The 112843-nt window shown below is 72.2% G+C and carries 112 protein-coding genes, 1 tRNA gene and 2 pseudogenes (2 of these 115 running past the window's edge); 65 read left to right on the top strand and 50 right to left on the bottom strand.

Annotated features, from left to right (window positions below; translation table 11 throughout):
- Positions 1-1479: the 3' portion of an HEXXH motif domain-containing protein gene (locus EIZ62_RS15365; RefSeq protein WP_156693236.1), read on the top strand. The gene continues 378 nt to the left of window position 1, outside the view; 1479 of the gene's 1857 nt are visible here — the last part of the coding sequence; the start codon falls outside the window, past its left edge; the stop codon is at positions 1477-1479.
- A 4-nt stretch (positions 1480-1483) separates the two neighbouring features.
- Here the strand turns inward: EIZ62_RS15365 and fxsT are convergent, their stop codons facing one another.
- The 6 genes from fxsT to EIZ62_RS15335 all read right to left on the bottom strand — a co-directional run bounded on the left by fxsT (position 1484) and on the right by EIZ62_RS15335 (position 12675).
- A complete protein-coding gene (gene fxsT, locus EIZ62_RS15360) occupies positions 1484-5938 on the bottom strand; it encodes an FxSxx-COOH system tetratricopeptide repeat protein (protein WP_244375714.1) in 4455 nt (1484 codons plus the stop codon).
- Complete coding sequence (locus EIZ62_RS15355) at positions 5935-6972, bottom strand: AAA family ATPase (RefSeq protein WP_156693235.1); 1038 nt, start codon at positions 6970-6972, stop codon at positions 5935-5937. The genes fxsT and EIZ62_RS15355 overlap by 4 nt, the downstream gene beginning before the upstream one ends.
- Positions 6969-8588: a VMAP-C domain-containing protein gene (locus EIZ62_RS15350; protein ID WP_156693234.1), complete on the bottom strand. Its 1620-nt coding sequence runs from the start codon at positions 8586-8588 to the stop codon at positions 6969-6971. The genes EIZ62_RS15355 and EIZ62_RS15350 overlap by 4 nt, the downstream gene beginning before the upstream one ends.
- 87 nt (positions 8589-8675) lie before the next feature.
- Positions 8676-9884 carry an alpha/beta fold hydrolase gene (locus EIZ62_RS15345; RefSeq protein ID WP_156693233.1) on the bottom strand — a complete coding sequence of 403 codons (1209 nt, stop codon included), beginning with the start codon at positions 9882-9884 and terminating at the stop codon, positions 8676-8678.
- A gap of 58 nt (positions 9885-9942) precedes the next feature.
- Positions 9943-10707 carry a DUF72 domain-containing protein gene (locus EIZ62_RS15340; protein WP_156696414.1) on the bottom strand — a complete coding sequence of 255 codons (765 nt, stop codon included), beginning with the start codon at positions 10705-10707 and terminating at the stop codon, positions 9943-9945.
- 21 nt (positions 10708-10728) lie between these two features.
- A complete protein-coding gene (locus EIZ62_RS15335) occupies positions 10729-12675 on the bottom strand; it encodes a protein-arginine deiminase domain-containing protein (RefSeq protein ID WP_156693232.1) in 1947 nt (648 codons plus the stop codon).
- A 138-nt stretch (positions 12676-12813) separates the two neighbouring features.
- Between EIZ62_RS15335 and EIZ62_RS15330 the strand changes: the two genes are divergently transcribed.
- The gene (locus EIZ62_RS15330; RefSeq protein WP_156693231.1) at positions 12814-13149 is read left to right on the top strand and encodes a YnfA family protein; all 336 of its coding nucleotides are present in this window, start codon (positions 12814-12816) and stop codon (positions 13147-13149) included.
- 72 nt (positions 13150-13221) lie between these two features.
- On the opposite strand, the gene EIZ62_RS15325 is transcribed toward EIZ62_RS15330, so the two are convergent.
- The gene (locus EIZ62_RS15325) at positions 13222-13521 is read right to left on the bottom strand and encodes a hypothetical protein (RefSeq protein WP_156693230.1); all 300 of its coding nucleotides are present in this window, start codon (positions 13519-13521) and stop codon (positions 13222-13224) included.
- 300 nt (positions 13522-13821) lie between these two features.
- On the opposite strand from EIZ62_RS15325, the gene EIZ62_RS15320 reads away from it, so the two are divergent.
- The 4 genes from EIZ62_RS15320 to EIZ62_RS15305 all read left to right on the top strand — a co-directional run bounded on the left by EIZ62_RS15320 (position 13822) and on the right by EIZ62_RS15305 (position 17826).
- Positions 13822-14658 (top strand): DUF4097 family beta strand repeat-containing protein, encoded by an 837-nt coding sequence (locus tag EIZ62_RS15320; protein WP_156693229.1) that lies wholly within the window; start codon positions 13822-13824, stop codon positions 14656-14658.
- Positions 14659-14753: 95 nt separating this feature from the next.
- Positions 14754-15788: an ATP-binding cassette domain-containing protein gene (locus EIZ62_RS15315; protein WP_156693228.1), complete on the top strand. Its 1035-nt coding sequence runs from the start codon at positions 14754-14756 to the stop codon at positions 15786-15788.
- Positions 15785-16582 (top strand): ABC transporter permease, encoded by a 798-nt coding sequence (locus EIZ62_RS15310; RefSeq protein WP_156693227.1) that lies wholly within the window; start codon positions 15785-15787, stop codon positions 16580-16582. The genes EIZ62_RS15315 and EIZ62_RS15310 overlap by 4 nt, the downstream gene beginning before the upstream one ends.
- 44 nt (positions 16583-16626) lie before the next feature.
- Positions 16627-17826 carry a cytochrome P450 gene (locus EIZ62_RS15305; protein WP_156693226.1) on the top strand — a complete coding sequence of 400 codons (1200 nt, stop codon included), beginning with the start codon at positions 16627-16629 and terminating at the stop codon, positions 17824-17826.
- A gap of 104 nt (positions 17827-17930) precedes the next feature.
- On the opposite strand, the gene EIZ62_RS31965 is transcribed toward EIZ62_RS15305, so the two are convergent.
- A complete protein-coding gene (locus tag EIZ62_RS31965) occupies positions 17931-18101 on the bottom strand; it encodes a hypothetical protein (protein WP_167536382.1) in 171 nt (56 codons plus the stop codon).
- 66 nt (positions 18102-18167) lie between these two features.
- Positions 18168-18524, bottom strand: a complete 357-nt coding sequence (locus EIZ62_RS15300) for a PRC-barrel domain-containing protein (protein ID WP_156693225.1) — start codon at positions 18522-18524, stop codon at positions 18168-18170.
- 163 nt (positions 18525-18687) lie between these two features.
- Here EIZ62_RS15300 and EIZ62_RS15295 point away from each other — a divergent pair, with 163 nt between their 5' ends.
- From EIZ62_RS15295 to EIZ62_RS15250, 10 genes are all read left to right on the top strand, one after another.
- Positions 18688-18954, top strand: coding sequence for a hypothetical protein (locus tag EIZ62_RS15295; RefSeq protein WP_156693224.1), 267 nt, complete (start codon positions 18688-18690; stop codon positions 18952-18954).
- Positions 18955-19065: 111 nt separating this feature from the next.
- On the top strand, positions 19066-20421 hold the full coding sequence (gene eccD / locus EIZ62_RS15290) for a type VII secretion integral membrane protein EccD (protein WP_156693223.1): 1356 nt from the start codon (positions 19066-19068) through the stop codon (positions 20419-20421).
- A gap of 40 nt (positions 20422-20461) precedes the next feature.
- Positions 20462-21757, top strand: a complete 1296-nt coding sequence (locus EIZ62_RS15285; protein ID WP_208827925.1) for a MinD/ParA family ATP-binding protein — start codon at positions 20462-20464, stop codon at positions 21755-21757.
- Between the two features lie 14 nt (positions 21758-21771).
- On the top strand, positions 21772-25752 hold the full coding sequence (gene eccCa, locus EIZ62_RS15280; RefSeq protein ID WP_156693222.1) for a type VII secretion protein EccCa: 3981 nt from the start codon (positions 21772-21774) through the stop codon (positions 25750-25752).
- Between the two features lie 22 nt (positions 25753-25774).
- Complete coding sequence (locus EIZ62_RS15275) at positions 25775-27196, top strand: DUF6177 family protein (protein WP_156693221.1); 1422 nt, start codon at positions 25775-25777, stop codon at positions 27194-27196.
- A 131-nt stretch (positions 27197-27327) separates the two neighbouring features.
- Positions 27328-27660: a hypothetical protein gene (locus EIZ62_RS15270; protein ID WP_156693220.1), complete on the top strand. Its 333-nt coding sequence runs from the start codon at positions 27328-27330 to the stop codon at positions 27658-27660.
- 59 nt (positions 27661-27719) lie between these two features.
- Positions 27720-28034 carry a pore-forming ESAT-6 family protein gene (locus EIZ62_RS15265; RefSeq protein ID WP_156693219.1) on the top strand — a complete coding sequence of 105 codons (315 nt, stop codon included), beginning with the start codon at positions 27720-27722 and terminating at the stop codon, positions 28032-28034.
- Positions 28035-28071: 37 nt separating this feature from the next.
- Complete coding sequence (locus EIZ62_RS15260; protein WP_156693218.1) at positions 28072-28497, top strand: DUF6507 family protein; 426 nt, start codon at positions 28072-28074, stop codon at positions 28495-28497.
- Complete coding sequence (locus tag EIZ62_RS15255; protein ID WP_156693217.1) at positions 28494-31175, top strand: hypothetical protein; 2682 nt, start codon at positions 28494-28496, stop codon at positions 31173-31175. The genes EIZ62_RS15260 and EIZ62_RS15255 overlap by 4 nt, the downstream gene beginning before the upstream one ends.
- A gap of 9 nt (positions 31176-31184) precedes the next feature.
- Complete coding sequence (locus EIZ62_RS15250; protein WP_341873948.1) at positions 31185-31829, top strand: hypothetical protein; 645 nt, start codon at positions 31185-31187, stop codon at positions 31827-31829.
- Between the two features lie 105 nt (positions 31830-31934).
- On the opposite strand, the gene EIZ62_RS15245 is transcribed toward EIZ62_RS15250, so the two are convergent.
- Both EIZ62_RS15245 and EIZ62_RS15240 read right to left on the bottom strand, forming a co-directional pair.
- The gene (locus EIZ62_RS15245) at positions 31935-32375 is read right to left on the bottom strand and encodes a hypothetical protein (protein WP_156693216.1); all 441 of its coding nucleotides are present in this window, start codon (positions 32373-32375) and stop codon (positions 31935-31937) included.
- A 46-nt stretch (positions 32376-32421) separates the two neighbouring features.
- A complete protein-coding gene (locus EIZ62_RS15240; protein ID WP_156693215.1) occupies positions 32422-32871 on the bottom strand; it encodes a lamin tail domain-containing protein in 450 nt (149 codons plus the stop codon).
- Between the two features lie 173 nt (positions 32872-33044).
- Between EIZ62_RS15240 and EIZ62_RS15235 the strand changes: the two genes are divergently transcribed.
- Positions 33045-34283, top strand: a complete 1239-nt coding sequence (locus EIZ62_RS15235; protein ID WP_156693214.1) for a cytochrome P450 family protein — start codon at positions 33045-33047, stop codon at positions 34281-34283.
- A gap of 97 nt (positions 34284-34380) precedes the next feature.
- Here the strand turns inward: EIZ62_RS15235 and EIZ62_RS15230 are convergent, their stop codons facing one another.
- Entirely contained in the window at positions 34381-35127 is a 747-nt protein-coding gene (locus EIZ62_RS15230) for a DUF2470 domain-containing protein (protein WP_156693213.1), read from the bottom strand.
- Positions 35128-35323: 196 nt separating this feature from the next.
- Here EIZ62_RS15230 and EIZ62_RS15225 point away from each other — a divergent pair, with 196 nt between their 5' ends.
- From EIZ62_RS15225 to EIZ62_RS15215, 3 genes are all read left to right on the top strand, one after another.
- Positions 35324-36532: an argininosuccinate synthase-related protein gene (locus EIZ62_RS15225; RefSeq protein WP_156693212.1), complete on the top strand. Its 1209-nt coding sequence runs from the start codon at positions 35324-35326 to the stop codon at positions 36530-36532.
- 60 nt (positions 36533-36592) lie between these two features.
- Positions 36593-37360, top strand: a complete 768-nt coding sequence (locus EIZ62_RS15220; protein WP_156693211.1) for a 2OG-Fe dioxygenase family protein — start codon at positions 36593-36595, stop codon at positions 37358-37360.
- Between the two features lie 77 nt (positions 37361-37437).
- Entirely contained in the window at positions 37438-38448 is a 1011-nt protein-coding gene (locus EIZ62_RS15215) for a DMT family transporter (RefSeq protein WP_156693210.1), read from the top strand.
- Here EIZ62_RS15215 and EIZ62_RS15210 read toward each other — a convergent pair.
- Positions 38383-39462, bottom strand: a complete 1080-nt coding sequence (locus tag EIZ62_RS15210) for a helix-turn-helix domain-containing protein (protein WP_244375712.1) — start codon at positions 39460-39462, stop codon at positions 38383-38385. The two genes, EIZ62_RS15215 and EIZ62_RS15210, sit on opposite strands and share 66 nt — an antisense overlap.
- A 192-nt stretch (positions 39463-39654) precedes the next feature.
- On the opposite strand from EIZ62_RS15210, the gene EIZ62_RS15205 reads away from it, so the two are divergent.
- From EIZ62_RS15205 to EIZ62_RS15195, 3 genes are all read left to right on the top strand, one after another.
- Positions 39655-39873: a hypothetical protein gene (locus EIZ62_RS15205; RefSeq protein ID WP_156693209.1), complete on the top strand. Its 219-nt coding sequence runs from the start codon at positions 39655-39657 to the stop codon at positions 39871-39873.
- A gap of 1 nt (position 39874) precedes the next feature.
- On the top strand, positions 39875-40762 hold the full coding sequence (locus EIZ62_RS15200) for a hypothetical protein (protein WP_156693208.1): 888 nt from the start codon (positions 39875-39877) through the stop codon (positions 40760-40762).
- Between the two features lie 105 nt (positions 40763-40867).
- Complete coding sequence (locus EIZ62_RS15195; RefSeq protein WP_156693207.1) at positions 40868-41116, top strand: hypothetical protein; 249 nt, start codon at positions 40868-40870, stop codon at positions 41114-41116.
- Between the two features lie 108 nt (positions 41117-41224).
- Here the strand turns inward: EIZ62_RS15195 and EIZ62_RS15190 are convergent, their stop codons facing one another.
- Complete coding sequence (locus tag EIZ62_RS15190; protein ID WP_156693206.1) at positions 41225-42154, bottom strand: RNA polymerase sigma-70 factor; 930 nt, start codon at positions 42152-42154, stop codon at positions 41225-41227.
- 146 nt (positions 42155-42300) lie between these two features.
- Between EIZ62_RS15190 and EIZ62_RS15185 the strand changes: the two genes are divergently transcribed.
- Positions 42301-42789, top strand: a complete 489-nt coding sequence (locus EIZ62_RS15185; RefSeq protein WP_156693205.1) for a carboxymuconolactone decarboxylase family protein — start codon at positions 42301-42303, stop codon at positions 42787-42789.
- Between the two features lie 202 nt (positions 42790-42991).
- Here the strand turns inward: EIZ62_RS15185 and EIZ62_RS15180 are convergent, their stop codons facing one another.
- The 4 genes and pseudogenes from EIZ62_RS15180 to EIZ62_RS15160 all read right to left on the bottom strand — a co-directional run bounded on the left by EIZ62_RS15180 (position 42992) and on the right by EIZ62_RS15160 (position 44763).
- Entirely contained in the window at positions 42992-43375 is a 384-nt protein-coding gene (locus EIZ62_RS15180) for a VOC family protein (protein ID WP_156693204.1), read from the bottom strand.
- Between the two features lie 72 nt (positions 43376-43447).
- Positions 43448-43861: pseudogene (locus tag EIZ62_RS32940) on the bottom strand (epoxide hydrolase); the annotation flags it as partial.
- 256 nt (positions 43862-44117) lie between these two features.
- Positions 44118-44518, bottom strand: a pseudogene (locus EIZ62_RS15165) (PIN domain-containing protein).
- Positions 44515-44763: a type II toxin-antitoxin system CcdA family antitoxin gene (locus EIZ62_RS15160; RefSeq protein WP_156693202.1), complete on the bottom strand. Its 249-nt coding sequence runs from the start codon at positions 44761-44763 to the stop codon at positions 44515-44517. Before EIZ62_RS15160 ends, EIZ62_RS15165 begins: the two are co-directional and overlap by 4 nt.
- A 549-nt stretch (positions 44764-45312) precedes the next feature.
- On the opposite strand from EIZ62_RS15160, the gene EIZ62_RS32935 reads away from it, so the two are divergent.
- Genes EIZ62_RS32935 through EIZ62_RS15150 form a run of 3 tightly spaced genes read left to right on the top strand, consistent with a single transcriptional unit; the run spans position 45313 to position 46567 of the window.
- On the top strand, positions 45313-45534 hold the full coding sequence (locus tag EIZ62_RS32935) for a VOC family protein (protein WP_425281822.1): 222 nt from the start codon (positions 45313-45315) through the stop codon (positions 45532-45534).
- Positions 45462-45695, top strand: coding sequence for a VOC family protein (locus EIZ62_RS32465; RefSeq protein WP_244375710.1), 234 nt, complete (start codon positions 45462-45464; stop codon positions 45693-45695). Before EIZ62_RS32935 ends, EIZ62_RS32465 begins: the two co-directional genes overlap by 73 nt.
- The gene (locus EIZ62_RS15150) at positions 45692-46567 is read left to right on the top strand and encodes a sigma-70 family RNA polymerase sigma factor (RefSeq protein ID WP_156693201.1); all 876 of its coding nucleotides are present in this window, start codon (positions 45692-45694) and stop codon (positions 46565-46567) included. The genes EIZ62_RS32465 and EIZ62_RS15150 overlap by 4 nt, the downstream gene beginning before the upstream one ends.
- Positions 46568-46960: 393 nt before the next feature.
- Here EIZ62_RS15150 and EIZ62_RS15145 read toward each other — a convergent pair whose 3' ends face one another.
- The 6 genes from EIZ62_RS15145 to EIZ62_RS15125 all read right to left on the bottom strand — a co-directional run bounded on the left by EIZ62_RS15145 (position 46961) and on the right by EIZ62_RS15125 (position 51968).
- Entirely contained in the window at positions 46961-47647 is a 687-nt protein-coding gene (locus EIZ62_RS15145; protein ID WP_156693200.1) for a restriction endonuclease, read from the bottom strand.
- Positions 47644-47946 (bottom strand): hypothetical protein, encoded by a 303-nt coding sequence (locus tag EIZ62_RS15140; protein ID WP_156693199.1) that lies wholly within the window; start codon positions 47944-47946, stop codon positions 47644-47646. The genes EIZ62_RS15145 and EIZ62_RS15140 overlap by 4 nt, the downstream gene beginning before the upstream one ends.
- Before the next feature lie 399 nt (positions 47947-48345).
- Positions 48346-49116 (bottom strand): HNH endonuclease, encoded by a 771-nt coding sequence (locus tag EIZ62_RS15135; RefSeq protein WP_156693198.1) that lies wholly within the window; start codon positions 49114-49116, stop codon positions 48346-48348.
- A gap of 248 nt (positions 49117-49364) precedes the next feature.
- Positions 49365-50396 carry a helix-turn-helix domain-containing protein gene (locus tag EIZ62_RS15130; protein ID WP_280117744.1) on the bottom strand — a complete coding sequence of 344 codons (1032 nt, stop codon included), beginning with the start codon at positions 50394-50396 and terminating at the stop codon, positions 49365-49367.
- A gap of 7 nt (positions 50397-50403) precedes the next feature.
- Positions 50404-51015 carry a hypothetical protein gene (locus EIZ62_RS31950; protein WP_167536380.1) on the bottom strand — a complete coding sequence of 204 codons (612 nt, stop codon included), beginning with the start codon at positions 51013-51015 and terminating at the stop codon, positions 50404-50406.
- Between the two features lie 98 nt (positions 51016-51113).
- Positions 51114-51968, bottom strand: a complete 855-nt coding sequence (locus EIZ62_RS15125) for a protein kinase family protein (protein WP_156693196.1) — start codon at positions 51966-51968, stop codon at positions 51114-51116.
- Between the two features lie 87 nt (positions 51969-52055).
- On the opposite strand from EIZ62_RS15125, the gene EIZ62_RS15120 reads away from it, so the two are divergent.
- Positions 52056-53312, top strand: coding sequence for an MFS transporter (locus tag EIZ62_RS15120; RefSeq protein ID WP_167536379.1), 1257 nt, complete (start codon positions 52056-52058; stop codon positions 53310-53312).
- Positions 53313-53348: 36 nt separating this feature from the next.
- Here the strand turns inward: EIZ62_RS15120 and EIZ62_RS15115 are convergent, their stop codons facing one another.
- From EIZ62_RS15115 to EIZ62_RS15075, 9 genes are all read right to left on the bottom strand, one after another.
- A complete protein-coding gene (locus EIZ62_RS15115; protein ID WP_156693194.1) occupies positions 53349-53774 on the bottom strand; it encodes a hypothetical protein in 426 nt (141 codons plus the stop codon).
- 31 nt (positions 53775-53805) lie between these two features.
- Entirely contained in the window at positions 53806-54489 is a 684-nt protein-coding gene (locus tag EIZ62_RS15110) for a phytanoyl-CoA dioxygenase family protein (RefSeq protein ID WP_167536378.1), read from the bottom strand.
- Positions 54486-55034, bottom strand: a complete 549-nt coding sequence (locus EIZ62_RS15105) for a hypothetical protein (protein ID WP_156693193.1) — start codon at positions 55032-55034, stop codon at positions 54486-54488. Before EIZ62_RS15105 ends, EIZ62_RS15110 begins: the two co-directional genes overlap by 4 nt.
- A gap of 102 nt (positions 55035-55136) precedes the next feature.
- On the bottom strand, positions 55137-55358 hold the full coding sequence (locus EIZ62_RS15100; protein WP_156693192.1) for a hypothetical protein: 222 nt from the start codon (positions 55356-55358) through the stop codon (positions 55137-55139).
- On the bottom strand, positions 55355-55801 hold the full coding sequence (locus EIZ62_RS32460) for a hypothetical protein (RefSeq protein WP_244375708.1): 447 nt from the start codon (positions 55799-55801) through the stop codon (positions 55355-55357). Before EIZ62_RS32460 ends, EIZ62_RS15100 begins: the two co-directional genes overlap by 4 nt.
- Positions 55802-55856: 55 nt before the next feature.
- A complete protein-coding gene (locus EIZ62_RS15090) occupies positions 55857-57086 on the bottom strand; it encodes a helix-turn-helix domain-containing protein (protein WP_156693191.1) in 1230 nt (409 codons plus the stop codon).
- Positions 57087-57317: 231 nt separating this feature from the next.
- Positions 57318-57782 (bottom strand): hypothetical protein, encoded by a 465-nt coding sequence (locus tag EIZ62_RS15085; RefSeq protein ID WP_208827923.1) that lies wholly within the window; start codon positions 57780-57782, stop codon positions 57318-57320.
- A gap of 3 nt (positions 57783-57785) precedes the next feature.
- Positions 57786-58934, bottom strand: coding sequence for a hypothetical protein (locus EIZ62_RS15080; RefSeq protein ID WP_244375706.1), 1149 nt, complete (start codon positions 58932-58934; stop codon positions 57786-57788).
- Between the two features lie 221 nt (positions 58935-59155).
- Positions 59156-59229 (bottom strand) — tRNA-Gly (locus EIZ62_RS15075).
- 494 nt (positions 59230-59723) lie between these two features.
- On the opposite strand from EIZ62_RS15075, the gene dcd reads away from it, so the two are divergent.
- Complete coding sequence (dcd, locus tag EIZ62_RS15065; protein WP_156693188.1) at positions 59724-60299, top strand: dCTP deaminase; 576 nt, start codon at positions 59724-59726, stop codon at positions 60297-60299.
- Positions 60300-60301: 2 nt separating this feature from the next.
- Positions 60302-60799, top strand: coding sequence for a phosphoribosyltransferase (locus tag EIZ62_RS15060; RefSeq protein ID WP_156693187.1), 498 nt, complete (start codon positions 60302-60304; stop codon positions 60797-60799).
- 63 nt (positions 60800-60862) lie between these two features.
- On the opposite strand, the gene EIZ62_RS15055 is transcribed toward EIZ62_RS15060, so the two are convergent.
- From EIZ62_RS15055 to EIZ62_RS15045, 3 genes are all read right to left on the bottom strand, one after another.
- The gene (locus tag EIZ62_RS15055; protein WP_156693186.1) at positions 60863-61759 is read right to left on the bottom strand and encodes a Yip1 family protein; all 897 of its coding nucleotides are present in this window, start codon (positions 61757-61759) and stop codon (positions 60863-60865) included.
- A 191-nt stretch (positions 61760-61950) separates the two neighbouring features.
- Complete coding sequence (locus EIZ62_RS15050) at positions 61951-64212, bottom strand: (Fe-S)-binding protein (RefSeq protein ID WP_156693185.1); 2262 nt, start codon at positions 64210-64212, stop codon at positions 61951-61953.
- A gap of 84 nt (positions 64213-64296) precedes the next feature.
- Positions 64297-64845, bottom strand: a complete 549-nt coding sequence (locus EIZ62_RS15045; protein WP_156693184.1) for a sugar transferase — start codon at positions 64843-64845, stop codon at positions 64297-64299.
- A gap of 285 nt (positions 64846-65130) precedes the next feature.
- Here EIZ62_RS15045 and dnaK point away from each other — a divergent pair, with 285 nt between their 5' ends.
- The 5 genes from dnaK (at position 65131) to EIZ62_RS15020 (ending at position 70043) form a co-directional block, all read left to right on the top strand.
- Positions 65131-66987 carry a molecular chaperone DnaK gene (gene dnaK, locus EIZ62_RS15040; protein WP_156693183.1) on the top strand — a complete coding sequence of 619 codons (1857 nt, stop codon included), beginning with the start codon at positions 65131-65133 and terminating at the stop codon, positions 66985-66987.
- A complete protein-coding gene (gene grpE / locus EIZ62_RS15035) occupies positions 66984-67670 on the top strand; it encodes a nucleotide exchange factor GrpE (protein WP_156693182.1) in 687 nt (228 codons plus the stop codon). Before dnaK ends, grpE begins: the two co-directional genes overlap by 4 nt.
- Positions 67671-67709: 39 nt before the next feature.
- Complete coding sequence (dnaJ, locus tag EIZ62_RS15030; protein ID WP_156693181.1) at positions 67710-68900, top strand: molecular chaperone DnaJ; 1191 nt, start codon at positions 67710-67712, stop codon at positions 68898-68900.
- Between the two features lies 1 nt (position 68901).
- Complete coding sequence (locus tag EIZ62_RS15025; protein ID WP_156693180.1) at positions 68902-69357, top strand: heat shock protein transcriptional repressor HspR; 456 nt, start codon at positions 68902-68904, stop codon at positions 69355-69357.
- Positions 69358-69431: 74 nt separating this feature from the next.
- Positions 69432-70043 (top strand): DUF4232 domain-containing protein, encoded by a 612-nt coding sequence (locus tag EIZ62_RS15020; RefSeq protein ID WP_156693179.1) that lies wholly within the window; start codon positions 69432-69434, stop codon positions 70041-70043.
- A 170-nt stretch (positions 70044-70213) separates the two neighbouring features.
- On the opposite strand, the gene EIZ62_RS15015 is transcribed toward EIZ62_RS15020, so the two are convergent.
- Both EIZ62_RS15015 and EIZ62_RS15010 read right to left on the bottom strand, forming a co-directional pair.
- On the bottom strand, positions 70214-70702 hold the full coding sequence (locus EIZ62_RS15015) for a hypothetical protein (RefSeq protein ID WP_156693178.1): 489 nt from the start codon (positions 70700-70702) through the stop codon (positions 70214-70216).
- 2 nt (positions 70703-70704) lie between these two features.
- The gene (locus tag EIZ62_RS15010) at positions 70705-71685 is read right to left on the bottom strand and encodes a helix-turn-helix transcriptional regulator (RefSeq protein ID WP_156693177.1); all 981 of its coding nucleotides are present in this window, start codon (positions 71683-71685) and stop codon (positions 70705-70707) included.
- Positions 71686-71817: 132 nt separating this feature from the next.
- Between EIZ62_RS15010 and EIZ62_RS15005 the strand changes: the two genes are divergently transcribed.
- Positions 71818-72165 (top strand): hypothetical protein, encoded by a 348-nt coding sequence (locus tag EIZ62_RS15005; protein WP_156693176.1) that lies wholly within the window; start codon positions 71818-71820, stop codon positions 72163-72165.
- Entirely contained in the window at positions 72162-72479 is a 318-nt protein-coding gene (locus EIZ62_RS15000) for a Rieske (2Fe-2S) protein (RefSeq protein ID WP_073756807.1), read from the top strand. Before EIZ62_RS15005 ends, EIZ62_RS15000 begins: the two co-directional genes overlap by 4 nt.
- A gap of 120 nt (positions 72480-72599) precedes the next feature.
- On the opposite strand, the gene EIZ62_RS14995 is transcribed toward EIZ62_RS15000, so the two are convergent.
- Positions 72600-73013, bottom strand: a complete 414-nt coding sequence (locus EIZ62_RS14995; protein WP_167536377.1) for a pyridoxamine 5'-phosphate oxidase family protein — start codon at positions 73011-73013, stop codon at positions 72600-72602.
- Between the two features lie 120 nt (positions 73014-73133).
- Between EIZ62_RS14995 and clpB the strand changes: the two genes are divergently transcribed.
- Positions 73134-75728, top strand: coding sequence for an ATP-dependent chaperone ClpB (gene clpB / locus EIZ62_RS14990; RefSeq protein ID WP_156693174.1), 2595 nt, complete (start codon positions 73134-73136; stop codon positions 75726-75728).
- 127 nt (positions 75729-75855) lie between these two features.
- On the top strand, positions 75856-76398 hold the full coding sequence (locus EIZ62_RS14985; RefSeq protein WP_156693173.1) for a type III secretion system chaperone family protein: 543 nt from the start codon (positions 75856-75858) through the stop codon (positions 76396-76398).
- A 13-nt stretch (positions 76399-76411) separates the two neighbouring features.
- On the opposite strand, the gene EIZ62_RS14980 is transcribed toward EIZ62_RS14985, so the two are convergent.
- Positions 76412-77572, bottom strand: a complete 1161-nt coding sequence (locus EIZ62_RS14980) for a hypothetical protein (protein ID WP_156693172.1) — start codon at positions 77570-77572, stop codon at positions 76412-76414.
- A gap of 171 nt (positions 77573-77743) precedes the next feature.
- Positions 77744-78919, bottom strand: a complete 1176-nt coding sequence (locus EIZ62_RS14975) for a pyridoxal phosphate-dependent aminotransferase (protein WP_156693171.1) — start codon at positions 78917-78919, stop codon at positions 77744-77746.
- A 154-nt stretch (positions 78920-79073) separates the two neighbouring features.
- On the opposite strand from EIZ62_RS14975, the gene EIZ62_RS14970 reads away from it, so the two are divergent.
- The 17 genes from EIZ62_RS14970 (at position 79074) to EIZ62_RS14890 (ending at position 94451) form a co-directional block, all read left to right on the top strand.
- Positions 79074-79295 carry a hypothetical protein gene (locus tag EIZ62_RS14970; RefSeq protein ID WP_156693170.1) on the top strand — a complete coding sequence of 74 codons (222 nt, stop codon included), beginning with the start codon at positions 79074-79076 and terminating at the stop codon, positions 79293-79295.
- Positions 79296-79613: 318 nt separating this feature from the next.
- Positions 79614-80132, top strand: coding sequence for a DUF2617 family protein (locus EIZ62_RS14965; RefSeq protein WP_156693169.1), 519 nt, complete (start codon positions 79614-79616; stop codon positions 80130-80132).
- A gap of 104 nt (positions 80133-80236) precedes the next feature.
- On the top strand, positions 80237-81772 hold the full coding sequence (locus EIZ62_RS14960) for a polyamine aminopropyltransferase (RefSeq protein ID WP_156696408.1): 1536 nt from the start codon (positions 80237-80239) through the stop codon (positions 81770-81772).
- A 61-nt stretch (positions 81773-81833) separates the two neighbouring features.
- Positions 81834-82682 carry an SRPBCC domain-containing protein gene (locus EIZ62_RS14955; RefSeq protein ID WP_156693168.1) on the top strand — a complete coding sequence of 283 codons (849 nt, stop codon included), beginning with the start codon at positions 81834-81836 and terminating at the stop codon, positions 82680-82682.
- Positions 82683-82692: 10 nt separating this feature from the next.
- Entirely contained in the window at positions 82693-83487 is a 795-nt protein-coding gene (locus tag EIZ62_RS14950) for an aldose epimerase family protein (protein ID WP_156693167.1), read from the top strand.
- Positions 83488-83512: 25 nt separating this feature from the next.
- Positions 83513-84061 (top strand): orotate phosphoribosyltransferase, encoded by a 549-nt coding sequence (gene pyrE, locus EIZ62_RS14945; protein WP_156693166.1) that lies wholly within the window; start codon positions 83513-83515, stop codon positions 84059-84061.
- 167 nt (positions 84062-84228) lie between these two features.
- Positions 84229-85269, top strand: coding sequence for a class II fructose-bisphosphate aldolase (fbaA, locus tag EIZ62_RS14940; RefSeq protein WP_280117771.1), 1041 nt, complete (start codon positions 84229-84231; stop codon positions 85267-85269).
- Positions 85270-85355: 86 nt separating this feature from the next.
- Positions 85356-85769, top strand: coding sequence for a DUF3151 domain-containing protein (locus EIZ62_RS14935; RefSeq protein ID WP_156693164.1), 414 nt, complete (start codon positions 85356-85358; stop codon positions 85767-85769).
- A 247-nt stretch (positions 85770-86016) separates the two neighbouring features.
- Positions 86017-86769, top strand: a complete 753-nt coding sequence (locus EIZ62_RS14930) for a DUF3152 domain-containing protein (RefSeq protein ID WP_341873947.1) — start codon at positions 86017-86019, stop codon at positions 86767-86769.
- 109 nt (positions 86770-86878) lie between these two features.
- Positions 86879-87724, top strand: a complete 846-nt coding sequence (locus tag EIZ62_RS14925; RefSeq protein WP_156693162.1) for a tryptophan 2,3-dioxygenase family protein — start codon at positions 86879-86881, stop codon at positions 87722-87724.
- Positions 87717-89012, top strand: coding sequence for a kynureninase (gene kynU, locus EIZ62_RS14920; protein ID WP_156693161.1), 1296 nt, complete (start codon positions 87717-87719; stop codon positions 89010-89012). The genes EIZ62_RS14925 and kynU overlap by 8 nt, the downstream gene beginning before the upstream one ends.
- A gap of 91 nt (positions 89013-89103) precedes the next feature.
- Positions 89104-89970 (top strand): alpha/beta hydrolase family protein, encoded by an 867-nt coding sequence (locus EIZ62_RS14915; RefSeq protein ID WP_156693160.1) that lies wholly within the window; start codon positions 89104-89106, stop codon positions 89968-89970.
- A 43-nt stretch (positions 89971-90013) separates the two neighbouring features.
- Positions 90014-90883, top strand: coding sequence for an NmrA family NAD(P)-binding protein (locus EIZ62_RS14910; RefSeq protein WP_244375704.1), 870 nt, complete (start codon positions 90014-90016; stop codon positions 90881-90883).
- A gap of 74 nt (positions 90884-90957) precedes the next feature.
- Positions 90958-92235 carry a sensor histidine kinase gene (locus tag EIZ62_RS14905; protein WP_425281821.1) on the top strand — a complete coding sequence of 426 codons (1278 nt, stop codon included), beginning with the start codon at positions 90958-90960 and terminating at the stop codon, positions 92233-92235.
- A complete protein-coding gene (locus EIZ62_RS14900) occupies positions 92232-92900 on the top strand; it encodes a response regulator (RefSeq protein WP_156693159.1) in 669 nt (222 codons plus the stop codon). The genes EIZ62_RS14905 and EIZ62_RS14900 overlap by 4 nt, the downstream gene beginning before the upstream one ends.
- Before the next feature lie 22 nt (positions 92901-92922).
- The gene (locus EIZ62_RS14895; RefSeq protein ID WP_156693158.1) at positions 92923-94122 is read left to right on the top strand and encodes a cytochrome P450; all 1200 of its coding nucleotides are present in this window, start codon (positions 92923-92925) and stop codon (positions 94120-94122) included.
- 77 nt (positions 94123-94199) lie between these two features.
- Positions 94200-94451, top strand: a complete 252-nt coding sequence (locus EIZ62_RS14890) for a hypothetical protein (protein WP_156693157.1) — start codon at positions 94200-94202, stop codon at positions 94449-94451.
- Between the two features lie 45 nt (positions 94452-94496).
- On the opposite strand, the gene EIZ62_RS14885 is transcribed toward EIZ62_RS14890, so the two are convergent.
- Positions 94497-95330 carry a diacylglycerol kinase gene (locus tag EIZ62_RS14885; RefSeq protein ID WP_156693156.1) on the bottom strand — a complete coding sequence of 278 codons (834 nt, stop codon included), beginning with the start codon at positions 95328-95330 and terminating at the stop codon, positions 94497-94499.
- Positions 95331-95505: 175 nt separating this feature from the next.
- Between EIZ62_RS14885 and EIZ62_RS14880 the strand changes: the two genes are divergently transcribed.
- Positions 95506-96789, top strand: a complete 1284-nt coding sequence (locus EIZ62_RS14880; RefSeq protein WP_156693155.1) for an adenylosuccinate synthase — start codon at positions 95506-95508, stop codon at positions 96787-96789.
- Between the two features lie 34 nt (positions 96790-96823).
- Here the strand turns inward: EIZ62_RS14880 and EIZ62_RS14875 are convergent, their stop codons facing one another.
- Positions 96824-98800, bottom strand: a complete 1977-nt coding sequence (locus EIZ62_RS14875; RefSeq protein WP_156693154.1) for a serine/threonine-protein kinase — start codon at positions 98798-98800, stop codon at positions 96824-96826.
- Between the two features lie 140 nt (positions 98801-98940).
- Here EIZ62_RS14875 and EIZ62_RS14870 point away from each other — a divergent pair, with 140 nt between their 5' ends.
- The 5 genes from EIZ62_RS14870 to EIZ62_RS14850 all read left to right on the top strand — a co-directional run bounded on the left by EIZ62_RS14870 (position 98941) and on the right by EIZ62_RS14850 (position 104919).
- Positions 98941-99828 (top strand): glycoside hydrolase family 19 protein, encoded by an 888-nt coding sequence (locus EIZ62_RS14870; RefSeq protein WP_156693153.1) that lies wholly within the window; start codon positions 98941-98943, stop codon positions 99826-99828.
- Between the two features lie 208 nt (positions 99829-100036).
- Complete coding sequence (locus EIZ62_RS14865) at positions 100037-103039, top strand: FG-GAP-like repeat-containing protein (protein ID WP_156693152.1); 3003 nt, start codon at positions 100037-100039, stop codon at positions 103037-103039.
- Between the two features lie 256 nt (positions 103040-103295).
- Positions 103296-104138: a hypothetical protein gene (locus tag EIZ62_RS14860; RefSeq protein WP_156693151.1), complete on the top strand. Its 843-nt coding sequence runs from the start codon at positions 103296-103298 to the stop codon at positions 104136-104138.
- Positions 104139-104245: 107 nt separating this feature from the next.
- Positions 104246-104512: a hypothetical protein gene (locus tag EIZ62_RS14855; RefSeq protein ID WP_244375702.1), complete on the top strand. Its 267-nt coding sequence runs from the start codon at positions 104246-104248 to the stop codon at positions 104510-104512.
- A complete protein-coding gene (locus EIZ62_RS14850) occupies positions 104509-104919 on the top strand; it encodes a PIN domain-containing protein (RefSeq protein WP_156693149.1) in 411 nt (136 codons plus the stop codon). The genes EIZ62_RS14855 and EIZ62_RS14850 overlap by 4 nt, the downstream gene beginning before the upstream one ends.
- Before the next feature lie 49 nt (positions 104920-104968).
- Here EIZ62_RS14850 and EIZ62_RS14845 read toward each other — a convergent pair whose 3' ends face one another.
- From EIZ62_RS14845 to EIZ62_RS14835, 3 genes are read right to left on the bottom strand one after another with little or no spacing between them, the layout of a single operon-like run.
- Positions 104969-105418: an SRPBCC family protein gene (locus EIZ62_RS14845; RefSeq protein ID WP_156693148.1), complete on the bottom strand. Its 450-nt coding sequence runs from the start codon at positions 105416-105418 to the stop codon at positions 104969-104971.
- Positions 105419-105452: 34 nt separating this feature from the next.
- Positions 105453-105689: a DUF397 domain-containing protein gene (locus EIZ62_RS14840; protein ID WP_156693147.1), complete on the bottom strand. Its 237-nt coding sequence runs from the start codon at positions 105687-105689 to the stop codon at positions 105453-105455.
- The gene (locus EIZ62_RS14835) at positions 105686-106522 is read right to left on the bottom strand and encodes a helix-turn-helix domain-containing protein (RefSeq protein WP_156693146.1); all 837 of its coding nucleotides are present in this window, start codon (positions 106520-106522) and stop codon (positions 105686-105688) included. The genes EIZ62_RS14840 and EIZ62_RS14835 overlap by 4 nt, the downstream gene beginning before the upstream one ends.
- Positions 106523-106678: 156 nt before the next feature.
- On the opposite strand from EIZ62_RS14835, the gene EIZ62_RS14830 reads away from it, so the two are divergent.
- Positions 106679-107098, top strand: coding sequence for a hypothetical protein (locus EIZ62_RS14830; protein WP_208827921.1), 420 nt, complete (start codon positions 106679-106681; stop codon positions 107096-107098).
- Positions 107099-107183: 85 nt separating this feature from the next.
- On the opposite strand, the gene EIZ62_RS14825 is transcribed toward EIZ62_RS14830, so the two are convergent.
- The 4 genes from EIZ62_RS14825 to EIZ62_RS14810 all read right to left on the bottom strand — a co-directional run bounded on the left by EIZ62_RS14825 (position 107184) and on the right by EIZ62_RS14810 (position 110593).
- The gene (locus tag EIZ62_RS14825) at positions 107184-108119 is read right to left on the bottom strand and encodes a hypothetical protein (RefSeq protein ID WP_156693145.1); all 936 of its coding nucleotides are present in this window, start codon (positions 108117-108119) and stop codon (positions 107184-107186) included.
- A gap of 395 nt (positions 108120-108514) precedes the next feature.
- The gene (locus EIZ62_RS14820) at positions 108515-109306 is read right to left on the bottom strand and encodes a putative protein N(5)-glutamine methyltransferase (protein ID WP_156693144.1); all 792 of its coding nucleotides are present in this window, start codon (positions 109304-109306) and stop codon (positions 108515-108517) included.
- 181 nt (positions 109307-109487) lie between these two features.
- Positions 109488-109991, bottom strand: coding sequence for a MarR family winged helix-turn-helix transcriptional regulator (locus EIZ62_RS14815; protein ID WP_156693143.1), 504 nt, complete (start codon positions 109989-109991; stop codon positions 109488-109490).
- Positions 109988-110593 carry a DJ-1/PfpI family protein gene (locus EIZ62_RS14810; protein ID WP_156693142.1) on the bottom strand — a complete coding sequence of 202 codons (606 nt, stop codon included), beginning with the start codon at positions 110591-110593 and terminating at the stop codon, positions 109988-109990. Before EIZ62_RS14810 ends, EIZ62_RS14815 begins: the two co-directional genes overlap by 4 nt.
- A gap of 208 nt (positions 110594-110801) precedes the next feature.
- Here EIZ62_RS14810 and EIZ62_RS14805 point away from each other — a divergent pair, with 208 nt between their 5' ends.
- Positions 110802-112214 (top strand): aspartate aminotransferase family protein, encoded by a 1413-nt coding sequence (locus EIZ62_RS14805; RefSeq protein WP_156693141.1) that lies wholly within the window; start codon positions 110802-110804, stop codon positions 112212-112214.
- A gap of 66 nt (positions 112215-112280) precedes the next feature.
- A protein-coding gene (locus EIZ62_RS14800) for a GntR family transcriptional regulator (RefSeq protein WP_156693140.1) crosses the window boundary here: on the top strand, positions 112281-112843 show its 5' portion. Its footprint extends 118 nt past the window's final position; the window shows 563 of its 681 coding nt (coding positions 1-563); the start codon lies at positions 112281-112283; its stop codon lies beyond the right edge, outside the window.

Genomic DNA, 112843 nt, shown 5'->3' with positions numbered 1-112843 from the left:
GCGGCGGCCGCCGCCGTCCGTTCGGGGCTCACCTTCTCGTTCCCCGTCCCCGCCCACCACGGGGCGGTCCGGCTGCCCGCCCTGGGCCTGGCGCGGCTCCCGGTGGCCCGCCGGGACGGCGCCGCGTGGGACACGGCCGTGGTCAGGGCGTCCGGGGGCAGGGTGAGCGTCGTCGGCCGGTGCGGCCGCACCGCCCTGCCCGTACGCCCTGACCGGCCCGCGCCCGGCTGGGCGCCCGTGCGCCGGGTGGCCCTCACCCCCGGCGGCCCGCACCGGATCGTCGTGGACGACGTGGGCGCCCACCGGATAGCGCCCCTGCCGTACGGGGCCGCCCGCCGGCTCGCCCCGCCCGCGTACGAGGACTGGAGCCGGCTGCTGCGCGAGGCGTACGCCCTGCTGGTGGATGTCGACCCGCCGACCGCCGACGCCGCCCGCGTACTGCTGCGCTCGCTCCAGCCCCTCCCGCCCCACGAGCCGTTCCGGGTCCGCAGCGTCACGAGCGGGCACGGCGTGGGCGGCATGGCCTCCTCCCTGCCCGACTCGGCCGCCCAGTGCGCGGCGACCCTGGTCCACGAACTCCAGCACAGCAAGCTCAGCGCCCTGCTGCACCTGCGCCCGCTGTACGAGCCGGGCCGGACCCGCGCGCTGTACTACGCGCCCTGGCGCGACGACCCCCGGCCGCTGGGCGGCATGCTCCAGGGGGCGTACGCGTTCACCGCCGTGGCCCGGTTCTGGCAGGCGTACGCCGCCCGGTACCCGCGGGCGGCCGACACCGCCGTCGCCCGGTTCGACGGCGCGCTGTGGGCGACGCAACTGGCGTACGCCGTACCGGGACCGGCCGCCGACCCGGCGCTCGACGCCACGGGCCGCAGCGCGTTACAGGACCTGCTCGGTGCGGTTCGCCGTCTGGGCGCCGGTACCGGCGACCGCCCCGAGGAGCGGCTCGCGCACCGGATGGCCCGCGACCACCGGGCCACCTGGCGGCTCGCCCACGTCCGCCCGCACCCGCGGGACGTCGCCGCCCTCGCCGCCGCCTGGAGCGCGGGCCGCACCCGGCCGCCGGTGCTCCCCGCGCGCCGGTGGCCGCCGAGGGACGCCGGCCACCGGCACCTGGACGCCCGCGCCATGCTCGTCCGGATCGGGCTCGCCCGGCCCGCGGCCCTCGACGAGCTCCGCGACCGCCCCGGCGACACCGTGCCGGGCGTGACCGGCGCGAGCCGGGGCGACCTGCTGTGGGCCTGCGGCGACCCGGACGGCGCCCGGCGGCTCCACCTCCGCGACCTGCGGTACCCGGCGCGGCGGCCCGGCGCGTGGACGGGCCTCGCCCTGGCGCTGGCGGACACCGGCGAGGCCCCCGAGGCGGTCGCGGCCCTGACGGCGGTGCCGGAGCTGGTCGCCGCCGTCCACCGGGCCGTCACCGAACACGAGGGCCGGCCGCCGGATCCGGTGGACCTGGCCCGGTGGCTGGGCCGGGCCTGAGCCCTCAGATGGGCATCGGGTCGATGTCGCAGTTGGCCCGCCGCCAGGCGAGCATGTCCGCGCACGCCGGGTGGTTCTCGCCCAGGGTCTCCCGGATGCCGTCGATCGCGGCCCGGTGCAGCTCCTCCGCCTCGCCCGTGCGCCCGAGGGCCCGCAGGTCGGTGGCGGTGTTGCCGCGCAGGACGAGCACCGTCGGGTGCCGCTCGCCCAGCGCCTCGGCCAGCGCCGGCAGCGACCGCTGGTCCAGTTCGAGCGCACCGGCCGCGTCGCCCTGCGCGAACAGGTCGTTCGCGAGGTTGACCGCGCAGATCAGCGTGTGCGGGTGGGCTTCGCCGAGCTTCTCCCGGAAGCGGGCGAGGGCCGACTCGTTGAGCTTGCGGGCCTGGTCCGCCCGGTCGAGCAGCCGCATCGTGATCGCCGCGTTCGCGTCCGCCGCCGCCGTGTGCGGATGGTCCTGGCCGAAGATCTCGGCGTACAGCGCCCTCGTGCGCTCCCCCAGCTTCAGCGCCTCGTCCAGCGCCCGGTTCTGGCGCAGGTCGATGGAGAGGTTCAGCGACGCCTGAAGGGCGTCCGGGCTCCGCTCGCCGTACCGCTCGACGAGCGCATTGCGCGCGTTGCGGGTGTTGGCCTCGGCCGCCGCGTGGTGCCCCGCCTTGCGCTGGGCGACCCCGAGCCGGGCGATCGCCTTCAGCGTGTTGGGGTGCATGTCGCCGAAGGTGTCGCGGTGGATGTCGATCGCTTCCTCGTACGCCCTCTCCGTCGCCGCGTACTCGCCCAGCTCCTGCTTGTCCAGATGGAGGGACGCCTCGGAGCCGAGGGTGGTGGGGGCGTCGGCGCCGAACAGCTGCACCTTGGTGCGCCAGCTCGCCCGGTCCAGCTCCAGCGCCCGCGCGTACAGGCCGTTGACGCGCAGGGTGACGCCCAGGTTGTGGGCGTGCAGCAGGGTCTCGGGGTCCTCGTCGCCGTACGCGCGGACGGCCCGTTCGTAGATCTCCTCGTCGAACTCCAGCGCACCCCGGAAGTCGCCGCGCGCCCGCCGGTCACCGGATACCTGGCCCTTGACGCGCAGGTACTCCTCCTCCAGATCGGGCCCGGCGCCCTCCAGCGTGGCGAGCATGCGCTCGCCCAGCTCGGCCGCCTCCTGGTAGCGGCCGTCGCGCCACAGCACGAACCGCAGGTGCCGGCCGAGGACCAGGGTCTGCTGGTCGTCCTCGCCGAAGAGGCGGCACCACTCGCGGTAGGTCTCCTGGGCGAATTCCAGGGCGGCTTTGTGGTCGCCCCAGTAGAAGAGGTACTCCGCCGTCATGTACACCATCTGGCGTACGTTGCGGTGCGGCGAGAGGGCCGCCTTCGACGCGATCACATGCGGGTAGAGCTCGCCGAACCGCTGCCAGTTGTGCGGAGCGCGCGGGTCGCTGGGGGCGTTCGCGGCGAGCAGCAGGTGCGCGCCGTGACGGAACCTCCGGCGCTGCTCCTCGGTCATGCGCGCCTCGAGCACGGCCTGGACGAGGCGGTGCATCTGGATCGAGTTGGTGCGGTGGTCGATCTTGGCCAGCGAGTACCGGCTGATCTCCCGGATGGCGCGGCTGAGCCGGATCGGGTCGGTGAAGATCCGGTCCAGCTCGGGCGCGATCGGTTCGGACACCGCGTTGGAGAAGAACTGCCGGTTCACCGGCTCCGGGGCGAAATAGGTGCACAGTTCCAGGAGTTGGATGGCGCCGGCGTTCTTGCCCTCCACGTGGTCGAGCGACACGTTCCACGCGGTGGCGACGGTCTTCTCGTACTGGGTGGGCGGCGACACCGCCATCAGCTCGGCGCTCTTCTCCTCGAACACGCGCCGGTATTCGGCCGGAGGCATTCCCGTCTCGGCGCGCCAGGCGGACGCCTGCTCCACCGCCAGCGGCAGGTCGCCGAGGATTTCCGCGAGCATGTCCGCGTCCTCGTCGGACAGGTCGGGATTGCGCCGCCGGAGCAGCTGGATGCTCTCTTCCCGTTCGAACACATCGACTTCCAGCGGATGGGCCAAGGTGTTCCACTGAGGGTTGCGCGATGTCACGATGACGGAGCCTACCGGCCCGCCCTCGGGAGTGCTCGGGAAGTATTCCTGCACGGCCGCCGGGCTTTCGGCGTTGTCGAACACCAGTAGCCAGCTGTTGTACGGATTTCCGGTCCGCAGGGCCTCCAGAACGGCGGGCACGGCGGTAATGGCCTCGGAGCTCACCGGGAGGTGGAGGCGCCGGGCCAGTTCCACGAACGCCTGCTGAATTTGCGTGGTCCGTTCGGCGGGGATCCACCAGACGACCTGGTATTCGGACGCGTGCCGGTACACGTATTCCAGGGCGAGCTGGGATTTCCCGACACCGCCCATTCCGTGGAGGGCGTGCGGGAGGACGGCCGTGGGGCCCTCGCGCAGCCCGTTCTCCAGGGCGACGAGCAGTTCCTCCCGGCCCGTGAACACGGCGTTGCGGGGCGGCATGTTCCCCCACACGGTCGGCATGGAGGGTCGTCCACCCCCTCCGGCCGGAGGCTGCTGGGCCGAAGTCTGTGCCGGGGCGGGGACCGTGCTCACGTGGGGGCCTCCAGACGGGGGAAATGGGTCGTCGCTGTCGTCGGGGAGTGTCTCATCGGCGGGCCCCGGTGAAACGCCGGTCCGGCCGTGCGGAGGTGTGGTTCCGATGTGTTCGCCGAGCTTTCGGGCGCGGCGCAGATGGGAACCGGAAATCGCCTGGAGCGCCGCGTGCTCCGCCTGCCGGAAACGAAGGTTCTCACCGGTCGCCTCCACTGCTTCCAGGCTTTCCTCGGACAGGGCGGAGGACGGGGAACGGGCGGCGTTCTCCAGATAGTCGAGGAGTTCACGGGCGGCCTCGTTGTGCGGGGCGAGGAATTCCGCCGCCTTTTTCAGGGCGCTTTCGGTGGCGGACCTGCTCCCGGCGGCGAGGAGTTCCTCCCGTACGCCGTCCACGAAGAGGTACGAATTCCCGTCGCAGCCCGGCAGCGGTTCCACCAGGGGGCTGATGACGAGTTCCGCCAGATGGGCGTCCGTGGCGCGCGGCATGGTCTGGCGCCGCACCTCGCGCATGGTGTCCAGGTCGAGCTGGACGGCGGCCAGCCGGGTCGCCAGGTCGAACGCGTCCAGGGAGGCGCGGTTGCGGAAGCGGGCCACCAGTTCGGCCGCCGTGGGCCGCCGCGACGGGGGTGGTGCGGCGGGCGGCGGGCGCCGTGTGCCGGTGAGGATCGCCGGCAGGTCCGCCCAGCGGGGCGAGGTCCCGGCGACGAACCGGGCCCACGGGCCGAGCCATTCGGGGCTCAGCTCCAGGACCGGTACCGGGACGACGCGGCCGGGCGCGTCGGGCAGCAGTGACGCGGCGAGCGGCTCGGCGGGCGTCCACCGCACCTGCCGGCCGGCCGCCCCCCGGCCGTGCGCGCGCAGCCGGACCCGTACCGGGAACAGGCCGGTGCCGGCCCACAGCCGCTGCGGCAGCATCTGCACCACGGCGACCGGCTGGAACCTGCCCCACAGGGCGGCCAGGCGCTGGGCGGCGCCGGACCGCCAGGCGGGCGCGGCCCCGTCGGTCAGGAGGAAGACGATGCGCCGGCCGGCCGGGTCGACCAGGCCGCGCGGCGGGCGGGGCCGGCCGGCCGGTCCGCGGCCGTGCAGCACGGCCCGCCCGGCGTGGGCGGTGTCGAGGGTGAGCACGTCCACGTCGCGCAGGCCGCCGTACGTCCGGAGGGCGGAGCGGAACCGCTCGACGGCGGGCCGCCAGAGCGCCATGTGCGGGGCGCTGTCGACGACCAGGACCGCGCTCCACCGCCGTTCCGGCGCGGGGAGGAGCACGGGCGGCAGGTGCGGGGCGAGCGCGATCCGCTCGGCGGTGGCCTGTTCGTCAAGGGTGTGGGCGTGCGCCGAGTCGAGGTGGGTGCGCAGGGGGCGCAGCGCCCGGCCCAGCTCGCGCGGCCCCGGTGGGCGGCCGGGCCCGTGGGGGAGGAGCGCGGGGGCGGGCCGGCCGGCGTGCGGGGGCGGGGTGCGCGGGGTGCCGGAGGCGCCGGGCGCGGGCGCGTCGGGCGCGGCCGGGTCCGGTGCGGGGTCGTGCGGTACGGGATCGTGCGGCGCGGGGTCGTCCGGTCCGGGGCCGGGCGCGGGGGAGCCGGGCGGGGCGTCCGGTCCGGGGCCGGGATCCGGTGGGTCGTCGCCGGCAGGGGTCTCCCGGGCGGGGGGTGCGGGCTCGTGCCCCTCGGCGCCGGGGCCGGGCGGCGGCTCGGGGGCGTCGGTCTTCTCCTCCTCCGCCCCCTCCTGCCCGCCCGCCAGCCAGGGGTGGTTGGCGGCCAGCCACACGGCGTCGGCGACCTCCCGCGCGTACAGGCCGGTGACGGGCAGCCCGCTGTCACCCGGCAGGTCTGCCGGGCCGTCCCGTCGGTGCCGCCCTTCGGCGCCACGGGCCGCCGAGGTATCGCCGGTCACGCCGTATCCGCCCCTTCACCACCCAGAGGGTGCCAAATGGCGGCGAGGACCGCTTGCCACTCACCGGCGTCGCCGCCGTCCTGCCGGTACAGGCCGGAGGTCGCCAAATGGGCGGCATTCAGCAACTGGTCGGCGGCGAGTCCGCCCACCCGGCCGCTGCGCCGGAGGAAATCCTGGATCAGCGCTTCCTGCGCCGGTCCGAGACGGTCGCCGAAATGCCCCGCGACCAGTTCGCCCAGGGTGTCGGCGTCCGGGTCGGGAATGTCGAGCCGGAGGCAGCGGCGCATAAACGCCTCCGGGAACTCCCGTTCACCGTTGGAGGTCATGACGACGACTGGGAAGGCGTGCGCCCGGACCACGCCGTCCTCGATGACGGCGGTGCCCCCGGGATCAGCCGTATGGACGGTCGCCGACGGTTCGGCCTGCTTCACCCGGACGAGTGGCGGCACCTCGAACCAGGCGTCCTCGAAGAGGGTGAGCAGGTCGTTCGGGAGGTCCGCGTCGCACTTGTCGATCTCGTCGATCAGGACGACGCGCGGCAGCCGGTACGGCAGCAGCCCGGTGCCCAGCGGGCCCAGCTGCACGTAGTTGCCGATCCCCGGCCGCTCGTCGTCCGTCCCCTCCCTGGCCGCCTGGGCGCGCCCGATGGCGTCGTACTCGTACAGCCCCGAGGTGAGGGTGGTGCGGCTGGTCACCGGCCAGTGCAGCACCCGGCCCAGCCGCAGTTCCCGCGCGATCCGGTACGCCAGGCCCGACTTGCCGACCCCGGGCCGCCCGCTGACCAGCAGCGGCCTGCGCAGCAGCAGGGCGGCGTTGACCAGCCGCACCTCCTCCGGGCGCGGGGTGCGCGGCCGGCCGGGCGGGCCGAGGCGCCGGTCGGCCTCGTCGTCCGCCGGCGGCGGCGGCATGACCGCCGGGGCGCGGAAGTCGCGCCAGGGCGGCCCCTCGGGCCAGACCCGGTCCTCGTACGGTGTGTCCGGTAACAGCTCCCCGGTGCCCCGGTAGAGCGGCCCGCCGTTGTGCGCCGCGTTCACTCGGTCCCCCCTACAAAGGTGGCGGGAGCGCTCTGCCCGCCCTCGAGAAGAAGCTCGGGGTCGTCCCAGATCATGCTCATGGACCGGATCGCCTCGACGTCCCGGTCGGTCACGGCGCTCGCCCCGCCGGAGACGGTGGTGGTGGCACGGACGGCGACGTCGGACTTCCACTGTTGCGCACGCTCGGGGAGCCCTGCCAGTCCCTCATTGGCCAAGGTCTCTCTGATCATGCTGCGGAACACCTCCGACGCCGGGTCGTCGCGGTGATACACCACTATGGGTACCCCGAGGTCGAGCGCCAGACTCATCTCCCTCAAGCCCAGCTCGGTGTCCCGGTGGGGCGGTCTGCTGAGCACCATGCCGACCACGTCGTCGTCCCGTCCGATCTTGGCGTCCAGCAGGGCGAGGTGCTCGGTGTCGGTCAGCGCCTCCGGGTCGCACTCGTGCACCAGGCCGGGGCCCTCGCCGGTCCGCCAGTGCGCCCAGCGGGCCCGCCAGGCGTTGTGGAAGGCGGGGCGCTGCACCCGCTCCAGGCTGTGCAGCAGGATCTCCCGGTAGCGGCTGAGCAGGGAGTTGGGGAAGCCGAGGGCCGGGTCGCGGTCCCACCACTCCACGGGTTCGTTGAGGAGCTCCACCGGGAGGAACAGCTCCAGGGCGGCGTTCTCGGCGCGGGAGTGGCGTAGCTGAGTCATGTGGTGAAGCAACTCTGCCACAGACACGGGCAGTTGGGCGCGAGTCACGGACTCCCGGGGCTCGGTGTGGGGGTCGCGGTGGAGGGCCTTGGAGTCGGTGTACTTCACACAGGCGGAGACGTGGTACCGCTGGGTGCGCACGGCGCGGCGCCGGCCGACGCCGCCCTGCGGGGTGCGGTCGGGCTCGACCTTGACGTAGATCCTGATCAGCGGCCTGACCGGGGCGGGTGAGGGCGCGGGCCGGGCGGTGCGGGGGCCGTCGGGGGCGTCCTCGGCGGGCGGGGCGCCGGTGAGGGCGGTGCGCAGCGCCATCAGGGGTCCGGTCAGGTGCCAGTGGCGGGCGAAGTGGTCGTTCCACGCCCGTAACTCGCCCACGCCCGCCGCGACTTCCGGACATCGGGCCGCCGTGTGCTCCAGGAACGCCATGGCCGGCGGGAGGGCGCCGGGGCGGCTGTTGCGGTCGGCCAGGTGGACGAACGCCGCCCACGGGGTGGCGCAGTGCTCCGGCAGCGGTACGAGGCCGTCGGTGGCGCGGTCGACGAGGCCGCCCAGCTCGGGCACCGGGACCTCCAGCGCGCGGCGCAGCGGCGCCCAGTCGGGGCCGGGGAAGGCGAGACGGGCCTTCCACTCGGCCAGCAGCGGGAACAGGGCCGGTTCCAGGGCGGGGGTCACCAGGCAGGTGGCCGCCACCAGGCCGTCCATGCCGCCGTCGATGGCCGCGCAGTTGTTGACGACGCTGAGGAACTCCTGGCGCGGCACGCTGAAGCTGACGGCCGTCAGGCCGGGGACGTGCTGGTGCACCATCTGGCGCCACAGGTCCCGGCTGCCGTCGTTGATCAGCCGGACGGCCGGATCCTCCAGCGCGTCGACGAAGGCGCGCAGGATCCGCAGCTGTACGGCGTCGAATCCTCCCGTGGCGGCCACGCGCGTTCCCCCTCGCACCGTGCCGTGTGGTGCCCGGTCACTGTGGTGTCCTGTCACTCGGACGGCCCAGGTTAGGCGGTTTCCCGCTCAGCCGGGAAGCGCTGTGGACAACACCCGGAAGAACTCGTCGTTGGCCCAGTAGGAGCTGTGGGCGGCGGAGACCGGCTGGCGGTTGTCCACCTCCACGTCGGTGATCCGCGGATCGTGCGCGAACGCCCCGGCGGCGAGGTAGGACAGCAGGTCGCGGCGGTCGTAGACGTTCAGCCAGCGCGGGAACGCCCCCGGCAGCCCGCTGCCGTACGGGAGGGACGGCAGCGCGTCGAGTTCGTACAGCAGCGGTGCCTGCGAGCCGACCGTCACCAGCAGGTCCACCGACACGCCGGCGGGCGGTGCGGTGAGCAGGTCGACGGTGATGATCCCGCCGAGGCTGTGGCCGAGGACGACGACCGGCCCGCCGTCGGGCAGCGCGCGGAGGGTGGCGGCGACGTGGTCGCGCACGGCCTGGCCGCGCGCCAGATAGCTGACGATGTCGCCGAAGAAGCCCACCGACCGGCCGCTGAGCGCGGCGCGCCGGGAGACCAGCAGCCGGGAGCCGATCGAGCGCTCGAAGAGCCGCGCGGAGAAGCCGAGCGCGGAGACCAGCGCGTCGCTCAGCCCCTTGATGTCACCGCCCAGTTCGGCGGTGAGCGTGTCCACCAGGGCGTCACGGGCCGCCACCGGAACGTCGCCCACCGGCCTCTCCGCGCGTACCAGCGCCCAGGCGGTCAGCGCGCGGGCGGTGAGCCGGGGCAGGGCGTCGCCCTCGGGGGCGGCCACGGCGGCGGCCCGGCGCAGCGGCGGCGCGGCGAGCAGGGCGTCGACCGCTTCGGGGAGGGGGACGTCCGGCACGGCGGCGTCCCACGCGGCGCGGACCGCCGCCGAGCCTGCCAGCCGGCCGATCAGGTCCAGGAGCGCGTCGCCGGGCGCGGCCGCGCCGGGGACGAAGGCGGGTGCCGTCCCCGGGGGCCGGTCCGCCAGGGCGTGGACGCCCAGCTCGGCGTACGGGTCCGCGTACAGCATCGCCCACCGGAGCCGGTCCTCGTCGTCCTCCCGCACCGGCAGGGCGCCGTCGCTGACGTACCCGGGGATGGAGACGCCGCCCGCCCGCAGGTACGAGCCGAGGGCCGAGCCCCAGTCGCACGGCTCGACCCGCGCGTCGGGCCGCACGCGCGCGAGGCCGGCGCGGACGGCCTCCAGGGCGACGGTGTACGAGGGCTCGCGCACCCCCGTGCCGTGCACGAACAGGACCGTGACCATGTGCCCCCCAAGTCGCTTGTCCACAAGATCCGTTCACGGATTTTACGGCGCCGGGGCATCAGAAGGAGGGCGTACGCGTCACCGTCCGGCCGAGGGCGGCCGCCGCCCGCGCGAACACGGCGGCGTCCACGACGGCCGCACCGCCCGGGTCGTTGTTGAAGTACGCGTACACGTCGTCCTCGTCCGCCCAGGCGTCCGCGACGCGCCCCGCCCAGGACGCCAGCGCCCGGCGCCCGTAGCGGGGCCAGGGCCGGGCGGCGCCCTCGTGGAACCGGACGTACCCCCAGGGCGCCGTGCGCCACAGCGGTGTCACGGGGCGCGAACCCCGGTCGGCCCAGCACAGGGCGGCGCCGTACCGCTCCAGCACCGCCCGCAGCTCCCGCTCCGCCTCCCACCACGACGGGTGGCGCAGCTCCACCGCCACCCGGACCGTGTCCGGGAAGCGGCGCAGGCAGGCGTCCAGGGCGCCGGTGTCCTCGCGGAAGTTCGGCGGCAGCTGCACCAGGACGGGCCCCAGCCGGTCGCCGAGGCCCGCCGCACGGCCCATCAGCCGCGCGACCGGCTCCTCGGGGTCGCGCAGCCGTTTGATGTGCGTCAGGTACCGGCTGGCCTTCACCGCCATCACGAACCCCTCGGGGGTCCGGTCGTGCCAGGCGGTGAAGACCTCCCGGGTGGGCAGCCGGTAGAAGGCGTTGTTGTTCTCCACGGTCGCGAAGCGGCGGACGTACTCCTCCAGCCAGAGCCGCTGCGGCAGCCCGTCCGGATAGAGGCCGCCGCGCCAGTCCGTGTACTGCCACCCGGAGGTTCCGACGAGCGTGGGCACATCACCCATGCTCCCCGCTGTCTACCGCTTCCACCACGCGGCGGAGGCGTCCCGGAGGGTGTTCGTCCCGCAGTGCACCTCGCCCATGCCGAGGTGGTAGGTGTACCAGTCGTCGATGTACGACACCTTCATCCCGGCGCCCGTGTAGGCGGCCGTCACGGCGGCGGTGAAGACGTCCTTGCCGCCGATCACCGGACCCCACTGGCGCGGCGCCAGGTAACGGTCGCCGCCCAGCAGGACGCCGTTGACGGCGCCGGGGACGTACGCACTGGTCATGACGGTGCCGGGGCCGGCGACCCGGCCGTCGCGGCGGGTCAGGTTCTGCTGCTGGCCGTACTCGCTGACCGCCTCCGGCACCTCGCCGGCGCCCAGCCGCGACAGCCGGGGCATCCGGTCGCCGCGCTCGCCCACCTGCTCCTTGCCGCGCGTGTACAGCGCCGGTACGCGCACCACCTCGGCGTCCGTCACGCCCGTCTCCCGCTGGAGCACCGCCAGGTTGGCCTTGATCCGGGCGGCGGCCAGGGCGTTGTCGGCGACGAGTTCCTTGGAGGCGAGCGCCTGGTCGATGGTCTCCTTCGGGGCGTAGCGCTCCACGGAGTCCGGCACCGAGAACATCCGGGTCTTGCCGTGCCCGGCCTTCTGCGCGTCCCGCAGCAGCTTCATCCCGGCGTCGGGGTCGGCGATGCCGATCCGCCAGCCGCGCGGGGTGCCCGGCGCGGGCAGGAACTGCACGAACTCGTCGACGTGCCCGACGTGCAGCCACGACGTGTCCAGCAGCAGCGGGTCCTGGAAGCCCTGGGACGCCAGCATCGTCCGCATCGCCTGCGCGGGCTTGGAGCCGTCGTCCTTGCGCTCACCCATGATGATGCGCCCGGCCGGGAAGGACCGGCCGCCGTGCGCGTACGGGGGGATCGTCTCCAGGTTCCCCATCGAGTTCAGGGTCCACTCCTCCGAGTCGCGGACCCCGGAGACCTGGACGACACCGACGCCGTTGCCGCGCAGCTTCTCGAACAGCTCGCGGCCCGCCTCGCGGTCGGGCTGCGCCGAGCGGATCATGACGCGTATGACCTGGCGGCGGCCGTCGGGGCCGGTCATGCTCACATAGCCGGGCTCCACGAAGTCCTGCGCCCAGATGTCCTGGTACCTGTCGAAGGTGACGAGCGGCGCGGTGATCCCGGCCGCCTTCGCCTCCTTGGCGAGCCCGCCGACGAACGCCTGCTGGCGGCGCTCGAAGTCCTCCTTGCCGGGCACCCTGGTGACCATCACCTGCTGCGCCTTCTGGAGGTGGTGGTGCGTCAGCAGCGGTGCCACGCGCAGGGTGATGTCGTCGGACGTGGCCGGCCGGCCGGGCGTGGCCACGGTCAGGCGGATCACGCCGCGCCCGTCCCACACCTTGCTGTCGCGGACGATGTCGGTGCTCTCGACCGCGAACTCCAGGCCCGCGCGCAGCTCGGCGGCGGTCAGGCGGGTCTTGCCGGTGACGTGCGCCCAGCCGCCGGTGCGCTTGACGAACACGCGGGTGTGCTTGCCGCCGGACGGGACGCTCACCGAGCCGGTGGCGGTTGCGGGCAGACCGGCCATCGGTACGGCGCGGACGCGGGCCATGTCGGCGAGGTCGGCGGTGCCGTTGACGACGGCGTCGGCCGCGTCGTTGCAGGCCGCGAGCTTCGCGTCGGACAGCGGCTTGCCGCCGGGCGCGGTGGCCGGGCACCGCTTGGTGTCGTCGTCGATGTTGGGCAGGAACACCGCGCCCCGGCCCTGCGTCCAGGTGTCCTCGCCCGCGGTGTCGGTGGCGCCGGTGACGTCGACGCGGCCGTCCCGGTTCACGTCCGCCCGGAGGTCGACGGCGGGCGGGGCGGGTGCCGCCGGGGCCGCTGGTGCGGCGAACGCCGGTGACACGGGCGCCAGTACGGCGCCGATCACGGTGAGGGCGAGGGCCGTTCGTCTCGGAGTGCTCGTAACCACCATGCTTCCCTTCGTGGGGGGCGGGTTGCCGAGCCGGAAGAGGGCGTGGGGGCACGTCGCGTTGCCTGGTGCGGGGAATCGGTGAACCGGGGACGGTCGGGGATGCTGGAGCCCCCGCCTCCGGAAGAAGGACCCGCCGCCGTGCACGTCGCCCGATCCGTCGCCCTGTTCGCCGTCGCCGCGCTGTTCGAGATCGGAGGCGCCTGGCTGGTGTGGCAGGGCCTCCGGGAGCACCGGGGCTGGGTCTGGATCGGCGCCGGAGTGATCGCCCTCGGCCTGTACGGGGTGGTGGCCACCTTCCAGAGCGACGCCGAGTTCGGCCGCGTCCTGGCCGCCTACGGCGGGGTCTTCGTCGCCGGTTCGCTCGTGTGGGGCATGGTCGCCGACGGCTACCGGCCCGACCGCTTCGACGTCCTCGGCGCGCTCGTCTGCCTGGCCGGCATGGCGGTCATCATGTACGCCCCGCGCGGCGGCTGAGGGCGGACGCGTCGGGGCCGCGGCCCGGCGCGTCAGCACCGTGCCGCGGCCCCGGGCCGCACGCCGTGATCGTCACCGCACCGCGGAGAGGGCCATCACCAGACCCTGGGCGAACTGGGTGGCACCGGACGCGCCGAGCCGGCCGGCGCTGCCGAGCGGCGCGGCCACGCCGCCGAGGGGGCCGGACGCGCCGTCGGGGAGGCCGGCCGGCAGTTCGGCGGGGAGCGTGGTGCCCACGGGGAGGCCACCGGTGAGGCCGCTCAGCGGGTCGGCGGCCGCCGCCTGCGCGGAGGCGGCGGCACCGAGGGCGAGGGTGGCGGTGGCGGCCGTGGTGGCGGCGATACGGGCGGTCAGGCGGCGGTTCCTGGTCATGGGCTTCCTTCCGGTCGGGGGTTCCGGGTGATCGGCGGTACCCCGACAACGCCGCCCCGCCCGGGGAGGGCACGGGTCCGCGGCGGTGATGGCGCCGGGTGACGCCGGGTGACGCCAGGTGGCGCCACAAGGCGCCATCCGGCGCATGAGTGGCACTTATGTAATGCCATGCGGTGCCATAAAGATGTCAATGGCGCTTGCGATGGCGCCATGATGGTGCCACTATGGCATTGCGAACGCGGCGCGGCCGCTCGCACCCGCTCCACCGAAGCCACCCACACCCATGAGGACGGAACCGTCATGCCTTCTTTCGACACCCCGCAGCCCCTCACCGCCGACATCGCGTTCGAGGTCGGCACCGTCCGCATCGCGGCCGGCAAGCGCACGGACACCGTCGTGCGGGTGCTGCCGTCCGACAGCGCCGAGGAAGCCGACGTACGGGCCGCGGAACGGACCGAGGTCACCTGCGCCGACGGCGCCCTGCGGATCAGGGGGCCCAGGAAGCGCTCCCCGTTCGGCAAGGCCGGATCGGTCGACGTGACCGTCCACCTGCCGGCCGGCTCCGACGTGACGGGCACCTGGCCCATGGCCGACTTCCACGCCGAAGGGCGCCTCGGGGACTGCCGGCTCACGACCTCCTTCGGTGACATCCGGATCGAGGAGGCCGCGGCCGTGACGCTCAGGACCGGCTTCGGCGACATCCGCGTCGACCGCGCGAGCGGGGACGCCGACGTCACCGGTGCGGGCCGGGTCGACATCGGCGAGGTCACGGGCACGGTGACCCTCCGGAACGCCAACGGCGAGACCGTGCTGGGCGAGGCGGGCGGCGACGTACGGGCCGACTCCTCCAACGGCCGCATCACCGTGGGGGTGGCCCACGCCGGGGTCGACGCCAGGTCCGGGTACGGCGGCATCCGGATCGGCGACGTGGCACGCGGCCGGGTCGTCCTCGAAGCCGCCGCCGGCGCCCTGGAGGTCGGCGTCCGCGAGCCCGCCGCCGCCGTGCTCGACGTCAGCACCCGCGCCGGGAGGATCCGCGACGGCGTCGGCGGGCCGGAGGGCACCGGACGGACGCCGGAGACCGTGCGGGTCCGCGCCCGCACCTCGGCCGGCGACATCGTGATCCGCCGCCCCTGAGCCCGCCCGCCCACCCGTCCCCGTCAGCCGCTCCGTATCCCCGTAGCCCCTCCGTACCCCGTCCGCGCCCGCTCCCACCCGAGACAGGACCGCCCATGACCAGGCCCACGCCCCCGTCCGCCACCCGGCCCCCGTCCGCCACCCGGCCCCCGTCCCCGTCCGCGTCCGTCCCCCGGGCGGCCTCCGCGCCCGGCACGCCCGGCCCCCGCGCCGCGATCACCGCCACCGGGCTGGCCAAGTCGTACGGCGACAAAGTGGTCCTCGACGGCATCGACCTGCACATCCCCGAGGGCTCGGTCTTCGCGCTCCTCGGACCCAACGGCGCGGGCAAGACCACCACCGTGCAGATCCTCTCCACGCTGATCCCCGCCGACGCCGGCCAGGCCCGGCTCGCGGGTCACGACCTGGTGGACGAGGCGGACGCCGTACGCCGGACGATCGGCGTGACCGGGCAGTTCTCGGCGGTCGACAACCTGCTCACCGCCGAGGAGAACCTGCACCTCATGGCGGACCTGCACCACCTGTCCCGCCGCGAGGGACGGCGCCGCGCCGCCGACCTGCTGAGCCGGTTCGAGCTGACCGAGGCCGCCACCAAGCCCGTCGTCACCTTCTCGGGCGGCATGCGGCGCAAGCTCGACCTCGCCATGACCCTGGTCGGCGACCCGCGCGTCATCTTCCTCGACGAGCCCACCACCGGCCTCGACCCGCGCAGCCGCCGCACCATGTGGGAGATCATCCGCAGCCTCGTCGTCGACGAGGGGGTCACCATCTTCCTGACGACGCAGTACCTGGAGGAGGCCGACCAGCTCGCCGACCGGATCGCCGTCCTGGACCGGGGCCACATCGTCGCCCAGGGCACCGCGGAGGAGCTGAAGCGCCGCATCCCCGGCGGCCACATCCGTCTCCAGTTCGCCGACGAGGACCGGCTCGAGGCGGCCGCCGCGCTCTTCGGCACCGGCACACGCGACACCGAGGCGCTCACCCTCGACGTCCCCGGCGACGGCCGCGTACCGACCCTCCGGGCCGTCCTCGACGCCCTGGACGCGGCGTCGGTCGAGGCCGAGTCGCTCTCCGTCCACACCCCCGACCTCGACGACGTCTTCCTCACCCTCACCGGGAGCACCCGATGACCACCCTCTCCTACGCCGCACGCGACTCCAGGACGATGCTGCGGCGCAACCTGAAGCACGCGCTGCGCTACCCGTCCCTGACCATCTCCGTCGTCGCGATGCCGGTGCTGATGCTCCTGCTCTTCACCTACGTCTTCGGCGGGGCGCTGGGCACCGGGATCGGCCCGGCGGCGGCCGGCGCCGGAAGCGTCGACTACATCGACTACCTGGCGCCCGGCATCATCCTGATGGCGGCGACGTCCGGAGCGCTCGGCACGGCCGTGGCCGTCTCCGTCGACATGACCGAAGGCATCGTCAACCGGTTCCGGACGATGGCGATCTCCCGCGCGGCCTTCCTGACCGGCCATGTCGCCGGCAGCGTGATCCAGACGATGCTGAGCATCACCCTCGTCGTCGCGGTGGCCCTGCTCGTGGGCTTCCGGCCGAACGCCACGGCGGTCGAGTGGCTCGCGGCCGCCGGCCTGCTCACCCTGCTGACCCTGGCGCTGACGTGGCTGTCCGCGGGCATCGGACTGGTGGCCAAGAACGTGGAGACCGCCAGCAACATCCCCATGCCGATGACGTTCCTGCCCTTCCTCGGCAGCGCGATCGTCCCGACCGACTCCATGCCCACCGGGCTGCGCTGGTTCGCCGAGTACCAGCCCTTCACCCCGGTCATCGAGACCCTCCGCGGGCTGCTGATGGGCACGGAGATCGGCGGCGACGGGCTCCTCGCGCTCGCCTGGTGCGCCGGGCTCAGCCTCGTCGGCTACCTGTGGGCCCGCTCCGTGTTCAACCGCGGCGCCACCCGCTGACCCGGACCCGTACGCACCCACCCCCCCACCCAGGAGGCATCACCATGGACCAGCACGTCACCGCCTTACCGTACGAGCGGCCCGAGGGCTGCCCCTTCGACCCGCCCGCCGGACTGGCGCCGCTACGCGAGCGGGAGCCGCTCACCCGGCTGCGCTACCCCGACGGCCACCTCGGCTGGCTGGCCACCGGCTACGCCACCGTCCGCGCGATCGCGGCCGACCCCCGCTTCAGCTCGCGGCAGGAGCTGATGCACTTCCCCATCCCCGGCGGCCCCGAAGGCCCGTTGCCGCCCGGCACGGTCGGCGACATGACCGCGATGGACGCACCCGAGCACACCCGCTACCGGCGGCTGCTCGCCGGCAAGTTCACGGTGCGCCGGATGCGGCAACTGACCTCCCGCGTCGAGGAGATCACCGCCCAGCACCTGGACGCCATGGAGCGGAACGGACCCGCCGTCGACCTCGTCGAGGCGTACGCCCACCCCGTCCCGGCGCTGATGATCTGCGAGCTCCTGGGCGTGCCGGAGGCCGACCGCGAGGTCTTCAAGCGGCGGGCGGCGGCGATCAGCGACCCGGGCTCCTCCCTCGACGAGCAGGTCGCCGCCATGACGGGGCTCGGCGAGTTCGTCCACGAACTGGCCCTCGCTAAGCGGGCGCACCCGACGGACGACGTGCTCAGCGACCTGACGGGCAGCGACCTGACGGACGCCGAACTCGCCGGCGTCGGCAGTTTCCTGCTGGCCGCCGGGCTCGACACCACCGCCAACATGCTCGGGCTGGGCACCTTCGCCCTGCTGAGCCACCCCGAGCAGGCCGCGGCCCTGCGCGCCGACCCCGGCCTCGCGGACCAGGCGGTCGAGGAGCTGCTGCGCCACCTCAGCATCGTGCACACCGGGATACGGACGGCGCTGGAGGACGTCGAGATGGACGGGCGGCTGATCCGGGCCGGCGAGTCGGTCACCCTCTCCGTCCAGGCGGCCAACCGCGACCCCGCCCGCTTCGACGACCCCGACTCCCTCGACCTGCGCCGCAGGGCCACCGGGCACCTGGCCTTCGGGCACGGCATCCACCAGTGCCTGGGCCAGCAACTGGCCCGGGTCGAGATGCGGGTGGCCTTCCCCGCTCTGTTCACCCGGTTCCCCACGCTGCGCCTGGCCGTACCGCCCGAGGACGTGCCGCTGCGGGGCGCGATGGGCATCTACGGCGTGCGGAGCCTGCCCGTCACCTGGGGCCCGACGGGGTGACGCCGCCGGGCGCGGCCGGCCCCCGCGTCCACGCCCTTCGCCCCGGACCACCACGGTGTCCGGGGCGAAGGGCGGCCGCGCTGGGTCTTCCGGGTGACGCGCGGCTACCGCAGCGGGCGGTTGCGGGCGCGCCGGTTGCGCAGGAAGCCGACCAGCAGGAGGTCGAGCACCAGCACCACGATGCCGATGACCAGCAGGTAGAACAGGCCCTCGACGACCACGCCGATGAGCCCGAGGACGATGGCGACGATGATCAGGAACAGGAACAGCGCCATGGAAGGCACCTCCTCGTGAGTGCGTACGGGCTCGTGACTGCGTACGGGCTCGTGCGTGCGTACGGGTCAGCGGCGGGCGAGCTTCCGCTCCCCGTGGGCCCCGGGCTCGTACGCCATGCCGTAGTGCTGGAAGATGGCGGCCTCGTCCTCGGCCGGCAGGACGTCGTCCGTGCCGATGGACGGGGCCTTGCGGACCTCGCCCTTCGGGTGGGACACCTTCAGGTAGTCCGGCCCGACGACCGCCTCGTCGAGCGGGACGAACACCAGCCGCTGCCGGGTCGGCAGCCCGGTCCGGACGGTGGCCACGGCCGGTTCGTCGGTGGCGGTGTCCACGTAGATGGCCTCCAGCACCCCGATCTTGTGGCCCTTGGGGTCGACGACATCGTGGTTGCGCCACTCGCGGATATCAGCTGACTGGATCATGCGTTCTGCCCTCTGAGCGGGTCCGTACGGTCGTTCTCGCTGTCCAGCCTGTGCCCGCTCGCCGACCGGCGCCACCGCAGCCCGCGCCGGGCCGCCCCGGGGTGTACGGTCCGCTCGCCGATGCCTTATGTTGCGGAGGCAAAGCAAGGGGGACGGACGACGCATGGCACGGGACTACGACAGCCAGCTCCTGGAGTCGGTGGCGGTACGCCGGCGCAGAATGCGCGACGCGCTGCTGTTCGGTGCCCAGCGGGCGCGCCGCACGGCGGACGAGCGGCTCGGCAAGGTGTTCGCGGGCATCGCGATCGCGGCCGTCCTGTGCGCGGGGTGCGTCGGGTGGTCCTTCCTCCAGCACACCCTGGCCGAGCAGAAGGCCGAGCAGCGCAAGCAGGAACAGCGGTACGAGCAGCCGGCGAAATCGGAGAAGTGACTGCCGCGAGGGGAATCGCGAGGGGAATGGGGGAGCGCAGGCCATGCAGACGGTCGAGACCGGTGGAATTGACCCGAATGTGCCCGTCGCCGCGGTGATAGGTTCCGGTAAGTGGTGAGCACAGCAACGACTTCCCGGGCGCAACTGAGCCGGGTGACCCTGGTCGGCGAGCGGCGCCGGGCCGACATCGTCCTGCCCTCCGACACGCCGATCGGTCAACTGCTGCCGGACATCCTCCAGTTGCTGGACGACCGGGCCGCGTCCCGGCCCATGACCCGGCAGCTGATCACGTCGGACGGCTCCGCGCTCCCCCACGACAGCACGCTCGCGTCGGCCGGGATCGCCGACGGTGCCGTCCTCCGGCTTGTCCGGGCGCACTCCGCGCCGCCCGCACCCGTCGTGCACGACGTCACCGACCAGGTGGCCGACGACCTCGACCTCCAGGCCTGGCGCTGGCGCCCCCGCGCCCGCAGGGCCGGCGCGGGCGTCGCGACGGTCGCCTTCGCGGTCCTCACCGCCCTGCTCGCCCGCCGCGAGTACGCGCTCGACGCCCTGGCCGTCGCCCTCGCCGCCGTCACCCTCGTCCTCCTCGCCGCCGGCGCGCTCGTCGCCCGGGTCGGACGGGGCAACCGTGGGCTGGCGACCGCGCTCCTCCTCGCCTCCGGCGGGCTGGGCGTGCTCGGCGCCTGGACCGCCGCCGACGCGCACGACTGGTCCGGCGCCGCGCGCCTGGCCGCCGTCGCCGGCTCCCTCGTCGTGACGCTGGCGATGCTCGGCCACTTCTCCCCGCTCGGCCGCGGCGGGCTCGTCGGCGCCGGGGCCACCGCCGGGCTCACCCTCGTCTGGGAGGCGGTCGCCGCGCTCCAGGGGGACCCGGCCCGGCTCGGTGCCGTCATGGCGGTCTTCTCCGTGGTGCTCCTCGGCCTGCTGCCCCGGCTCGCCCTGATGGCGTCGGGCCTCACCGCGCTCGACGACCGCCGCTCGGGCGGCGCCTCCGTCAGCCGCCACCAGGTGGGCAACGCCCTCGCCGCCACGCACCGGGGCCTGGCCCTCGCGACGATCGTCACCGCGGTGTCGGCGGCCGCCGGCGGGTGGCTGCTCACCCTCGCGGACCGGCCGAGCGTCTGGACGGTCGTCCTGCCGTCGGTCGTCGCCGCCGTCCTGCTGTCCCGCGCGCGGGCCTTCCCCCTGGTCGCGGAGGTCGTGGCGCTGTTCACCGCCGCGGCGCTCCTCGTCGTACGGCTCGTGATGCTGTGGATGGACCACGCCGACGGCGCCGGGCCGCTGACGGTGCTGTGCGCGGCGGCGGTACTGCCGCTGGTGGCCCTGGCGGTCCAGCCGCCGGAGCACGTCCGGGTACGGCTGGGGCGCACGGCCGACCTGGTCGAGTCGATCGGCATGGTGGCGCTGTTCCCGCTGGCCGTCGGGGTGTTCGGCGTCTACGGGCAACTGCTCAACAAGTTCTGAGTTCCGGGTTCTGCGGCAGGGCGGGAGAAGAAGGGCAGACATGCCGAACGGAGACAACTGGCAGGGCGACGTCCTGCGCGACCTGCGCGCCGGCGCGTCCCGGCCGTCCCCGGCCGCCCCCGAAGCGGGCCAGGCCGAGGCGCCCCCGCCGTCGGCTCCGCCCACCGCGGCGCCCGGTACGTCCGGGCCCGGTACGTCCGGGGCCGGTGGGTCCGGCGCGGGCAGCCCGGCTCCGGCCGCCGCGCCGCAGCCGGTGCCCGGCGGGGGCTCTCCCACCGCGCCCCACGTGCCCGCCCAGCCCCAACAGCCACAGCCCCAGCAGCCCCACGCCCCGCAGCCCCAGCAGACGCAGCCCCAGCAGACGCAGCCCCCGCAGGCCCCGTCCGCGTACCGGCGCGCCGCCGGCCGGCCCGCGGCGCCCGACTCGCGGCCCGTCGTCGACAAGCAGCTCGCCGCCGCCGGGCGCAAGCCGCGCCGGGGCGAGCCGTTCGCGGCCCGCGCCGCCCGCGCCCTGCGCCGTACCCTCTCGTCCTCCGCCGCGCGCGAGGTCGCCGAGACCACCCGCACCGCACAGGCGCTCCAGCAGCCGGTGACCACCGGGCGGCAGATCGCCGTCACGTCCATCCGCGGCGGCGCCGGCAAGTCCACCGTCGCCGCGCTCCTGGGCCTCACGTACGCGCACTACCGGCAGGACCCGGTCCTGCTCGTGGAGGCCGACCCGGCGCTCGGGTCGCTGCCGCTGCGGCTGGGCGCCGAGTCGCTGCGGTGGACCACCGGCGACGTCGCCGGGATCGTCGAACCGCAGATGTCGCTGCTCGACGTCACCGGCTACCTCGTCCAGCTCCCCGACAACGCCTGGCTGCTGCCCGGCAGTCAGGGCCGCATCGGCGCCATGCTCGACACCAAGGCGTACGAGCGGGTCATGGTGGCGCTGCGCCGCTACTTCGGCGTGACCGTCGTCGACTGCGAGACCCTGCCCGCCGAGGTCGCCCGGGTCGCGCTGTCCGCCGCCCAGGCCCGTGTCCTGACCACGCCCGCCACGCTGGAGGGCGTCGCCAGCACCCACGCGGTGCTCCAGTGGATGCAGGGCCTGCCCCGCCACGTCATCGCCGGGACCGTCGTCGTGGTCACCGAGACCGTGCCGCACACCGGGCTGGACCTCGACGGGGCCGTCCGCACGCTCGCCGCGACCGGGGCGAGCGTCCAGGTGCTGCCGTACGACCGGCACCTGGCGGCCGGCGGCCCGATCCGTACCGAGCTGCTCGCCCACCCCACCCGGCAGGCCGCCACCCGCCTCGCCGCGGACGTGTTCCAGCTCTCCCAGAAGCGCCACTGAAGGGGACGGAGACGTTGAGCACCCGACTGGTCCACCGCCCCGCCCGGACCTCCAGGCCCGCCGCCGCGTCCGAGGCGCGTGCCATAGAGGCGCCGCCGAACCTCCCGGAGGGCAAGGGCGGCAACATCGCGATGTCGCTGCTGCCCGTCGCCGGCGTCATGTCGTCGGTCGTGATGATGACCGTCGTCCGCAACAGCCAGTTCGCCGCGCTCGGCGCGCTGATCCTCGTCGTCACCATCGTCGGCTCGCTCGTGCTGGTCTTCTCGCAGCGCGGCAAGGCCCAGCGCACCCGCCGCACCCAGCGCGAGGCGTACCTCGCGTACCTGGAGGACATGCGCGAGGAACTGTCCACCGAGGAACGCGCCCGCCGCGAACGCGCCGACGTCCTCAACCCGCCGCCGCACGCGCTGTACGACATCGTCCGCGACCCCGCCCGGCTGTGGGAGCGGCGCCGCCTCGACGCCGACTTCCTGCGGGTGCGCGTCGGCACCGGCGAGATGCCCGTACGCGACCTGAAGATCCTCGACCAGGGCTCCTCCGTGCTCACCCCGCCCGACCGGTTCATGCTGAACGAGGCGTCGGCGCTGATGGACCGTTTCCGCACCGGCACCGAACTGCCGCTGACCGTCCCGCTCGACCGCGTCGGCAACATCAGCGTCGTCGGGCCCCGCGAGGACTGCCTGCGCGTCGCCCGCGCCCTGCTCGTCCAGACCGCGGCCCTGCACGCCCCCGACGACGTGGCCGTCGCGCTGGCCGTGCCGGGCGACCGGATGGCCGACTGGGAGTGGGCCAAGTGGATGCCGCACCTGCTCGACACCGAGCAGTTCGACGGCCCCGTCGCCGCCCGCCGCATCGCCCCGTCCGCGCCCCAGCTCGCCCGGCAGCTCGGCCCCGAGCTGCGCCGCCGCGCCTCCTACGCCGCCGAGGTGCGCCGCGGCCTGTCCACCAAGGACGCGCTGTCCATGTCGTCCCGGCTGCTGGTCGTCACCGACGGGCACGGCGAGGACGCCGTCGACCTGCCGCGCCCCGACGACGCGGTGGGCCTGCGCGAGATGGGCGTCACCGTCCTGCACCTGGTGGAGCGGCGCGTCCAGGAGCCCGGCCACGTCGGGGTGCGCGTCACCGTCGACGGCGACCAGGTGCTCATCGAGGACCTCCGCGAGGCCGAGCCGGTCAGCGCGCACGGCACGGCCGACGAGGTGTCCGTCCCGTTCGCCGAGGGCCTGGCCCGGATGCTGGCGCCGCTGCGGCTGTCCGCCGAGTCGCTCGTCGACGCGCCCCTGTCCGGCCCCGTCGACTTCGCCGACCTCCTCGGCATCGACGACGTGGCCCGCATGGACCTCGACGCGCTGTGGGCGCCGCGCGGCGAACGCGCCTTCCTGCGCGTGCCGATCGGCGTCAGCGACTCCCGCGAACCGGTGCTGCTGGACCTCAAGGAGTCCTCCGAGCTGGGCATGGGCCCGCACGGCCTGTGCGTCGGCGCGACCGGCTCGGGCAAGTCGGAGCTGCTGCGCACCCTGGTCCTCGCGCTGGTGGCCACCCATCCGCCGGAGGACCTGGCGCTGGTCCTCGTCGACTACAAGGGTGGCGCGACCTTCGCCCCGTTCGCCGACCTGCCGCACGTCGCCGGTGTCATCACCAACCTGGAGAACCAGGCCGGTCTCGTCGAGCGGGTCCACGCCTCCCTCGCCGGTGAGGTCAAGCGCCGCCAGCAGGTCCTCAAGGACGCCGGCAACGTCGCCGACATCGGCGACTACGCGGCCCTGCGCGCCGAGAAGCGGCCCGACCTGGACCCGCTGCCGCACCTGTTCATCGTCATCGACGAGTTCGGTGAACTCCTCACCGCCAAGCCGGACTTCATCGACCTGTTCCTGTCCATCGGCCGCATCGGCCGGTCCATCGGCGTGCACCTGCTGCTGTCCAGCCAGCGCATCGAGGGCGGCAAGCTGAAGGGCCTCGACACCTACCTGTCGTACCGGCTGGGCCTGCGCACCTTCTCCGCCGACGAGTCCCGCACCGTCCTGGACACCACCGACGCCTTCCACCTGCCGCCGCTGCCCGGCTTCGGCTACCTCAAGGTCGACACCAGCCACTACGAGCGGTTCAAGGCGAGTTACGTCTCCGGCGCCTACCGCGGCCCGGTGCGCCGCGATCAGGACGAGGACAGCGGCCCGCTGGCCCTCGCGTACGAGGCGTACAACACCCTGGGCCGGGCCGAGGACTCCGGGCCGCGGGAGACGACGGCACGGCGCCGGGAGACCGGGCCGACCGAACTCGGCGTCATGGTCCAGCAGCTGGAGAACGCCCCCACCGACCCGGTGCGCCGCATCTGGCTGCCGCCGCTGCCCGGCGCGGTCGCCCTCGACCAGGTCGCCGGCCCGCTCCAGGCCGGGCCGCGCGGCATGCAGCTCTCCGCGCGCCGCGGCCCGCTCCAGGTGCCGCTGGGGCTGCTGGACGACCCGACCAAGCAGTGGCAGGGCCAATGGTTCCTGGACCTCACGGTGGCGGGCGGCCACGCCGCCGTCATCGGCGGCCCGCAGTCCGGCAAGACCACCCTGCTCCGTACGTTCGTCCTGTCCCTCGCGCTGACGCACACCCCGCAGGAGGTCGGCGTCTACGGCCTCGACCTGGTCGGCGGTGGCCTCCAGGCCCTGTCCGGCCTGCCGCACGTCGGCGGCATCGCGGGCCGCGCCGACCGGGAGCGCGCCGCCCGTACCGTCGAAGAGGTGCGGAACATGCTCGCCGCCCGCGAGGACCTGTTCCGCGAGCACACCATCGACTCCGTCGAGCAGCTGCGCACCCTGCACGCGGCGGGCCGGCTGCCGCAGCTCGCCTCCGCGGAGATCGTCCTCGTCATCGACGGGTTCGGCGCGCTGCGCGACGACTTCGACGACCTCGACGACGCCGTCGTCGACATCCTCAAGCGCGGCGGCGGGTACGGCATCCACGTCGTCGCCGGCATGCTGCGCTGGAACGACGTCCGCATCGCCACCCAGTCGTACTTCGGCACCCGTGTCGAACTGCGCCTCAACGACGCCACCGAGAGCAGCGTCGACCGCAAGCTCGCCGAGACGCTGTCGCCCGACGAGCCCGGCCGTGTCCTCACCGACGGCAAGCTGTTCGCGCAGGCCGCCCTGCCCCGTACGGACGGCCTGTCCGACAACACCGAGCTGGGCACCGTCCTGGAGCGCACCGCCCGGCAGGTCCGCGCCGCCTGGAGCGGTGAGGTCGCCCAGCCGGTCCGGGTCCTGCCGCACGTCCTGGAGCCGCACCTGCTGCCTGGCCTGGTCGCCGAGCCGAAGCGGGTGCCGGTCGGGCTGGACCAGACGGCGCTCGCGCCCGTGCTGCTCGACCTGTTCCAGCACGACCAGCACCTGCTGGTGATGGGCGACAGCGAGTGCGGCAAGACGAACCTGCTGAAGACCATCGCCGCCGGGCTCGTCGAGCGGTACTCGGAGGACGAGCTGGTCCTCGCCGTCATGGACCCGCGGCGCGGCCTGCGGGGCGTGGTGCCCGAGGAGTTCCTCGGCGGGTACGCCTACAACGCCAAGCTGTGCGGGGGCCTCGCCGCCGGTATCGCCACCGAGCTGGAGAAGCGGCTGCCCGACGACAGCGCCAGGCTGGAGGACCTGGAGCCCGGCAGCTGGGGCAGCGGCCCGCGGATCGTGGTCCTCGTCGACGACTACGACGTGCTGACGACGGCCGGCCAGGCGCCGCTCGCGCCGTTCCTGCCGTACATCCCCTCGGCGGTCGACATCGGCCTCCACTTCGTCCTGACGCGCCGGGTCGCGGGTGCCTCGCGCGGCATGTACGAGCCGCTGGTACAGGGGTTGCGCGAGTCGGGCGCTTCGGCGGTCCTCATGGCGGGCGACCGCAGCGAGGGGCAGTTGTTCCCCGGCGTGTACGCCTCGCAGCAGCCGCCGGGCCGGGGCGTGCTGATCCGCAGGGGTCAGCCGAACCGCCTGATCCAGACCGTGTTCACCCCCGAATCGTGACGACGAAGGACCGGACGACCCCATGACCAAGGACGTCATCGCCCTCACCGAGCGCATGCCCGACCCGTGGAGCGTGCTGGCCGGTCTGCTCTCCGGCGGCCCCGACAAGCTGGTGGACACCACCGGTGAGGACGCCGTCGTCCAGCTCTGCGACGAGGAGGGCCGGCCGCTGGTGTCGGTGGAGGCACCGCTGCTGGTACAGGTGGAGGGCGAGGCGGAACGGCTGCTGGGGGCGACGCCGCCGCCGGTGCCGTTCTGGTGGACCGAGGCCCGCGCCACGACCGGCGTGGCCGAGGCGGAGCGGCTCGCGGGCACCTTCGCGGCCCGGCTCACGTCCCTGACGGGCGGCTCGGCGTGGCCGCCGGAGGCCGCGCGGTCGCTGGCCGTGGTGGCGTCGGAGGGGGTCGCCGTCGCGCCGCCCGCGGACGCGGCGACACCCGCCGTGGACGTGCTGACCGACAAGGTCGCCGTGGTCATCCAGGACCGGCCGGTGGTCGCCATGACGGCGTGGCTGGCCGACGCGTTCCGGGCGGCCGCCGAGGGCGGGCTGGGGCTCCAGATCGTCAGCCCGGCCGGTACGACGCTGTCGCCCGCGGTGCGCGGCAGCCTGCCCGGCTGGCCGTCGCGGTGGGTCGTGCAGGACGAGCGGGACGGCTACTACGACGGGCTGTCCGGGGCGGTACTGGCCTGGCAGGACGGCATGTTCGCGCCCGTCGCGGCGGCGGACTCCACCGGAGCGGAGCCGCGCGCCCGGGTCGCCGCCACCTACCAGGAGGACGTCCGGGACACCGGCGAGCGGCAGCTGGCGTTCACGTTCCGCACCGTCCACCCGGCGGACGATCGGCTCGTGCTCGGCGGGGCGCTGGAGACGGTGTGGCGGGAGCTGACGGGGGCGGCGCCGGCCGGGTGGGGCACGGCGGAGCCCGCGAACCTGCCGTGGTCGCCGCGCCGGCTGACGGACGTGGCCTTCGAGCGGGCGCCGGAGCCGACGTGGGTGGTCGTGGTGGGCGGCCCGGAGCGGCCGGGCCTCGCCACCGTGCGCGTGACCCGTACGACGGCGGGCGTCGAGGAGGAGGTCACCCTGGCGTTCGGTTACGGGCCGGACGAGGAGCTCCCGCTGGACGCCGTGCCCCGGGCGGCCGAGGTGCTCGCCACCCGGTACAACCTGCGGTCGATGCTCGTACAGCTCCGCAAAGCGCGCCGAGACCTGGCGGTGCCGCCGCGCTTCGAGGGCCCGGGCGTCCCGCTGGCCTTCGTGCTCGGGGCGGAGGAGGTGCGGGCGCTACCCGGCGACCGCGCCAGGAACACCCCGCTGGCCGAGGCGCCCGTGCCGCTGGGCCCGAAAGCCCGGCCGGCGCTGTACTACCCGCTGCCCGGCGACCCGTCCGACCTGTCGGGGTGGCAGGACTTCGAACGGCTGGTGCGGCACCTGAAGGGGGAGTGACCCCTGTCATGTCATGCGTTCGTCACAGTCGGCCCCCGGCGTGTGATTGCTGATTGCAAGAGCGACGCGGGAGTTGATAGGCATGTCGTACATTCGATCCAACGATCGTCCATCGCAGCGGGGGTAGCCCGATGAAGTTCGATATGGGGGCGGGGGTCCTGTCGACCCTGATGTCCCAGTCGCAGGGTTCGAGCAACGACCTGGGTCTGTTGATCCGTCAGCTGGTACAGGCGGCGGCGCCGCTGGAAGGCAAGTTCAACGGCTCGGGCAAGATCGCGTTCGACTCCTTCAAGTCGCGCTCCGACGAGATCACGGCGGCGCTGAACGGCTCGCTGGCGGCCATCCTGGGCGGTCAGTCCGGCATGGAGACGGCGTTCGGCACCGGTGACACGGAGCAGGGCGACAACGCGCGCACGCAGATGTCGTCGGCGAACTTCGACGCGGCACGCTTCTCGGGCCGCTAACCCGGACCACCGGGCCACCGGACTGACTTACTGACTGACTGACGGGGAGTTGATGGGTGATGGCAGCTGCGGGTGCAGACCGCCGTTCGTACGACACGGGTGCCTCTTCCGAGGCGCAGGTGAACATCCAGGCCGTGATCGCGCGCCTGGAACAGGTGATCACGGCACGTGACGCCCAGGTGAAGGCCGCCATGACGGACTTCACGGCCGACGGCGTCGCGGACGACTACCACGGCAAGGAACTGCGCTGGAACACGGCCTCCCAGGAGGTGCGCAACATCATCCAGCTGCTCAAGACGACGCTCGAGAAGAACGACGCGACGGCGCAGCAGACGTTGCAGCGCGCGAAGGCCGCGGTCGACAACATCGGCTGACGTGGGAGGCTGACGTGGGAGACGGGGGAGCGCTTTCATGACGTCGTGGGACATCCAGCCCCAGGGGGTGCAGGGTCAGCTGCAGGTCGTCGGCACACACGCCGGTGACCTGGAGAAGGCCCTGAACTCGCTGGTCACGGACATGCAGCAGGCCGCGCAGGCGGCGGGTACGGCGGTGCCGGGCTCGGCGGCGGAGATTCCGCTGCAGGGCCCGACGGCCTCGGGCAAGCCGTTGACGCAGAAGGCCAGCGGGCCGGTGGGCGCCGCCCTCGCCCAGTACATGACCGAGCGGCAGAAGTCGCACTTCGAGCCCATGGCGAAGCGCATCCAGGCGGCGGTCATCGGCGCCGCCACGGCCACCAACGAATACGTCCAGGGCGACCTGGACCAGGCCAAGGAGGCCCAGGACGCGGCCCGCCAGGTGAACCTGGACCTGCTCAAGGAGCTCGGGGGCAAGAAGTGAGCGAGAACGTACCCGTCGACCCGGCCGAGATCCCGGTCTTCACCGGCAACCTCGAACTGCTCGACGAGAAGGTCAAGTCGCTCTCCGGCACCGGCGGCAAGATCGCCACCGCCGCCGGTGACGTCCACACCTCCTTCGGCGGCCTGCGCTCCTTCTACAAGGCCCCCGAGGCGGACCAGCTGTTCGCCACCACCCAGCCGGTCAAGGACAAGGCGCTGGCGATCAGCTCCGACATGTGCACCATCACCGGTGCGCTCGGGACGTACGCGAGCGACATCCGCCCCCTGAAGCAGAAGCTGGACGACCTGCGCCGGGACGCCGTCGCCTTCCGCCAGAAGATCGCCGACGACGACAAGTGGCGCGAGGACGGCGACCTGGTCGAGGAGAACAACGACCGGCGCAACGAGATCGCCGAGGTCTGGACCCAGTTCCAGGCCGCCGAACGCGCCGCCCACGCGAAGATCGTGGCGCTGGTCGGCGGCCACGCGCTGAAGGTCAACGACGGCTCCAACGGCGAGGGCATGTACGGCTACGACGCCGAGGCCCTCAAGCAGTCCAAGAGCCTGCCGTGGGGCGAGGCGGTCGAGGAGTCGACGCCGTGGTGGCAGGTGTGGGAGCACGCCTACGACTTCGGCAAGGGCGTCATCGTCGACGGCGTGTGGGGCACCATCAAGGGCCTGGGCACGCTGGTCGGCTTCCAGGGCTGGGACGCGGCCGGGCAGGCGTGGAAGGGCCTCGGCCAGCTCGCCACCGGTCTGGTCATCACCGCCAGCCCGCTGGGCGCGGCCTTCTGGATGGCCGACGACAAGGACCTGCCCGGCTGGATCCGGGACTCCCGCACGGCCATGAAGGAGACCGGCAAGGCGCTGGTCGCCTGGGACCAGTGGGGCTCCAACCCGTCCCGGGCCGCGGGCGCGGTCACCTTCAACGTACTGACCACCGTCTTCACCGGCGGTGCGGGCGGTGCGGCGGCGGGCGCGGGCAAGGCGGGCGCGGCGGCGAAGGCGATCTCCTTCGCGGGCAGGGCCGGCCGGGCGATCGACCCGACGACGTACGTCTTCAAGGGCGCCGGCGCCGGAATCACCAAGATGGGTGACGTCATGGCCGGCCTCAAGGGCATGGGCAACATCAACGTGCCGCCCCTCCCCGAGGGCGCGTTCGTGCTCCCCGAGGGTTCCGTCCTGCGCCCCGACGGCACGGTCAACCTCCCCGACGGCACCGCGCTGCCCCCGGGCGCGGTCGAGGTCCCGCCGAACACGGTCCGCCTCCCCGAGGGCACGGCGGTCCCGCCCGGCGCGGTCGACCTCGGCGACGGCGTGGTCCGGCTCCCGGACGACGCCCCGGTCCCGGCGGGCTCGACGCCCCTCCAGGAGGGCACGGTCGCCGTCCCCAAGGACACCCCGACCCTGCCCGCGGACGCGACGCCCCTCCCCGTCAAGGAGGGCGACCCGGCCCGCTTCCTGGACGGCAAGGGCAACGTCCTCGACGAGACGGGCAAGGTCGTCAGCGACGTCAAGGACGCGCCCAAGGACGTCGTCGACCGGGGCACCGACCCCGACGCCACGCCCACCACGGGCGCCGACAACCCGCGCGTGGACACCCCGGCGAAGGTCCCCGCCATGGCGGGCGCGGCGGTCCACGCGGGCGACAACACCGCCATCAGCCTCGGCAACGGCCTGGACACCGGCCTGGGCGACGTCGGCCGCGTCGGCGACGACGTCCCGGCCCGCGTCCCGGACACCCCGGGCGGCCTCGCCGACACCATGCCCACCGGCCAGGCCGGCAACAACCTCCCGGGCGGCGGCGCGGGCGACCACCTGCCCGTCAACAACCTGGACAACACCCCGGGCACGGGCGGCGGCGGCCGCGAGGTGCCCGCCGGTCAGGGTGACGGACCGGGCGGTGGCGGCGGCGGTCACGAGGCCCCCACGGGCACCGGTCACGGCGACGGCCCGGGCGGCGGCGCTCCCGGAGGCGGGGACGGCCCCGGCGGCAACGGTCCCGGCGGGGACGGCCCCGGGCGCCCCAGCGAGCCCCCGGTGATCCTGGAGGGCGACCGCGTGGCCCAGCAGGGGTCCGGCAAGATGTCCCCCGACATGGAGGACGCCGTCACCGACGCGCTCAAGGAGTCGAAGGTGGCTCCGGTCGACCAGGGCCGGATGCTGACCCAGCTGCGGAAGTCGCCCTATGGCGCCGCCGTCGCCGATTACCTGGCCAGCGGTCGTTTCGCCGACATGCCCGGATACAAGGACCTGATCTCCCAGGTGAAGCAGGGCGACATGATTCCCGCCGTGCACCAGGCAATGGAGCACGCAGCCGAGTTGCAGGCGAAGGGCGTCGACAACATCGGATTCGAGCTGAAACTGCCCGACCAGAAACTCGACCTCGACGTCCTGGTCAGGTCCGAGAACGGTATCGAGTACGGCGCCCAGCTCAAGGACGTGGAGAGCGCCAACGGAATCAAGTCGGCGGTGGAGAAGATCGCGGCGAAGCAGCTCGCCGGTCCCGGCGTGAAGGTCAAGGCGGGAATTCTCGACATCAACGACGTGAAGGGCGCCATGACCGAACGGGCCATGAATGCCGTGCAGCGGGCGGCGGACCGGACCAATGCGTCGTTTGAGCTACGCTTCAAGGACGGTTCCCTCACTGTTTTCCCGACCAATGCAAGTAAGCCGTAAGGAAGTTCCATGCCGATGCTGATGCGCGCGCCGAGCGAATGCGGCTCGTGGTTCTGGGACCTCGATGATGTGACGGCACCGGGCCTGGAGGCGGCCCTCGAAACCGCCGCTCGCATGTCCGCCGTGCTGAGGACGCACGAGTTGCTGGAACCGGCTGCTGTGGAATGGAACTGGTTCGAGGTGGGCACGGGCGGGCTGGGCATCCACAGCCGGCTCGACCTGGCGGGCCGGGGTCTCGACGACGCCTCCGTCGCCGGACAGGTGAAGGCGTGCCGGCCGGCCGGGTACCCGGCGGCGGAGATGTCCTCGTTCCTGGTCGTGGGCTCGGGCGTCTGGATCGACGCGGACGGCAACCCGCACCGCGAGCCGCGCCTGGTGGAGCTCACGGTGTCGCCCGACCCCGTCAGCTCCTGGGCCGAGCTGTCGGTCCACCACGACGTCTGGGCGCGGTGCGACTTCCGCGGAAGGCCCCACCCGTCCGTGCACGACCGCAACGCCCCCCGGCTCGCGGCGGCCCTGCGTGACCTGGACACCCTGCTGGGGGTGCCGGGCGAGCCGGGCGAGCCGACCTACTTCGGCAAGGCCGAGGGCCACGGGCTCAAGGCCCCGGAGATGATCGACGGCCTCGGCCCCGATCTGACCGACCTGCTGTGACCACGGGGCGTCCGGGGACCGCGGGAAGACCACCTGGGACGAGAACGGCACCCGGCTGACGTCCTGGGTGGCCGGTTCCCACCCGAGCCCGCCGCCCGAGCGCCGCTATGACGGCCACTCCACCGTCCCGTCGCGCGCCACCAGCGGCTCGGGGCGGTCGGAGTCGTAGAAGCGGATCCACCCGAGGTGGACGCCGTCGCCGGGGCGCGCGTGCCGGTCGGTCGCGCGGGCCGCCAGCCAGGTCAGCAGGGCGCCGACCTCGTCGAACTGGTCAGGGTGGATCTCCTGGCGGGACGCGAGCGCCCAGCCGTCGGCCGGGCGGCGGACCAGGGCGGAGGTGAGGGCGCCGCCCACCTTGTGCGCGGCGCCGTGGTCGGCGAGGAGCGGGGCCGGGTCGTCCTCGTCCTCGTACCCGAACGAGGGCACGATGACCGGCGTCTCCGGCCGCGCGCCCAGGCCCAGGTGCCAGAGGAGTTCGGCCACCTCCGCGTCCGGGAGCTCGTCCCGCAGGTCCAGCGCGAGCGTCAGTTCGTGGATGTCCGCCATGCACGGCACCGTACCGGCGGCGGCCCGCCGGTACGGACAGCGGCCGTCAGCAGTACTTCGACGATCCGGTCGATCCCCACGCGCAGGAGTCGACGAGCGTGCCCGACGCCTTGCGGAGGTAGGCGGTGTCGCCGTCGTTGTTCCAGACGTACGCCGCCCGCCCCCAGTAGCGGTGGCCCGCGGTGTTGCTGCCCCGGCCGGTGTGGACCGTCACGTACCGCTTGGGCCCGATCGTGCCGCTGAAGGTGTACGTCCAGCCGGCCCGGTCCTTCAGCTTCCAGTTGCTGAGGGAGATCGTGGCGGTGCTGGAGTTGTAGAGCTGCACCCACTCGGCGTTCAGCGACGTGTTGGAACGGTTGTCCGTGCCGGGCGAGTTGTAGGACACGCGGTAGATGCTGACGCCACCGGCTGCCTGGGCGGCCGGAGCGGCGGTCAGCAGGCTCCCGGCGACGGCGGTGGCGACGGCGGCTGCCGACGCGGCGAAGCGAACCTTCAAAAGTCCTCCCCAAGATGAACCGTGGATTCCACGGCGGGGAAAGCACACCATATGGTGATGTTGTTACCGGTCGGTTTCGCCCATTCTCCGTCGAACGGGTGCGGTCTCGTCCCGGAGGTCCGCCGCGCGTAGCGTGAAGCGCCCTTACCGGAGCCCGAGTTCAGGAGGCGCTCATGCGCGACCTCGATCCCCTCGTGATCGACCCCACCGGCCGCGACATCCACGGAGAAGCAGCCCGCTTACGCGAGCGGGGACCCGTCGCCCGCGTCGCCCTCCCCGGCGGGGTGGAGGCCTGGGCGCTCACCAGCCCCGACGTGCTGAAGCGGCTGCTCACCGACCCCCGGGTCTCCAAGGACCCGCGCCGCCACTGGCCGGCCTGGATCAACGGTGAGATCTCCCCGGAGTGGCCGCTGTTCACCTGGGTCGCGGTGCAGAACATGTTCACCGCGTACGGAGGCGAGCACAAGCGCCTGCGCACGCTGGTCGCCAAGGCGTTCACCGCCCGCCGGACCGCCGCGCTGCGCCCGCGCGTGGAGGAGATCACCGAGGGCCTGCTGGACCGGATCGCCGAGGCCGGGCGGCACGGCGGCGTCGTGGACCTGCGGGAGATGTACGCGTACCCGCTCCCCATCCAGGTCATCAGCGAGCTGTTCGGCCTCCCGGAGGACCGGCGGGAGGAACTGCGGTCCATCGTCGACAGCATCTTCCACACCGCCGCCGATCCCGACGAGGTCACCGCGACCTACCACCGGCTGTACGCCGTCATGGCCGAACTCGTCGCCGCCAAGCGGCGGGCGCCCGGGGACGACATGACCAGCGGCCTCATCGCCGCGCGGGACGACGAGGGCGGGAGCCGGCTGAGCGAGGACGAGCTGCTCGGCACCCTGGTGCTCATGATCGGCGCCGGTCACGAGACCACCGTCAACCTCATCGACAACGCCATCCACGCCCTGCTCGCCCACCCCGAACAGCTCGCCCACGTCCGGGCGGGACGCGCCTCGTGGGACGACGTCATCGAGGAGACGCTCCGCTCGGACGCGCCGGTCGCGAGCCTCCCGCTGCGGTACGCGGTCGAGGACATCGTGCTCGACGACGGCCTGGTCATCCGTGAGGGCGACGCGATCCTCGCCGCGTACGCCGCCGCCGGGCGCGACCCCGAGCGGTACGGGAAGGACGCCGGCCTCTTCGACGTCACCCGGCTCGACAAGGAGCACCTGGCCTTCGGCCACGGCGTCCACTACTGCCTGGGCGCCCCGCTCGGCCGCATGGAGGCCCGGATCGCGCTGCCCGCGCTGTTCGAGCGGTTCCCGGACATGGTGCCGGCGGTGCCGCCGGAGGGCCTGCTGCCGGTGGAGTCGTTCATCTCCAACGGACACCGTTCGCTGCCGGTGCGCCTAGGTGGCGGCGTGTAGAGGGCGGCGGCGAGCGGGGCGGCGCGGATGATGGCCGCGACCTGGTCCCGCCGGGCGGGCGGTGTCGGTGGCGGGTCGCCCGGGGCCGGTTCGCGCGTCACGGCCGGGTGTACAGCCGGCGGCGCCGGCGGGAGCAGGCGTGCGCGTCGGCCAGCAGCGCCTGGATGCGGTCGCCGAACTCGCCGGCCTCGCGCAGCGGGACGCGGAACGGCAGCCGTACGTCCTCGTGCGTGCGGGCGTGCTCGAGCCGCAGGGTGACCCCGAACCGGTCGAGGCCCACCGGCACCACGCGGCGCACCCCGTGGAGCCGGTGCGGTTCCACGAGCCGGGTCAGACAGGTCACGGCGTCGGGGTGGTCGTCGGTCAGGTGGAGGAGCAGCGCCGCCTCGTGGCCCGCCAGCGGGTCCGCGTCGGCGAGGACGAGCTCGTCCAGGCCGACGAGGTCCACGACGTCGTCGCCCGTGTCGACGGTGGCCCGCACGGCGTCCAGGCGCAGCTCCACGCCAGGGGTTCCCGGGTCTCCTTTCGTGCCGCCCCGGGTGAGCCAGCCGGAGAGGGTCACGCGGGCGCGCACCCGGTGCCGTACGGCGGTGGGCGCCACGTCGGTGAACTGGAGCATGGCCGCGAGGTCGCCCCGGGGGGCGCACGCCACGGCCGCGGCGAGGTGGCAGTCGGCGGGCAGGCACAGCGTCAGCCGGCCCCGGTCGTCCAGGGCGTGCGCGCCGACCAGGTCGCAGCGGTACCCGTGCGTCGTCACCGTCAGGGACCGCGCGGCGGCGAGCACGGTGCGGACCCGTTCCGCGCTGGACGGCTCGGGTGAACGGGCATCGGTGCGACTGCTCATCACTCACTCCTTAGGTTAGGCTTGCCTAACCTAGCGGAGGAGTGTGGTCCTCCGCCACCGGACCGGCCCCCCGATGGCGCGATCAGCCCCTTCCGGGTGCGGACATGGCCGGGCGCGGACGCCCGCGGCTCATTGCCCGCCGGCCGCGGGCCCGGAAGGCTCTCCGTCTGTGACCAGTGCAGACGTTGGAGAGTCCATGCCGTCCACCCCGCTCATCCGTTCCTTCTCACAGCTCGAATCGCTGGACCCGGATCGCCCCGTCGTCACCCTGTTCAGCGGTGGCCTGGACAGCTCGTACCTGCTGCTCCGGCTGCGCCGCATGGGCATCCGCGAGGTGCACGCCGTCAGCGTCGACATCGGCGAGGACGAGTCGAGCGGGTACAAGCGCCAGGTGGCCGCGGCCCTCGGGGCGACCGTCCACATCCTCGACCGGCGCGAGGAGTTCGCCGCCCGGTACGTCGCCCCGGCCATCGCCGCCCAGGCCGTCTACCTCGGCATCCACCCGGTCAGCTCCACCCTCAGCCGGCCGCTGATCGCCCACAGCGCGGTCGCCCTCGCCCGCACCCTGGGCGCCCAGGCCGTCCTGCACACCGCCAACCGCTCGCAGAACACCCTGCGCCGCCTCAACGGTGCCCTCGGGCTCCTCCGCTACGAGGGCGCCTTCGGCAGCCCGTACGACCTCGACCCGGTCAGCCGCGACGACAAGCTCGCCGAACTGCGGGAGGCCGGACTGGACCTGCTGGCCGGGCGGATCGTGAGCGGCGACTCCAACCTCTGGTGCCGTGAGTTCGAGTCCGGCATCCTCGACGACCCCGAGATGCACGAGGTCCCCGAGGAGATGTACGCCTGGAGCCGGCCGACCGCCGCGCCCGGCGACACCGACACCGTGACGGTGACCGTGGAACACGGGCTGCCCGTCGCCGTCGACGGCGTACCGCTGCCGCTGACCACCCTCATCGACCAGCTCAACCACCGTGTGGGCGCCTTCGGGCTCGGCCGCTACTCCGGCCTGGAGCACCTCGACCACGGCGAGAAGGTCCTGGAGATCCGGGAGATGCCGGCCGCCTGGCTGCTGCTGCACACCTACCGCCACGTCGAGAGCGCCTGCCTGGACGCCGAACTCGTCCGGGAGAAGCGGCACCTGGAACAGCTGTGGGTGCGCGAGGCGCTGGAGGGCCGCTGGTTCGGCGAACTCCGGCTCGCCCTCCAGACGTTCATGGACACCTGCGCCACCCGCACCACCGGCTCGGTGACCTGGCGGCTGCGCACCGGCGGCGCCGACACCCGCGCCATCAGCGCGCCCGCCCCGCTCTACCTGCGGGACCGCGAGGCGTGGGAGGACCGTGCGATCGCCGCGGAGTCGGCGCCGTTCGCCCGTACCGGACCGCTGCTCACCACGGTCTGACGGCCGCCACCCCCAGCCCCTCACCTCCACCGTCACCCCTTCCCCTACGGAGCCACCACCATGACCACCGCCACCGCCCCCCTCGCCGCCCCTGCCTTCGCCGTCCCCGCCCACCCCGTCGCCCTCGACGCCGTCCGGGCGCTCGCCGGCCCGGGCGGCCACCTGATGCCCTCGGCCGCCCTCTCCGCCCTGGCCGGGGTGGACGCCGACGACTGGACCCGGTTCGCCGCGCACTGGGACGAGCTCACCCTCGACACGTACATGGCCGACGGCGGCACCTACCGCTACCGCCGCTACGGCCAGTTCGAGCTCGACGCGGTGACCGGTGAGCTGACCCGGCTGCCCCACGCGCCCTACCGCCAGGAGTCGGACGTCAACCCGCTCAACGGCGGCATCGAGCGCGTCTTCGACCCGCTGACCGAGTCGTTCGCCGGTGACCCGCTGCTGCGTTCCGTGCTCACCGAACTGGGCCGGGTCTTCTCGGCGGTGGAGGAGGGGGCCACCACCACCTGGAACGTGAAGCTGCACCCGTACCGCATCAACGCCTCCGCCGACCAGCAGGGGCAGCCCGCGCCCGAGGGCCGCCACCGCGACGGCGTCACCTTCATCACCTCGCTGATGATCGGGCGCACCAACGTCACCGGCGGCGAGAGCGGTGTCTACACGGACGCGGGCGAGCACCTGCTCACCACTACGCTGTCCGAGCCCGGCGACCTCCTGCTGGGCGACGACCGCCGCACCCTGCACTCGGTGACCCCGGTGCAGCCGGCGGACCCGGCTCTCGCCGCCCACCGTGACGTCCTGGTGATCGCCTACACGGCCCGCTGATCCGCCGCGTCCCCTCCGCCCCCGCCCGCGCCCCCGTCCGCGCCGCCTTCCGTGCCGCCTTCGTCCGAGGAGTCCCCATGACCGCCACCGCGGCCCGCCGTGCCTGGCTGACCGATCTGCCCGTACTGCTGGTCGCGGTGGTCTGGGGTTCCAGCTACCTGGCCGCGAAGGGCGTCACCACGAGCCAGACCGTACTGGCCGTCCTGGTACTGCGGTTCGCCGTCGTCCTGCCCGTCCTGGTCGTGACCGGGCGGCGCAGGCTGCGCGCGCTGAGCGGCGCCCAGATACGCGGCGCGGGCGGGCTCGGGCTGATCCTGGCCGCGATCTTCGTGCTGGAGACGTACGGGGTCGTGCACACCTCGGCGACCAACGCCGGGCTCATCATCAGCCTCACCATGATCTTCACGCCGATCGCGGAGAGCCGGATGCGCGGTACGCGCCTGTCGCGCTCGTTCGTCGCGGCGGCCGGCCTCTCGGTGCTCGGCGTGGTGCTGCTGACGCAGGGCGCGGGCTTCAGCGAGCCGTCGGTCGGTGACCTGCTGATGCTGGGCGCGGCCGTCGCCCGCACCGTGCACGTCCTGGCGATGTCGCGGATGCGGTCGGTGCAGGGCGCGGACGCCATGTCGCTGACGACCGTGCAACTGGGCGGCTCGGTCATGGTGTTCGCCCTGCTGTGCACCGTGCCCGGGACGGGCTCCACGCCGTGGGCGGCCGCGGCCGGCTTCGGCGCCGCCGACTGGGCGTGGCTGCTCTACCTGTCGGTGTTCTGCACGCTGTTCGCCTTCTTCGTCCAGATGTGGGCCGTACGCCGCACCTCGCCGTCCCGCGTCAGCCTGCTGCTCGGCACGGAACCGGTGTGGGCCGCCGTGGTCGGCATCGCCCTGGCGGGCGACCGGCCGGGCTGGCTGGGGCTGGTGGGCGTGCTGCTGATCCTGGCGGGCACGGCCTGGGGCCGCACGGCGGCCGACGCGACGGACACCGAAGGCACGACGGACACCGCCGACGCCCCGGCGCTCCGGCCGTCAGTCGTCCAGCCAGCCGAGCCGGACGGCACACACCCCGGCCTGGAATCGGCTGGCCGCCCCTAGCCGCTCGGTCAGCTCGGAGACGAGGCGACGGACCGTACGCTCGGACACCCCGAGCTTGCGGGCCATCGCCTCGTCCGTCAGCCCGCCCGCCAGCATCCGCAGCAGCTCACGGTGCCGGCCCGTCGGCTGCCAGTCGCTGTCCGCACCGGCCGCCGTCCCGCCGCCGCCCGAACCGCCCGCCGCCGGGCCGGTGTCCAGGACGGCCGACCCCGCCCAGCAGTGCTCGAAGATGCCGCGGAGCACCCCGACCAGGGTCTCGCTGCGCAGGACGACCGCGGCGAGGCCACCGCCCTCGGCGCCCTCCACGGGAGGCGCGGGCACGATCGCCAGCGAGTGGTCCACGACGATGAGCCGCAGCGGAAGCGTGTGCGCGGTGCGCACCTGCGCCCCGGCCGCGTTCAGCCGGCGGAGGTAGGCCGTCATGTGCGGGACGGCGGCCGCCGAGGCGAGGTGCACGGTACGGATGCGTACGCCGCGGCCGAGCGCGAGCCGGTCGCGTTCGAGGCCCGCCTCCACCATCCCGGCGGGCAGGGCGCGCCCGGGGTGCAGCGACAGCACCTCGCCCTCGGCGCGTTGCGAGGCGTCCTCCAGCGCGGCCGACACGTTGGCGGCGCCGGTGACCACCTCCATCTGCACGGAGGACAGTTCCCTGGCGTGCACGGGCTGGAAGTCGGCGACGACCTGGGCGAGGGCCGACCGGGTCTGCTGCACGGCGGCCAGCAGCGCGCCGGTGTGCTGCTCCTCCTCCAGGAGCAGGTTGCGCAGCGCCGTGTCGGGGGCCAGCGCGGTCCAGCCGCTGCGCGTGTCCGACGACGGCACGAACAGGCCCAGCCTGCTGAGCAGGTGGAGGGCGTCGGCGAACTCGGTACCGGTCCAGCCGCGGTCCCCGGTGAGCACCTCCGGCCGCCAGCCCGCGTCGTCCAGTGCTGTCCGGTACAGGTCCTGAGCCCTGGCCCGTGCGTCCACGCAGAACTCCCCCACCGCCGTCGGGAGCCGCCCCCCTGCGCCTCCCACGACGGTGATCTTAGGAAGGCGCCGTTCCGCCGACCAGGGCTGTCCCGGCATACGGACGTCCGTACCGGTCGCCGGTCCCACGCGTCCGCCCCCGGCCATGACCGGTCCCGGAACTCCGGGAGCCGTAGCCGGGGGCGGGCCGTGGCCAACATGCTGAACCCACACCGACCGACGCTCGCCAGGGGGTACACCATGTCCGCTTCCGCCACCGCTTCCGCCGCTTCCACCGCCGCCACCGGGGCCGTCCGCAGACACCGGCCGCTGTACGTCCGCCTGGTGGGCGGCGTGCTCGCGGCGGCGTTCGCCCTCGGGACCGCGGCCGCGACCGGCGCGGCGACTGGCTCGACGGCCGGTTCCGGTACCGGTGCCGACACCGCTTCTCCGGCGACGCGTTCCTTCATCTGGGGCTGAGGTGAGGGGGCAACCCGTCGTCGCCGTCGTCGCGCCGCTGACCGGCCCGCGAGCCGCCTGGGGGGCGGTGCTGCTCGACCAGGTGGAACGGGCCAGGGCGGAAGGCCCGGGCGTCACCGAGTGGCACGTCCACGACGAGACACCCGGCACACCGGCCGCGGTCGCCGCCGGTGGCTACGCCGCGGTGGTCGGCCACAGCGACCGCGGCGCCGCGCGGGAGGCCGCACCCGCCTACCGCGAGGCCGGGGTGCCCTGCCTGCTGCCGTTCGTCCGGGCCGGTGACGGGGCCGGTGTGGGGGCCGGTGACGGGACCTTGAGCTGGGCCCCCGACGAGGTGTCGTTCGCCCGTACGGTCGCGGAGGGTGCGGCCGCGCTGGGCGCCGGGGCGCTGGCGGTCGTGCACGACGCGGACGAAGCGTGGGCCGGCCTGGCGCACCGCGTCCACGCGGAGGCCACCGCCGCGGGCCTGGACACCGGCCCCGGTACCGGCCCGGCCGGCGCGCTGGTGGTGCTCGCCGCCCAGGACCGCGTCGCGCGCTTCCTGCCCGCCCCGGGCGCCGCAGGGCCGGTGCTGGTCCCGGTGGACTGCGGCGTGCCCGCCTTCGCCTCGCTCACCGCTGCCGCCCGGGGCCGTGCGGTGTGGGCGGTCCACCCGCAGACCTGCGCGGTACGGCGGGCGCGTACCGCCGTCACCGCCCTCACCGAGGCCCTCCGCGACGGCCCCGCCCTGCGCGGCGCGGCCCTCTCCGCCGCCGTGCGCGCCCGCTCGGGCTCCTTGCTGACCGCGTCGTGCTCCGGGGTGCTCGGCGACGGGTGGCGCGTCTCCCGCGTCCCGGCGGTGTGCCCCGCCCGGGCCGTCCCCTCGCGGGGCGCCCCGACCCGGTGCTGACACGCCACGTACACCGATCCACCCCCCGTCGGACCCGCCGGTGCACGACACTCGTGACCAGGCGTTCGTACGCCGACGATGTGCACACCGACCTTGGAGGTTGTCATGGCAGGATTCCTCGACCGGGCCAAGGAGCAGGCGCAGAACGCGCTCTCCCAGGGCAAGCAGAAGGTCGACGAGGTCCAGCAGCAGCGGGCCGGGAACGACCTGCTCAAGCAGCTTGGCGCGGCCTACTACGCGGAGCGGCGCGGTACGGGCTCGGCGCAGGCGACCCAGGACGCGCTGACCGCCCTGGAAGCCCACATCAGCACCCACGGGGACGCCTTCCTGCGGGGTGCGCACCCCGGCGCGTGACGCTGCCGCCGACCGTCCACGCACCCGGCCGGCAGGGTCCGGCGGCGACGTGGACGGTCCGGCGCCAGGGCCCGCCGCCAGGGCCCGCCGGCCGCCCCGTCCACCGGATCAGCGGCGCAGGGCGGTCTCCCGGTCCATGTGCGACATCTTCTCGGGGTTGCGCACCGCGTACAGGCCGGTGATGAGTCCTTCGTCGAGGCGTACGGCGATGATGGTGTCGATCACCCCGTCGAACCGGAGCACCAGCGCCGGGTGGCCGTTGACCTCGGCGGGCCGCAGGTCCCGCTGCCCGGCGACCTTGCCCAGGCCGCCGATCAGGAGCCGGGCGACCTTGTCGGCGCCGGTGACGGGCCGCGGGATGGTCTTCCTGACTCCGCCGCCGTCGCCCACGAGGACGACGTCGGGCGCGAGGACGTCGAACAACCCCTGGAGGTCGCCCGTCGCGGTCGCCCGCCAGAAGGCGTCGAGGACGTCCCTCGTCCGTTCCGGGGTCACGGCCCCGCGCGGCCGGCGCGCCGCGACGTGCGCCCGTGCCCGGTGCGCGATCTGGCGGACCGCGGCGGGGGTCTTGTCGACGGCCGCGGCGATCTCGTCGTACCCGAGGTCGAACACCTCGCGCAGCACGAACACCGCACGCTCGGTGGGCGCGAGGGTCTCCAGCACCAGCATCATCGCCATCGAGACGCTGTCGGCCAGCTCGACGTCGTCGGCCACGTCCGGGGACGTCAGCAGCGGCTCGGGCAACCAGGAGCCCACGTACGACTCCTTGCGGCGGCCGAGGGTCCGCAGCCGGCTCAGCGCCTGGCGCGTGGTGATGCGCACCAGGTACGCCCGCGGGTCCCGCACCGTTCCCAGGTCGACCCCCGCCCACCGCAGCCAGGTCTCCTGGAGGACGTCCTCCGCGTCCGCTGCGGAGCCGAGCATCTCGTAGGCCACGGTGAACAGCAGGTTGCGATGGGCGAGGAACGCCTCGGTCGCGTCGTCCGTGTGCCCGCTCTCCACCGGCTGCTCCTGTCTGTCCGTTCCCGACGGTCCCATGCGCACGAGACGCCGCCCGCCCGCACGCTGTGACACCCCGGCGGCGTGACGCTCGTCACGCCGCCGTCCCGTCACAGGCGGCGGACCGCCGGCATCTCTTGTGCGTCACCGCAAGCCACGCGCAACCCCACGAGTGAGGACGGACCATGGACACCCGTTTCAACCTGTTCGACAACGAGCTCGCCACCAAGTTCGCCAAGCGGTTCGCCAACACCGGTCTGGTGATCCAGCAGTCGTCACTGCCGGCGTCCGTCCAGGAACTGGTGTCGCTGCGCGCCAGCCAGATCAACGGCTGCGGCTGGTGCATCGACATGCACACCAAGGAGGCCGCGGCGGCCGGCGAGTCCGCGGTACGGCTCCACCTGGTCGCCGCCTGGCGCGAGTCCTCCGTGTTCACCGACGCGGAGCGGGCCGCGCTCGCCTTCGCCGAGGAGGGCACCCGCCTCGCCGACGCCCACCAGGGCGTCTCGGACGAGACCTGGGCCGAGGTCCGCAAGCACTACGACGACGACCAGACCGCCGCCCTGATCTGCATGGTCGCCCTCATCAACGCGGCCAACCGCCTCGCCGTCATCCCCCGCCTCCAGGGCGGCTCCTACGAGCCTGGCACCTTCCTCGCCTCCCTCGACACCTGACCCGTCCGCCCCGTCCGGACGGGCTTCACGCCCGGCCCGGGCGGGGCCGTTGCGTACCGCGACGCGTCCGACGGCCCGCGACATCCGTCCGGCTGATGCCCGACGGGGCCTCCCACCCGTGGACCGTCAGGTCCGCGGACCGGGCCGCTCGCCGCGGGCCCGGGCGGGACGGCCACCCGCGCCGACGAACCATCCGCCGGCATCACGAGGACAGCGCGGCCCGCTCGGACTCGGCCAGCAGGACGCAGAACTCGTTGCCCTCCGGGTCGGCGAGGACGACCCAGCCCCAGCCGTCGAGCTTGCGGCGGTCGGCGACCAGGGAGGCGCCCAGCCCCAGCAGCCGCTCCACCTCCGCCTCCCGGGAGGTGTCCGGGCGCAGGCACAGATGGAGCCTGTTCTTCACCGTCTTGGGCTCGGGCACCTCGTTGAAGTGCAGCACCGGGCCGCCCGGCAGCATGACCTCGGTCTCCTCGTCACCCGGTACGTCCTCGGGGTGCAGCGGGTGCCCGGTCACCTCGCTCCAGAACCGGGCCAGTCGGTACGCGTTCGCACAGTCGATCGCCACGTTCGTCACCGTTGAGGTCATGCGCGCGATCCTGTCCGAGCGGCGCCCCGCCCGCCATCGGATTACGGCGCCCGCCTGCCGTCGCACCCGCGGTCACCGAGCGGCGGCCAGCACTGCCGCGAGCCCCTCTCGCAGGTCCTCGACGAAGTACTCGGGCACCTCCAGCGACGGGAAGTGGCCCCCCGCGTTCGGGCGACCTCCATCGGACGATCCGCCGGTACCGCTCGACGACGTCACCCTGTACTGGCTGACGCGGACCGGCGAGTCGGCGGCCCGCATCTACTACGAGAGCCACAGCCCCACCGGGGAGTCGACGAGCGAGTAGCCGATGGTCTGCGGCCGGGTCGCCTGCTGCTTCGCGTACGCCGCGCGGTGGCGCCAGAAATGACGGGTCTCCTCCGTCCACCGGCGCTCGACCGCCGTCAGCCCGTCCGTCGTCAACCCGGGCGGCCCCTCCGCGAACGTCGTGTGGATGCCGAGCACGTGCGCCGGGAACCTGCCGCCGAGTGGCCCAGGTCTGTGACCTGGGCCTTCGTTCACGAGCGGGTGACGGGAATCGAACCCGCGCTCTGAGCTTGGGAATCAGCGATGCTTGAGTCTCGGAAGGGCTCTGACCTGTGCTCTCTTGCGAGGAAGCTGGGGGCGCCATGGTCTCTGGACGCTATACCTGACCGCTGTTGTCCGCTCTGCTGGGCACGGATGGGGCTCGGGAGGGCGATACAGCGGACCCTGCCGGGGGGTGTGCTCGGGGTGGGCCGGCGTGTCAGAGAGGGATGATGCGGACTTGGTTGCCGCAGAGCTTCGTCATGTCGTCGCTGTCGGACGTCAGCAGAGCGACGGGTTTTGGCTGGCGCAGAGCGACCTCGGCGACCGTGGCGTCGAGGGCGTACTTGTGCCCGTGCAGCCCGGCATCCTTGAGGAGTTCGGCTGCCGCTTTGGCTGCTTGTTCGGTGACCGGCTCCACCTTGACGCGGGACAGGGCCCAGTTCAGGCGAGGGACGTTGGTGCGGGAGTGGCTGACTTCCACGATGGTGTTCGCTTGATCACGAGGTCGGCTCCCATGTCGTGGAAAACCTGCAGCATGGCGAGGAGCTTGCGGTCCTGTGCGATCCAGGCGGACAGCCCTTCCGAGTCCAGGACGACGGTCTCGATACGCTCGCTCACGCGGCGTCCGCGTCCTTGGAGGAGCCGGTGGAGCCGAAGATCTTCGCGCGGGCCTCGGCAAGCTCCTCGTCGCTGAACGATCCGTGCTCCTCCTCGTGTCGACGCAGGTCGTCACCCAGAAGCTGGTGCCGGATCTGACGGGCCACGGCCTCCGCCACGTAGCCGGAGACGTTGTCCGTGAGCTTGCGGAGCTCGGCCACCTGGTCGCTGGGCAGCGTGACGGTGATGCGCGTCGTCGAAGCCATACAAGCAGCATACTGGAGTATGCGGGTTGCAGCCGGAGGGTGCCCCAGCAGCTCGCGAGGGGCAGTGCCGGGCGCGTGGCGCGCGTCGCCCAGCGCGGCCGGACAACAACAAAGCCCCGGGCCACTGGCCTGGGGCTTTACCTTGGAGCGGGTGACGGGAATCGAATCCGCGCTCTGAGCTTGGGAATCACCCGGCATTTGAGCCCAATATGGCGTCTGACCTGCGGAAACATGCACTGATGGTTCGGCGCGGGTCGGCTCGGCGAGTCCCTTGTTGACCGCTGTCTACCGCCGCTACTGGCACGTTGTGGCACGGTGGGCCCGCGGAGTGTCAGACCGAGAAGTCTGCGTGTGCACGGGATGGTGTCCCGGACTGATCGACCAGCCGGTACACGCCCCGGACCTGGATGCGCACTGCTGAGCCGCACCTCATGCGCTCGGCAACCGCTCCGGCGGACCGGTCCTGTTACCTTCCCCCGCCGGCATTCGTCATAGGTGCGACGGCCCCATCCGAACGGTCGCCACACCTACGAGCGAATCGAGAACAGAATGCTGACCAACATCATGTACGTGACGGTCTACGTCACCGATCAGGACCGCGCGCTGGAGTTCTACACCGGGGGACTCGGCCTGGAGAAGAGGCTCGACTTCCCGGGTCCGACGGACGTTTCCTCACCGTCGGCGTTCCCAACAGCCCCGTGCACATACTCCTGTGGTCGCACGCGGCGGCCGCTGGACAGCCGGGCGGCGCGGGCGTACCTGGTCCGCTGATCCTCGAATCCGAGGACCTGCGGAAGGACTTCGAAGTGATGCGTCGGCGCGGAGTCGCCTTCGAGGAGTCCGAACCCGTGGACTATCCGTTCGGGGTTCGCATCGAGGCTGTGAACCCGGACGGCAACCGGATCTCGCTCCGTCAGCAGGGAAAGCCGTGACCGCCACCCCGCCCGGCCCCGTGACCGAGGCGTTCGAAGCCCAGCGCGATCGGCTGCGCACCGTCGCGTACCGCATCCTGGGCTCGCACGCCGACGCCGAGGATGTAGTCCAGGAAGCCTGGATGCGCCTCGCCCGCCAGGACCGGGCGACCATCGACAACCTGGCAGGTTGGTTGACCACCGTGGTCGGCCGGATCAGCTTCGACCTGCTGAGATCTCGCACAGCCCGCCCCGAGGCTGCCTACGGACAGCAGCGCGCCGACCTCGTGGAGACGCCCACCGACGACCCCGCGCCCGACGAACAGGCGGTGCTGGCCGATTCGGTCGGCCTCGCCCTGCTCGTCGTACTCGACTCGCTCACCCCGAGCGAACGCCTGGCGTTCGTCTTGCACGACATGTTCGCGGTGCCGTTCGGGGACATTGGCCAGGTCCTGGGGAAATCCGCCGACGCCGCCAAGATGATCGCCAGCCGCGCCCGCCGCAAGGTCCGGACCGCGGACCGGTCGGAGGGCCTCGGCCGTGATCACCGGCAGGTCGTCGAGGCATTTCGCGCGGCTGCCCTGGGCGGCGACTTCGATGCGCTCCTGCGCGTCCTCGACCCGAACGTGAAGCTGACCGTCGACACCCCCGCCGGTGTGGTCGTCACCCTCGGAGCCACCAAGGTCGCCGCCCGCGCCCGCATGTTCTCCGGCGAGGCCGCTCACCACCGACCCGTCCTGATCAACGGTGTCCCCGGGCGCATGGCCTGGCGCCCCGACGGAACCCCGCTCGCCGCCATCGCCTTCACCGTCGCCCGAGGCCGGATCACAGACATCCACATCGTCATCGACCCGGCCAAACTCGTCTCGCTCCAGCGGCGCGACCCGGCCTGAGCCGGTGTCGTCAGGGGCCCGTCCGCGTACGAGCCGACCGGACCGATCGGCCACGAAGGGAATGACGAAGGCCCAGGTCGCTGACCTGGGCCTTCGTTCAAGAGCGGATGACGGGAATCGAACCCGCGCCATAAGCTTGGGAATCACCCGGTACTTGGGGCCTCATCTAGCCACTGACCTGTGGGAATGTTTGCTGAGGAGCGGTTTCCATCCTCTCCGGGCGGCCTCCTGATGTCCGCTGTTTTACCGCCCCTACTGGCACGTTGTGGCACGGCCGCCGATGAGGTCGCTGCCGAGCCCCCGGCTGAGCCCGAGGCGTGACGTGAATGGCCTAAGGGGTGGCGTTGCACACGAGTACCACCCCTTCAGGGTGTTCGAGGTCTGCTTCCGGAGTCAGGACAGCGTCGTGGATCTTCGTGGGGGCGGTATGGCCCGCAGCAACTCCCAAAGGGGGGTGGAGCCAGCGGCCCACTGCGCGAGGAGGTTGCGGTCGACCAGGTGGAGATGCTGGGACCTGGCGAAGCCGAGGGCGGGGCGGGAGAAACGGCCGTTGGTGAGCATCACAAGGACGTCGCCGCCGTGGATTTGACGGCCGGTGCCGTTGAGCTTCTGGAGGTCGGGGGTGCCGACGGCCGAGCCGGCCCAGCCGGCTTTGCGGTGCTTGCACTGGATCACCCAGCGTCTCCCGAACGGGTCGGTGGCCTTGACGTCGGCTCCGTTGTCGCCGCTTCCGCCGACCTGTCGGGCGTCCTGGCAGCCGTCGCGTCGCATGAGATCGCGGACGGCGTACTCGAACTGGGTGTGGTGCAGTCCGTCGAGGTGCTCGACCAGGTACCGAAGGCCCTGGACACGGACCCGTTCCCGGCGAGCTGCCTCCCGACGCAGGAGCACGAATGCGGTTCCTGCTCCGGCCACTACCAGGATCGGCAGGGCGAGGATCCAGGGGTGCTCGGCCACCCAGGACAGTGTGGCTGCCAGGAGCCCCTGAATCACTACGCCGATCAGCCCCAGCATCAACAGGAATTGCCCGTTGGATCCACGCTTCTTGCTGGGCCGTCGCCGTGACGGGCGGCGGCTCATCGACCGCTCCCCGAGGTGGGGAAGACGATGGGATACGAGACGGTCGGTGTGGGATGGACCACCGGCCTGTCCCATCCCGGCCACTTGATTGGATAGACCACCGTCGACTGCGGCCGGGGTAAGCGGTTCTGTCCCGGCTGAGGACCCGCGCCGGTGGTCGTGTTGCCGCTGCCGAAGAGGAGCACCCCCGCCACGATCATCCCCGCGATCGCCGTCTGCCGCCGGGCGCCCGCGGGGAGGCGGATGTGTTTCCCGACCACGGTTCCGTCGGCCTTCACGTACTCCTCGATCACGGGCACAGCTGGGTCCCCCCATCAGTCGAGTCACGCCTCCCTGCATGACCGGCTCATGAAAGCACTCACCTCTGACAACGTGTCACATGCAGATCACCGGCCGTGATTGTTTTGCGCCACGGGGTCGCCTAGGCGCCGAGGCGGTCCGGGCGATGCGCCTCGTGCCTTCCGAGCAGGACATTCGCGCGAGATGGGGCACGCGGAGGGCACGGCAGCCCTCGACAGGTCTAGACAACGACGACCCCAAGCTTCCGCTGTGGCCCACCTGGCCTGGGAGGACAGGAAGGGCCTCGCGATCCGCTCGGCCGCTGCTGGCTCGTGGCCGCGGATCTCGATGGATATCGCGCTCTCGCTCATGCTGCGGGGAGGGCACGGGCCGGCGCGGGTTCCGTGTGGACCACCGGCTCACCCAGCCGGATCTGACTGGGTCATGTGCTCCATCACGATCTTGGCGAAGTCCTCGCACCGCACGGCCCTGATCTCAACGTGCCAGTGCTTCGACGGCAGCCCGCGTCCTCCGGTCATGAGCATCCTGATGCGGCGCGAGTAGAGGATGAAGCCCAGGTCGGCGCTCTCGGTAAGGATCATCTCCATACGCTTCCGGGCGTCCCTTTGGCCGCGCATGGTGTCGACGGACTCGGCGATGTCCATCCAGTCCGCCAGTTCGTCCAGAAGGCCCATGAGCTGGTCCATCTGCTCATCAGTCCGGTCCCGCTCCGAATACTCGAAGCGGTGCGACCAGGCGGCGCAGACGAGATCCCACAGTTCCTGGTCCGACCCGATCATGAAGAACTTGGTCTCGCTGGGGTCCGGGCTTTCGGGGTCGGGGCGGACGCGTACGGCCTCAAATTCGAGCGTCTCGGCAACCCATGCTTCGTGCGCTGCTTTCTGCTGGTGCAGCCGGTCCACCGTCCATCCGTTCACGTGGTCGTCCACAACCTTGTGGTGCACCCGGCACAGCAGCAGGAGGTTGGAGTGGTGATCACGGTCGCCGGCGAACGGCACGCCACCGCGGGGGCCGCCCACGGAATGGGCGACGATGTGGGCCATGTCGCCGACTACTGCGTGGTCATCGGCAGGTACTTCGCCGGGCAGAACGAGCGGCGTTCGGCAGATGGCGCACCGCCCCCCACTTAAGCCCCACAACACTTTGATGGACTTCTCGGTGATCGCCATGCAGCGATCGTAGTGGCGGGTATGGGGCCGGGCATGGGCGTCTGTGCGTGCTGCGGTGGACGCGAAACACTATTGTCTCGCCGGTCTGTTGGCGCCACTAGGTGGCTCGAGTTCGCCGCCAACCGTTAGCGTCCCTCCATGCCCCGTCGAAGCAATCTCGGCGTGGCACGGAGGACTCAGATCCTCACAAGGCAGACGGATCTGGCTGCCGATGATCGTTCGTCGATGTCCCGTCGGCTGGAGGCTTCTCAGACAGCGTGGAGGGCGAAGGCGCTCCCGTACTCCGACCTGAATTCGCGGAGCTGGAGTCCGACGACGGTAGCGAGCTCCTTGTCGGAGTACCCGTGATCCGCACGGTGGGTTTCCAGGATGCTGGAGAGGGTGCTGGGTTCCTCGCGGTCTGGCTCGGCGGGTTCGTTCCTGCGGTAGCCGTGCTGCGATAGCTGGACCTGGAGGCTCTTGTAGCGGCTCTCGTCGATCCGATCAAGGCGCTTCGCGGTCTGGATCACTGCGGCCATGGATGCCTTCCAGTACTGCTTCAGCTGGATCGAGCGCTGGAGAGTAAGCCCCGACAGATGTGGGCCGATGAGGCGCCCAGGCATGAGCAGCTCGGCTGCGAACACGTCTGCCTCGCGTTCGCCGTTGTCGCTGGGTAGCTGGTGCATGACCAGGTGGCCCAGCTCGTGGAGAACGGTGAAGCGTTCCCTTGCCGGTGGCATCCCGTGGTTGAGGATGATCACGGGTAGCCCGTTGGGAGGCCGGACGCTTAGACCGGAGATCTTGGGGGACTCCAGGTCGCGCCGCACGACGACGACGCCGGCTCTCTCGACGGTTCGGATTACGTCGTGCACCGGCCCGTCCGGCAGGAGCCAACTTGCGCGGATCTTGGCTGCAGCTTCCTCTGGCGTGTGTTCATCGGCGTCGAGGACAGGGAGTCGGTAGATCGGCTCGATGTCCACGCTGGCTTCGAGTCGGCGGAGCTGCATGAGCAGCAGGTTGACCTCGGCTTCGATCCGCTGAAGTGCGGTCTTACCGAGGCCGGACTGCTTGCGGTGGTAGAAGCCGGACGGCCCCAGTCCGACCGGCTCGTCCGGCCAGTCGAGTACTTCTCTGGGGTAGCCGAGGGCTTCCGCCACCGCTTGCACACGTTCGGGAGTCAGCGTTCCCACGCCGTTCTCCGCCTTGGACAGGGCTGCCTGCGAGATGCCTGCGAGTCCAGCCAGCTTGGACTGGGACAAGCCACGAGACTCCCGCGCGAGTTGCAGAAGGCGCGGGTTCATGGGGTGGCTACCTCTCTTCAGTACCGGTCTGATCTGGGATTTCACGCCGCTTGGGCCGGACGATCGTATCCCGCGGCGGGATCGATGGCATGGGGGCGACGGGCGCAGCAACACCAGTCTCGCCGAGGTCGAGATCCAACTCCAGAACCCAGAGCCGGTCATCGTCGAGACTGCACGCAATGGCCATACGCTCCAGGCCCAGCCCCGCCTTGTTGGGAAGATAGCCGGCGACCAGGTGGGTCAGGGCCTCCATACCGGGGAGTACCTGGTTGGCGTACTCGCGCCGCTGCTGAGTAGGCACACCACTGGTTCGCAGCTTGCGGTCCTTGAACTTCTTGAACCGCAGGACGATCTTCTCTTCGAACGTCAGGAGGAGGAAGCCGCGGCTGTCCCCGACCTTGACGCCTTCGCAGCCATCAAACGCGTTGACTGCCTCGTAGCGGATGAAGTCGTATACGAGGTTGGCCCGCGAACGGGTGCTGATCACGATTCCGAGTTCGCTGTCCTGCTTCAGCAGGCCAAGCCAACGCCGCCATCCGAGTTCGATGCAGCCGCCGATCTTCTGGAGATGCGGCGACAGGACCAACTCGGCCTCTACTGCACTGAGAGGTTCGGTCACAGGGAGATCCTGACGGACTTAACTATCCCCTGTCAATTATTCACGGAACTATTCGCCCGTGGGGTGGGCTGCTCATGGTCAGGGCGGTAGCTGCTGGCCTATTGGGCGGCATCGGCGATGAGTAGCGCAAGGTCGCTGGCGGACGGGCGCGCCTCGGGAGGCGCGGCCATGGCGATCCGCAGGACGGAGAGCACGGCAGGCCACTGCGGGGCGAGTGTCGGTGGCAGCTGTCCACTGGCGATCAGCTGACGGGCCCCGGGGCCTGTGATGGAGCCCTCGGTCTTGCACGCGGCGGTGTAGTCGAACGGCCACGTGCCGGTGGCGGAACGCCAGAGGGTCGCGGTGAGTGTGTAGGTCTCTGCGGCCGGAGTGACCTTGACCGGGCGGTGGCCGGCTTTGATCTCGGCGGCGAGTTCGGGGGCCAGGAGGTGAGGGAGGCCGCCTCGGAAGATCCGGGAGGGGGTGAGGGCGCGGGATGTGGCCCAGGTCCAGTCGATGAGCTGGATGCCGGTCCTCGTGTGGATCGCGTGGTCGGGTTGAAGGTCGCCGTGGACCCAGCCCTGTCGGTGGAGGTCGGCGACGGCGAGGCAGAGGTCGACGGCGGCGTCGCGTGCTTCCTGGGTGCCTTGGTGGGTGGTGCGGACCGTGTGGAAGACGTCCCAGGTGGAGGGGCCGTGGTGCCACGGGGTGATGAGCCAGGTGGTGGCTTCGGTACGCCCGGAGGCGATGAGCGGGCTGTGGCCTGGCAGGCGTTCGGCGACCGTGATCTCGCGTGAGGTGATCGGGGCGCCGTCGCCCTGGCCGGCCTTGAGGGCGACCGAGGCGGAGGGGCCTACGCCCTTCCAGACGACGGAGCCTCGGCGGCTGCTGATGAGGTCCCAGCGCACCGGTCGTCCGCAGTGGGATTCGGCGGAGGCCACGGCCTCATCTGGAATCCGGATTTCTTCTGACATCGCCTGTCTCTTCCGCCTTGGTGCTCTAGGGTGACGTGCGTTCCCGGTGCTCTGTGGTGTCGCCGGGTTCTGTTCGTTCCTGGACCGGTGGTGATCTTGGGTTACGTGCGGCTGCTGCGGAGCCGGTCCGTACTCACGCTGTGGGTGGGGCAGGCCCTGTCGGTCTTCGGGGACCGGCTGTACGCGATGGCGGTCATGTGGATCGCCTTCGAGGAGTCCGGGGCGTTCGCGATGGGGCTCGTGGCGATCGCCGAGTCCCTTCCGTACATCGTGCTCGGCACGGTCGGGCGACGGATCGTGGGCCGGTTCGGCTCCCTCAAGGCGCTGGCGGCGGTCGATGTCGTACGGGCCGGGCTGGTGGCCGCTCTGCCGCTGGCGTGGACGCACCTCGGGCTGGCGGGGGCGCTCGCGCTGGTGCTGGTGGCCGGGTTCGCGGGGGCCGTCTTCGATCCGAACCTCGGTGCCCTGACGCCCGAGCTGGTCGAGAAGCGGGACGTCCAGGCGGTCAGCGGGCTGATGGATCTGTCGGGCCGGATCGCGCGGATCGCCGGGCCGGGGGCGGCCGGACTGCTGCTCGCGGTCATGCCGATGACCACGCTGTTCTGGTTGGACGGGGCGACCTTCCTCGTCTCCGCCGCCGCCCTCGCCCTCCTGGGCCGCCGTGGCCCGGCGGTGCGGCGGGACCGCGCGTCGGCCCCCACGCGGATCCCCGCGCAGGCCCGGATGCTGTTGCGGGGCCGGCCGGACACGGCCGTGGCGATCGCGATCCACGGGGTCGGCATCGCCGCCCACACCGTCGCCCTCGCGCTGCCCGCCTTCATCACCCTCCAGCTCGGCGGGGGAGCCGGTACGTACGGGGCCGCGCTCGCCGCCACCGGCGCCGGAGCCCTCGCGGCGAACGGTCTCGCCGGGAACCTCCGCCTGCCGCCGAACCTGCCGGCGTTCTACTGCCTGGCCTGGGCGGTCTCCGGCGCGGCCCTCGTGGCGATCGCGCTCGCGGGGTCGGTCCCGGCGCTGCTGGCGCTGTCCGTGCTGCTCGGGGCGGTCAATCCGTTCGTCCAAGTCGCTCTCGTCACTCACCTGTCGGGCTTTCCTCCGGCCCACCGGCTGCGCCTGATGTCCGTGGACCTCACCGTCATCCGCACTGCGGGGACGGCCTCGATGTTGTTCGTACCCGCGCTCGCCGCGCACCGTCCGAGCCTGGCCTTCGCCGTGGCCGGCCTTGGCCTGGTCGGCGTAGGGCTCTTCGGTGCGGTCCTTGCCGTCCGCTGGGCTCCGGCCGGTCCCGTACCCGGTCAGGAGCCCGTCGGAACGGGGGCGAGCGGGCGGGCCCGGGGCCGCTAGCTCGCCCCCGGCCCGCCCCTGCTCACTGGCCGGTCGTCAGGCGATCAGCCGCCAGTGGAAGACCTCGATGTTCTCCAGCGGGATGCCGAGGTCCTTGTAGATGCGCTGGTGCATCACGCCGAACCAGGCGTCACGCCTGTCGGCGAAGAAGTCCTCCTCGTACCAGGCGACGCCGAGGATGACGGTGCCGCCGCCGTTGGCGTTGCCCTGCTCGGCCTCGAAGTACGTGGCCTGCCAGTCCCAGAGCATCAGCTCCTCCGGGCGCTCGCGCAGCCGCCTGTCGGACTCCTCCAGCGCCTCGATGCAGCGGCGGGCGGTCGCCTCGTCCGGGCAGTAGTAGGTGCACTCGCTGCGGACGACCGGCTTCTTCTCGCCGCGGCGGGCGGCGTCGGTGTCCTCGCCGTTCAGAACGCGGACCCGCGCGGGCGCGTCCTGGGCAAGGAACTCCTTGAGGATGGTCACGGTGGTGCTCTCCTCTCGTGGATGGGTTGAACTACCAGCCGGTCCCGGAGACCGGGTACAGGCTGGGGTCTGAGCCGTCGCGCACGGAGTATCCGGCGGGCGCGACGAAGCGGATGTTGAGGCCGATGCGGACGCCGGCCCCGGTGTTGGAGGCTGAGCTGTGGACGAGGCGGACGTCCATCAGGCAGCCGTCCCCGCCCTGTGACGGCAGGGCTTGGGCCTGCGCGGTGTCGATGCCGCCGACGCTCAGTGCCCGGCCCCGGGCGGCTCCGGCGTCCGGCTCGGTGCCGTACTGCCGATAGCCGTATTGCTGGGAGCCGGGGATCACGCGGAGGCAGCCGCTTGCCTCGTCGGCGTTGGTCAGGGCCAGCCAGGCGGCGACCGAGCGGCGAGGGTCGAGGATGATCCGGTCGTTGATGCCGTCCTGGTGCCAGGGCACTTCGAAGGGGTGGCCGGGCCACTTGATCACCAGGAACGTGTTCTCCACGGCGATGTCCGGCCCGATCGCCCTCCGTACGGCGTTGAGGAGGACCGGGGAGCGTACGGCGTGCCGCGCCCACTCGGCGGTCAGGTGCGGGTTGCGGACGACTTCCGTGCGGTCGGCCCGGTACCTGGCGGTCAGGTGGGCGGCGCGGGCAGTGGCGGCGGCCGGCGTTGCCCAGCCCCGGAACCTGCGGATGCCGTGGGGGCCGAGCGGCCCGAGGCCGGTCGTCACCGCGTCCTCCCCTGCCCGTTGGCGGGGGTGAGCCTGTGGAGTTGCCGTACGTAGGAGTGGGCGAGCATCCAGTGCATCCGAGGGTCGTCGAACCTCAGCATCCGGTCGACCGGGGCAGCCAGAACCCCGGGCGCGGGGTGGAGCGTTCCGTGGACGCCGACGAGCTCGGCCTCGGCTGCGTAGAAGACCCTGTGCCCGACGCCCGCGCGCGGTGGCGTTGCGTGCTGGAGGCACACGGGCGGCTCGGTGGTCCTGACGCCCTCGGGCCAGCCGTCCCACCGCGGGTCGTCCGGTGCACCCGTGGGCAGTGGCAGCAGCCAGAGGACGCCGTCGGCGGTCCGCTCGGGCAGTTCCGAGCAGAGCCCGCAGAGCAGCTGTTCCATGGCCGTCCGCCGGTACGACGTCTCCGAGTCGGTCCTGCTCAGAAGTACGTTCTCGATCGAGCGGTCCCCGTCGCGCTCGTCGGCGTAGGCGAGGCCACGAGTGGTGTGTTCCAAAAGTCTGCCCAAGTCCAGGACGGCGGGCGGTTCGAGGGATGTGGTCATGGGTTCACCGTTCGCGTATCGGGAGTACGGGGCTGGTCGCCCTCCGCCGAGTGGTGCGGGAGCAGTACGGGGAGGCTCCGGGTCTCCTCGGCGGAGGGCCGTTCAGCGGTCGGCGGCGAGGAGCTGCGGGCTGGAGTCGGGCGTGGCCATGACGGCCGGGTGGCCGGTGGGGCCGAGGGACGGATCGACGTGGACACGCAGGGACCAGGCCGGCCCGACGAGTCCGGCGAAGGCGAGGAACGTCAGCGCGAGCCGGCTGCTGCGGTCGGACCGACCCCGGCCGGGGCCAGCGTTGTAGGGCCGGCGGTGGCGGGCCCCGCTCACGTGGTGCCGCCGAGTGCGTTCTCGTGGGCATCGAGGAGGCGGCTGGTCTGCGTGTAGAGGCGCTCCAGTTCGGCCGAGGTGAGGACAAGGGCTCCCTCACGGGTCGAGCCGTCCTCGAAGTAGATCTCCACGGGCACGGAGCCCTGGCGGGCGCGCGGGTCGTAGACCGCGTCGCGGCCGGGCAGCAGCGTGACGTGGGTGGCCTGCGCCGGCACCGGGCGCAGCGTCGTGCCGTCCGCCGGGGCGGACCAGGCGGGGCCGCCGCCGGGCGGGCGCAGGTGGTAGGTGGTGGCGGAGTCCTCGCCGGGGAGGGTCACCACGACGCCGACCCGTCCCTTGCGGGCGGTGTCGGCGGCGAGGTCACCGAGCCGGGGGCGGAAGGGAGCCGCTGTTCCTAACTCGGCTCCCTGGGAGGGGAGATGGGGAAGGCGTCGTCCGGTCATGCTCAGAAGTTAGGGACGGCCGCGACCCCGAATATGAGCCCGAGGAATACGACCCCTATCCGTCCAGGTGAAAACGGTCGGACATGCGCCGCAACTTCTCGCGGGTGGCTGCCCGTTCGGCGTAGACGATGCTGCGGAGGGTGGAGCGGGCGATGGGGTGGTTCCGAACGAGCTGGGGCGCGATCCGCTCGGCGGTCTCCAGCTCGCCGAGGGCCTTGGCCCGGTTGCCGTCCCACAACCAGGCCCGCGCGATGTCCATGTGGTGATGTCCCTGACGCGAGTTGGGCAGCGATCCAACCAGTTCGGGGCTGGTGCGGCGATTTATCTCCAGGGCTTTGCCCTGCTCGCCCATCTCCAGGGCGACGCTGATGGCGTGGATCTGCACGTTCCCGGAGGAGAACGTCAGCGAGTGCCGGTCGTAGATGGGCGCGCCGACGTATGCGTCCATTCGCTCGGCGGCGTCCCTCGCGTACCCGATCCGGTCCTCCGCCTCTGACGCGCGGCCGGCGCGGGCGGCCGAGACCGCGGCCCGGAGCTGGAGGGTTCCCCAGGCCCGTACGGCCAGCGGTTCACCGTGCTCGTATGCCTGCTGTACCGACCCGATCGCCTTGTCCGACAGCGTCAGGGCGTCCGCCCAGTCGGCCGTCGCCCACATGTCCCAGACCCGCATCCAGTCCGCGACCGCAGGAAGGACCGGGTCGCCGGACAGTCGGGCCGACCACGCGGCCCGCTCACAGGCCATCGCGACCAGCTCGGGGTGGCCGAGGGAGTGGGCGGCGGTGTGCGCGAACTTGCAGCACACCGCGTAGATCGCGCACGCCTCCTCCCTCTCGTGCCCCTCCGACGCCTCGGCCAGGGCCCGTGCCTCGCGGAACAGGTCCGGCAGGACTCGGAGGATCGCCACGTTCGAGGCGGTGTCCCGGAGCCGGTGGAGGCGGGTGACCTCGCGCCACAGTTGCGGCGCCGGGCGCGGTGTCCCGTCGAAGACGGGGGTGAGGTCGTAGCGGCGCAGCTCGCGCAGGATAGAGGAGGCGGCGACCTGCCACCGGTTGTCGTCCGGGGAGCTGCTGTACGGGCGCCCGATCAGGTCGTTCGGGTGGACGTGCAGCTCGGCGGCGACCTGGTTGAGTAGACCGACCCGGTCCAGCTCGATCAGGCCCCGCTCCATCTTCGACACCCAGCCCTGCGACTTCCCCAGGGCCGTGGCGAGATCGGCCTGCGGCATCCCCAGCCGCAGCCTCGCCCTGCGGACGCGCCGGCCGATCTCCTCGGCTTCCTCCAGCATCAGGACACCTCCCCAACCGCCGGACGTCCGTGCGGGCTGCGCCGGTCTGTCCGTACAGATTTCGTCACCAGCACGGTACCCAGGACACTGCGAGCGCGTGAGGCAGTTGCAGGGGTGGCAGTCCTGTGCTGGCTTCCCAGACCTTTGCGGGGCGCCTGTTCACTCGGTGAACAGATCGACCGTTCACCGAGTGAACACGACCACCGTTCACAGAATGAACAGGCTGGCTGATCACCGCCGTCGCGTGTGTGCAGTCGACTGCTGTGCGGCGATCGATGTGGCTGACGGCGGGTGGGTCGGGGTGGTGGGAACTCGCGTGGTGCTGCGGGCCATGGCTGCCTGGGCGCGGGGGCCGGGTGTGTGGCGTTGGCCGAGGCGGTGGATGCGCCAGGTCAGGGTGCGGGCGGGGTTGCGGGCGTCGTCGAGGGTGCGTTGTCCGAGGGCCTGGTGGAGGAGGCTGGCTGGGTTGTGGCCGGCCGTTTCCGCTTCGGCGAGGACTGCGGCGAGGCCGTCCCAGGCGGGGTCCTGGAGGATGCGGTCGGCGTGTTCCGGGACTGCTTGCTGGAGGTGGCGGGCGTAGCGCTGCTTGGTCTGGATGCCGGGCGTGCGGCGGACGAGGTCGTCCAGGACCGGGACGGCCACGTGCGCGTACGCGGTCTGGAGGTCCAGAGCGGCCTCCACCTGCTGCTCCCACACCGGTCAGAAGGGAGGCTCAGATCCGGAGCCGCCCCTCGGGGGTTCCGCTGCCTCGATCAGCTTGTTGGTGAGTTCGATGGTGGCGAGGTACCACCAGAAGATCCAGTCCAGGAAGGCGTCGTTGTAGTCGGCGAGCTGGTCCGCGCGACGGTGGCGCAGGTCGAACCCGTTGGCGATCTTGAAGAGATCGCCGTCGTTGGGCTTCCCGAGTTCTTCGCGGATCAAGGAGCGGCGCTCCTCCAGAATGCCGACAGCTGCAACGATCGCCGACCGCTTGCTTTCCAGGGAGGCGTCGCGAGCACGGAAGAGTGCGATTGCGTGCCGGACGCGGGCGGTGACGGTAGGCGGGCTGTCGTTGAGGACGCGGTGCACCAGTTGGTGGCGCGCGTCGTCGGTCACGGTGACAAGCCGACCCAAGTCCTCGCCCTCTGCGGCGAGCTCGTACTCGATTCCGACTTCACGCAGCAGCTCGTTGACCTTCGTGCGGTACAGGATTCGAGCAGGGCCGTTGTGGAACTCCGAGTGATGCCAGCCGCATGCGCCGTAGGAGTGGAAGCGCCGCAGTCGCGGACGGCTGACGAGATCGTGGAAGACCTCGATCAGACCGTAGAAGATGTCCTCGTCCCAGACCGTCGGAGTCAGTGGCCACAGGCCCGGGATGCCCAGGCGCCGCGCGATCACAGCAGAGGCGTCAGGCAGGTCCTCCGGGCCGTCGACGCAGTCTTCGCCGAATTGTTCGACCAAGTACCCGTTGTCCGCGAAGTCGCTGACGATCAGCGAGAACTCGCGCCGGACATCTCGCGCGGTGCTCCCCTTGGCAGAGAGGCTGAGCCCTTGGCACTGAGGCCAGTACGGTCGGGGCGCGACTGCGGGTCGGATCTCCGAAGCTCGGCTGATGAGTTCCTCGAACCAGTCCTCCCGGGTGTCTCCCCTGTACCGGCTTTCCCTCGTGGAGCCCCAGCCGCCGTGGGGGGTCTCGACTTCCTGGAAGTCCGCAACGGCTGTCGATCCGACCAGGGCCTCAGTGAGGAGCCACTCCACGCGCTCTTCCCATGAGGAACGGGAGCCCTTGGTCCTCAGGATGCGTTCCCCCTCCGACACGAAAAGCGATGTCGGCCACACCAGCTCGTAGTTGCTCAGGTCCACGATCACGGCGCCATCATCACTCAATCGCGCGAGCAGCGGGATGGACTTCTGCCCATGCTGTGCGCCCGTTCTCCCCCCGAGTTCGCCGTTCCCGATACGAGCGATCTGGACCGATCGGCCCCCGCCCTGACTCCGCGCGAGGTCCGGTATGGCACGCGAATGGCACGCGGCCCCCAAGAGGTCTAGACAACGACGAAGCCCCAGGTCTCTGACCTGGGGCTTTACCTTGGAGCGGGTGACGGGAATCGAACCCGCGCTCTGAGCTTGGGAAGCTCATGTTCTACCATTAAACTACACCCGCGTAAGACGGACCGGTCCATGTGAACCGGCGTCGTACCGTCGCTCACTGTACCCCATCCGTCGGCCCCCGGTGTATCGCGCCGCGGGGTCTTTGTGCTGTGTGGGGGACGGATCGGTGTGCGGGTGGGGGGAGTTGGGGCGTACGGTGTGGGGGCGGAGTGCCGCGTGGAGTGGTGTCCCGTTGATCCCCTAATGTGGCTTTCTCGTCCACGCATCATTGGGGAAGGGACTTGATGGACTTGGACTCCATGGAGCGCGCCGTCGCCGTCCGCTGTGCCGAGGGGCACGTGTTCAGTACCGCTTCGTTCCCGATGCAGCAGCTCGGGGCCGGCCGGATCGGGCCCGGGCGGCTGTTGCGGTGTCCGCGGTGTGCGCGGTTGCGGCAGGCCGTGCCCGTGGGGGCGCAGCGGCGGTAGCGCGGGTACGGCGGGTACGGGAGTGCGCGCGGGGCTGTCCGATTGGGGCGGGCCCGCGCGCTCTGCGTATCCTCGGGACGTGCTTCTCTCAGACAAGGACATCCGGGCCGAGATCGACGCCGGGCGGGTACGCATCGACCCGTACGACGACTCCATGGTGCAGCCCTCGAGCATCGACGTGCGGCTGGACCGCTACTTCCGGGTGTTCGAGAACCACCGGTACCCGCACATCGACCCCGCGGTCGAGCAGGCGGACCTGACGCGGCTGATCGAGCCGCCGGGCGACGAGGCGTTCATCCTGCACCCGGGTGAGTTCGTGCTGGCGTCGACGTACGAGGTGATCAGCCTCCCCGACGACATCGCCTCCCGGCTGGAGGGGAAGAGTTCGCTGGGGCGGCTCGGGCTGGTGACGCACTCGACGGCCGGGTTCATCGACCCCGGGTTCTCCGGGCACGTGACGCTGGAGCTGTCGAACCTCGCCACGCTGCCGATCAAGCTGTGGCCGGGCATGAAGATCGGGCAGCTGTGCATGTTCCGGCTCAGCTCGCCGGCGGAGTTCCCCTACGGCTCCGAGAAGTACGGATCGCGCTATCAGGGGCAGCGGGGGCCGACCGCCTCGCGGTCCTTCCAGAACTTCCATCGGACGCAGGTGTGAGCATGAGTGACGTACGGGAGAACCTGACCTACGAGAAGTTCGGGACCGCGATCCGCGAGCTCGCGCAGACCATCGCGGACGACGGGTACGAGCCCGACATCGTGCTGAGCATCGCGCGCGGCGGGGTGTTCGTGGCCGGCGGCCTGGCGTACGCGCTGGACTGCAAGAACATCCACCTGGTCAACGTCGAGTTCTACACCGGCGTCGGGACCACGCTGGAGATGCCGGTCATGCTGGCGCCGGTGCCCAACGCGATCGACTTCAGCGACAAGAAGGTGCTGATCGCCGACGACGTCGCCGACACCGGCAAGACGCTGAAGCTGGTGCACGACTTCTGCCTCGGCAACGTCGCCGAGGTGCGCAGCGCAGTGATCTACGAGAAGTCGCACTCGCTGGTGAAGTGCGAGTACGTCTGGAAGCGCACCGACGAGTGGATCAACTTCCCGTGGAGCGTCGAGAAGCCCGTCGTGCAGCGGTCCGGGCAGGTTCTGGACGCCTGACGTACGCGGACATCACGAGAAAGGCCCCCGCCTGGTGCGGGGGCCTTCCTCGTGCGTCGGGCGTCAGATCGTGCCCAGCTTCAGCAGCGACAGCAGCGCCACCAGCTGGATCGCCGACGCGCCCAGGGCCTTCGGCCACGGCAGGTCGTGCGACTTGCTCACCATCGACGTGAACAGCGCCGCCGCCGCCAGCCAGGACAACCAGCCGACGATCTGCACGAAGGTGTTCTCGCCGCCGAGGAACAGGGCGAAGAGCAGGCGCGGGGCGTCCGTCATCGACATGATCAGCATCGAGAGGCCGACCGTCGGCTGCCAGGCGCCGTCGCCGCCCAGCTGGCGGGCCAGCGTGTGGGTGACCGCGCCGAGGATGAGGCCACCGACGACGAACATGGCGCCGGTCACCAGGACGTACGGGACGGCCGTCGACAGCGTGGCGTTGATCGCGTCCTCGCGGGCCTGGTCGAACCCGAAGAGGGCCAGCAGGCCGTAGAGGAAGGTGATCACCAGCGCGGGGCCCCAGACGGCGTGGTCGCGCATCTGGAAGAACGTGGGGCCCGGGCGCATGACGATGCCGTTGAGCAGCTGCTTCCAGTGCAGGCGCGGGCCCGCCGGGGCGTGGGTGGCGCCCGCCTGGTAGGTGGTGCCGCCGCCCTCGTACGGGGCGCCGTCGCCCGCGTACGCCTCGTCGTGGATGCTGAACGCCCGGGTGTGACCCGGGTTGTTCGCGGCGTACGGGTCGTGCGGGGGAGCGGGGTGCGCCTGCGCGTAGGGGTCGCCGAAGTACTCCGGCTCGCCGTACGGCTGCTGCTGCCCCTGCGGGTACGCCTGCTGCCCCTGGGGCCACCGCGCCTGCGGTTGCCCGTACGGGGGCGGCGCCGCGGGCCCGCCGTACGGCGCCTGCTGCGGTTGTTGTTGCGGGGTGCGGTTGCTCCGGCCGCGTCCGATCCTGAATCCAGCCACGTCATCGAACGTACCCGGTCCCGGCGTCTCCCGTGGACGGGGCCCGGAGACGGGGCGCCTTTGCTGCGGAGCTGTGACATCCCCTAAGGGGGCTCCCCGGAGGCTTCCTGCGGGCCCGGCAGGGTGTACGCGAACGGCCGGACCCGCCCCCTCGGGGCAGGTCCGGCCGTTTCGGTGACGTACCTCCGGAACTACTTCACCGGCTCGGGCTCCGCGTCCGCGTCCTCCGCCGGCGTCGGCTCGACCGGGGTCTTGACCGAGTCCAGCAGGAGCTGGGCGACGTCCACGACCTGGAGGGTCTCCTTCGCCTTGCCGTCGTTCTTCTTGCCGTTCACGGAGTCCGTGAGCATCACGAGGCAGAAGGGGCAGGCGGTGGAGACGATGTCCGGGTTGAGGGACAGGGCCTCGTCGACGCGCTCGGTGTTGATGCGCTTGCCGATCCGCTCCTCCATCCACATCCGCGCGCCACCGGCGCCGCAGCAGAAGCCCCGCTCCTTGTGGCGGTGCATCTCCTGCTGGCGCAGGCCCGGGACGGCCGACATGATCTCGCGCGGCGGCGTGTAGACCTTGTTGTGGCGGCCCAGGTAGCACGGGTCGTGGTACGTGATCAGGCCGTCGACCGGCGTCACCGGAACCAGCTTGCCCTCGTCGATGAGGTGCTGGAGCAGCTGGGTGTGGTGGATGACCTCGAACTCGCCGCCGAGCTGCGGGTACTCGTTCGCGATCGTGTTGAAGCAGTGCGGGCAGGTCGCGACGATCTTCTTGGCCGACTTCGGCTTCTTCGTCGACTCGTCCTCGTCATCCTCGCCGAACGCCATGTTCAGCATCGCCACGTTCTCCTGGCCGAGCTGCTGGAACAGCGGCTCGTTGCCCAGGCGGCGCGGCGAGTCACCGGTGCACTTCTCCTCGCCGCCCATGATCGCGAACTTGACGCCCGCCATGTGCAGCAGTTCCGCGAAGGCCTTGGTGGTCTTCTTGGCCCGGTCCTCCAGGGCGCCGGCGCAGCCGACCCAGTACAGGTAGTCGACCTCGGTGAGGTCCTCGACGTCCTTGCCGACGATCGGGACCTCGAAGTCGACCTCCTTGGTCCACTCGACGCGCTGCTTCTTGGCCAGCCCCCAGGGGTTGCCCTTCTTCTCCAGGTTCTTGAGCATCGTGCCCGCCTCGGACGGGAACGCGGACTCGATCATCACCTGGTAGCGGCGCATGTCGACGATGTGGTCGACGTGCTCGATGTCGACCGGGCACTGCTCCACGCACGCGCCGCAGGTGGTGCAGGACCACAGCACGTCCGGGTCGATGACGCCGTTCTCCTCCAGCGTGCCGATCAGCGGGCGCTCGGCCTCGGCGAGGGCGGCGGCCGGGACGTCCTTCAGCTGCTCCTCGGAGGCCTTCTCGTCGCCCTCCATGGTCTTGCCGCCACCGGCCAGCAGGTACGGGGCCTTGGCGTGCGCGTGGTCGCGCAGCGACATGATCAGCAGCTTGGGGGAGAGCGGCTTGCCGGTGTTCCAGGCGGGGCACTGCGACTGGCAGCGGCCGCACTCGGTGCAGGTGGAGAAGTCGAGGATGCCCTTCCAGGAGAACTGCTCGACCTGGGAGACGCCGAAGACGGCGTCCTCCGCCGGGTCCTCCCAGTCGATCTCCTTGCCGGCGGTGGTCATCGGCTGGAGCGCGCCGAGGGCGGTGGAGCCGTCGGCGTTGCGCTTGAACCAGATGTTCGGGAAGCCGAGGAAGCGGTGCCAGGCCACACCCATGTTGGTGTTGAGCGAGACCGTGATCATCCAGATCATGGTCGTGCTCAGCTTGATCATCGCGAAGAGGTAGACCAGGTTCTGCAGCGCGCCGACGCTGAGGCCCTTGAACGCCAGGACCAGCGGGTACGAGGCGAAGTACGCCGGCTCGTAGTGGTCGACGTGATGCAGGGCGCCCTCCAGGCCGCGCAGCACGTAGATGGCCAGGCCGATGGTGAGGATGACGTACTCGACGAAGTACGCCTGGCCCATCTTGGAGCCGGCGAACCGCGACTTGCGGCCGGGGCGCGAGGGGAGGTTCAGCAGGCGGATGACGATCAGCACGCCGATGCCGAGGGTGGTCATCGCGCCGATGAACTCGATGTAGAGCTCGTACGGCAGGAAACCGCCGAGGACCGGCAGCGTCCAGTCGGCCTGGAACAGCTGGCCGTAGGCGGTGACGATCGTCGGCGGCAGCGTCAGGAAGCCGACGGCCACGAACCAGTGGGCGATGCCCACGATGCCCCAGCGGTTCATCCGCGTGTGACCGAGGAACTCCCTGACCAGGGTGACGCTGCGCTGGTAGGGGTTGTCGGTCCGGGTGCCGGCGGGGACGGGCTGGCCCAGCTTGAAGTACCGGACGAACTGGCCGATGGCGCGGGCGAGCAGCGCAACGCCGACCACGGTCAGGGTCAGCGACACAATGATCGCGGCGAGTTGCATGGAGGCTCCTCGGGCCTGCGAGGGTGGGAGAGCTTGGGGCACTACTAAGCGGTAACTTATTCAGTCCGTGCTGAGCGTACCCAGTTATCCCGCCGCACTGTAGCCGCGCAGGCGGTGATCTGCGTCGCTCAGGTGAGCCTGACCGGGCACGGCCCGCAGCGCCCGCGCAGTCCCCAGCAGCAGGGCGAGATCCAGGCCGATCCACTGGTGCTCCACGTAGTGCTGGTCCAGCAGCAGCGGCTCGTCCCACGGCAGCGCGGAGGCGCGGCGGAGCTGCGCCGGGCCGGTCAGCCCCGGTCTCACGCTCCGGCGCCAGGGGCTGTCGGCGCCGGGGGCGCCCGGCGGCAGCGGGGCCGGGCCGACCAGCGACATCTCGCCGCGCACGACATGCGGCAGGCACGAGAGCACGTCCAGCCGGAATCGGCGGACGGGCAGGTGGCGCAGGGTGAAGGGGTGGCCGTCGAGGCCGGTTCTCGTCTCGCGTACGAAGACCCCGCCGGGGGGCCGTCTCAGGGCCGTCACCAGGGCGCCCGCGAGGAGCAGCGGGGCCACCAGGGCGAGCAGGGCCGTGCCGAGGGTCAGATCGAGGATGCGCTTGGGGTGTGGGGAGCGGGGGAGTGGGGAGGGGCGCATGGGACACACACCTGACGACTTTGCGAAGGATGGCGATTTTGCCGCTCTTGGCAACTCATGCGGCTTTTGCTTCGTTGTTTGAACGATCGCACGGTTGTGTGTGAGGTGGTAGTGGTTCGCGGGTACGCGGCGGGTCGTGCCGCGCCGCGCGGGCGCCGTGCGCCGGGATGCTGCCACGGCCCCAGGCAGTGAAGTTGAGCGACCACGACTCAAGCCTGTTGACTCACGTCCGGGCGTCATGCATCCTTGAGCCTGTTCCACTCAAGTCAGCTGGAGGAATCGAAAATGGCACGTGCGGTCGGCATCGACCTGGGCACGACTAACTCCGTCGTCAGCGTTCTGGAAGGCGGCGAGCCCACCGTCATCACCAACGCCGAGGGTGCCAGGACCACGCCGTCCGTCGTCGCCTTTGCCAAGAACGGCGAGGTGCTCGTCGGCGAGGTGGCCAAGCGCCAGGCGGTCACGAACGTCGACCGGACCATCCGGTCCGTGAAGCGTCACATGGGCACCGACTGGAAGATCGAACTCGACGGGAAGAACTTCAACCCGCAGCAGATCAGCGCCTTCATCCTGCAGAAGCTGAAGCGCGACGCCGAGGCCTACCTGGGCGAGAAGGTCACCGACGCGGTGATCACCGTCCCGGCGTACTTCAACGACTCCGAGCGCCAGGCCACCAAGGAGGCCGGCGAGATCGCGGGCCTCAACGTCCTGCGCATCGTCAACGAGCCGACGGCCGCCGCCCTGGCGTACGGCCTCGACAAGGACGACCAGACGATCCTGGTCTTCGACCTCGGTGGCGGCACCTTCGACGTCTCGCTGCTGGAGATCGGCGACGGCGTCGTCGAGGTGAAGGCCACCAACGGTGACAACCACCTCGGTGGTGACGACTGGGACCAGCGCGTCGTCGACTACTTGGTCAAGCAGTTCCAGTCCGGCCACGGCGTGGACCTGTCCAAGGACAAGATGGCCCTCCAGCGCCTCCGCGAGGCCGCCGAGAAGGCCAAGATCGAGCTGTCCTCGTCCACCGAGACCTCGATCAACCTGCCCTACATCACGGCCTCCGCCGAGGGCCCGCTGCACCTGGACGAGAAGCTCACGCGCGCCCAGTTCCAGCAGCTGACCTCGGACCTGCTGGAGCGCTGCAAGACGCCGTTCCACAACGTGATCAAGGACGCGGGCATCCAGCTCTCCGAGATCGACCACGTGGTCCTCGTCGGTGGCTCCACCCGTATGCCGGCCGTCGCCGAGCTCGTCAAGGAGCTGACCGGTGGCCGCGAGGCCAACAAGGGCGTCAACCCGGACGAGGTCGTCGCCATCGGCGCCGTGCTCCAGGCCGGTGTCCTCAAGGGCGAGGTCAAGGACGTCCTGCTCCTCGACGTGACCCCGCTGTCCCTCGGCATCGAGACCAAGGGCGGCATCATGACCAAGCTCATCGAGCGCAACACCACGATCCCGACCAAGCGGTCCGAGATCTTCACCACGGCCGAGGACAACCAGCCGTCCGTGCAGATCCAGGTCTACCAGGGCGAGCGCGAGATCGCGGCGTACAACAAGAAGCTCGGCATGTTCGAGCTGACCGGCCTCCCGCCGGCCCCGCGCGGCGTCCCGCAGATCGAGGTCGCCTTCGACATCGACGCCAACGGCATCATGCACGTGACCGCGAAGGACCTGGGCACGGGCAAGGAGCAGAAGATGACCGTCACCGGCGGCTCCTCGCTGCCGAAGGACGAGGTCGACCGGATGCGTGAGGAGGCCGAGCGGTACGCGGAGGAGGACCACAAGCGCCGCGAGGCCGCCGAGAGCCGCAACCAGGGCGAGCAGCTCGTCTACCAGACGGAGAAGTTCCTCAAGGACAACGAGGACAAGGTTCCGGGCGACGTCAAGACCGAGGTCGAGACGGCGGTGAACGAGCTCAAGGAGAAGCTGAAGGGCGAGGACACCGCCGAGATCCGCACCGCCACCGAGAAGGTCGCGGCCGTCTCGCAGAAGCTCGGCCAGGCCATGTACGCGGACGCCCAGGCCGCGGGCGGAGCCGCCGGTGCCGAGGGTGACGCCCCGGGCGCCGCCCAGGGTGCCGCCGCCGACGACGACGTGGTTGACGCCGAGATCGTCGACGACGAGAAGCCGAAGGGGGCCGCATGACGGAGGAGACCCCGGGCTTCGAGGAGAAGCCCGACGTCCCCTCCGGCGCCACGCCCGACGACGCCGCCGAGCCCGCCGGTGCCACTCCTTCCGCGAACCCCGCGGAGGAGGGCCCGGCGGCCCCGGCAGGGGACGCGACCGCTACCGTCGCCGGCCTGACGGCCCAGCTGGACCAGGCCCGCTCCGCGCTCGGTGAGCGCACCGCGGACCTCCAGCGGCTCCAGGCCGAGTACCAGAACTACCGCCGCCGGGTCGAGCGCGACCGGGTCACCGTCAAGGAGATCGCCGTCGCGAGCCTCCTGACGGAGCTGCTGCCGGTGCTCGACGACATCGGCCGCGCCCGCGAGCACGGCGAGCTGGTCGGCGGCTTCAAGTCGGTGGCCGAATCGCTGGAGACCGTCGCCGCGAAGATGGGCCTCCAGCAGTTCGGCAAGGAGGGCGAGCCCTTCGACCCGACGATCCACGAGGCCCTGATGCACAGCTACGCGCCGGACGTCACCGAGACGACCTGCGTCGCGATCCTCCAGCCGGGGTACCGCATCGGCGAGCGGACCATCCGGCCCGCCCGGGTCGCGGTGGCCGAGCCCCAGCCGGGCGCCACGCCGGCCGCGCAGGCCGGAGGGGCGTCCAAGGAGGAGCCGAAGGCGGCCGACGAGGAGAGCGGTGGCCCCGACGAGGGCTGACGCACGGACCATGACCGGTGACCGGAAGGAGGGACGTCGATGAGCACGAAGGACTTCGTGGAGAAGGACTACTACAAGGTTCTCGGCGTCCCCAAGGACGCCACCGAGGCCGAGATCAAGAAGGCGTACCGGAAGCTCGCCCGCGAGTTCCACCCGGACGCCAACAAGGGTGACGCGGGCGCCGAGGCGCGCTTCAAGGAGATCTCCGAGGCGAACGACGTCCTCGGCGACGCCAAGAAGCGCAAGGAGTACGACGACGCCCGTGCCCTGTTCGGCAACGGCGGCTTCCGCGCCGGTCCCGGTGGCGGAGCCGGCGGAACGTTCAACTTCGACCTGGGCGACCTCTTCGGGGGCGCCCAGGGCGGGGCCGGCACGGCGGGCGGCGCCGGTGGCTTCGGCGGCGGCCTCGGGGACGTCTTCGGCGGCCTGTTCAACCGGGGCGGCACCACGGGCAGCCGCACGCAGCCGCGCCGCGGCCAGGACGTCGAGTCCGAGGTGACGCTCAGCTTCACCGAGGCGGTGGACGGGGCCACGGTCCCGCTGCGGATGTCCAGCCAGCAGCCCTGCAAGGCCTGTTCGGGCACCGGCGACAAGAACGGCACACCGCGCGTGTGCCCCACCTGCGTCGGCACCGGCCAGGTCTCGCGCGGCGGCAGCGGCTCCTTCTCGCTGACCGACCCGTGCGTGGACTGCCGGGGACGCGGGCTCATCGCCCAGGACCCGTGCGAGGTCTGCCACGGCAGCGGCCGCGCCAAGTCGTCCCGCACCATGCAGGTCCGCATCCCCGCGGGCGTCTCCGACGGGCAGCGCATCCGGCTGCGCGGCAAGGGCGCGCCCGGCGAGCGGGGCGGCCCCGCCGGTGACCTGTACGTGGTGGTGCACGTCGACTCCCACCCGGTCTTCGGCCGTAAGGGCGACAACCTGACCGTCACGGTGCCCGTCACGTTCGACGAGGCGGCGCTCGGCGGCGAGATCAGGGTGCCGACCCTCGGCGGGCCCCCGGTCACGCTGAAGATCCCGGCCGGCACGCCCAACGGCCGGACGATGCGCGCCCGCGGCAAGGGGGCGGTCCGCAAGGACGGCACGCGCGGGGACCTGCTGGTCACCGTCGAGGTGGCCGTGCCCGTGGACCTGGGCGACAAGGCGCGCGAGGCGCTCGAAACGTACCGGGAGGCCACGGCGGGTGAGGACCCGCGGGCCGAGCTGTTCCAGGCCGCGAAGGGGGCTTGAGATGGACGGACGCCGTCGCAATCCGTACGAGCTGACCGAAGAGACACCGGTGTACGTCATCTCGGTGGCGGCCCAGCTGAGCGGCCTGCATCCGCAGACGCTGCGTCAGTACGACCGGCTGGGCCTGGTGTCGCCGGACCGTACGGCGGGGCGGGGCAGGCGTTACTCGGCCCGTGACATCGAACTGCTGCGGCAGGTGCAGCAGTTGTCGCAGGACGAGGGCATCAACCTGGCGGGCATCAAGCGGATCATCGAGCTGGAGAACCAGGTCGCCGCCCTCCAGTCGCGGATCGCGGAGCTGTCGGCGGCGGTCGACGGCGCGGCGGCGGCGATGCGGCAGCGGGAGGCGCAGGTGCACGCCTCGTACCGGCGGGACCTGGTGCCGTACCAGGAGGTCCAGCAGGCGAGCGCGCTGGTGGTGTGGCGCCCGCCGAAGAAGCGCGGCGAGCACACCTGACACCCTGGAGGGGCCCCTTCCGTTCGCGGCGGAGGGGGCCTTTCGTCGTCGTACGGGCGTGCGATGATCCCGGGATGCGTATGACATGGGGGGCCTCGCACGGCCGGCTGCGCGCCGGGGCGGTGCTCATGGCGGCCGTGGCCGTGCTCGCGGTGGGCGGCTGCGACGACGAGACGGGTGACGCGCCGCTGCCGGAGCGGATCACCGCGAGCCCGGGTCCCGCGAGCCCGGGGTCCCGGGCGGCGGAGGAGGCGGACTGCCCCGTCTCCGGGGTGCGCGTCGGGACGGGGATGACCGAGGCCGCCATGGGGCTGCGGGCGATGGGCCTGACCCTGCACAACTGCGGAACGAGGCCGTTCGAGGTGAGTGGGTACCCCGCGCTCGACGTGCTCGGCGAGGAGCGGGAGAAGCTGGACGTCACCGTCGTGCGCGGTTCGGACGTGGACACCACCACCAAGCCCTCGGTGTTCGTCCTCGCACCCGGCGCCCGGGCGACCGCCTCGGTGGTCTGGCGCAACACGGTGACCCGCACCGACGTGGTGGCGACGAACGGCGCCTACGTCAGGGTCACCCCCGCGCCCGGCGCGGCCGCCCAGACGGCCGCCCCGCAGGACGGCGGCCCGCTGGACCTCGGAAACACCGGCCGCGTCGAGGTCACCCCCTGGCGCCCTGCTCAGGACCGCTAGGGCGTGTTTCGAAAGTCCCGTCTGGCCGGGAACGCCTGGCACGCACCCTCGCGGCGTTGTCGGCCGTCGGCGCAGCCCGCTGCGCTCTCCGACCTCCGCCTTGCGATCGCACGCCCCAGACGCCCCCGGCCCCGCCCTCCGGGCGGACGACGCTACTTTCGAAACACGCCCTAGAAGAACTCCGTCACCATGTCCAGCGTCGCCTCCCACAGCGGCTGGGCGCCCGTGCCGAAGGCGGCGGCGAGGGCGGTGCCGATGGCGACGTCCAGGGGGCGCGGCTCGGTGTCGTCGTGCCAGTCGGCGCTCACGCGGCCGTCGCCGGACGACTCCAGCTCGCCGATCCGGCGGCCGTCGCGCAGCAGCCGGCTGTCGCCGTACGAACAGGGCACGAGCCGGTAGCGGGTGCCGTCGAGCCGGACGTCGACGCGGTACGAGCGGCGTGAGAGCCGTCCCTTGGCGGGCCGGAGGGGGACCGGGCGGCCGTCGACGGTGAGCGTCAGCAGGGCGGGGTCGCGGGTGCCGATCGGGATGTGCGGGTCGGCCTCGGTGCCGGCGGCGCGGACGAGCCGGACGTGCGGGAGGCCGGGGCCCGTGACGTCGAGGGTGCCGGTGGCGGACCGCAGGTCCACGGCGGGGGCGGCGGGGAAGGTGTCGTGCATGGTCAGTGGTCCTGCTCCAGGATGCCGGACTGGGCTATGAGGTAGCCCAGTTGTGCGCGGCTCCCGCTGCCGAGGACGGCGGCGAGCTTGGCGATGTGGGCGCGGCAGGTGCGGACGTTCATGCCGAGGCGGCGGGCGATGGCCTCGTCGACGTGGCCCTCCACGAGGAGTTTGGCGATGGAGCGCTGGACGCCGCTGATGCCGTCGGACTTCAGGTCGTAGGGGATCTCCTCGTTGATGGGCACGGCGAGCTGCCAGAACTGGTCGAAGACCCCGGCGAGGTAGGCGACCAGGCCGGGGTGGCGCAGCTCCAGGGCGACCTGGCGGTCGCTGCGGGCGGGGACGAAGGCGACTTCGCGGTCGACGATGATCAGCCGGTCGATGATCTGCTCCAGGGTGCGCACCTGCACCTCGGGGCCCACGTGTTCCAGGTACGTCAGCGTCAGTTCGGTGTGCCGGGCGGTGTGCTGGTAGAGCGTGCGCATCCGGATGCCCCGGCCGAGCAGGGGCCGGACGCGGCGCAGGGCCTCGCTCAGGCCGTGGGCGGGGCGTCCGCCGCCGGGCTGGACGGTGAGCAGTTCCTTCTCGCAGCCGGCGACGACGCGGTCCAGCGTGGCGTTGATGCGGCTCAGGCCCTCCAGCACGGTGATGGCGTGCGTGGTGGGGGCGTTCTGCGCGCTGATGGCCATGAATGGCTCGAACGCGTCGGACAGTTCGACGGTGAGACGTCTACGCTCCAGGATCTCGCGCTCGATGGGCTGGAGCAGTTGGGCCAGCGCGGAGGAGGGCGGCACGGGACGGAGCCACTGGGCGTCGTCCGGGTCGGGGTGCAGGAGCGACAGGTCGAGCAGGCACGGCACCTCATCCGCCTCTGACCGGGGTATTCGTCCACTGCGCAAGGCGTTGGCGTAGAGCTCGGAACCCGCATCGCACAACTCTGTGTGGGAATGGGGGTGGCCAGGCTTGTCCGGATTTACGCTCATCTGTACACCCCCAGGCTCCTGCATCTCAGGAACATGATGCCTGCCGCAGGTGGTGGAAGCGTGGAGAGTGAGCAATCGTCGTAGCCGCGGGGGTTGGAAAGAGACGTTGCCTTCAAGTGAGGTTGCTCGGTGATGACGAAGAGACTCATACGCGCGGTGGTTGCCAGTGCGTTCATCGCTGCCGGCGCGGTAGGGGTTCTGGGGGCGGCCGAGGGTCAGGACTCGCAGGCGGCTCCCGGCACCGGAATCACGACGCAGGACCCGGGCTGGACCGCTGCGCCCGCCGCGCCGGGACTGATGGTGAACGACCCCTCGTGGACCACCGCACCCGTCAGGTCGGGTGCCGCCGTACAGGATCCCGGCTGGACCCTCGCGTCCGCGCGGCCGGGACCGGAGACGTTCGACCCGGGCTGGACCGCCGCGCCCGCGCAGGCGGGCCCGGCGGCGAACGACCCCGGCTGGACCCTCGTCGGCGCATGAACGTTCCCGACGACTCGCGCTTCCGGCGCGAGATGGCATCCGCTTACCGGTCCGGGTGGCATTTCATCGACCTCGTCACGGCTGTGCCGCACAGTGGCGATTCGTTGATGGTCACCCTCTTCGGGGAGCCGATCGTCATCACGCGCGGAGACGACGAGGACATCCGAGCCTACCGATGCCTCCGACGGCCCCGCGGAGCTCCGCAGCCCGTCCGGTGCGCCATCCGGTACGGCATGATTTTCGTCAACCTCGACCAGCGTGACCACCAGCTCGTCGAGCCTGAGACCACCACCGCCACCCCCCGCAGCGCCTGAGCGATTCCCCCGTCGTTGTAAATCGCTCAGGTGCTTCCCCCACACAGCGGCGCCATCGTGGACCTGAACACGATGGCGCCGTTGTGCTGTCCGCGTACGGTCGCCGTCAGGCCGCCGGCGTCAGGCGCGTCCCATCGCCCGTGTGAGGGCGATCTCGATGACGACCCGGTCCGGGTTCGGTGCCGGCGTGCGGTCGTAGCGCGCCGCGTACCGCTCCACCGCGTCCGCGACGACCTCGGGCTCGGTGCGCACCCGCGCCACGCCCTCCAGCGTCGCCCAGCGGCCCTTGTCCACCTGGCACACCGCCACCCGCGCCCCCTCCGGACCCGCGGCCAGTACGTTGGCGACCTTCCGGCTGTGCTTGTTGGTGATCACCCGGGCGATGCCCCTCTCGCCGCCCTCCGGGTCGTACGTCACGCCCACCGCCACGACGTGCGGAGTGCCGTCCGGGCGGGGCGTGGTCAAGGTGCACATGTGGTACTCGCGCCAGAAGCCGAGGTACGTGTCACCGGGATCGCGGGGGTCGATGGCCATGTCCGCGAACCTACCGGCGGCACGTATCCCGCACCATCTTGAGTGGAATAGACTCAACTTTACGTACGTTCGATGAGTCATAGTCGTGGGACTCGCTGCACCGAGGAGGAGAGACCGCACGTGGACGCCGAGCTGACCAACAAGAGCCGTGACGCGCTGAACGCCGCCAGCAGCCGTGCCGTGTCCGAGGGACACCCGGACCTGACCCCCGCGCACCTGCTGCTCGCGCTGCTCGCGGGCCAGGACAACGAGAACATCGTCGACCTGCTCGCCGCCGTCGACGCGGACCAGGCCGCCCTGCGCTCCGCCGCCGAGGGCGTGACCGCCGCCCTGCCCAGCGTCACCGGCTCCACGGTCGCCCCGCCGCAGCCCAACCGGGAGCTGCTCGCCGTCATCGCCGACGCCTCGCAGCGGGCCAAGGAGCTGGGCGACGAGTACCTGTCGACCGAGCACCTGCTCATCGGCATCGCGGCCAAGGGCGGCCGGGCCGGCGAGGTGCTGGAGCGGCAGGGCGCGACCGCGAAGAAGCTGCTGGACGCGTTCGAGAAGGCAAGGGGAGGGCGCCGCGTGACCACACCGGACCCGGAGGGTCAGTACAAGGCGCTGGAGAAGTTCGGCACGGACTTCACCGCCGCCGCCCGCGAGGGCAAGCTCGACCCGGTCATCGGCCGGGACCAGGAGATCCGCCGCGTGGTGCAGGTCCTGTCGCGGCGCACCAAGAACAACCCGGTGCTCATCGGCGAGCCCGGCGTCGGCAAGACCGCCGTCGTCGAGGGCCTCGCCCAGCGCATCGTCAAGGGCGACGTCCCCGAGAGCCTGAAGAACAAGCGCCTGGTCGCCCTCGACCTCGGCGCCATGGTCGCGGGCGCCAAGTACCGGGGCGAGTTCGAGGAGCGGCTGAAGACCGTCCTGTCCGAGATCAAGGACAGCGACGGCCAGATCATCACGTTCATCGACGAGCTCCACACGGTCGTCGGCGCGGGCGCCGGCGGCGACTCCGCCATGGACGCCGGCAACATGCTCAAGCCGATGCTGGCCCGCGGCGAGCTGCGCATGGTCGGCGCCACCACCCTCGACGAGTACCGCGAGCGCATCGAGAAGGACCCCGCCCTGGAGCGCCGCTTCCAGCAGGTCCTGGTCGCCGAGCCGACCGTCGAGGACACCATCGCCATCCTCCGCGGCCTCAAGGGGCGGTACGAGGCCCACCACAAGGTCCAGATCGCCGACTCGGCGCTGGTCGCCGCCGCGACCCTGTCCGACCGGTACATCACCTCCCGGTTCCTGCCCGACAAGGCCATCGACCTCGTCGACGAGGCCGCCTCCCGGCTCCGGATGGAGATCGACTCCTCGCCCGTGGAGATCGACGAGCTCCAGCGCGCCGTGGACCGCCTCCGCATGGAGGAACTGGCGCTGAAGAACGAGTCCGACCCCGCCTCCGTACAGCGCCTGGAGAAGCTGCGCCGCGACCTCGCCGACAAGGAGGAGGACCTGCGCGGCCTGACCGCCCGCTGGGAGAAGGAGAAGCAGGGCCTCAACCGCGTCGGTGAGCTAAAGGAGCGCCTCGACGACCTGCGCGGCCAGGCCGAGCGCGCCCAGCGCGACGGCGACTTCGACACCGCCTCCAAGCTGCTGTACGGCGAGATCCCGGCCCTGGAGCGGGAGCTGGAGGAGGCCAGCGAGGCCGAGCAGGAGGCCGCGAAGGACACGAAGGACACGATGGTCAAGGACGAGGTCGGCGCCGACGACATCGCCGACGTCGTCGGCTCCTGGACCGGCATCCCGGCCGGGCGCCTGCTGGAGGGCGAGACGCAGAAGCTGCTGCGGATGGAGGACGAGATCGGCCGCCGGCTGATCGGCCAGTCCGAGGCCGTACGGGCGGTCTCCGACGCCGTGCGCCGCACCCGCGCCGGCATCTCCGACCCCGACCGGCCCACCGGCTCGTTCCTCTTCCTCGGGCCCACCGGCGTCGGCAAGACCGAGCTGGCCAAGGCGCTCGCCGACTTCCTCTTCGACGACGAGCGGGCCATGGTCCGCATCGACATGAGCGAGTACGGCGAGAAGCACAGCGTCGCCCGGCTCGTCGGCGCCCCTCCCGGCTACGTCGGGTACGAGGAGGGGGGCCAGCTCACCGAGGCGGTGCGCCGCCGCCCGTACAGCGTGGTGCTGCTGGACGAGGTGGAGAAGGCGCACCCGGAGGTCTTCGACGTCCTGCTCCAGGTGCTGGACGACGGCCGACTGACCGACGGCCAGGGCCGCACGGTCGACTTCCGCAACACCATCCTCATCCTCACCTCCAACCTCGGCAGCCAATTCTTGATGGACCCGGTGGCCGCCGAGGAGCAGAAGAAGGAGCAGGTGCTGGAGACGGTCCGGGCGTCCTTCAAGCCGGAGTTCCTCAACCGCCTCGACGACATCGTGGTCTTCACCGCGCTCGACCGGGACCAGCTCGCCCACATCGCGGGCCTCCAGATCGACCGGCTGGCCAAGCGGCTCGCCGAGCGCCGGCTCACCCTGGACGTCACCCCCGCCGCACTGGACTGGCTCGCCGCCGAGGGCTTCGACCCGGCGTACGGCGCCCGCCCGCTGCGCCGCCTGGTGCAGACGGCCATCGGGGACCGGCTCGCCAAGGAGATCCTCGCGGGCGAGGTCACGGACGGCGACACGGTGCGCGTGGACCGCTTCGAGGACGGCCTGATCGTCGGCGCGGCGCGGTAGCGGGGCGCCCGGCTTCCCCTCCCCGTGCCGGATGTGTCAGCTCGCAGCGGATCGGCCGTGTTCCGGGTTGCCAGCCCCGGCCGGGGATGGGAGAGGATGGCAGGAATCGTTCGAAGGGAAAATCACGGTGAGCATCGACCCCGGCTCGATTCCGAATTTCGGTGGCCAGCCCGAGCCCGAGCCCCAGGCGGGCGCGGGACCGGCCGGCCCCGTCATCCCGGACCAGGACCTGGTCAAGCAGCTCCTGGAGCAGATGGAGCTGAAGTACGTCGTCGACGACGAGGGTGACCTCGCGGCGCCGTGGGAGGAGTTCCGCACGTACTTCATGTTCCGTGGCGAGGAGGAGCAGCAGGTCTTCTCGGTGCGGACCTTCTACGACCGCCCGCACCCGGTCGAGAACCGCGCGCAGATCCTGGAGACGATCGACGACTGGAACCGCCGCACCCTGTGGCCGAAGGTCTACACGCACCTCCACGAGGACGAGCAGGGCGGCGCGACCGTGCGGCTCATCGGCGAGGCGCAGATGCTGATCGGCACGGGCGTGAGCCTGGAGCACTTCGTCCAGTCGACGGTCAGCTGGGTCCGCGCGTCGATCGAGTTCGACAAGTGGCTGGCCGAGCAGTTCGGCCTGGAGACCGAGGGCGACGAGAAGCCCGGCGACGAGGTCTGAACCCCACCAGGGGCTACAGCGCCATCGGTGCGAGCGTCAGCAGGTACGTCCCGTAGCCGAACGACAGCCCGGCCAGGGCGGTGACCACCACGGCCGCCGCCCTCGGCCGGGCTCTGCGCAGTGCGCACGCCACCGGCACCAGCAGCGGGAACGCCGGGAGCAGGAAGCGCGGCTTCGACTCGAAGAACCCGGACCCGCCCACCGCGATCACCACCAGCACCGCCGTGTACACGAGCACCGGCAGCGGTGGCCGCTCCAGGGCCAGCAGGGCGAACAGCACCACGCCCACCCCGGTGATCAGCAGTGACATGGTGAAGCCCAGCTCCATCGGCCGGGTCAGCACCGTGCGCAGGAAACCGAACGTCCCCACGCCGAAGTCGAACCGGGACGTCCAGCCCGCCTGTACCGCGAAGTACCCGCCCAGCGGATCGCCCTTGCGTAGCCCCACCCACACCACGTAACCCACCCACCCCACCGGCGCCACCGCCGCCCCGGCCCACAGCCGCCAGTCGGTCCGCCGCTCGCCCCGCCAGAGGCGGTACGCCGCGTACAGCGCCGCCGCACCGACCGCCGCCGCCACCGCGATCCCGTTCGGCCGCGCCGCCCCCGCCAGCGCGGCGAGGGCTCCCGCCCACAGCCAGCGGCCGGTGAGCACCGCGTACAGCGACCAGGCGGCGAACGCCGTGAGCAGCGGCTCGGTGTACGCCATCGACAGCACGATCGAGTGCGGCAGCAGGCCCCACAGCGCCACCAGCGTGGTCGCGACGCCCCGCCCGTACAGCCGCTCGCCGATCAGGAAGATCCCCCACGCGGCCGCCCCGGCCGCCGTCCAGGACACCAGCAGCCCCGCCGTGCCGTCCGCGACCGGCAGGGCGGTGCTCACCGTCCGTACGAGCGCCGGGTAGAGCGGGAAGAACGCCAGGTCCGACTGGACCACGCCGTCCGGCCAGTACAGGGTCGTGCCGTAGCCGGACGCGGCGATCCCCAGGTACCAGTCCGAGTCCCAGGACAGGGCCAGCAGGGCGCGCGGCGAGCGGCCGGTGTGCCAGGCCCACACCGCCGTCACCAGCATCCCGGTGAGCCGGGCGGCGGCGAACAGGCCCAGCGCCGGTGCCGCGCGGTACAGCGCCGCGCGCCACCCCGGTACGGAAGGGGCGGCTCCGGCGGCGGTCACGTGGTCGAAGGTCTCGGCGGACAGGGTGCACCTCCGTGCGCGCGTGGACGGCTCACCCCGACCATCGGCGCCGCCCGCGCCCGCCGCGACCGCTGGCGGCCCGCCCGGGTGGTCCCCTCCGCCCGGCACCCCGCCCCGCGCGTGTCGCCGTGACACGGCGCCGCGCAGCGGCTACAGGGTGCCCAGCCGCTTCACCGCGTCCTGGAGCACCTCGGTCCGCTTGCAGAACGCGAACCGTACGAACGGCGCACCCTGCTCGCGGTGGTCGTAGAAGACGGCGTGCGGGATGGCGACGACGCCGCAGCGCTCCGGCAGGGCGCGGCAGAACGCGATGCCGTCCTGTTCGCCGAGGGGGCGGATGTCGGTGGTGATGAAGTAGGTGCCCCGGGGCCGGAAGACGGTGAAGCCCGCCCGCTCCAGCCCGTCGGCGAGCAGGTCCCGCTTGGCGGTCAGGTCCGCGCGCAGCCCGTCGAAGTACGTCTCCGGCAGCCGCAGCGCCTCGGCGATCGCGTACTGGAACGGCCCGGCGGAGACGAACGTCAGGTACTGCTTCGCCGAGCGCACCGCCGTGACCAGCTCGGGCGCGCCGGTGACCCAGCCGACCTTCCAGCCGGTGTACGAGAAGGTCTTCCCGCTGCTGGAGATGGTGACCGTGCGGTCGCGCATGCCGGGGAACGTGGCGAGCGGCAGATGCCCGGCGTCGTCGAAGACCAGGTGCTCGTACACCTCGTCGGTGACGACGAGCAGGTCGCGTTCGACGGCGAGTTCGGCGATCGCGGCCAGTTCCTCGCGGGTGAGGACGGTGCCGGTGGGATTGTGCGGGGTGTTGAGCAGGAGGAGGCGGGTGCGGTCGGTGACGGCGGCCCGCAGCTCGTCGAGGTCGAGGACGAACCGCCCGTCGTGCGGGCGCAGGGTCACCGGGACGCGGGTGCCGCCCGCCATGGCGATGCACGCGGCGTACGAGTCGTAGTACGGCTCCAGCGCGATCACCTCGTCGCCGGGCTCGACCAGCGCGAGCAGGGACGCCGCGATCGCCTCGGTGGCGCCCGCGGTGACGAGGACCTCCGTGCCGGGGTCGAACTCCAGGCCGTACCGCTCGCGCTGGTGGTCCGCGACGGCGTCGCGCAGCTCGGGCACGCCCGGGCCGGGCGGGTACTGGTTGCCCCTGCCGTCCCTGAGGGCCCGGACGGCGGCCTCGCGGATCTCCTCGGGGCCGTCGGTGTCGGGGAAGCCCTGGCCCAGGTTGACCGAGCCGGTGGAGACGGCGAGGGCGGACATCTCCGCGAAGATCGTCGTTCCGAACTCGGCGAGGCGGCGGTTGAGCGGCGGTCGTGTCATGGCGGCCATCCTGGGCTCAAGCCGGGGAGTCCTCAAGTGCTCCGGCCGGCCGCCCGCGCCCGGCCGCCGCCCGGCGAACCTCTGGACTTGCTCAATTCCGATTGGGAGGGGTGCGGAGGGGGGCATCCCCCAGTCACGAACGACACGGGGGAAGGTGATGAACATGACGATCGTCCTGATCGTGGGCGGCCTGATCGTCCTGGTGGGGTTCCTCGTCGCGGTGGGCGCGGCGGGGGGCGGGAGGAGCCGGCGCCGTGGGGGCGGGTCCGGCAACAGCTGGTGGGCCGGGTCCACGGGGGGCTCGTCCTGCGGGGGCGGCTCGTCCTGCGGAGGGGGGTCGTCCTCCTGCGGGGGCGGCGGTGGATGTGGTGGCGGAGGCAGCTGACACGGGGCAGCCGGTCCGCGACCACGGAGGGTGCCCGGCGGTGAACTTCCGCCGGGCGCCCTTTCGTTGACCCGGCGCCCGCCCCATCGGCCGTTTCCTTTTGAACAGTTGAACCGGCAGGCCCCCCAGGGGATGGAAACCACGGCACATTGGGTAAAAAAGCTGTGAGTCATCCGCAGTTCATGATTCCCTCGCTGTCGAGGACATCCAGCCCTCGGACCTCGTGTGTGGATTTCGAGACGGAGATCCCCCAGTCCCCCGAACATCTTCCGGGACGCCCCCGGTCCACCCGTCAAACCCTGTTTGCGGAGCCGACCCATGCTCACGACGCTCAAGACCTCCTACACCGACACCCGCGCCGCCGACCTGGCCTGGGCGCTGGGCCGGGAGGCGCTGCCCGCACTGGCCGTACTCGATCTCGAACTGTCCGGCGCCACCCTCCAGCTCCGGCTCCTCGGCGCCTCTCATCAGGTCCTGCTCGAGGAGGAGCGGGGCAGTTGTTCGGAGACCGTCGCCTGTATGCCCGGCAGCAGCACGCCGCTGCCGCTGGGCGTGGCGAAGCGCATCGGCGCGTGGGAGTACGAGTTCGCCGCGCGCGTCGAGACCCTGCCGAAGGGGGCGTTCGCCGGCCGTGCCCAGGAACTGCTCGCGCTCGTCGCGGACCATCCCAACGGCCTCGCCGGTACGTTCCCCGGCTCGCCGCACGCCTTCACGGCCATGCTCGCCCGGCGTGAGGAGGGTCAGGTGCGGTGGCGCACATGGCACGCCTACCCGCAAGAGGGTCAGCTGGTGGTCACCAGGACCAGTGTGGGCGTCCGTATGCACACACCCCTCTAGTTACACCCTTGTGGGTGACAAATGGTGGTCGACCCGTGACGTAGCGTTATGGGGTGATCGAAGCGCCGCACGTCTCCGTCACCGTGCCGCCCGCACAGGGCGGCATGGCACCGCCGCCCGGGCGGCAGCGGGCGGGGCGCTTCCTGGTGCTGGCCACGGTCTTCATCTGCGCGGCGTGCGGTCTGGTGTACGAACTGGAGCTGGTCGCGCTCGCCTCGTACCTGATCGGTGACTCCGTCAAGCAGGCGTCCGTCGTCCTGTCGGTGATGGTGTTCGCGATGGGCGTGGGCTCGCTCCTCGCGAAACGTTTGCGCTGCCGGGCGGCCGTCGGCTTCGGGCTGCTGGAGGCCGCGCTCGCGCTGGTCGGCGGCTGCTCGGCCCTCGTCCTGTACGCCACGTTCGCCTGGATCGGCGAGTCGCGGTACGCGCTGGTGGGGTTCTCGCTGGCGATCGGGGTGCTCATCGGGGCGGAGATGCCGCTGCTGATGACGCTGATCCAGCGCATCTCGCGGCGCGCCGAGCAGGACGCGGGCGGGACGGTGGCGGACCTGTTCGCCGCCGACTACGTGGGGGCGCTCGTCGGAGGGCTCGCCTTTCCGTTCCTGCTGCTGCCGTGGCTGGGTCAGCTCACCAGCGCGCTGCTCACCGGAGCGGTCAACGCGGTGGCGGGCGGGGCGCTGGTGCTGCTGCTGTTCGGGCGCGACCTGACGGTGCGGGAGAGGTGGCTGCTGGTGGTCGGCAACGTGGCGGTGCTGGCCGTGCTCGCGACCGCGACGGTGCTGGCCGACGACTTCGAGCGCTCGGTGCGCCGCGCGGTGTACGGGGAGCGGGTGCGGGTCGCGGTGCAGACGGACGTGCAGGAGGTGGTCCTGACGGACGGGCCGGGCGGGCCGGTGGAGCTGTTCCTGGACGGGCGGCTGCGGGTGAGCGGGCGGGACGAGCACCGGTACCACCGGGCGCTGGTGCACCCCGCGATGCGCGGGCCGCACGCACGCGTGCTGGTGCTGGGCGGCGGTGACGGGCTGGCGCTGCGGGAGGTCCTGCGGTCCGGCGGCGTGGAGTCGGTGACGGTCGTCGAGCTGGACCCGGGCGTGGTGGACCTCGCGCGCCGCGACCCCGCCCTGACCCGGCTGAACGGGCACGCGTATGGCGACCCGAGGGTGCGGGTGGTGCACGGGGACGCGTTCGCCCGGCTGCGGGAGGCCGTGGCGTCCGGCGCGGAGTACGACGTGGTGGTCTGCGACCTGCCCGATCCGGCCATCACCGCCAGCACCAAGCTGTATTCGGCGGAGTTCTACGGCCTGGTCTCGCGGGCCCTCGGTGACGGCGGGCGTCTCGCGGTGCACGCGGGGCCCATGGTGTCGCGGCCGCGGACGTTCTGGACGGTGGACGCCACGCTGCGGTCGGCCGGCTTCACGACCCGGCCCTACCGCGCCACCGGGCGGCTGTCCGGCTTCGGCGCGGGGCCCGACCGGTCGACGGGCGGCGGCTCGATGCCCGCCGACTGGGGCTTCTTCCTCGCCGCGCCGGACCACGGCCCGCCGGACCCGGAGGAGGTGGACGGGGTGAGCCGGGCGGTGTGGCCGCGCCCGGCGGGACTGCCGCCGTCGACGCTGGTCCACCCCAGATACGGCGAGTGACCCCTTTTGGCCTTGTGCACATGGGAGACGTGAGGGCCGGGCGTGGGTAGGCTCGGGCTCCATGGAGCATGAGGTGTTCGTTCCGGTTGATGTGGAGACCCTGCGCGCCGCGCTGGCCGACCCCGAGCGGGTCGCCCCGTGCGTACCCGGGTTCCAGCAGGACGCGGACGCGTCGGCCGGCCCCCTCTCGGGCCGCCTCAAGGTGCGGGCCGGCGGGCACTCGATCACCTACCGGGGCGCCCTGCACCTCGCGTCCCGCGACGACGAGACGTACGTCGTGGAGGGTGAGGGCGCGGAGGTGCGCGGCACCGGCTCGGCGAAGCTGACCCTGACGGTGCGTCTGTCCAGGGTCGAGGGTGGTACGACGCTGCGCTTCACGGGGACGACGAGCGCCGAGGGCCGGCTGAAGGAACTGCCCGAGGACGCGGCGGTCTCGGCCGCGCACCGCCTGCTGGACCGTTTCGCCGAGGCGCTCGCCGCGACGGCCGCCGCCGGAGCGGTGCGCGACGCCGACGACCTGGACGGCGTCGATGACGTTGACGAGACGGACGAGCTCGGTGACGTCGACGACGACGGGGTGGACCAGGGGGCCGAGAGCGCCGGGTCGGTGTTCGACGCTCCCGTACCGCCGCCGTCGCTCGACCCGCTCGCCGACGCCGAGTTCGAGGTGCCCGACCTGCCCGACGAGGCGCTCGCCGACCCGGGTGTCGAGGCGGCGCACGCCCGGCGGACCATGATCGGGCGGAGTGCCGAGGAGGTCGACCACGCGCCGCCCCGGGGCCGGTACGCGCCCACGCCCGGCCCGCAGGCCGCGTCGACGACCGACACGCTGCGCTGGCTCGCCCCGGCCGCGGCGCTCGCCCTCGCGTCGGCCGTGGTGGTAGGGCGAGCACTGCGCCGCCGCAAGTAGTGTCGGTGGCGTGACCAGTAGCGAACAGAGCGTCCGGCTCGCGGCCGGAGACGTCGAGTTGACGGTGCGTCCGGACAACGGATGCCGCATCGAGAGCCTGCGTATCGGCGGGGACGAACTGCTGCGGCAGGGCGACAGGTACGGCTGCTTCCCGATGGTGCCCTGGTGCGGGCGCATCGCGAACGGCCGGTTCCTCAGTGGGGCGACATGGCATCAGATGCCGCTCAACTCCCCGCCGCACGCCATCCACGGCACCGGACGGGACACCGTGTGGCGCACCGCCGCCGCCGACAAGGCGGACGCGGTGTTCACCTACGACCTCGCCGAGCCCTGGCCGTACCCCGGCCGCGTCACCCAGACCGTGGGCCTGACGGAGGACGAGCTGACGCTCCGGCTCGGTGTCGAGACGCAACGAGACTCCTTTCCCGCCCAGGCCGGCTGGCACCCCTGGTTCAACCGCAGCCTCGGCGGGGAGGACGTGCGCGTCGACTTCACGCCCGAGTGGCAGGAGGAGCGGGGCGAGGACCACCTGCCCACCGGCCGCCGGATCGCGCCCACCCCCGGCCCCTGGGACGACTGCTTCGGGATGCCCGACGGGGTGGACGTCACCCTCACCTGGCCCGGTCGGCTGGAGCTGAAGGTCACCAGCCGCGCCCCGTGGGTCGTGGTGTACGACGAGCAGGAGGCCGCGGTCTGCGTGGAGCCCCAGTCGGGCCCGCCGAACGGCCTCAACACCGCTCCGCACCTGGTCACCCCCATCGAGCCGCTGGAGATCGCCGCGACCTTCGCCTGGCGGCGGCTCTGAGCGCGGCGGCTTTAAGCTCATGGGCATGACTGACGTACGAGCCGATCTGCTCCAGCAGATCAAGGACAAGGCCGTGGTGCACGGCAAGGTGACCCTCTCCTCGGGTCTGGAGGCCGACTACTACGTCGACCTGCGCCGGATCACCCTGGACGGCGTGGCCTCGCCGCTCGTCGGTCAGGTCATGCTCGATCTGACCGCCGACCTGGACTTCGACGCGGTCGGCGGCCTCACCCTGGGCGCCGACCCGGTCGCGACCGCGATGCTGCACGCCTCCGCCGCGCGCGGCCGGACGCTCGACGCCTTCGTCGTACGCAAGGCCGCCAAGGCGCACGGCATGCAGCGCCGTGTCGAGGGCCCGGACATCAAGGGCCGCCGCGTCCTGGTCGTGGAGGACACCTCCACCACGGGTGGCTCGCCGCTCACCGCGGTGGAGGCGGTCCGCGAGGCCGGTGCCGAGGTCGTCGCGGTGGCCACGATCGTGGACCGGGCGACCGGCGCGGCGGAGAAGATCAGCCAGACGGCCGGAGTGCCCTACCGGTACGCCTACGCCCTGGACGAGCTCGGCCTGGCCTGAGCACCCATAGGGCTTGACCAGCGGTTTTTCCCGGGGGCGGACTGTTTCACGTGAAACGGTCCGCCCCTTGTGGCAGGCGGGGTGGAGCCCGCGGAGGAGTCTGGAAAGATAGGGGCGACGATGACGTCGCCCCCAGGTCAGGGATCAGCAACGCAACGCAACCGCAGATCACAAGGAGCGGACAGATGCCCATCGCAACCCCCGAGATCTACAACGAGATGCTCGACCGGGCGAAGGCAGGCAAGTTCGCCTACCCGGCCATCAACGTCACCTCGTCGCAGACCCTGCACGCCGCCCTGCGTGGGTTCGCCGAGGCAGAGAGCGACGGCATCATCCAGATCTCGACCGGTGGTGCGGAGTTCCTGGGCGGCCAGTACAGCAAGGACATGGTGACCGGTGCGGTCGCCCTGGCCGAGTTCGCCCACATCGTCGCCGCGAAGTACGACGTCACCATCGCCCTGCACACGGACCACTGCCCGAAGGACAAGCTCGACGGCTACGTGCGTCCGCTGCTCGACGTCTCCGCCGAGCGGGTGGCCAAGGGCGAGAACCCCCTCTTCCAGTCGCACATGTGGGACGGCTCGGCCGAGACCCTCGCCGACAACCTGGCCATCGGCCAGGAGCTGCTCGCGAAGGCCGCCGCCGCCAAGATCATCCTTGAGGTCGAGATCACCCCGACCGGTGGCGAGGAGGACGGCGTCACCCACGAGATCAACGACGAGCTGTACACCACCGTCGACGACGCCATCCGCACCGCCGAGGCGCTCGGCCTGGGCGAGAAGGGCCGCTACCTGCTGGCCGCGTCCTTCGGCAACGTCCACGGCGTCTACAAGCCGGGCAACGTCGTGCTCCGCCCCGAGCTGCTCAAGGACCTCCAGCAGGGCGTCGCCGAGCGCTTCGGCAAGGCCGACCCGTTCGACTTCGTCTTCCACGGCGGCTCCGGCTCCACGGCCGAGGAGATCGCCACCGCGCTGGAGAACGGCGTCGTGAAGATGAACCTCGACACGGACACCCAGTACGCCTTCACCCGCCCCGTCGCGGACCACATGTTCAAGAACTACGACGGTGTGCTGAAGGTCGACGGCGAGGTCGGCTCCAAGAAGACCTACGACCCGCGCACCTGGGGCAAGCTCGCCGAGGCGAGCATGGCCAAGCGCGTCACCGAGGCGTGCGCGGCGCTGCGCTCGACCGGCACCAAGCTGAAGTAACACCTCGATGGTCTGAAGCGCCATCCTGAACGTCCGACACGGGCCCGGCATCGCTCACGCGGTGCCGGGCCTGTGACACTGGTGGCATGGGTATCCACGAAAACCTGCTGGGGGGACCGCCCCCCACCCACCTGCCCGACGACCCGGAGCCGCGCGAGCTGCTCGCGAGCGGCGCCGCGCCCGCGGACGTCGCCGCGAAGTACCCCACCTCCTCGCTGGCCTGGGCCCAGCTCGCCGACGACGCCTTCGACGGCGGCCGGGTCGTCGAGTCGTACGCGTACGCCAGGACCGGCTACCACCGCGGTCTGGACGCCCTGCGCCGCAGCGGCTGGAAGGGCCACGGCCCGGTGCCGTGGGAGCATGAGCCGAACCGCGGCTTCCTCCGCGCCCTGAACGCGCTGGCCCGCGCCGCGCAGGCGATCGGTGAGCAGGAGGAGTACGAGCGCTGCTCCACGTTCCTCCGTGACTCCTCGCCCCTGGCCGCCGACACCCTCAGCTGACCTGGGGTTTTCCGCGCCGTGACGGCCCGCCCACCCGGACTGGTTCCCTCCGTTCCGGGTGAGGCGGGTCGCATCTTTTCGGGGTGCGTCGCCGGTACGATCGCACGCACCATCGAAACGGGGTTCTGTCTTGGGCAAGCGTGCTGCCGCATCGCGCGGACGTCGTCGCCGGGGTGCGAGAGGCGGGGGCGGAGGCGGCGGGCGCCGTGGACCGGCGGGCCGGATAGTCCTCGCCTCCCTCACCCTGGTGGGCGTCTGCCTGGGCGGTGGCGCCGCCCTCGCCCACTGGCGGGCCGCCGACGCCACGACCGACGCCGGGGCTCCCGCACGGCAGCCGGTCGCCGAGCCGCCCCACGCCCGTGCGCCCGTCGCCCCGCCGCGCGCGGACCGCGACTCCCCGCCCCGGCGGGACGAGCCCGGCGCACCCGCGAGCGTCCCGTCGTCCGGTCCCGGCACCTTCACCACCGCCCGGGCCCACGGCGTCAGGACCGGCTCCGGCACCCCGCGCCGCTACAGCGTCCAGGTCGAGAACGGCATCGACCTCTCGCCCACCGGCGCGGCGGCGGAGATCGAGCGCATCATGGCCCACCCCAGGGGCTGGGCCGCGCACGGCCGGGGCTCGTTCCAGCTGGTCACGCAGGACGCCGACTTCGTCATCCGGATCGCCACCCCGAAGACCGCCGACGCCCTCTGCGCGAAGCAGGGCCTCGACACGGGCGGCGAGCTGAACTGCGAGACCGTCGACGGCGTCGTGGTGAACCTCAAGCGCTGGACGCTGGGCTCCCCCACCTTCGCGGGACCGCCCGCCGAGTACCGGCACCTGATCATCAACCACGAGGTCGGACACGAGCTCGGCATCAGCCGGCACCTGGGCTGCGGCGGCCCGGGGAAGCCCGCACCGGTGATGATGCAGCAGATCAAGGGCCTGGACGGCTGCACGTCCAATGCGTGGCCGTATGACACCGCCGGCCGGTACATCGATGGTCCGCTCGTGTCATGATGCGACTGGGACCGGGCGTACACACGCTCGGGTCCCGAGGGGACCGGGGCTCCGCCACTGATGGAAGGAGCAGACCGCTACCCGGTAGCACGCATTGACGGAGACAGCGATGTCTACTTCCCCCGATGCCTCTGTATCCGGTTCGGACACCCCGAACCTGGAGTACACCGGCACCACGCCGTACGAGGACTACGTCCAGGCGGACGTCCTCACCCACCTCCAGCACCCGCTCTCGGACGATCCGGGAGAGATGGTCTTCCTGGTCACCACCCAGGTCATGGAGCTGTGGTTCACCGTGATCGTCCACGAGTGGGAGACCGCGAGCCGCGCCCTGCGCGAGGACCGGATCCCGGTGGCGATGGACGCGCTCGGGCGTTCCGCACGCGAGCTTGAGGCGCTGAACGCCTCCTGGAAGCCGCTCGCCCGCCTCACGCCCGCCCAGTTCAACTCCTACCGCAGCGCGCTCGGCGAGGGCTCCGGGTTCCAGTCGGCGATGTACCGGCGGATGGAGTTCCTGCTCGGCGACAAGTCCGCGTCCATGCTGGTCCCGCACCGGGGCGCCCCGCGCGTCCACGCGGAGCTGGAGAAGGCCCTGCACGAGCCGAGCCTGTACGACGAGGTCCTGCGGCTCCTCGCCCGGCGCGGCCTGCCGGTGCCGGACAGCGTCCTCACGCGGGACCTGTCGCAGAAGTACGAGCCGTCGCAGGCGGTCGAGGCCGTCTGGGCGGGGATCTACGCGAACCCCGGCGAGAACGATGAGCTGGTCCGGCTCGGCGAGGCCCTGACGGACGTGGGCGAGCTGGTGTGGCGATGGCGCAACGACCACCTGGTGGCGACGCGGCGCGCGATGGGCTCCAAGACCGGCACGGCCGGCTCCGCCGGGGTGGCCTGGCTGGAGAAGCGGGCCCGCAAGAACGTGTTCCCCGAGGTGTGGACGGCCCGCAGCCATGTCTGACGACCTCATGACCGGAACGGCGCGCATACCGGGGACCCTGGCCTCCAGGGCGGCGGCGCTGGACGCCCAGGACCAACTGGCCGCCCTCCGCGAGCTGTTCGCGCTCGACGACGGCGTGGTGTACCTGGACGGCAACTCGCTCGGCGCGCTGCCCCGGCACGTACCGGCCCGCATGGCCGACGTCATCACCCGCGAATGGGGCGAGCTGCGCATCCGCTCCTGGGACGAGAGCGGCTGGTGGACCGCGCCGGAACGGATCGGCGACCGGATCGCGCCGCTCGTCGGCGCGGCACCCGGCCGGCTGGTGGTGGGCGACTCGACGAGCGTCAACGTCTTCAAGGCGCTGGTCGGCGCCGTGCGGCTGGCCGGCGAGGACCGGGACGAGATCGTCGTGGACGCCACCACCTTCCCCACGGACGGCTACATCGCCGCGTCGGCCGCGCGCCTGACCGGCAAGCGCCTCGTGGCAGCGGCCCCCGGCGAGGTCGCGGACGCGGTCGGTCCGCGCACGGCCGTCGCGCTCGTCAACCACGTCGACTACCGCACGGGCCGGCTGCACGACCTGCCGGGCATCACGGCCGCCGTCCACGCGGCGGGCGCGCTCGCCGTGTGGGACCTGTGCCACAGCGCGGGCGCCCTGCCGGTCGGGCTGGACGCGCACGGCGTGGACCTGGCCGTCGGCTGCACGTACAAGTACCTCAACGGCGGCCCCGGCGCGCCCGCGTTCCTGTACGTCGCCGAGCGCCACCAGGCGGGCTTCGACTCGCCGCTGCCCGGCTGGAACTCGCACGCCGACCCCTTCGCGATGACCCCCGGTTACGCGGCGGCGGAAGGCGCGGTCCGCGGCCGGGTCGGCACGCCCGACATCCTGTCCATGCTGGCGCTCGAGGCGGCGCTGGACGTGTGGGACGGGGTGCCGATCGAGGCGGTGCGGGCCAAGAGCCTGGCCCTGACGGACTTCTTCCTGGAGTGTGTCGAGGCCTACGTGCCCGCGGGCCGGGTCACCTCGGTCACCCCGGAGGCGCACGCCGAGCGGGGCAGCCAGGTGAGCCTGAGCTGCGCGGACGCCCACGCCGTGATGAAGGAGCTCATCGCCCGGGGCGTCGTCGGCGACCTGCGCCGGCCCGACGTGCTGCGCTTCGGTTTCACCCCGCTGTACGTGTCCTTCGCGGACGCGGAGCGCGCGGCGCGGGTGCTCGCGGACGTGCTGGCGGACGTACCGGCGGACATGGTGACGGAGGTGCCGGCGGACGGGGCGACGGACGTGCTTTCGGAGCCCGCGGGCTGATGTTCGGCCCTGAACTGCGGGGGCGCCAGGGGCTGATACGGTCCCCCGCAGGTCAGGCCGAACCGGCCTCGTCACCGAAAGGCTGAGCACCATGCCCGACCCCGCCGCGCGCGACGCCGCCGAGGAGGCGTCGGCCCTGTCGCATCCGGCCGTCGACCCCGACTCCACCGCTGCGTACGGCGACCACCCGGACCAGGTGGTGGACTTCTACGCGCCCCGAGGGGGCGGTCGCGGACCTCTCGTGGTCGTGCTGCACGGCGGGGCGTGGCGGGCGCCGTACGACCGGTGGCACATCACCCCTTTCGTGGACTACCTGGCCCGGCGCGGGTTCGCCGTCGCCAACGTCGAGTACCGGCGCGGCGGTGAGATCCCGTCACCCCGGGGGAACGGCCCCGTGGCCGGGCGGTGGCCGGAGACGTTCGACGACGTCGCCGCCGCGCTGGACGCGCTGCCCGCCCTGGCGCGGACGCACCTGCCGGGGGCCGACACGCGCCGCACGGTCGTCACCGGCCACTCGGCGGGCGGGCACCTGGCGCTGTGGGCGGCCGCCCGGCACGTCCTGCCCGCCGGGTCGCCGTGGCGGCCGGCCGGTCCGCCCCCGCTGCGCGGGGTGGTCGCGCTGGCGCCCATCGCGCACTTCGAGCGTGCGGTGGAGCTGGACGTGTGCGGTGGCGCCGTGCGGCAACTGCTCGGCGGGGACGCCGGCTTCGCGGCGCGGGCGGAGTGCGCCGACCCCGCGGCGCTGCTGCCGACCGGGATCGCCACGGCGGTGGTGCAGGGCCGGGAGGACAGCGTCGTACCGCAGGCCGTCGCCGAGGCGTACGTGGACGCGGCGGCGAGGGCGGGCGAGACGGTCGGGCTGACGCTGCTGGACGGAGTGGGGCACTTCCCGCTGATCGACCCGGCCGCCGACGCCTGCGCGGTGGTCGCCGAGGAGATCGCCCAACTGGCGTGGTGATCGCGGACGGAGGCTGACCGCAAGGGTTCGTAGCGTCGGCTCCATGACGAACCGCGAGAACCGCGAGAGCGGCACGAACCGTATGAACCTCGTGACCGGCGCGACCGGCACCGTCGGCCGCCAGGTGGTCGCCGAGCTGCTGCGCCTCGGCCGGCCCGTCCGCGCCCTGACCCGCGACCCCGCGAAGGCCGGCCTCCCCGACGGCGTCGAGGTCGTACGCGGCGACCTGACCGACCCCGACACCCTCACCGGCGCCCTCGACGGGGTCACCGGCCTGCACCTGATCACCTTCGGCGGCGAGTACTTCGCCCCGCTGGAGACCGGCCCGCGCATCGTGGACCTGGCCCGCGAGGCCGGGGTGCGGCGGATCACCGTCCTCAACGGCGGAGGGCCCACCCCGCTGGAGGACGCCGTGCGGGCGGGCGGCGTGCCGTGGACGGTGGTCACGCCGGTGGAGTTCATGGCGAACGCCCTGGAGTGGGCGGAGGGCATCCGGACGGCCGACGAGGTCCGGGAACCCTTCACCGGCCGGCGCAGCGCCATGGTCCACGAGGGGGACATCGGGGCGGTCGCGGCGGTCGCCCTCACCGAGGACGGCCACGCGGGCCGGGAGTACCTGGTCACCGGCCCCGAGGTGCTCACCCTCAAGGACAAGACCGACGCGATCGCGGCGGCCCGCGGCCGACAGGTGCGGCTGGTGGAGCTGTCGGAGGCGGAGGCGGTCGAGCAGTGGCGGGCGGAGGGCCGCCCGCAGGACGTGATCGACTTCCTGCTGGAGGTGTACGGGGACACCCCGGTGGAGGGCCGCACGGTCCACGACACCGTGGAACGGGTCACCGGCCGGCCGGCCCGCACCTTCGCCGAGTGGGCCCGGACACACGCCGACGCGTTCCGCCCCTGGTCAGCGGCGTAGTACTCCAGGGGGACGCGGAAGGATCCACATCCAAGGTGACGACCGCGTCCCCGCGGTTGCTTACGGTTTATGGCGTGACCGACACAAGAAACCGCAGCCCGGAGTACCGGATGGCCAGCGGCCTGTTCCAGGGCATGCGCCGCGAGCTCCTCGACGACGTGTTCGCCTACCGGCTGCTGGCGCCCATGCGCACCGACGGGCCGGTGACCAGGCGGCTGCCGCGGTTCGTCCGCGAGTACGTGGCCTGGTTCCCGCACGCCCTGGTGGCGGGGGCGGCCCTGATCGTGATGTCCGTGGGGTACACGGAGGGGAAGCCCGTCACCGGGATCGTCCCGGCCGCCGTGATCCTGCTGACCCTGGTCCGGCCCGTCGGCGCGTTCTGGCTCTCCCTGGCGACGGCCCCGTTCGTGAGCATCATGTCCGGCTACTGGGACGGCTGGCCGTGGGCCCCGACCAGCTTCATGGGCCAGCTCACCGTCATGACCGTGGTCGCGGCCCGCACCCGCCCCCGCACCGCCGCCTGGATGTGGGCGCTGACCGGCGCGTTCGGCTTCTTCTGCGAGCTCGTCCTCAGCCGCGGCAGCGGCGGCACGACCTGGCCGCTGCTCGTCGTCTCCGCCTTCGTGCTGCTGTCCGTCACCGTCTTCCACACCCGCCGCGCGGCGAAGGAGGAGGTCACCGCCCAGCAGACCGTCACCGCCCAGGAGCGGTCCCGGCGCACCCTGCTGGAGGAGCGCACCACCATCGCCCGCGAGCTGCACGACGTGGTCGCCCACCACATGTCGGTCGTCGCCATCCAGGCCGAGGCCGCCCCCTACCGGGTGGAGAACCCGCCGCCCGAGCTGGAGCAGGCGTTCGTCACCATCCGCGAGAACGCGGTGGCCGCGCTGACCGAGCTGCGCCGCATCCTGGGCGTCGTACGGGCCGAGGACTACGAGGCGCCGGACGCGCCGCAGCCGACGCTCAACGACCTCGGCGCCCTGATCGCCAACGTCCGCGACGCCGGACTCACCGTGGACGCCACGGTCACCGGCGCGGCCCGCGAGCTGCCCCAGGGCGTGGAGCTGTCCGCGTACCGGATCGTCCAGGAGGCGCTGAGCAACGTCCTGCGGCACGCCCCCGGCGCGTCCGCGAAGGTGGAGGTGTCGTACGTGCTCGGCGGGCTGGGCCTGCGGGTGGTGAACGGGCCGCCGCGAGGCCTCGTCAAGCCCTCACCGGGCGCCGGACACGGGATAACGGGCATGCGGGAGCGGGTGGCGATGCTGGACGGCGAGATGACGGCGGAGACGACGGACGACGGCGGCTACGAGGTCGCGGCGTTCATCCCGGCACAGCGGCAGGAGGCGTCATGACCGGCCCCGTCATCCGCGTACTGATCGTCGACGACCAGAGCATGGTCCGCGAGGGCTTCTCCGTCCTGCTGAACGCCATGCCCGACATCGAGGTCGTCGGCGAGGCCGTCAACGGCAGGGAGGCGGTCCGGCAGGTCGGGGCGCTGCGCCCGGACGTCGTCCTGATGGACATCCGGATGCCGGAGATGAACGGCATCGACGCCACCCGCGAGATCGTCGCCGCCGACGGCGACGCGAAGGTGCTGGTCCTGACGACGTTCGACCTCGACGAGTACGTGTACCAGGCGCTGCGCGCCGGCGCGTCCGGCTTCCTGCTGAAGGACGCCTCCGCGCGTCAGCTCGCCGAGGGGGTACGGGTGGTCGCGGGCGGCGAGGCGCTGCTGGCGCCCACGGTCACCAGGCGCCTGATCACCGAGTTCGCCAAGACCGCCGAGTCGTCCCGCCCGCCGGCCCTCGCCCAGGTGGGCGACCTGACGGAGCGCGAGACGGAGGTGCTGGTGCTGATCGCCCAGGGCCTGTCGAACGGCGAGATCGCCTCCCACCTGGTCGTCGCCGAGTCGACGATCAAGACCCATGTGAGCCGCATCCTGGTGAAGCTGGGCCTGCGGGACCGTACGCAGGCGGCGGTCTTCGCGTACGAGGCACGGCTGGTGACACCGGGGTGATCGGTCTCTAGGGTCGGGGCGCATGGACTTCGACCCGTGGTCACCCGCGTTCGTCGCCGACCCGTACCCCGCCTACGCCGAGCTGCGCGCCCGCGGCCGGGTGCACTGGTTCGAGCCGACCCGCCAGTACCTGGTCCCGCGCCACGCCGACGTCTCGGCGCTGCTGCGGGACCGCCGGCTGGGGCGGACGTACCGGCACCGCTTCACCCACGAGGAGTTCGGCCGCACCCCGCCGCCGGCCGCGCACGAGCCGTTCCACGTGCTGAACGACCACGGGATGCTGGACCTGGAGCCGCCGGACCACACCCGCATCCGGCGCCTGGTGTCGAAGGCGTTCACCCCGCGCACGGTCGAGCGGCTGAAGCCGTACGTCGAGCGGCTGGCCGGCGAGCTGGTCGACGCCCTGGTCGCGGAGGGCGGCGGCGACCTGCTGGGCGCGGTCGCCGAGCCGCTGCCGGTCGCCGTCATCGCCGAGATGCTCGGCATCCCCGAGTCCGACCGGGCGCCGCTGCGGCCCTGGTCGGCGGACATCTGCGGGATGTACGAGCTGAACCCCGGCGAGGAGACGGCCGCGCGGGCGGTGCGGGCGTCGGACGAGTTCTCCGCGTACCTGCGGCAGCTGATCGCCGAGCGGCGCTCGGCCCCGGGCGACGACCTGATCAGCGCGCTGATCGCGGCGTACGACGAGGGCGACCGGCTCAGCGAGCAGGAGATGATCTCCACCTGTGTGCTGCTGCTGAACGCGGGCCACGAGGCCACGGTCAACTCCACCGTGGGCGGCTGGTGGACCCTGTTCCGCCACCCGGAGCAGCTCGCCGCGCTGCGGGCGGGCGACGTCGGGGTGCCCACGGCCGTGGAGGAGCTCCTCCGCTACGACACCCCGCTCCAGCTGTTCGAGCGCTGGGTGCTGGACGACATCGAGATCGACGGCACGACCGTCCCGCGCGGCGCGGAGGTCGCCCTGCTCTTCGGCTCGGCCAACCGCGACACGGACGCCTTCGACCGCCCCGACACGCTGGACCTGTCCCGCCGGGACAACCCGCACATCTCCTTCGGCGCGGGCATCCACTACTGCGTCGGCGCCCCGCTGGCCCGGATCGAGCTGGCCGCCTCCATGACGGCCCTGCTGGAGCGCGCCCCCGCGCTCCGGCTCGCCAAGGAGCCGGAGCGGCGGCCCGGCTTCGTGATCCGCGGCCTGGACGGCCTGCTGGTGGAGGTCTGAACGGGATCGCGAAACCTGGGGGTCGCGAAACCCGGGGTCGCGAAACCCGGCCGGACGCCCGGTGCGATCATGGTCGGATGTCGACCGTCCTGCGCCGTATCGCCGCCGTCATCGTCCTGCTCTCCGGAGCGGCCCTCGGGTTCTGGGTCGTGTTCGGGGCCCCGCACGGGTGGGTGGGCGGCATGCGGCTGCTGAAGTTCGCCCTGGGCCTGACCTCCCTGGGCCTGGTCACCGCCAGCGCCTGGCTGATGTTCCCCGGCTCCCCGGACGACGACGAGGACGACGACACCACGCCCCACCCCATGACGGGCCCGCTCGACGCCCTGTAGGAGCGGCGTCCGGGGCGGGTCCGGGGAGGGGACCCGGGGCGGGGCCTACTCCGCCGGCGGCGTCAGCGACTGCGGCAGCGTCAGCGACCAGGCCGCGGGGCGCAGCGTCCACGTACGGGTCCCGACCGGCCCGGTGACCAGCGCGTCCGCGCGGTAGCGGAACGCGGCGCCCGACACGGTGACCGCCGTCGCCTCCACGCGCACCGGCTCCGCCGCCCGGGGCCGTACGACCACCTCGGCGACCCCGCCGCGGGAGCGCACCGTCACGCCCTCGACCGGGTCGTCCACGTCGCTCAGCAGCCGCCCGTCGGCCTCGACCCGCAGCCGGTGCGTCCGCGTCGCCGCACGCATCCCCGGCACGGACGGAGCCGGGCGCACCAGCGTCCGCACCAGCGACCGGCAGGTGTCCCACACCGACGGCGGCTCGACCACCGCCGGCCCGGCCGGCCCCACGGGGATCCGCAGGCTCCGCACCACCACGCCGTCGCCGTCGTCGACCAGCAGGTCCAGCCGCCGCGCCGACCCCTCCAGCACGGCCCGCGCCGCGGCCACCGCGCCGAGCGGCACACCCAGCGACCCGGACAGCTCCACCGCGCCGCGCGGCCCCACCGGGACCACCGACAGCGCCCCGTCGGCCAGCTCCCGGCCCCGGTGCAGCTGGGCCACCGCCCGCAGCAGCGCCCGGTCGTCCCCGATGACCACCGGCCGGCGCGAACCCCGCCGCGCGAGGGCCCGGGCGAACTCCGCCGGAGTGTCCGGAAGGCAGATCTTCGCGCTCGCCCCGGCGCGGAGCACGTCCCTCGCGATCCGTACGGATTCACCGTCGTTCCGGCGCGCTACCGCGTCGATGACGACCAGCAGCTGGTCGGGAGCCGACACCTCGGTCCTTCCTCGGGTAGCATCTTTGTGCAAGAGCCCCTTGCGCTATTGCGCCAGGGGCTTCGTCTATTCCGGGGCACCCGGTCCGACGGCCCAGGTCGTGTCGTACACCGTCGTACGACGTTTGTACTGCCCCTGGCCTTGGACATGCCCCGCCCGGAAGGGGTGTACGCCTGTGCCCGCACTTGTGCTGCTCGGTGCTCAGTGGGGTGACGAGGGCAAGGGAAAGGCCACCGACCTCCTCGGTGGATCCGTTGATTATGTGGTGCGCTACCAGGGCGGCAACAACGCCGGCCACACGGTCGTCGTCGGCGACCAGAAGTACGCGCTGCACCTTCTCCCTTCCGGAATCCTCTCGCCGGGGTGCACCCCGGTGATCGGAAACGGTGTCGTCGTCGACCCGGCGGTTCTGCTCTCCGAGCTGAGCGGACTGAACGAGCGCGGCGTCGACACGTCGAAACTGCTGATCAGCGGTAACGCTCACCTGATCACGCCGTACAACGTCACCCTCGACAAGGTGACGGAACGGTTCCTCGGCAAGCGCAAGATCGGCACGACCGGGCGCGGCATCGGCCCCACGTACGCCGACAAGATCAACCGCGTCGGCATCCGCGTCCAGGACCTCTACGACGAGTCGATCCTGGAGCAGAAGGTCGAGGCGGCGCTGGAGCAGAAGAACCAGCTCCTCGCCAAGGTCTTCAACCGCCGCGCCATCGAGCCGGGCCGGATCGTCGAGGAGATGCTCCAGTACGCGGAGCAGATCAGGCCGTTCGTCGCCGACACGACCCTGATCCTCAACAACGCCATCGACGAGGGCAAGGTCGTCCTCTTCGAAGGCGGCCAGGGCACCCTCCTGGACGTCGACCACGGCACGTACCCCTTCGTGACCTCCTCCAACCCGACCTCCGGCGGTGCCTGCACCGGCGCGGGCGTCGGCCCCACGAAGATCAGCCGGGTCATCGGCATCCTCAAGGCGTACACCACCCGCGTGGGCGCCGGCCCGTTCCCGACCGAGCTGTTCGACGAGGACGGCGAGGCGCTGCGCCGCATCGGCGGCGAGCGGGGCGTCACCACCGGCCGTGACCGCCGCTGCGGCTGGTTCGACGCGGTCATCGCCCGGTACGCCACCCGCGTCAACGGCCTGACCGACTTCTTCCTCACCAAGCTCGACGTGCTCACCGGCTGGGAGCAGATCCCGGTCTGCGTCGCGTACGAGATCGACGGCAAGCGCGTCGAGGAGCTGCCGTACTCGCAGACGGACTTCCACCACGCGAAGCCGGTCTACGAGTACCTGCCCGGCTGGTCCGAGGACATCAGCAAGGCGAAGACCTTCTCCGACCTGCCGAAGAACGCGCAGGCCTACGTGAAGGCGCTGGAGGAGATGTCGGGCGCGCCGATCTCCGCGATCGGTGTCGGCCCCGGCCGTACCGAGACGATCGAGATCAACTCCTTCCTGTAAACCAGGTCGGCCGCCGTACGGACGGGGAGCCCGGTCACTTCTCCTTGGAGAACTCGCCGGGCTCCCCGTCCGCGTCCATCCCGTACAGCAGCAGCCGGTCCTCGCCGCCGACGCGCTGGATCCGCAGGTTGCTGGACGCCCCGGACGGCGAGCACGCGCGGTCGGAGGCGGCGGTGTCCGGGGTCGCCGGGCCGACGACCAGCAGGGTGCCCGCACCGCCGAGTACGGCCGTCGAGGCGCAGTTGACCGTGTCGCCGCCGGGCAGCGGCTCGCCGGTCTCCTCGTCGGTCAGCGGGAAGCTCTGCTCGAACCGGACGAGCGGCGCTCCGACCGGGCCCTGCGTGATGATCACCTCGTGGCTGTAGAGGTCCTGGTTCGGGTCGGCCACGTCCGGGTGCGGGACGTCGTCCCAGTGCCCGACGAGCGCCGCCGGTACCGCCTCCGGGCCCGACCGCGCCCTGCGGAACGTGGCGCTCGCGGCGCCCGACGACCACTGGAGGACGTCCGGGGACCGGACGGTGAGCTTCTGGTGCGCGGCGGGCGTGCAGCGGCCGGCGGGCACGCTCGTGGTCACGTCGCTCTCCCCGAACACGATCGTGTCGTCGTCCGCCGAGACGAGCGTCGACCGTCCCATGCAGAGCCGTTCACCCGCGACATGGACGTACACCCCCGCCTTGTCGCCCGGCCGGCCCTTGGTGATCTCGATGCGGGCGGTCTCGTACGGGGCGGTGTCGGTGCCCTTGAGGACGCCCTCCCAGGCGCCGAGGAACGCGGCGGGGACGACGTTGCCGGGCTGCTCGTCCCCGGCCGTGGTGGTCCCGCCCCCCGGTCGGCCCGGCCAGTCCCAGTGGCCGGCCGTCGCGTACGCCACGGCGACCGCGGCGGCGGCGACGACCGCGACGACGCCGGCCACGAGCCGCCGCCGCCCCCGGCGCGGGCGCGGGCGGGGCCGGCCCGGTGGTTCCGCCACGGCGGCCGGCCCGGTCGGCGCGTCCCCGTTCGCGTCACCCCCGTTCGCGTCACCCCCGGTCGTGCGGCCCTCGGTCGCGGCGCCGTCCCGGGCCGCCGAGCCCTCTGCGCCGGTGGCACCGTCGCGGGCGGTGGGGCCCTCCTGGTCCGGACCGCCGTCCTCGTCCAGGAGCCGGGCGGCGAGGCGGCCGAGCTGGGCGAGCAGCCCGGCGGGCAGCCACGGGTCGGCGGCCTCGACGTGCGCGGCCAGGTGGGCGGCGGTGGGGCGGGCGGCCGGGTCCTTGGCGAGGCAGCCGCGCACGAGTTCGTCCAGTTCGGCGGGCAGCCCGGTGAGGTCCGGCTCGTCGTGGGCGATGCGGAACATCGTGGCGTGGACGCCGCTGTCCGCGGCACCGAAGGGGGGACGTCCGGTCGCCGCGTAGACGAGGACGGAGCCGAGGCAGAACACGTCCGACGCGGGGGTGAGCCGCTCGCCCCGCACCTGTTCGGGCGACATGTAGCCGGGTGATCCGACGAGTGCGCCGGTACTGGTCAGGCCGCCGTCGGTGACGGTGTCGACCGCGCGGGCGATGCCGAAGTCGATGATGCGCGGTCCGTCGACGGTGAGCAGGACGTTCGCGGGCTTGAGGTCCCGGTGGACCAGCCCGGCGGCGTGGACGTGCTCCAGGGCGCCGGCCAGCCCGGCGGCCAGCGACCGCACGGACGCCGGGGGCAGCGGCCCGTACTCGCCGCCGACCACGGTGCGCAGGGGCGGCCCGGCGACGTACGCGATGGCGACCCAGGGCGCCCCGGCCCCGGTGTCCGAGCCGAGCACGGGCGCGGTGCCGGCGCCCCCGACCTTCTCCAGCGCGGCGACCTCGCGGGCGAAGCGGCGCCGGAACTCGTCCTGCGCGGCCAGCTCGGCGTGCACGACCTTCACCGCGACGGTGCGGCCACCGGCCGACCGGGCCAGGTACACCCGGCCCATGCCGCCGGAGCCGAGCCGGCCGAGCAGGCGGAACGGGCCGATCCGGACAGGGTCTTCAGCACTCAGGGGCTCCACGTGGGAAGAGCATGCCAGAGCCGTCACGGAGGGGCAGGCGGCTGTGCAGCTGGTCCACCCCGCATCTTGGTCTAGACCTTGACAGGTGCAGACCATTCGCGCTTCCGTATGGACCACTCCCACGGAAGGGCAACTCCCCCATGTTGCGACGCCTGTTGACCCTGTTCGCCGCTCTCGCCACGGCCGTCGGCCTGGCCGTCGTCCTCCCCGCCTCCACCGCGTCGGCCGCCGCGTGCGCGACGCCGTGGAGCTCCTCCACCGTCTACACGGGCGGCAAGACCGCCTCGTACAACGGCCGCAACTGGCTCGCCAAGTGGTGGACCCAGAACGAGCGCCCCGGCTCCGCCGACGTCTGGTCCGACCAGGGCGCGTGCGGCGGGGGCGGCGGCAACCCCGACCCGGACCCGTCCGGCTTCGTCGTGAGCGAGGCCCAGTTCAACCAGATGTTCCCGAACCGGAACTCCTTCTACACCTACAGCGGCCTCACCGCCGCGCTGAGCGCCTACCCCGGCTTCGCCAAGACCGGCACTGACACGGTCAAGAAGCAGGAGGCCGCCGCCTTCCTCGCCAACGTCAGCCACGAGACCGGCGGCCTGGTCCACGTCGTCGAGCAGAACACCGCCAACTACCCGCACTACTGCGACCGCGCTCAGCCCTACGGCTGCCCGGCCGGCCAGGCCGCCTACTACGGCCGCGGCCCGATCCAGCTCAGCTGGAACTTCAACTACAAGGCCGCGGGCGACGCGCTCGGCATCGACCTGCTCAACAACCCCCACCGCGTCGAGCGCGAGCCGGCAGTCGCCTGGAAGACCGGGCTCTGGTACTGGAACACCCAGAACGGCCCCGGCACCATGACCCCCCACAACGCCATGGTGAACGGCGCCGGCTTCGGCCAGACGATCCGCTCCATCAACGGCTACCTGGAGTGCGACGGCAAGAACCCCGCCCAGGTCCAGAGCCGGATCAACAACTACCAGCGCTTCACCCAGATCCTGGGCGTCCCGACGGGCTCCAACCTGAGCTGCTGAACCCCCCACGGCACGAGGGCGGCCACCGGCGGGTGGCCGCCCTTCGTCATGCCCGTTCGAAAGAGCGTTCCGGTGCTGATGGGGCGGCTGTTACGATCCGACCCTCTTGCGGTGGGGGACACGGCCCGGGGGCCGGGCCGAAGAGCTCAGCGGAGTGCGCTGCCGTGTACCTCCCCGCCCTTCGAGATCCAGGTTCCTGGGGGGATCCTTGCCACGTCACGCCCTGACCCGCTCCGGCGCGTCCGTCGCCCTGTCCGTCGCCCTCGCCGGCACCCTCGTGCCGCTCTTCCCGGGCGCGGCGCTCGCGGCGGACGGCCCGGCCGCCGAGGTCGTCCTGCCCGCGCCCGTGCGCTACCAGCCGCGCGCCGACACCGTGGTCGAGGCGGGCGCCACCGGTCACCTGCACCAGCGGGAGGGCACCACCGGCACCCTCTGGACGGAGTACGCCACCGGCGCGACCACCCCGCTGACGGCCACCGGCAGCGGGTACGGCGGCATGCGCGCCGCCCTCGACCCCGCGACCCCGGGCGCGCCCCGGACGGTCAGCGTCACCACGCTGGGCTCCGGCGGGGTGCGGAAGGTGGAGGTGCCGGAGGGCGCGAGCTGGACCAAGGGCTTCACCGCCGACTCGGTCCTGGTGGCACGGTCGGCGGCGGACGGCTCGCTGACCGCCCTCGCGGTCGTGACGATGCAGGACGGCAGGCCTGTCGAGCGGCCGGTGACGGGTGTGCCCCAGGGCCTCAAGCTGATGGACGGCACCGCGTACGACCTGACGAGCAAGGGCGCGGTGGTGTTCCTGGCCGGCCCCGACGGGGCGGTCGAGAAGGAGTACCTCGTCGACTACGCCACCGCCGAGCTGCGGGAGATGCCCGACCACGGGGACGTGGACCTCGAACAGTTCGGTGACCGGCACCTGATGGACCGGTACGGCGGCGACAACGCGAACGAGCTCCGCACGGTGCCGCGCGCCGACCCGATGGCCACGCCCGTGGTGACGCAGCTCCCGAAGCCGCCGCACGGATACCAGTTCTTCCGGGGCTGGGAGACGGTGATCGGCGACTGGATCGTGTTCGGCTGGACGCCCGAGTCCTGGAACGCCGATCTGCCGGGTGTACGGCTCCAAGCCATCCCCGTGGGCGGCGGCCAGCCCCGCTTCCTGCTGGCGCACTCCGCCGCGCGGCCGCAGGCCGCGCCCGACGGCAGCCTGCTCGTCACCGGCGGCACCGGCGCGACGGACTGGGCGGTCCGCCGGATCAGTCTCGACGCCAACGGCGCGCCGCAGGTCACCAAGGTCAGCGACGTCCCGACCGCGTCGACGACCGTGGACGGTCTCACCCTGGGCGCCGGGACGCTGCACTACCGGGCGACCTCCGACGGGTCATCGAGCCCGGCGCTGTACGAGCACTCGCTCGCCCTCACCGGCACCCCCACGGCGGGCAACCGGGTGCTGGACCGGCCGGTACCCGGCACCGTCGACGCCCTGGTCCCCCTCGGCAACGGCGAGTCCGCCCACCAGACCGGCAGCGACGTCCTCGCCGCCCCGGGCGCGCACGCCGCCGGCATGTACGGACGGCTGTCCGGCGGGTCCGGCCGGTACGTCGCGTCCGGCACCGCCACCACTCAGTACGCCGGCGACCTCCAGGCACCGAACAACACCCGCCGGTTCGACGGCAAGGCCGCCTCCACGGTCTGGGGCACCACCTTCTGGATGTCCGACCCCGCCGCACCCGGCACCGTCTCCTGGTACGACATGAAGTCGAAGGCCACCTCGCCCGCCCTCGCCATCGGCTCCGGCTGCACGCCCAACGAGCTCCAGGCCGTGGGCCGCTGGGTCTACTGGAGCTGCGCCCAGGGTGCCAAGGCAGGCGTCTGGGACCAGAAGAGCCGGGTGAGCACGCCCGTACCGTTCGGCGAGGCGCAGCTCGGCGACGGGTTCCTGGTGCGCAAGGACAAGGCGGCCGGGAAGCTCACGCTCACCGACTTCCACACCGGAGTCCCGTCGGCCGTCACGACGAACGACTTCGCTTCCGTACCGGCCGACGCCGACTGGTCGGTCGACAAGTTCGGCGGGCACGTGGCGTTCACGGACGCGCAGGAGCGCATCCACGTCAAGCCGGTGACCGTGCCGCGTTCGCCGATCGGGTTCAGCGAGGAGCGGGTGGACGCCTCGGTGCTGAACCTGGCCAACGGCAAGGACAACATCTGGCACGCCGCCTGGCAGCTCACCCGCCCCGCCACCCGCGCCACCCTGGAGATCAAGAACCCGGCCGGTACCACCGTGGCCACCCTGGTCGCCGGTGACCGCAAGGGTGCGCAGGTCGCGCTCGCCTGGGACGGCAGGGGAGCCGACGGCAAGCCCGTGCCCGCCGCCCACTACACGTGGACCCTCAGCGCCGACCCCGGCGACGGCAGCGGCCCGCGCGCGGTGCGGACGGGCGTCATCCAGGTGGCCGACGTCCACCGGCCCTTCCGCGACTACGACGGCGACGGCATCGGCGAGGTCTTCGCCCGCGCCGGCGACAGGATCACCGCCCACGAGCCGGTGAAGGGCACGTCCACGACGTCCACCGGCTGGACCGGGATCAACCACGTCGTGCCGTTCGGCGACCTGGACGGCGACGACTGTGACGACATCCTCGTCCGCACCACCGCGGGAGACCTCTACCGGCACAGCGGGACGTGCGGCGGTGTCCCCGCTCCCGGCAGCCCCAAGGCGAAGATCGGTGCGGGCTTCAACGCCTTCGACGCGCTGCTCAACTCCGGTGACCTGACCGGTGACGGGCGGCCCGACCTGCTGGCCCGCGTGCGCTCCACGGGCGACCTCTACCTGTACGCCGACAACGCGGCGGGTGGCATCAGGGGCGGCGTCAAGATCGCCGGGAAGTGGACCGGCCTCACCCTGATCGGTGCGGGCGACCTGGCCGGCGACGGCCACCCCTACCTGCTGGCGCGCGACGCGGCCGGCGACCTGTGGCGGTACAAGAGCACCGGCACGGGTGCGTTCCACGCGCGGACCCTGGTCTTCAGCGACTGGGGAGCGGGACGCGACGCCATCATCGGCGCGGGTGACGTCGACGGGGACGGCAAGCTCGACCTCGTGTCCCGCGACACCAACGGCAAGCTGCTGCGCAACAGCGGCAGGGGCGACGGCACTTTCGGCTCCACGGTCCAGATCGGCACAGGGTGGGGAGCGCGCGGCGCGCTCTCCTAAAGCCTCACCCGGAAGGGTGAATTCGGCATATGACACAGGGGTGGCCACCGGCGGGTGGCCACCCCTTTTCGCTGGAAAACCGCAGGTCGCACCGGAGACCGGTTTTCCCGCCCCCGGCTTTCGAATGACTGTATGACCAACGGTTGTTGATTGCGGTGATCGCTGTGCATGCCGCTAGATTCGCGGCACAGACAACGAAAATGCCCCCGCGATGAGCCAACATCCGGGGGCGCGACACCAGGAGCACTACCTCCCGATGCGTGTTTACCGTACCGCGCCCACCCGCGCCTTCACCACTTTCAGCAACGCCCTGCTGCGCGATGCCACCATTTCGTGGTGCGCGGTGGGCCTCCTCGCCTATCTCGTCAGCCTTCCGAACGGCGCCAAGGCGAGCATCCGCAAGCTCTCTGACCAGCGCAAGGAAGGCCGCGACCGGATCGGCGCCGCTCTCCGGGAGCTGGAGGAGGCCCGCTATCTGCGCCGCCTGACGCGCCGCGACCGCATGGGGCAACTGCGCACGGAGTACGAGGTCTTCGACACCCCGTACGACCCCGAAGCCTCCCATCCCGGCCCCGCCGCCGCGCCCGCCGCAGGCCCCGCTGCCGCGCCCGTGCCCGAAACGGCCGGAAACCCGGCCTCCGGCGACCCGGACCACGGCGCTCCTGGCCCGCTCCCTCCGGGAGAAAAGACGGGGGTGAAAGAACCTCCCTCCCCGGCGGCCCGGTTGCTCACCTCGCTGGGCCGCAGCGATCCACGGCTCGCCCTCGGGGAGGGCGAGGCGGAACGGCTGAGGACCCTCGTCGAGGAGTGGTGGGCGGTCGGCGCCAGTGACGCCCTGATCCGCGAGGCGCTCACCTCCGGCCTGCCCGCTCGCGTCCACGCCCCCGCCGCCCTGGTGGCCGACCGTCTCCGCCGCAAGAAGCCCGCACCGCGCCCCACGGCCCCCGTGCGCCCCGAGTGCGGCGTCTGCGGCGCGCCGGTGCCCGAGGGGGCCTCCTGCACCCGCTGTGCCCCCGCCACGCCCGCCGTCGCCGGGTTCGTCGCGGCGGCACTGCGCGGCGGCGCGTCGGTCCGGCAGGTCCTGCGCCGCCGCCGCTGAGAACTCCCGGCCGCCGACCGGCGGCCGGGTCCATCGAAAAGAAACGGAGTGCCATGACCATCGCACTCGAACGCCCCGAGGTGGTATACCGCCGGTATACTGTCACCGTGGCAGATACGACGATCAAGGTTGACCCGGCGGTACGTGACCGTCTCCAGGAGCTCGCCCGGGATCGCGGCATCACCATGCGCGACCTGGTCGCGCAGCTCGCCGGTGCGACGCCGACCAAGGAAGAACTGGCGCAGCGGCGCGAGGAGACCAAGGCGTACGTCGAGGAGCACTTCCTCGGCGGGCCCTACACGGAGCAGGACGCGTCGGCCGGGCAGCAGCTCTGGGCGGACGTGGTCTCCGGGCGCGTCGGGGAGGTCCAGTGAAGAAGGACCAGTACCCGCTGCCGCGCGCGATCGTCTTCGACGACACCGCCGTGCTGGCGCTCGGCGCCGGCAACCGCATGGCATCGCGCCTCGTCGTCGAGGCCGAGAATGACGCCACCCTGAGGATCTACATCCCGGCCCTGTCCCTGACCGCCGCCGAGAGCGAACGGGCGGGCGTCGCGGAACACGTGGGCGCCCTGCCGTCCGTGGACATCACCGGTCTGGACTTCTCCGGCGCTGCGGCGGTCGGCAAGCGCCTGCGCGTCCATGGCGACGAGTGGAGCAGTGCGCACGCCGTGCACCTGGCCCAGCCCTCGGTGGAGTGGCCTCGGGGCCGACCGGTACTCAGCGCCGACCCCAAACGCTACCGGGGGACCGGCGTGCGGGTGATCGCCATCGAGAAGTAGGCCCGCCGACGACTGTGGGGCCCGGAGCGCGCCCGGGCCCTGTGGCCGACTACGGGCGTGCCTCCAGGATGTCCTTGAGGTGCTGCTCGTTCTTCGGCAGTTCCTTCTTCACATGCGGGCGGACCATCAGCGGCACGAGCACCTTCCCGATGCCGTGCGACTCGAAGTCCAGGTCCAGCGTCACGCGCGACCGCTCGCCGTCGCCGATCGGCTCGACCGTCCCCTGCACATGGCCCCGGACAGGGCCGTCGATCCCGTCCATACGGAAGCGCCGAGGCGGGTCGTACTCGCTCATCTCCATGGTCATCGGCATCCGCCGACGGCCCATCTGCCGGGTCACCATGACCCGGGAGCCCAGGCCGCCGGTGGGGCCGCCTCCGGCCGGGGTGACCGACAGGGCGCTCTCCTGCCACTCGGGCATGTGGGAGGTGTCGGTCAGATAGGAGAAGACGTCCTCGGGACGACGCGAGATCTCGACGCTCTGCCTGATCGCGGACATGTCGCCCCCTTTCAGGTGATTCCTACTGATAACCCTACTCGGCCCAGTCGAGGAAGGACCCCCAGGCCGCCGGGGTGACGGCGAGGACGGGACCGCCCGGGTTCTTGGAGTCACGGACGCGCACGGTGTGGGGGCAGGCGGCCACCTCGACGCAGTCGCCGCCGCTGGAGCTGCTGTACGAGGACGTACGCCAGTCGAAGGCCACTTCGACGCACTCGCCACCGCTGGGGCTGCTGTAGCTGGACTTGAACCACCGCAGGGTGCTGGTCATCTCGCCTCTCCTGCCAACCGCTCGATGAGGCCCAGTGATTCACGTGGATCCAGGGCCTGTGCTCGGATCCTCGCATACCGCTGGCCGTAGCTGCTGACCTTTGTGGGCTCCTTGATCAACAGGCTTTCGTCCTGGGGTTCCAGGTACGCGAGGTGAGAGTGTTCCGGGGTTTCGATCAGTGTCATGCCGCCGTATGCGCCAGCGTGCTCCCCGCTCAGCCCGCAGTCCAGTGGCAGCACCTGAACCGTCACGTTCCGCCTCCGCGCGCACTCCGCGAGATGCAGCAACTGCCCCCGCATGACCTCCGCACCGCCGATCGTGCGGCGCAGCACCGACTCCTCCAGCACCAGCTCGACCAGCGCCACCGGTTCCCGCTCGAACAGCTCCCTGCGCGCCATCCTCGCCTCGACCAGCTCCTCCACCCGCCGCTCCGGCAGCGGCGGGTACCCACCGCCGATCAGCGCCCGCGCGTACGCCTCCGTCTGGAACAGCCCGTGCACCACCAGCGTCGCGTACAGCGACAGGCTCACCGCCTTCTGCTCCAGCAGCGCGTAGTTCTTGAACTGCTCCGGATACTTGTCCAGCCGGACATACAGCCGCGCCTGCTCGAACAGGCCCAGTCCGTCGCCCAGCACCTTCTCCAGCTGCTCCAGCATCGCGTCGCTCGCCGGCTGGGCGCAGGTCTCCATGGCGCTCACCGCCGCGCCGGTGAAACCGATCTCCTTGCCGAGCTGGTCCTGTGTCCACCCTTTCCGGACGCGCATCTTGCGTGCCATGTCCGCCACGAGCCGCGTCGCCGGACCCGCCGTTTCCTTGTTCTCGGTCCGCGCCAAATTGCGTCACCGCCTCGATTCAACCGGTCTCAACCGGTCACAACCCGTCCCCGCCGAATTCGACTGCTGCCGGACGCCTTTTCCGCAGGTCAACGCGGTTTCTACGGGCTTCCGCAGTCGTGGAGAACGCTAGCCGTGGCGGTCCACGATGTCCCTGTGAATGCGTCAAATCGCCACCCACGAATCGAATGGATTCCGGCGTCCGGATTCCAACTCCGCAAGGCGGGCGTCCAATTCGACGCCGTACGCGTCGACGGGGACGACGGGCGCCGCGCCGCCGACCTCCTGGAGCACCTGACCGGCGGCGACCCGGGGCCCGTCGTCATCGAGGCGAACGGGCGCCGGGGCGTCTACTTCTTCCTCCCTCCGGGCAGCTCGGCGGGCCGTGCCTGGCCGTCCGGCGCGACACCGTTCAACGCCTGCCACGGCACGGTGAGCTATGTGCCGGTACCCGCGCTGCACGGGAACACCTGGCCCCTCAGCTGGCGCTGCCCGCCCCCTGCCGACGGCCGGTTCGTCCACCCCGCCCTGCTCCGCAGCACGGTGCTCGCCCTGGAACGCCTGCTGTCCTCTTGAGGTCACGGCTTCGCCCACCTGAGTCCGCACCGACCCGAAGTGGGCGACTGCCCTGCCCTGGTCAGCCGCAGGAGCGTCGATGGTGTCAGTCGCCCTGGCCGTACAGGCCGGCCAGCTCGGACCCGTCGGCCCAGTGGATGTTCGTGATCTTGTTGAGCGTGTTCGGGTCGCTCACGTACGGCTCGGCTCCGCTCTCGAAGAGCGCCCAGACGTGCTCGTTGCCGTTGGAGTTGCCGTACGCCAGGCCCTCCATCATCGAGGGGGCGCGCATGCAGAAAGCCGTCCCATCGGTGATGTCCGTCTCGTACGACGTGGGCCGCACCCACACGTTGCTGCGCTTGTCGCGGCCGTACGACGTGGCGAAGATGTACTTGTCGCCCACGACCGCCATGCCCTGGGTCTTCGCCGGCACCCAGCGCTTCTTGCCGGTGTACGTCAGCGCACCGGTGCTGCTCGTCGAGTACTGCCACATGCTTTCGTGGCTCGTGTCGGAGAAGTCGCCGGTCCACAAGGTGGTGCCCTCGCCACCGCCGAGTCCGAGGAACGAACCCTTGCCGGCGATGTCCTGCGTACCCTTCGGCTGGATCACCTTGTTCGTGTTGGCGCCCGCCAGCTCCGCACGCACGGTGGCGGTCGACCAGTACTTCACGCCGCCCTCGCCGCTGACGTACACGTGACCACCGGTCACGACTATGCCGCCCGCGTGGGTGTTGGGGATCAGCATGTGACCAAGGCTCTCGCCCCGGCGGGGGCCGCTCAGGGCGATGCCCCAGATCGCGCTCGCGCCGGAACCGCTCGAGTGGTACGCCGAGATCAGCAGGACGTCTTCGCTCGTCCCGTCCCAGTCGTTCCAGTACGCCAGACCCTGCGGAACGAACCCGCCGCTGTACAGACCCGGCGGCACGGCCACACTGTTGTGGAACGTGCTGTCGTACGTCTCGCCGGCGGACGGCCCGGGGTAGAAGTCCTGGGTTCCCGTCGTCGTACGGCAGTTGGCGTCCTCGGCCGCCGCCGATGCCAATGCCGATGCCGGTGCCGATGTAGAGGCCGATGCCGACTGTGCGGGAGCGGTCATAACGGCGGCACCAGCCACTAGCGCGGCGATCGCGATGGACGTCGTTATCCGGGTGGGCAGCATGTTGATTCCCCTTCGGGGTCGCGGGCATGGAGGTACTTGGGCGTGCTTGATCGCGCGTATGGTGCGCTCCCGCAAGCTAGATCCAACGTACATTCGTTCGCATATTGTCCAGTGCGTTGGCCACGAACGTTGACCGGGTCCTGCGATGTATCCGTGAATGTTCGGTGTCGGGGTTTTTCCGCACTTCAAACTCAACTGCCGCCGAATTTGCGCCTGTTACACCCTGGCCGGCACGAGTACCCCGAACCACCATCACACCGCCGTCTTCCGCCCGGACGTCACACCCGTACCGCGATGACCACCGTGGCGTACAGGTCCTCGCACGTCACCACATGCGCGGCCAGCCCGGCGGCGGCGACCACCCCGGTGGCGGCGGCGGCCTGGTGCTCGCTGGTCTCGAACAGCAGGCTCCCGCCCGGCGCCAGCCACCCGGGCGCTTCGGCGGCCACCCGGCGCAGCACGTCCAACCCGTCCGCGCCCCCGTCCAGCGCCACCCGCGCCTCGTGCACCCGCGCCTCGGCGGGCAGCAACTGCACCTCCTCCGTCGGGACGTACGGCACATTGGCCAGCAGTATGTCGACGCGGCCCCGCAGCGCCGCCGGGAGGGGGTCGTACAGGTCGCCCTCGTACACCCGCCCTCCCGCCGCGGTGACGTTCCGGCGGGCGCAGCGCACGGCGGCCGGGTCGATGTCGGCCGCGTGCAGTTCCGCCTCGCCCAGGGCCGAGACGAGGGCGGCGCCCAGCGCGCCGGTGCCGCAGCAGAGGTCCACCACCACGGGCCGCCGGGCCGGGGTGAGGGCCGCGGCCCGGGTGACGAGGAACTCGGTGCGTCGGCGCGGGACGAACACGCCGTCGTCCACGGCGACGCGCAGACCGTGGAACTCGGCCCAGCCCAGCACGTGTTCAAGGGGATGGCCGACGACGCGACGCTCGATCATGGCGTCGAGCTCGTCCGGCGTGCGGGCGGTGGACAGGAGCAACTCCGCCTCGTCCTCGGCGAAGACGCAGCCGGCGGCACGCAGCCTGGTGACGGTGGAGGAGAACGATACGGATACCGGTGTTGCTGACATGGGAAGCGCAAGCCTTTCGGGACGCCTGGGGGCGCTCCCGTGCGACTCGACGACCCGTGTCTACGAAGTGCGGGAGGGGAGAGCCCTGCCTGACCTGGCGTTGATGGGTCTCACCTCCTCGGTGGGTCTCCTGCGGAACGCGGCAACACTACCCGACGTCCGCCCGACGGCCGGTACTTCCTCAGGGACGCGCGGGCCCGCTTGAGGGCCCGCCCGCCGCCCCGCCCGAAGGCCCGGCCGTGAGGGAGTCCAGCGCCTCCGACAGCCGCTCCAGGACCCGTGCCGTCTCGGTGAAGGCCTCCACCCCCAGCTCGGCGGCGAGACGGGTCGCGAACTCGGCATGGCCCGGTTCTATGCGGGCGATCGTCCCCCGGCCCAACTGCGTCGGGGCGAGGAGCTTGGAGCGGCGGTGCGCCGGGTTCGGCCGGTACTCCGCCAGGCCCTCGTGGACCAGCAGGTCCGCGATCCGCTGCACGCTCTGCCGGGTGATGCCCATCGCGCGGGCGATCCCGGAGACCGGCAGCGGCTCGGACAGCACCGCCCCGAGGACCTGCCACCATGCGGCGGTGATCCCGGCCGGCCTGGCCAGCTTCTCGGAGACGCCGAGGAACTGGCCGTTCAGCCGGAACACCCCCAGCGCCGTCCGGCTGAGCAGGTCCTGGAGCTCCCTCTCGGCACGGCTCACGAGTTCAGCTCCTCGAAGGCGGCCGGGTCGGAGTCGTGGAACAGCCGGTACCAGGCGTCGAGCTTCGCGCCCTCGAACGCCCCCATCCTGCCCAGGACCTCGCGGGCGAAGGCCACCGGCTCCGTGGGCCCGGCCGTGATGAGGTCGCCGTCGGTGACCGCGTCCGTGTCGACGTAGTGCTCGCCGCCCTTGTAGCCCGTCGCCGCGAGGTAGAAGGAGACGGCGCTGGTGTGCGGCCGGTCGTCGAGCAGGCCCTCGCGAGCCAGGCCGGCGGTGGCCCCGCATATCGCGGCCACCGGCACACCCGCGTCGAGGAAGGCCCGCGCCGCGGTGGCGAAGGGCGCCAGGTCCTCGCTCGTGTCCCAGAGGTCGGCGCCCGGGAGGATCAGCAGCGCGCTGTCCTCGGGCCGCAGCTCGGCCAGGGCGAGGTCGGGGGTGATGCGCAGTCCGCCGACGCTGGTCACCGGGCCGGTGGTGGGCCCGACCGTGCGGATGTCGAACCCGCTGCGGGCCAGCCACGCGGTGGCGTGCCCCGTCTCCCAGTCGGCCAGCGTGTCGTAGATCGCGAGATGGACGGTCTTGCGCGTGTCGGTGCCGGACATGGAGTTCTCCCTGACTGGAGCGTCGGTGAAGCTGCGGTCGTGCCGATGACAGAATGCTGTCATGACGACAGTATGCTGTCAATGCCTTTCTCGGGCCCCCCATGCCTTTCAACGGGCCCCTCCGCCCGACACCCTGCCGACCTCCGCGCCTTCCGCCATACAAGATGGCCATACCGGCGCCCACCTGCGCGTCCTTACCCTGGGCGGCATGACCCCTCATGCCGCACCCGTCACCGCTGCCACCACCGCACCCGCCGCCCCGGGCGTTCCCGATCCCCAGGCCGGTGCAGCCGTTAAAGCCGCCGACCGCGCCCACGTCTTCCACTCCTGGTCCGCCCAGGGGCTGATCGACCCGCTCGCCGTGGCCGGCGCCGAGGGGGCGTACTTCTGGGACTACGAGGGGAACCGCTACCTCGACTTCACCAGCGGCCTCGTCTACACCAACATCGGCTACCAGCACCCCCGGGTCGTCGCCGCGATCCAGGAGCAGGCCGCGAAGCTGACGACCTTCGCGCCCGCCTTCGCCATCGACGTACGCTCCGAGGCCGCACGCCTCATCGCCGAGCGCACGCCGGGCGACCTCGACAAGATCTTCTTCACCAACGGCGGCGCCGAGGCGGTCGAGAACGCCGCCCGCATGGCCCGGCTGCACACCGGCCGCCCCAAGATCATGAGCGCCTACCGCTCGTACCACGGCGCCACCTCCACCGCGATCAACCTCACCGGCGACCCGCGCCGCTGGGCCTCCGACACCGCCTCCGCCGGCGTCGTGCGCTTCTGGGCGCCCTTCCTCTACCGCTCGCCGTTCTACGCCGAGACCGAGGCGCAGGAGTGCGAGCGCGCCCTGGCGCACCTCGAGGACACCATCGCCTTCGAGGGGCCGCAGTCCATCGCCGCGATCATCCTGGAGACCGTCCCCGGCACCGCCGGCATCATGACCCCGCCGCCCGGCTACCTCGCCGGCGTGCGCGAGCTCTGCGACCGGCACGGCATCGTGCTCGTCCTCGACGAGGTCATGGCGGGCTTCGGCCGCACCGGCGCCTGGTTCGCCGCCGACCACTTCGGCGTCGTCCCCGACCTGCTGACCTTCGCCAAGGGCGTCAACTCCGGGTACGTGCCCCTCGGCGGGGTCGCCATCTCCGAGAAGATCGCCGCCACCTTCGACAAGCGGCCCTACCCCGGCGGCCTCACCTACTCCGGGCACCCGCTCGCCTGCGCGGCCGCCGTCGCCACCATCCAGGTCATGGAGGACGAGAAGGTCGTCGAACAGGCCGCCCACCTCGGTGAGAACGTCCTCGGCCCCGGCCTGCGCGCACTCGCCGAGCGCCACCCCTCCGTCGGCGAGGTGCGCGGCCTCGGCGCCTTCTGGGCGCTGGACCTCGTCCGGAACAAGGAGACGCGCGAGCCGCTCGTCCCGTACAACGCGCAGGGCGAGGCCAACGCCCCCATGGCGGCCTTCGGCGCGGCCTGCAAGAAGAACGGCCTGTGGCCCTTCATCAACATGAACCGCACCCACGCCGTCCCCGCCTGCAACATCACCGAGGCGGAGGCCAAGGAGGGGCTCGCCGCCCTCGACGCGGCCCTCGCGGTCGCCGACGAGCACACCGAGCACACCGCGTAACCGCCTCAATGCGCCCCCTCCGGCTGGCTTAAGGTGTCCGGAACCGGACGGAGGGGGCCAGAAGCCATGCCCGCGAGCGGAGCTGTGACCCGCAACACCCTGCGACAGCAGGTGGCGGACGCGCTGCGTGACGAGGTGCTCGCGGGGCGTCTCCAGCCGGGCCAGGAATTCACGGTCAAGCACATAGCCGACCAGTACGGGGTGTCGGCGACGCCCGTGCGGGAAGCGCTGGTCGACCTCACCGCCCAGGGCCTGCTCGACTCCGACCAGCACAAGGGGTTCCGCGTCCACCGGTTCACCGTCGAGGACTACCGGGGCATGGTCGAGGCCCGCGCGCTGATCGTCGACGGCATCTTCCGCCGCCTGTGCGACCGGACCGGCGCCCTCCACGTCCACGGGGCGCCGCTCGTGTCGGTACGGCGCCGGGCGGAGGAGGCGGCGCGGGCGGCCCGCGCCGGGGACCTCGACATACTGATCGGCTACGACCTGCGGTTCTGGCGCGAGCTGAGCGGCTTCGTCGCCAACAGCTACATAGCCGACTTCCTCCACCGGCTGCGCGTCCAGGCCTGGGTGTTCGCGGTGCCCCACCTGCGCGCCGCCCGCGAGCCCGGCGCGTGGCTGTGGAACGG

This window comes from Streptomyces ficellus (assembly GCF_009739905.1).
GTDB classification, from domain to species: Bacteria; Actinomycetota; Actinomycetes; order Streptomycetales; family Streptomycetaceae; genus Streptomyces; species Streptomyces ficellus_A.
This window is presented reverse-complemented; position numbering and strand designations above follow the sequence as displayed.

Excerpts from the sequence above, each read along its gene's own strand:
- EIZ62_RS14955 (WP_156693168.1), top strand. The coding sequence starts at position 81,834 with ATGGAGCATGAGGTGTTCGTTCCGGTTGATGTGGAGACCCTGCGCGCC.
- EIZ62_RS15215 (WP_156693210.1), top strand. The coding sequence starts at position 37,438 with ATGACCGCCACCGCGGCCCGCCGTGCCTGGCTGACCGATCTGCCCGTA.
- EIZ62_RS15225 (WP_156693212.1), top strand. The coding sequence starts at position 35,324 with ATGCCGTCCACCCCGCTCATCCGTTCCTTCTCACAGCTCGAATCGCTG.
- grpE (WP_156693182.1), top strand. The coding sequence starts at position 66,984 with ATGACGGAGGAGACCCCGGGCTTCGAGGAGAAGCCCGACGTCCCCTCC.
- EIZ62_RS14915 (WP_156693160.1), top strand. The coding sequence starts at position 89,104 with ATGCCCGACCCCGCCGCGCGCGACGCCGCCGAGGAGGCGTCGGCCCTG.
- EIZ62_RS14960 (WP_156696408.1), top strand. The coding sequence starts at position 80,237 with ATGGCACCGCCGCCCGGGCGGCAGCGGGCGGGGCGCTTCCTGGTGCTG.
- EIZ62_RS14970 (WP_156693170.1), top strand. The coding sequence starts at position 79,074 with ATGACGATCGTCCTGATCGTGGGCGGCCTGATCGTCCTGGTGGGGTTC.
- EIZ62_RS14975 (WP_156693171.1), bottom strand. The coding sequence starts at position 78,919 with ATGGCCGCCATGACACGACCGCCGCTCAACCGCCGCCTCGCCGAGTTC.
- EIZ62_RS15130 (WP_280117744.1), bottom strand. The coding sequence starts at position 50,396 with ATGAACCCGCGCCTTCTGCAACTCGCGCGGGAGTCTCGTGGCTTGTCC.
- EIZ62_RS15180 (WP_156693204.1), bottom strand. The coding sequence starts at position 43,375 with ATGACCTCAACGGTGACGAACGTGGCGATCGACTGTGCGAACGCGTAC.
- EIZ62_RS14845 (WP_156693148.1), bottom strand. The coding sequence starts at position 105,418 with ATGTCCGCGATCAGGCAGAGCGTCGAGATCTCGCGTCGTCCCGAGGAC.
- EIZ62_RS15235 (WP_156693214.1), top strand. The coding sequence starts at position 33,045 with ATGCGCGACCTCGATCCCCTCGTGATCGACCCCACCGGCCGCGACATC.
- EIZ62_RS15220 (WP_156693211.1), top strand. The coding sequence starts at position 36,593 with ATGACCACCGCCACCGCCCCCCTCGCCGCCCCTGCCTTCGCCGTCCCC.
- EIZ62_RS32935 (WP_425281822.1), top strand. The coding sequence starts at position 45,313 with ATGCTGACCAACATCATGTACGTGACGGTCTACGTCACCGATCAGGAC.
- EIZ62_RS15000 (WP_073756807.1), top strand. The coding sequence starts at position 72,162 with ATGAACGTTCCCGACGACTCGCGCTTCCGGCGCGAGATGGCATCCGCT.
- EIZ62_RS14840 (WP_156693147.1), bottom strand. The coding sequence starts at position 105,689 with ATGACCAGCACCCTGCGGTGGTTCAAGTCCAGCTACAGCAGCCCCAGC.
- EIZ62_RS15010 (WP_156693177.1), bottom strand. The coding sequence starts at position 71,685 with ATGAGCGTAAATCCGGACAAGCCTGGCCACCCCCATTCCCACACAGAG.
- EIZ62_RS15285 (WP_208827925.1), top strand. The coding sequence starts at position 20,462 with ATGCCGAACGGAGACAACTGGCAGGGCGACGTCCTGCGCGACCTGCGC.
- EIZ62_RS15260 (WP_156693218.1), top strand. The coding sequence starts at position 28,072 with ATGACGTCGTGGGACATCCAGCCCCAGGGGGTGCAGGGTCAGCTGCAG.
- EIZ62_RS14890 (WP_156693157.1), top strand. The coding sequence starts at position 94,200 with ATGTCGACCGTCCTGCGCCGTATCGCCGCCGTCATCGTCCTGCTCTCC.
- EIZ62_RS14925 (WP_156693162.1), top strand. The coding sequence starts at position 86,879 with ATGTCTACTTCCCCCGATGCCTCTGTATCCGGTTCGGACACCCCGAAC.
- EIZ62_RS15345 (WP_156693233.1), bottom strand. The coding sequence starts at position 9,884 with ATGGTCACGGTCCTGTTCGTGCACGGCACGGGGGTGCGCGAGCCCTCG.
- EIZ62_RS15305 (WP_156693226.1), top strand. The coding sequence starts at position 16,627 with ATGGACCAGCACGTCACCGCCTTACCGTACGAGCGGCCCGAGGGCTGC.
- EIZ62_RS15205 (WP_156693209.1), top strand. The coding sequence starts at position 39,655 with ATGTCCGCTTCCGCCACCGCTTCCGCCGCTTCCACCGCCGCCACCGGG.
- EIZ62_RS14820 (WP_156693144.1), bottom strand. The coding sequence starts at position 109,306 with ATGTCAGCAACACCGGTATCCGTATCGTTCTCCTCCACCGTCACCAGG.
- EIZ62_RS15300 (WP_156693225.1), bottom strand. The coding sequence starts at position 18,524 with ATGATCCAGTCAGCTGATATCCGCGAGTGGCGCAACCACGATGTCGTC.
- EIZ62_RS15310 (WP_156693227.1), top strand. The coding sequence starts at position 15,785 with ATGACCACCCTCTCCTACGCCGCACGCGACTCCAGGACGATGCTGCGG.
- EIZ62_RS15195 (WP_156693207.1), top strand. The coding sequence starts at position 40,868 with ATGGCAGGATTCCTCGACCGGGCCAAGGAGCAGGCGCAGAACGCGCTC.
- EIZ62_RS14805 (WP_156693141.1), top strand. The coding sequence starts at position 110,802 with ATGACCCCTCATGCCGCACCCGTCACCGCTGCCACCACCGCACCCGCC.
- EIZ62_RS32460 (WP_244375708.1), bottom strand. The coding sequence starts at position 55,801 with ATGACCGGACGACGCCTTCCCCATCTCCCCTCCCAGGGAGCCGAGTTA.
- EIZ62_RS15090 (WP_156693191.1), bottom strand. The coding sequence starts at position 57,086 with ATGCTGGAGGAAGCCGAGGAGATCGGCCGGCGCGTCCGCAGGGCGAGG.
- EIZ62_RS15190 (WP_156693206.1), bottom strand. The coding sequence starts at position 42,154 with ATGGGACCGTCGGGAACGGACAGACAGGAGCAGCCGGTGGAGAGCGGG.
- EIZ62_RS15270 (WP_156693220.1), top strand. The coding sequence starts at position 27,328 with ATGAAGTTCGATATGGGGGCGGGGGTCCTGTCGACCCTGATGTCCCAG.
- pyrE (WP_156693166.1), top strand. The coding sequence starts at position 83,513 with ATGACTGACGTACGAGCCGATCTGCTCCAGCAGATCAAGGACAAGGCC.
- EIZ62_RS15315 (WP_156693228.1), top strand. The coding sequence starts at position 14,754 with ATGACCAGGCCCACGCCCCCGTCCGCCACCCGGCCCCCGTCCGCCACC.
- EIZ62_RS15105 (WP_156693193.1), bottom strand. The coding sequence starts at position 55,034 with ATGACCACATCCCTCGAACCGCCCGCCGTCCTGGACTTGGGCAGACTT.
- EIZ62_RS31965 (WP_167536382.1), bottom strand. The coding sequence starts at position 18,101 with ATGGCGCTGTTCCTGTTCCTGATCATCGTCGCCATCGTCCTCGGGCTC.
- EIZ62_RS15185 (WP_156693205.1), top strand. The coding sequence starts at position 42,301 with ATGGACACCCGTTTCAACCTGTTCGACAACGAGCTCGCCACCAAGTTC.
- EIZ62_RS15250 (WP_341873948.1), top strand. The coding sequence starts at position 31,185 with ATGCCGATGCTGATGCGCGCGCCGAGCGAATGCGGCTCGTGGTTCTGG.
- EIZ62_RS15020 (WP_156693179.1), top strand. The coding sequence starts at position 69,432 with ATGCGTATGACATGGGGGGCCTCGCACGGCCGGCTGCGCGCCGGGGCG.
- EIZ62_RS14965 (WP_156693169.1), top strand. The coding sequence starts at position 79,614 with ATGCTCACGACGCTCAAGACCTCCTACACCGACACCCGCGCCGCCGAC.
- EIZ62_RS15015 (WP_156693178.1), bottom strand. The coding sequence starts at position 70,702 with ATGCACGACACCTTCCCCGCCGCCCCCGCCGTGGACCTGCGGTCCGCC.
- EIZ62_RS15230 (WP_156693213.1), bottom strand. The coding sequence starts at position 35,127 with ATGAGCAGTCGCACCGATGCCCGTTCACCCGAGCCGTCCAGCGCGGAA.
- EIZ62_RS15335 (WP_156693232.1), bottom strand. The coding sequence starts at position 12,675 with ATGGTGGTTACGAGCACTCCGAGACGAACGGCCCTCGCCCTCACCGTG.
- EIZ62_RS15295 (WP_156693224.1), top strand. The coding sequence starts at position 18,688 with ATGGCACGGGACTACGACAGCCAGCTCCTGGAGTCGGTGGCGGTACGC.
- dnaJ (WP_156693181.1), top strand. The coding sequence starts at position 67,710 with ATGAGCACGAAGGACTTCGTGGAGAAGGACTACTACAAGGTTCTCGGC.
- dnaK (WP_156693183.1), top strand. The coding sequence starts at position 65,131 with ATGGCACGTGCGGTCGGCATCGACCTGGGCACGACTAACTCCGTCGTC.
- EIZ62_RS15275 (WP_156693221.1), top strand. The coding sequence starts at position 25,775 with ATGACCAAGGACGTCATCGCCCTCACCGAGCGCATGCCCGACCCGTGG.
- EIZ62_RS15145 (WP_156693200.1), bottom strand. The coding sequence starts at position 47,647 with ATGAGCCGCCGCCCGTCACGGCGACGGCCCAGCAAGAAGCGTGGATCC.
- EIZ62_RS15045 (WP_156693184.1), bottom strand. The coding sequence starts at position 64,845 with ATGCGCCCCTCCCCACTCCCCCGCTCCCCACACCCCAAGCGCATCCTC.
- EIZ62_RS14860 (WP_156693151.1), top strand. The coding sequence starts at position 103,296 with ATGCGTGTTTACCGTACCGCGCCCACCCGCGCCTTCACCACTTTCAGC.
- EIZ62_RS14910 (WP_244375704.1), top strand. The coding sequence starts at position 90,014 with ATGACGAACCGCGAGAACCGCGAGAGCGGCACGAACCGTATGAACCTC.
- EIZ62_RS14895 (WP_156693158.1), top strand. The coding sequence starts at position 92,923 with ATGGACTTCGACCCGTGGTCACCCGCGTTCGTCGCCGACCCGTACCCC.
- EIZ62_RS15320 (WP_156693229.1), top strand. The coding sequence starts at position 13,822 with ATGCCTTCTTTCGACACCCCGCAGCCCCTCACCGCCGACATCGCGTTC.
- EIZ62_RS15025 (WP_156693180.1), top strand. The coding sequence starts at position 68,902 with ATGGACGGACGCCGTCGCAATCCGTACGAGCTGACCGAAGAGACACCG.
- kynU (WP_156693161.1), top strand. The coding sequence starts at position 87,717 with ATGTCTGACGACCTCATGACCGGAACGGCGCGCATACCGGGGACCCTG.
- EIZ62_RS15245 (WP_156693216.1), bottom strand. The coding sequence starts at position 32,375 with ATGGCGGACATCCACGAACTGACGCTCGCGCTGGACCTGCGGGACGAG.
- EIZ62_RS15265 (WP_156693219.1), top strand. The coding sequence starts at position 27,720 with ATGGCAGCTGCGGGTGCAGACCGCCGTTCGTACGACACGGGTGCCTCT.
- EIZ62_RS15135 (WP_156693198.1), bottom strand. The coding sequence starts at position 49,116 with ATGGCGATCACCGAGAAGTCCATCAAAGTGTTGTGGGGCTTAAGTGGG.
- EIZ62_RS14870 (WP_156693153.1), top strand. The coding sequence starts at position 98,941 with ATGTTGCGACGCCTGTTGACCCTGTTCGCCGCTCTCGCCACGGCCGTC.
- EIZ62_RS14810 (WP_156693142.1), bottom strand. The coding sequence starts at position 110,593 with ATGTCCGGCACCGACACGCGCAAGACCGTCCATCTCGCGATCTACGAC.
- EIZ62_RS14900 (WP_156693159.1), top strand. The coding sequence starts at position 92,232 with ATGACCGGCCCCGTCATCCGCGTACTGATCGTCGACGACCAGAGCATG.
- EIZ62_RS14935 (WP_156693164.1), top strand. The coding sequence starts at position 85,356 with ATGGGTATCCACGAAAACCTGCTGGGGGGACCGCCCCCCACCCACCTG.
- EIZ62_RS15060 (WP_156693187.1), top strand. The coding sequence starts at position 60,302 with ATGAGTGACGTACGGGAGAACCTGACCTACGAGAAGTTCGGGACCGCG.
- EIZ62_RS15050 (WP_156693185.1), bottom strand. The coding sequence starts at position 64,212 with ATGCAACTCGCCGCGATCATTGTGTCGCTGACCCTGACCGTGGTCGGC.
- EIZ62_RS15125 (WP_156693196.1), bottom strand. The coding sequence starts at position 51,968 with ATGTCAGAAGAAATCCGGATTCCAGATGAGGCCGTGGCCTCCGCCGAA.
- EIZ62_RS15005 (WP_156693176.1), top strand. The coding sequence starts at position 71,818 with ATGACGAAGAGACTCATACGCGCGGTGGTTGCCAGTGCGTTCATCGCT.
- EIZ62_RS15160 (WP_156693202.1), bottom strand. The coding sequence starts at position 44,763 with ATGGCTTCGACGACGCGCATCACCGTCACGCTGCCCAGCGACCAGGTG.
- EIZ62_RS14995 (WP_167536377.1), bottom strand. The coding sequence starts at position 73,013 with ATGGCCATCGACCCCCGCGATCCCGGTGACACGTACCTCGGCTTCTGG.
- EIZ62_RS15325 (WP_156693230.1), bottom strand. The coding sequence starts at position 13,521 with ATGACCAGGAACCGCCGCCTGACCGCCCGTATCGCCGCCACCACGGCC.